This is a genomic window from Nocardia sp. NPDC127606 (assembly GCF_042671725.1).
Lineage (GTDB): Bacteria > Actinomycetota > Actinomycetes > Mycobacteriales > Mycobacteriaceae > Nocardia.
In genome coordinates, this window is sequence record NZ_JBHXWQ010000011.1 from 56,282 (window position 1) to 138,539 (window position 82,258).

Annotated in this window: 83 protein-coding genes (1 of these 83 only partly in view); 36 read left to right on the top strand and 47 right to left on the bottom strand. The window is 67.8% G+C overall.

The genetic code is table 11. The features are described from left to right. The 4 genes from ACFVJ5_RS32560 to ACFVJ5_RS32575 form a co-directional block, all read left to right on the top strand. On the top strand, positions 1 to 971 hold the 3' portion of the coding sequence (locus ACFVJ5_RS32560; RefSeq protein ID WP_379226130.1) for a sugar kinase. It extends 64 nt beyond the left edge of the window; 971 of the gene's 1,035 nt are visible here — the last part of the coding sequence; its start codon lies beyond the left edge, outside the window; the stop codon is at positions 969 to 971. Continuing rightward, positions 968 to 1,738 (top strand): IclR family transcriptional regulator, encoded by a 771-nt coding sequence (locus ACFVJ5_RS32565; protein ID WP_379226132.1) that lies wholly within the window; start codon positions 968 to 970, stop codon positions 1,736 to 1,738. The genes ACFVJ5_RS32560 and ACFVJ5_RS32565 overlap by 4 nt, the downstream gene beginning before the upstream one ends. Positions 1,739 to 1,743: 5 nt before the next feature. Continuing rightward, positions 1,744 to 2,151, top strand: a complete 408-nt coding sequence (locus tag ACFVJ5_RS32570; RefSeq protein ID WP_379226134.1) for a RidA family protein — start codon at positions 1,744 to 1,746, stop codon at positions 2,149 to 2,151. Between the two features lie 105 nt (positions 2,152 to 2,256). Continuing rightward, the gene (locus ACFVJ5_RS32575) at positions 2,257 to 2,424 is read left to right on the top strand and encodes a hypothetical protein (protein WP_170112006.1); all 168 of its coding nucleotides are present in this window, start codon (positions 2,257 to 2,259) and stop codon (positions 2,422 to 2,424) included. Between the two features lie 19 nt (positions 2,425 to 2,443). On the opposite strand, the gene ppc is transcribed toward ACFVJ5_RS32575, so the two are convergent. The 4 genes from ppc to ACFVJ5_RS32595 all read right to left on the bottom strand — a co-directional run bounded on the left by ppc (position 2,444) and on the right by ACFVJ5_RS32595 (position 7,434). After that, positions 2,444 to 5,215, bottom strand: a complete 2,772-nt coding sequence (ppc, locus tag ACFVJ5_RS32580; protein ID WP_379226136.1) for a phosphoenolpyruvate carboxylase — start codon at positions 5,213 to 5,215, stop codon at positions 2,444 to 2,446. Positions 5,216 to 5,281: 66 nt separating this feature from the next. Beyond that, complete coding sequence (locus ACFVJ5_RS32585) at positions 5,282 to 5,704, bottom strand: VOC family protein (RefSeq protein ID WP_378994182.1); 423 nt, start codon at positions 5,702 to 5,704, stop codon at positions 5,282 to 5,284. A 64-nt stretch (positions 5,705 to 5,768) separates the two neighbouring features. Beyond that, positions 5,769 to 6,326, bottom strand: coding sequence for a sugar O-acetyltransferase (locus ACFVJ5_RS32590; RefSeq protein ID WP_379226138.1), 558 nt, complete (start codon positions 6,324 to 6,326; stop codon positions 5,769 to 5,771). A 40-nt stretch (positions 6,327 to 6,366) separates the two neighbouring features. Further along, positions 6,367 to 7,434: an ABC transporter substrate-binding protein gene (locus ACFVJ5_RS32595; RefSeq protein ID WP_379226140.1), complete on the bottom strand. Its 1,068-nt coding sequence runs from the start codon at positions 7,432 to 7,434 to the stop codon at positions 6,367 to 6,369. 107 nt (positions 7,435 to 7,541) lie between these two features. On the opposite strand from ACFVJ5_RS32595, the gene ACFVJ5_RS32600 reads away from it, so the two are divergent. From ACFVJ5_RS32600 to ACFVJ5_RS32630, 7 genes are all read left to right on the top strand, one after another. Next, positions 7,542 to 8,549 carry a FecCD family ABC transporter permease gene (locus ACFVJ5_RS32600; RefSeq protein WP_379226142.1) on the top strand — a complete coding sequence of 336 codons (1,008 nt, stop codon included), beginning with the start codon at positions 7,542 to 7,544 and terminating at the stop codon, positions 8,547 to 8,549. Beyond that, a complete protein-coding gene (locus tag ACFVJ5_RS32605) occupies positions 8,546 to 9,628 on the top strand; it encodes a FecCD family ABC transporter permease (RefSeq protein WP_379226144.1) in 1,083 nt (360 codons plus the stop codon). Before ACFVJ5_RS32600 ends, ACFVJ5_RS32605 begins: the two co-directional genes overlap by 4 nt. Next, entirely contained in the window at positions 9,628 to 10,437 is an 810-nt protein-coding gene (locus ACFVJ5_RS32610) for an ABC transporter ATP-binding protein (RefSeq protein WP_378661481.1), read from the top strand. Before ACFVJ5_RS32605 ends, ACFVJ5_RS32610 begins: the two co-directional genes overlap by 1 nt. A gap of 16 nt (positions 10,438 to 10,453) precedes the next feature. After that, positions 10,454 to 11,095 (top strand): TetR/AcrR family transcriptional regulator, encoded by a 642-nt coding sequence (locus tag ACFVJ5_RS32615; protein ID WP_379226146.1) that lies wholly within the window; start codon positions 10,454 to 10,456, stop codon positions 11,093 to 11,095. Between the two features lie 79 nt (positions 11,096 to 11,174). After that, entirely contained in the window at positions 11,175 to 12,557 is a 1,383-nt protein-coding gene (locus ACFVJ5_RS32620; protein WP_379226148.1) for a lipase family protein, read from the top strand. 97 nt (positions 12,558 to 12,654) lie between these two features. Further along, positions 12,655 to 13,281 (top strand): hypothetical protein, encoded by a 627-nt coding sequence (locus tag ACFVJ5_RS32625; protein WP_379226150.1) that lies wholly within the window; start codon positions 12,655 to 12,657, stop codon positions 13,279 to 13,281. Continuing rightward, positions 13,272 to 14,813 carry a hypothetical protein gene (locus ACFVJ5_RS32630; protein ID WP_379226152.1) on the top strand — a complete coding sequence of 514 codons (1,542 nt, stop codon included), beginning with the start codon at positions 13,272 to 13,274 and terminating at the stop codon, positions 14,811 to 14,813. Before ACFVJ5_RS32625 ends, ACFVJ5_RS32630 begins: the two co-directional genes overlap by 10 nt. A gap of 21 nt (positions 14,814 to 14,834) precedes the next feature. Here ACFVJ5_RS32630 and ACFVJ5_RS32635 read toward each other — a convergent pair whose 3' ends face one another. The 10 genes from ACFVJ5_RS32635 to pheS all read right to left on the bottom strand — a co-directional run bounded on the left by ACFVJ5_RS32635 (position 14,835) and on the right by pheS (position 26,954). Then, positions 14,835 to 15,380 (bottom strand): ATP/GTP-binding protein, encoded by a 546-nt coding sequence (locus tag ACFVJ5_RS32635; RefSeq protein WP_379226398.1) that lies wholly within the window; start codon positions 15,378 to 15,380, stop codon positions 14,835 to 14,837. Positions 15,381 to 15,411: 31 nt separating this feature from the next. Continuing rightward, on the bottom strand, positions 15,412 to 15,852 hold the full coding sequence (locus ACFVJ5_RS32640) for a DUF742 domain-containing protein (protein WP_379226154.1): 441 nt from the start codon (positions 15,850 to 15,852) through the stop codon (positions 15,412 to 15,414). Then, on the bottom strand, positions 15,849 to 16,277 hold the full coding sequence (locus ACFVJ5_RS32645) for a roadblock/LC7 domain-containing protein (protein WP_378637023.1): 429 nt from the start codon (positions 16,275 to 16,277) through the stop codon (positions 15,849 to 15,851). Before ACFVJ5_RS32645 ends, ACFVJ5_RS32640 begins: the two co-directional genes overlap by 4 nt. A gap of 28 nt (positions 16,278 to 16,305) precedes the next feature. Then, positions 16,306 to 19,032, bottom strand: a complete 2,727-nt coding sequence (locus tag ACFVJ5_RS32650) for a nitrate- and nitrite sensing domain-containing protein (protein WP_379226156.1) — start codon at positions 19,030 to 19,032, stop codon at positions 16,306 to 16,308. Between the two features lie 379 nt (positions 19,033 to 19,411). Continuing rightward, positions 19,412 to 20,437, bottom strand: a complete 1,026-nt coding sequence (locus tag ACFVJ5_RS32655; RefSeq protein WP_379226158.1) for a hypothetical protein — start codon at positions 20,435 to 20,437, stop codon at positions 19,412 to 19,414. A 47-nt stretch (positions 20,438 to 20,484) separates the two neighbouring features. Beyond that, a complete protein-coding gene (locus tag ACFVJ5_RS32660; RefSeq protein WP_379226160.1) occupies positions 20,485 to 20,985 on the bottom strand; it encodes a hypothetical protein in 501 nt (166 codons plus the stop codon). Positions 20,986 to 21,037: 52 nt separating this feature from the next. After that, entirely contained in the window at positions 21,038 to 21,796 is a 759-nt protein-coding gene (locus tag ACFVJ5_RS32665; RefSeq protein ID WP_379226162.1) for an alpha/beta hydrolase, read from the bottom strand. Continuing rightward, complete coding sequence (locus tag ACFVJ5_RS32670; protein WP_379226164.1) at positions 21,793 to 23,199, bottom strand: TerD family protein; 1,407 nt, start codon at positions 23,197 to 23,199, stop codon at positions 21,793 to 21,795. Before ACFVJ5_RS32670 ends, ACFVJ5_RS32665 begins: the two co-directional genes overlap by 4 nt. Positions 23,200 to 23,373: 174 nt before the next feature. After that, complete coding sequence (pheT, locus tag ACFVJ5_RS32675) at positions 23,374 to 25,875, bottom strand: phenylalanine--tRNA ligase subunit beta (protein WP_379226166.1); 2,502 nt, start codon at positions 25,873 to 25,875, stop codon at positions 23,374 to 23,376. A gap of 17 nt (positions 25,876 to 25,892) precedes the next feature. Continuing rightward, entirely contained in the window at positions 25,893 to 26,954 is a 1,062-nt protein-coding gene (gene pheS / locus ACFVJ5_RS32680; protein WP_067457595.1) for a phenylalanine--tRNA ligase subunit alpha, read from the bottom strand. A 529-nt stretch (positions 26,955 to 27,483) separates the two neighbouring features. Here pheS and ACFVJ5_RS32685 point away from each other — a divergent pair. Continuing rightward, entirely contained in the window at positions 27,484 to 27,948 is a 465-nt protein-coding gene (locus tag ACFVJ5_RS32685) for a hypothetical protein (RefSeq protein WP_379226168.1), read from the top strand. Here the strand turns inward: ACFVJ5_RS32685 and ACFVJ5_RS32690 are convergent. Further along, the gene (locus tag ACFVJ5_RS32690) at positions 27,933 to 29,366 is read right to left on the bottom strand and encodes a DHA2 family efflux MFS transporter permease subunit (RefSeq protein ID WP_379226169.1); all 1,434 of its coding nucleotides are present in this window, start codon (positions 29,364 to 29,366) and stop codon (positions 27,933 to 27,935) included. The two genes, ACFVJ5_RS32685 and ACFVJ5_RS32690, sit on opposite strands and share 16 nt — an antisense overlap. Positions 29,367 to 29,468: 102 nt before the next feature. Here ACFVJ5_RS32690 and ACFVJ5_RS32695 point away from each other — a divergent pair, with 102 nt between their 5' ends. After that, positions 29,469 to 30,041: a TetR/AcrR family transcriptional regulator gene (locus ACFVJ5_RS32695; protein WP_379226170.1), complete on the top strand. Its 573-nt coding sequence runs from the start codon at positions 29,469 to 29,471 to the stop codon at positions 30,039 to 30,041. Positions 30,042 to 30,047: 6 nt separating this feature from the next. Here the strand turns inward: ACFVJ5_RS32695 and ACFVJ5_RS32700 are convergent, their stop codons facing one another. Then, positions 30,048 to 30,914, bottom strand: a complete 867-nt coding sequence (locus tag ACFVJ5_RS32700; RefSeq protein ID WP_379226171.1) for an NmrA/HSCARG family protein — start codon at positions 30,912 to 30,914, stop codon at positions 30,048 to 30,050. A gap of 95 nt (positions 30,915 to 31,009) precedes the next feature. Between ACFVJ5_RS32700 and ACFVJ5_RS32705 the strand changes: the two genes are divergently transcribed. Further along, a complete protein-coding gene (locus ACFVJ5_RS32705) occupies positions 31,010 to 31,498 on the top strand; it encodes a MarR family winged helix-turn-helix transcriptional regulator (protein WP_379226173.1) in 489 nt (162 codons plus the stop codon). 3 nt (positions 31,499 to 31,501) lie between these two features. Here ACFVJ5_RS32705 and ACFVJ5_RS32710 read toward each other — a convergent pair whose 3' ends face one another. The 4 genes from ACFVJ5_RS32710 to infC all read right to left on the bottom strand — a co-directional run bounded on the left by ACFVJ5_RS32710 (position 31,502) and on the right by infC (position 33,796). Then, complete coding sequence (locus tag ACFVJ5_RS32710) at positions 31,502 to 32,299, bottom strand: TrmH family RNA methyltransferase (protein WP_378661524.1); 798 nt, start codon at positions 32,297 to 32,299, stop codon at positions 31,502 to 31,504. Positions 32,300 to 32,334: 35 nt separating this feature from the next. Beyond that, the gene (gene rplT / locus ACFVJ5_RS32715; protein WP_019046423.1) at positions 32,335 to 32,721 is read right to left on the bottom strand and encodes a 50S ribosomal protein L20; all 387 of its coding nucleotides are present in this window, start codon (positions 32,719 to 32,721) and stop codon (positions 32,335 to 32,337) included. Between the two features lie 115 nt (positions 32,722 to 32,836). Further along, positions 32,837 to 33,034 carry a 50S ribosomal protein L35 gene (gene rpmI / locus ACFVJ5_RS32720; protein ID WP_056824456.1) on the bottom strand — a complete coding sequence of 66 codons (198 nt, stop codon included), beginning with the start codon at positions 33,032 to 33,034 and terminating at the stop codon, positions 32,837 to 32,839. Positions 33,035 to 33,064: 30 nt separating this feature from the next. Beyond that, complete coding sequence (gene infC / locus ACFVJ5_RS32725) at positions 33,065 to 33,796, bottom strand: translation initiation factor IF-3 (protein ID WP_378661560.1); 732 nt, start codon at positions 33,794 to 33,796, stop codon at positions 33,065 to 33,067. 334 nt (positions 33,797 to 34,130) lie between these two features. Here infC and ACFVJ5_RS32730 point away from each other — a divergent pair, with 334 nt between their 5' ends. Continuing rightward, on the top strand, positions 34,131 to 34,472 hold the full coding sequence (locus ACFVJ5_RS32730; protein WP_378637057.1) for a DUF1844 domain-containing protein: 342 nt from the start codon (positions 34,131 to 34,133) through the stop codon (positions 34,470 to 34,472). Between the two features lie 467 nt (positions 34,473 to 34,939). On the opposite strand, the gene uvrA is transcribed toward ACFVJ5_RS32730, so the two are convergent. After that, positions 34,940 to 37,915, bottom strand: a complete 2,976-nt coding sequence (gene uvrA, locus ACFVJ5_RS32735; protein WP_379226176.1) for an excinuclease ABC subunit UvrA — start codon at positions 37,913 to 37,915, stop codon at positions 34,940 to 34,942. A 229-nt stretch (positions 37,916 to 38,144) separates the two neighbouring features. Here uvrA and ACFVJ5_RS32740 point away from each other — a divergent pair, with 229 nt between their 5' ends. Further along, positions 38,145 to 38,777: a response regulator transcription factor gene (locus tag ACFVJ5_RS32740; RefSeq protein WP_056824462.1), complete on the top strand. Its 633-nt coding sequence runs from the start codon at positions 38,145 to 38,147 to the stop codon at positions 38,775 to 38,777. Positions 38,778 to 38,781: 4 nt separating this feature from the next. Here ACFVJ5_RS32740 and ACFVJ5_RS32745 read toward each other — a convergent pair whose 3' ends face one another. After that, a complete protein-coding gene (locus ACFVJ5_RS32745; RefSeq protein ID WP_379226179.1) occupies positions 38,782 to 39,564 on the bottom strand; it encodes a sigma 54 modulation/S30EA ribosomal C-terminal domain-containing protein in 783 nt (260 codons plus the stop codon). A gap of 139 nt (positions 39,565 to 39,703) precedes the next feature. Between ACFVJ5_RS32745 and ACFVJ5_RS32750 the strand changes: the two genes are divergently transcribed. Beyond that, positions 39,704 to 41,527, top strand: a complete 1,824-nt coding sequence (locus ACFVJ5_RS32750; protein WP_379226181.1) for a GAF domain-containing protein — start codon at positions 39,704 to 39,706, stop codon at positions 41,525 to 41,527. Position 41,528: 1 nt separating this feature from the next. Here ACFVJ5_RS32750 and ACFVJ5_RS32755 read toward each other — a convergent pair whose 3' ends face one another. Continuing rightward, positions 41,529 to 42,674, bottom strand: coding sequence for a beta-ketoacyl synthase N-terminal-like domain-containing protein (locus ACFVJ5_RS32755; RefSeq protein WP_379226400.1), 1,146 nt, complete (start codon positions 42,672 to 42,674; stop codon positions 41,529 to 41,531). Between the two features lie 94 nt (positions 42,675 to 42,768). Between ACFVJ5_RS32755 and ACFVJ5_RS32760 the strand changes: the two genes are divergently transcribed. From ACFVJ5_RS32760 to ACFVJ5_RS32770, 3 genes are read left to right on the top strand one after another with little or no spacing between them, the layout of a single operon-like run. Next, positions 42,769 to 44,145: a diguanylate cyclase domain-containing protein gene (locus tag ACFVJ5_RS32760; protein ID WP_379226183.1), complete on the top strand. Its 1,377-nt coding sequence runs from the start codon at positions 42,769 to 42,771 to the stop codon at positions 44,143 to 44,145. A gap of 13 nt (positions 44,146 to 44,158) precedes the next feature. Next, positions 44,159 to 44,494: an antibiotic biosynthesis monooxygenase family protein gene (locus ACFVJ5_RS32765; protein ID WP_379226185.1), complete on the top strand. Its 336-nt coding sequence runs from the start codon at positions 44,159 to 44,161 to the stop codon at positions 44,492 to 44,494. 44 nt (positions 44,495 to 44,538) lie between these two features. Beyond that, on the top strand, positions 44,539 to 46,824 hold the full coding sequence (locus ACFVJ5_RS32770; protein ID WP_379226187.1) for a HelD family protein: 2,286 nt from the start codon (positions 44,539 to 44,541) through the stop codon (positions 46,822 to 46,824). Positions 46,825 to 46,845: 21 nt separating this feature from the next. Here ACFVJ5_RS32770 and ACFVJ5_RS32775 read toward each other — a convergent pair whose 3' ends face one another. Beyond that, positions 46,846 to 47,502, bottom strand: coding sequence for a TetR/AcrR family transcriptional regulator (locus ACFVJ5_RS32775; RefSeq protein ID WP_379226188.1), 657 nt, complete (start codon positions 47,500 to 47,502; stop codon positions 46,846 to 46,848). Positions 47,503 to 47,568: 66 nt separating this feature from the next. Here ACFVJ5_RS32775 and ACFVJ5_RS32780 point away from each other — a divergent pair, with 66 nt between their 5' ends. Together ACFVJ5_RS32780 and ACFVJ5_RS32785 are read left to right on the top strand one after the other, a co-directional pair. Further along, on the top strand, positions 47,569 to 49,002 hold the full coding sequence (locus tag ACFVJ5_RS32780) for an MFS transporter (protein WP_379226190.1): 1,434 nt from the start codon (positions 47,569 to 47,571) through the stop codon (positions 49,000 to 49,002). Positions 49,003 to 49,013: 11 nt separating this feature from the next. Next, positions 49,014 to 49,394 carry a cupin gene (locus tag ACFVJ5_RS32785; protein ID WP_379226192.1) on the top strand — a complete coding sequence of 127 codons (381 nt, stop codon included), beginning with the start codon at positions 49,014 to 49,016 and terminating at the stop codon, positions 49,392 to 49,394. Between the two features lie 77 nt (positions 49,395 to 49,471). Here the strand turns inward: ACFVJ5_RS32785 and ACFVJ5_RS32790 are convergent, their stop codons facing one another. From ACFVJ5_RS32790 to ACFVJ5_RS32800, 3 genes are all read right to left on the bottom strand, one after another. Next, positions 49,472 to 49,924, bottom strand: coding sequence for a universal stress protein (locus tag ACFVJ5_RS32790; RefSeq protein ID WP_378661184.1), 453 nt, complete (start codon positions 49,922 to 49,924; stop codon positions 49,472 to 49,474). 268 nt (positions 49,925 to 50,192) lie between these two features. Continuing rightward, positions 50,193 to 50,624, bottom strand: a complete 432-nt coding sequence (locus ACFVJ5_RS32795) for a hypothetical protein (RefSeq protein ID WP_379226194.1) — start codon at positions 50,622 to 50,624, stop codon at positions 50,193 to 50,195. A 131-nt stretch (positions 50,625 to 50,755) separates the two neighbouring features. Further along, complete coding sequence (locus ACFVJ5_RS32800) at positions 50,756 to 51,595, bottom strand: DUF6597 domain-containing transcriptional factor (RefSeq protein WP_379226402.1); 840 nt, start codon at positions 51,593 to 51,595, stop codon at positions 50,756 to 50,758. Between the two features lie 62 nt (positions 51,596 to 51,657). Between ACFVJ5_RS32800 and ACFVJ5_RS32805 the strand changes: the two genes are divergently transcribed. After that, on the top strand, positions 51,658 to 52,125 hold the full coding sequence (locus ACFVJ5_RS32805; protein ID WP_379226196.1) for a VOC family protein: 468 nt from the start codon (positions 51,658 to 51,660) through the stop codon (positions 52,123 to 52,125). 107 nt (positions 52,126 to 52,232) lie between these two features. On the opposite strand, the gene uvrB is transcribed toward ACFVJ5_RS32805, so the two are convergent. Next, on the bottom strand, positions 52,233 to 54,410 hold the full coding sequence (uvrB, locus tag ACFVJ5_RS32810; RefSeq protein WP_379226198.1) for an excinuclease ABC subunit UvrB: 2,178 nt from the start codon (positions 54,408 to 54,410) through the stop codon (positions 52,233 to 52,235). 371 nt (positions 54,411 to 54,781) lie between these two features. Here uvrB and ACFVJ5_RS32815 point away from each other — a divergent pair, with 371 nt between their 5' ends. Then, complete coding sequence (locus tag ACFVJ5_RS32815) at positions 54,782 to 55,402, top strand: DUF402 domain-containing protein (protein WP_379226200.1); 621 nt, start codon at positions 54,782 to 54,784, stop codon at positions 55,400 to 55,402. A 46-nt stretch (positions 55,403 to 55,448) separates the two neighbouring features. Next, on the top strand, positions 55,449 to 56,000 hold the full coding sequence (locus tag ACFVJ5_RS32820; RefSeq protein ID WP_379226202.1) for a DUF402 domain-containing protein: 552 nt from the start codon (positions 55,449 to 55,451) through the stop codon (positions 55,998 to 56,000). Between the two features lie 28 nt (positions 56,001 to 56,028). On the opposite strand, the gene ACFVJ5_RS32825 is transcribed toward ACFVJ5_RS32820, so the two are convergent. Together ACFVJ5_RS32825 and coaE are read right to left on the bottom strand one after the other, a co-directional pair. Further along, the gene (locus ACFVJ5_RS32825) at positions 56,029 to 56,460 is read right to left on the bottom strand and encodes a hypothetical protein (protein ID WP_378661173.1); all 432 of its coding nucleotides are present in this window, start codon (positions 56,458 to 56,460) and stop codon (positions 56,029 to 56,031) included. A gap of 120 nt (positions 56,461 to 56,580) precedes the next feature. Then, on the bottom strand, positions 56,581 to 57,783 hold the full coding sequence (coaE, locus tag ACFVJ5_RS32830) for a dephospho-CoA kinase (RefSeq protein ID WP_379226204.1): 1,203 nt from the start codon (positions 57,781 to 57,783) through the stop codon (positions 56,581 to 56,583). Positions 57,784 to 57,931: 148 nt separating this feature from the next. Between coaE and ACFVJ5_RS32835 the strand changes: the two genes are divergently transcribed. Continuing rightward, positions 57,932 to 58,144 carry a hypothetical protein gene (locus tag ACFVJ5_RS32835; protein ID WP_378637096.1) on the top strand — a complete coding sequence of 71 codons (213 nt, stop codon included), beginning with the start codon at positions 57,932 to 57,934 and terminating at the stop codon, positions 58,142 to 58,144. Positions 58,145 to 58,180: 36 nt separating this feature from the next. Here the strand turns inward: ACFVJ5_RS32835 and ACFVJ5_RS32840 are convergent, their stop codons facing one another. Beyond that, a complete protein-coding gene (locus tag ACFVJ5_RS32840; RefSeq protein ID WP_379226207.1) occupies positions 58,181 to 59,722 on the bottom strand; it encodes a phospholipase C in 1,542 nt (513 codons plus the stop codon). A 69-nt stretch (positions 59,723 to 59,791) separates the two neighbouring features. After that, positions 59,792 to 60,496, bottom strand: coding sequence for a TetR/AcrR family transcriptional regulator (locus tag ACFVJ5_RS32845; RefSeq protein ID WP_379226209.1), 705 nt, complete (start codon positions 60,494 to 60,496; stop codon positions 59,792 to 59,794). A gap of 90 nt (positions 60,497 to 60,586) precedes the next feature. Between ACFVJ5_RS32845 and ACFVJ5_RS32850 the strand changes: the two genes are divergently transcribed. Beyond that, positions 60,587 to 61,261, top strand: coding sequence for an NAD(P)-dependent oxidoreductase (locus tag ACFVJ5_RS32850; RefSeq protein ID WP_378637103.1), 675 nt, complete (start codon positions 60,587 to 60,589; stop codon positions 61,259 to 61,261). 91 nt (positions 61,262 to 61,352) lie between these two features. Here ACFVJ5_RS32850 and rpsA read toward each other — a convergent pair whose 3' ends face one another. After that, positions 61,353 to 62,831 carry a 30S ribosomal protein S1 gene (gene rpsA, locus ACFVJ5_RS32855; RefSeq protein WP_056824523.1) on the bottom strand — a complete coding sequence of 493 codons (1,479 nt, stop codon included), beginning with the start codon at positions 62,829 to 62,831 and terminating at the stop codon, positions 61,353 to 61,355. Between the two features lie 228 nt (positions 62,832 to 63,059). Between rpsA and ACFVJ5_RS32860 the strand changes: the two genes are divergently transcribed. After that, positions 63,060 to 63,908 carry a class I SAM-dependent methyltransferase gene (locus tag ACFVJ5_RS32860; protein ID WP_378637106.1) on the top strand — a complete coding sequence of 283 codons (849 nt, stop codon included), beginning with the start codon at positions 63,060 to 63,062 and terminating at the stop codon, positions 63,906 to 63,908. Here ACFVJ5_RS32860 and ACFVJ5_RS32865 read toward each other — a convergent pair. Further along, complete coding sequence (locus ACFVJ5_RS32865; protein ID WP_379226212.1) at positions 63,905 to 64,459, bottom strand: hypothetical protein; 555 nt, start codon at positions 64,457 to 64,459, stop codon at positions 63,905 to 63,907. The genes ACFVJ5_RS32860 and ACFVJ5_RS32865 overlap by 4 nt on opposite strands. 87 nt (positions 64,460 to 64,546) lie before the next feature. Next, entirely contained in the window at positions 64,547 to 64,840 is a 294-nt protein-coding gene (locus tag ACFVJ5_RS32870; protein WP_379226214.1) for a hypothetical protein, read from the bottom strand. Between the two features lie 102 nt (positions 64,841 to 64,942). Here ACFVJ5_RS32870 and ACFVJ5_RS32875 point away from each other — a divergent pair, with 102 nt between their 5' ends. Beyond that, positions 64,943 to 65,974: a LuxR C-terminal-related transcriptional regulator gene (locus ACFVJ5_RS32875; protein WP_379226216.1), complete on the top strand. Its 1,032-nt coding sequence runs from the start codon at positions 64,943 to 64,945 to the stop codon at positions 65,972 to 65,974. 18 nt (positions 65,975 to 65,992) lie between these two features. On the opposite strand, the gene ACFVJ5_RS32880 is transcribed toward ACFVJ5_RS32875, so the two are convergent. The 3 genes from ACFVJ5_RS32880 to ACFVJ5_RS32890 form a co-directional block, all read right to left on the bottom strand. After that, positions 65,993 to 66,163, bottom strand: a complete 171-nt coding sequence (locus ACFVJ5_RS32880; RefSeq protein ID WP_131816700.1) for a toxin-antitoxin system HicB family antitoxin — start codon at positions 66,161 to 66,163, stop codon at positions 65,993 to 65,995. Positions 66,164 to 66,171: 8 nt separating this feature from the next. Then, a complete protein-coding gene (locus ACFVJ5_RS32885) occupies positions 66,172 to 67,059 on the bottom strand; it encodes an SPFH domain-containing protein (protein WP_379226218.1) in 888 nt (295 codons plus the stop codon). 66 nt (positions 67,060 to 67,125) lie between these two features. Then, entirely contained in the window at positions 67,126 to 68,469 is a 1,344-nt protein-coding gene (locus tag ACFVJ5_RS32890) for an FAD-binding oxidoreductase (protein ID WP_379226220.1), read from the bottom strand. Between the two features lie 71 nt (positions 68,470 to 68,540). On the opposite strand from ACFVJ5_RS32890, the gene ACFVJ5_RS32895 reads away from it, so the two are divergent. Then, positions 68,541 to 69,452, top strand: a complete 912-nt coding sequence (locus ACFVJ5_RS32895) for a LysR family transcriptional regulator (RefSeq protein WP_379226222.1) — start codon at positions 68,541 to 68,543, stop codon at positions 69,450 to 69,452. Positions 69,453 to 69,477: 25 nt separating this feature from the next. Here the strand turns inward: ACFVJ5_RS32895 and ACFVJ5_RS32900 are convergent, their stop codons facing one another. Further along, positions 69,478 to 70,149, bottom strand: a complete 672-nt coding sequence (locus ACFVJ5_RS32900; RefSeq protein WP_379226224.1) for a pyridoxamine 5'-phosphate oxidase family protein — start codon at positions 70,147 to 70,149, stop codon at positions 69,478 to 69,480. A 132-nt stretch (positions 70,150 to 70,281) separates the two neighbouring features. On the opposite strand from ACFVJ5_RS32900, the gene ACFVJ5_RS32905 reads away from it, so the two are divergent. After that, complete coding sequence (locus ACFVJ5_RS32905; protein ID WP_379226404.1) at positions 70,282 to 71,829, top strand: acyl-CoA carboxylase subunit beta; 1,548 nt, start codon at positions 70,282 to 70,284, stop codon at positions 71,827 to 71,829. 79 nt (positions 71,830 to 71,908) lie between these two features. Here ACFVJ5_RS32905 and ACFVJ5_RS32910 read toward each other — a convergent pair whose 3' ends face one another. Further along, positions 71,909 to 72,370 carry an ABA4-like family protein gene (locus tag ACFVJ5_RS32910; protein ID WP_379226226.1) on the bottom strand — a complete coding sequence of 154 codons (462 nt, stop codon included), beginning with the start codon at positions 72,368 to 72,370 and terminating at the stop codon, positions 71,909 to 71,911. Further along, the gene (locus tag ACFVJ5_RS32915) at positions 72,367 to 73,314 is read right to left on the bottom strand and encodes a hypothetical protein (protein WP_379226228.1); all 948 of its coding nucleotides are present in this window, start codon (positions 73,312 to 73,314) and stop codon (positions 72,367 to 72,369) included. Before ACFVJ5_RS32915 ends, ACFVJ5_RS32910 begins: the two co-directional genes overlap by 4 nt. A 102-nt stretch (positions 73,315 to 73,416) precedes the next feature. On the opposite strand from ACFVJ5_RS32915, the gene ACFVJ5_RS32920 reads away from it, so the two are divergent. After that, positions 73,417 to 74,058: a MerR family transcriptional regulator gene (locus ACFVJ5_RS32920; protein ID WP_379226230.1), complete on the top strand. Its 642-nt coding sequence runs from the start codon at positions 73,417 to 73,419 to the stop codon at positions 74,056 to 74,058. A gap of 46 nt (positions 74,059 to 74,104) precedes the next feature. Here the strand turns inward: ACFVJ5_RS32920 and ACFVJ5_RS32925 are convergent, their stop codons facing one another. The 4 genes from ACFVJ5_RS32925 to ACFVJ5_RS32940 form a co-directional block, all read right to left on the bottom strand. Then, positions 74,105 to 74,857, bottom strand: a complete 753-nt coding sequence (locus tag ACFVJ5_RS32925) for an amino acid ABC transporter ATP-binding protein (protein WP_378637356.1) — start codon at positions 74,855 to 74,857, stop codon at positions 74,105 to 74,107. 26 nt (positions 74,858 to 74,883) lie between these two features. Then, on the bottom strand, positions 74,884 to 75,822 hold the full coding sequence (locus tag ACFVJ5_RS32930) for an ABC transporter permease subunit (protein ID WP_378917373.1): 939 nt from the start codon (positions 75,820 to 75,822) through the stop codon (positions 74,884 to 74,886). Position 75,823: 1 nt separating this feature from the next. Next, positions 75,824 to 76,729, bottom strand: coding sequence for an ABC transporter substrate-binding protein (locus ACFVJ5_RS32935; protein WP_379226232.1), 906 nt, complete (start codon positions 76,727 to 76,729; stop codon positions 75,824 to 75,826). Positions 76,730 to 76,855: 126 nt separating this feature from the next. After that, positions 76,856 to 77,935, bottom strand: coding sequence for an isocitrate/isopropylmalate dehydrogenase family protein (locus ACFVJ5_RS32940; RefSeq protein WP_379226234.1), 1,080 nt, complete (start codon positions 77,933 to 77,935; stop codon positions 76,856 to 76,858). Between the two features lie 197 nt (positions 77,936 to 78,132). Between ACFVJ5_RS32940 and trxA the strand changes: the two genes are divergently transcribed. Beyond that, complete coding sequence (gene trxA, locus ACFVJ5_RS32945) at positions 78,133 to 78,510, top strand: thioredoxin (protein WP_056824580.1); 378 nt, start codon at positions 78,133 to 78,135, stop codon at positions 78,508 to 78,510. Between the two features lie 71 nt (positions 78,511 to 78,581). On the opposite strand, the gene ACFVJ5_RS32950 is transcribed toward trxA, so the two are convergent. After that, positions 78,582 to 79,001 (bottom strand): 2-keto-3-deoxygluconate kinase, encoded by a 420-nt coding sequence (locus ACFVJ5_RS32950; RefSeq protein WP_378661134.1) that lies wholly within the window; start codon positions 78,999 to 79,001, stop codon positions 78,582 to 78,584. A gap of 355 nt (positions 79,002 to 79,356) precedes the next feature. Between ACFVJ5_RS32950 and ACFVJ5_RS32955 the strand changes: the two genes are divergently transcribed. Then, positions 79,357 to 79,668 carry a DUF6191 domain-containing protein gene (locus ACFVJ5_RS32955; protein ID WP_379226236.1) on the top strand — a complete coding sequence of 104 codons (312 nt, stop codon included), beginning with the start codon at positions 79,357 to 79,359 and terminating at the stop codon, positions 79,666 to 79,668. 6 nt (positions 79,669 to 79,674) lie between these two features. Here the strand turns inward: ACFVJ5_RS32955 and ACFVJ5_RS32960 are convergent, their stop codons facing one another. Beyond that, entirely contained in the window at positions 79,675 to 80,454 is a 780-nt protein-coding gene (locus tag ACFVJ5_RS32960) for an acyl-[acyl-carrier-protein] thioesterase (protein ID WP_379226238.1), read from the bottom strand. A 235-nt stretch (positions 80,455 to 80,689) separates the two neighbouring features. On the opposite strand from ACFVJ5_RS32960, the gene ACFVJ5_RS32965 reads away from it, so the two are divergent. Together ACFVJ5_RS32965 and ACFVJ5_RS32970 are read left to right on the top strand one after the other, a co-directional pair. Next, a complete protein-coding gene (locus tag ACFVJ5_RS32965; RefSeq protein WP_379226240.1) occupies positions 80,690 to 81,550 on the top strand; it encodes a haloalkane dehalogenase in 861 nt (286 codons plus the stop codon). Between the two features lie 212 nt (positions 81,551 to 81,762). Beyond that, positions 81,763 to 82,101 (top strand): LGFP repeat-containing protein, encoded by a 339-nt coding sequence (locus tag ACFVJ5_RS32970; RefSeq protein WP_379226242.1) that lies wholly within the window; start codon positions 81,763 to 81,765, stop codon positions 82,099 to 82,101. The last annotated feature ends 157 nt before the right edge of the window (positions 82,102 to 82,258 follow it).

Consider the following 82,258-nt stretch of genomic DNA (forward strand, 5'->3'; position numbering starts at 1 on the left):
TCGCGGGCGCGGGACCCCTGGAACTGTCCGCGCGGTTCGATCGTGGCGCGGGCGGCGCGGAGGCCAATGTGGCCGTGGTGCTCGCCCAGCTCGACGTGTCGGCGGCCTGGCTGTCGCGGGTCGGCGACGACGGATTCGGGCGATATCTGGTCGCCGAGCTCCGCGCGCAGGGCGTGGATGTCGCAGCGGTCGCGGTCGACCCGATGCGGCCCACCGGCCTCTACGTCAAGGAACGTGGTGCGGGCTCCGGCGCGGCCAACGATCTGGGCGCCGATGCCAGCCGCATGCACTACTACCGCACGGGTTCGGCGGCCAGCGCACTCTCGCCCGCCGACCTCACGGACCGGGCGGCCTTGCTCGAGGGCGCCGATCTCGTGCACTTCACCGGCATCACCCCGGCACTGTCGGAGTCGGCGACCGAACTCACCCGCGCCCTGCTCGCCCTGCCCCGTCGCGGACTGGTCAGCTTCGACCTGAATTATCGTCCGGCAGTGTGGGGTTCGCGCATCGACGAGGCCACCGACGAGCTCGACGCGCATATTCGCGGTGCCGACGTGGCGTTCCTCGGCGCCGACGAGGCAGCGGAGATCTTCGGCACCGGCGAACCGGCTGCCCTGCGCACGTTGTTTCCCGAACCCGCGCAGCTGATCGTCAAGAACGACAAGCACACCGTGACGGGATTCGACGGTGATTGCTCGATCGAGGTGCCCGCACTGACGCTGGAGATCACCGAGCGCATCGGCGCAGGCGACGCCTTCGCCGGCGGCTATCTCGCCGCCCTGCTGCACGGCGCCGACCTGCGCACCCGCCTTCGATACGGCCACCTGTGCGCGGCGGCAGCACTGACCGCGACCGGCGATTCGGCGAAACTGCCGCCGCCCCAAGATATTCAGCGCCTCGCGCTACTGCCGGACGATATCTGGGCCACGCTGCGCTATCCCGCGGCGCTGGATGAAACGATCAGCGCATGAGTCAAAGCGTGTCGCGGGCCCTGTCCATTCTCATCGCCCTCGGCGAGAACTCGCAGTCCCTCGACGAGTTGGCTGTCCGGCTCGGGGTCCACAAGTCGACGGTGCTGCGGCTACTGCAGACCATGCAGGCCGATCGGTTCGTGGTGCGCGACAACGCGCACCGCTACTCACTCGGCACCCGCATGTTCGAATTGGCCAGTCGCGCACTGGAGAACCGTGACGTGCGCACCGTAGCCCGCCCGCATCTGAGCGCGCTGGGCGCGGCCACCGGGCAGACCGTGCACCTGGCCGCCTACGAATCGGGCGACGCCGTCTACATCGACAAGGTCGACGCCGAGCAGGCGGTGCGGATGTACTCGCGGATCGGCAGACCCGCGCCGCTGCACTGCACCGCGGTCGGCAAGGTGCTCGTCGCCGCGCTGCCGCGCGGCGAATGGTCCGCGGTGGCAGCCCGATTGGACTACCACCCCTTCACCACCCGCACCCTGCGCACCCCCGAGCAGTACCTGGCCGAGTTGAAACTCGTTGCCGCGCAGGGCTTCGCCGAAGACCACGAGGAACACGAGAGCTTCGTCAACTGCATCGGCGTCGGCGTGCGCGACGGGATCGGTGCCGTCGTCGCCGCCGTCTCGGTCTCCGTTCCCGACGTGCTGCTCGACCATGACCAAGTGCTGGCACTGTTGCCGCAGCTCAGGGCCACGGCCGACGCCATCTCCACCGAACTCGGCTGGGACCCCCGCCGAGACGTCACCGCGAGGAAAGGCTGAACCACATGTCCGACAAGACCGCCGTGCGCACCTCCGAGGCCCCGGCGCCCGCCCACACCTTCTCCCAGGGTGTGCGCAAGGGCCCGTTCGTCCAGGTGTCCGGTCAGGGCCCGGTGGATCCCGAGACCAACGAGTACCTGCATCAGGGCGATGTCGCCGCCCAGACCACGCGCACCCTGATGAACGTCAAGGCGATCATCGACGCGTCCGGCGCCACGTTCGACGATGTGATGATGCTGCGCGTCTACCTCACCAAGCGCGAGGACTTCGCGATCATGAACGAGGCGTACGGCGAATTCGTCACGAAACACACCAGCAACGGCGTGCTGCCCTCGCGCACCACCGTTTTCACCGGCCTGCCGCGCGCGGAGATGCTGGTCGAGATCGACGCGATCGCCGTCGTGACCGACTGAGACACCGCGATTCCCACCATGTCGTGGACGCCGTCGGCGCTTCGTGTTGAGATGGGGACGCCCCCGCACGGGGGTGTTCACCCCGTTCTACCCGAGGATCAGCCTATGTTCGCCAAGATCGCCCGCCCGCTCGCCGTCGCCGCCCTTGCCCTGTCCGTGACCGCGATCGGCACCGCAACCGCATCGGCCGCCCCCGCGCAGCCGGTTGTCGGCTCGGTGTCGATCTGCACCGGCATCCCGGTCGGGCCTTTCACCATCAGCGTCTGCCTGTAGTCGCTACCCCGAGTTGCCGCTACCCCGAGTTGCGCAGCGCGGTGGCCAGGCCGTTCATGGTGAGCAGAATGCCCCGCTTCACCAGTTCGGAATCGTCACCGCCGCGCAGCCGGGCCAGCAGGTCGACCTGGAGCTGGTTCAGCGGCTCCAGGTAGGGGAAGCGGTTGTGGATCGACTCGGCCAGCGACGGATTGTCGCTGAGGAGTTCGGCGTGGCCGGTGACCGCCAGGTACATGCGGATGGTGCGGGCGTGTTCGTCGGCGATCATGGCGAAGATCTTCGCGCGCAGGATTTCGTCGGTGACGAGCTCGGCATAACGGGCGGCGATGTCGAGGTCGCTCTTGGCCATCACCTGGGCCAGGTTCGACAGCACGGTGTTGAAGAACGGCCAGCGCTCGTAGAGGTCGGTGAGACGTGCGAGGCGGGCCGGATCGTCGCCGACCCAGTCTTCGAGCGCGGTACCGGTGCCGTACCAGCCGGGCAGCATGACTCTGGACTGACTCCAGGCCATCACCCAGGGGATGGCGCGCAGGTCCGACACCGAATTGGTGGGTTTGCGGGAGGCGGGGCGGCTGCCGATATTGAGATCGCCGACCTCGGCGACCGGGGTGGATTCGCGGAAGTACTCGACGAAGCCGGGGGTGTCGTGTACGAGGTTCGCGTAGGCGGCGCGAGCGCGGGCGGCGAGGTCGTCGAGGAGTTCGTAGGCCGGTTCGGCGTCGTCGCCGAGACCCTCCACATCGAGTAGCGTCGACTCCAGGGTGCCCGCGATCAGCGACTCCAGATTGCGGTGTGCCGCACCGGATTCGGAGTACTTCGCGGCGATCACCTCACCCTGTTCGGTCAGTCGCAGCGAACCCCGCACCGCGCCCACGGGTTGCGCCAGGATGGCGTCGTAGCTGCGGCCGCCGCCACGACCGACGGTGCCGCCGCGACCGTGGAACAGCCGCAACCGGATACCCGATTTCCTGGCCACCTCCACCAGGTCCAGTTCCGCGCGGTAGAGCGCCCAGTTCGCGGCGAGATACCCGCCGTCCTTGTTGGAATCGGAGTAGCCGAGCATCACTTCCTGGCGCATGCCCGCCGCTTCGACCAGCTCGCGATAGACCGGAACCTCCAGTACCGCGGCCAGAGTCGACGCACCGGCGCTGAGGTCCTCGATGGTCTCGAACAGCGGGACGATGCCGACGGGACAGCTCGGCGCGGTGTCGGCGGTGCCCGGATCGAGAATGCCGGCTTCCTTCAGCAGCAACGCCGCCTCGAGCATGTCACTGACCGAGGTGCACATGCTGATGATGTAGTTCGGGATGGCGGCGGCACCGAAGGTATCGATGACCTCCTTGGCGGCGCCGAGGACACCGAGTTCCTTGCGGGCGAGCTCGCTCAGCTGCGCGTTCGGCCCGAGCAGTGGTCGGCGCGTGCGCAATTCGGCGGCGAGCAGCTCCACCCGCTGAGCTTCGGACAAGCTCGGATAGTCGGGGTGCACGCCCGACCACGCCAGCAGTTCGGTGACCACCTGTTCGTGGACCTCGGAGTTCTGGCGCATGTCCAGGCCCTGCAGGTGGAAGCCGAAGGTCTCGATGGCGTGGCGCAGCGCGGCGAGGCGGTCGTCGGCGAGCAGTCCGTCGCCGCTGGCGCGCATGGACTCGTCGATCGCGTCGAGGTCGTCGAGGACCGATTGCGGCGTCGGATACGGCGCGGCGTCGGTATCGAGGCCGTGTTCGGGCAGTTCACCGAGCGCGAGCTCGGCGGTGGCACCGAGACGGGCCCGAATCGCGTGCAGCGCACGGCGATACGGCTCGTCGGCGAACAGGCCGGGGTCGGGGTAACCCGCTGCCGCGAGTTCCGCGACCCGGGGTGTCACCTGCACCAGGCGGGCCGATTGCGACAGGGTCTTCTCGAGTTCGACCAGCTCGTCCAGGTAGCGACCGAAGGCGTAGGCGGCGGCCTGCTCGGCGGCGGTGTGCACGACTTCCGCTGTGACGAAAGGATTTCCGTCGCGGTCGCCGCCGATCCACGAGCCGGGCCGCAGGATCGGGCGCGGCAGGAGGTCTTCGGCGGGCCAGCGCGTCCGCAGCGCCGCGCGCACCTGCGCGTTGATCGCGGGGATCACGTCGTAGAGGGTCAGGTCGTAATAGCGCAGACCGACGGAGATCTCGTCCTGGATCCGCAACCGCGCCAGCCGGATCAGCGCCGTGCGCCACAGGGTGAGCACTTCGCGGCGGATCCGCAGTTCGGATTCGTCGAGACCGGGCTCGCCGGGTTCGAGGCGGCGGCGCAGGCGCATCAGCTCGGTGATCTTGGACTGCACGTCGAAGACGGTGCGCCTGCGGGTTTCGGTCGGGTGTGCCGTGATCACCGGGGAGACGAGTGCGTCGGTGAGCAGGTCGGCCACCACAGTGCCGTCGAGTCCGGCCGCGTCTAGCTTGTCGTAGGTGGCGGCCAGGGAGGAGTCCTGCGGCGGCTCGCCCGCGGCCACGTGCACGGCGCGGCGTCGATCACGCTGGATGTCCTCGGCCAGATTCGCCAGCAGCACGAAGTAGCTGAACGCCCGGATCAGCGGGATCGCGACCTCGGTGGGGGTGCCGTCGAGCATGTCGGCGACGGCGCTGCGCTCGACCTCCTCGCGACGCACCCGGAACGCCTCGATGCGGACGCGCTCGATCAGGTCGAACACCTCGGGACCTTCGTGGTCGCGGATGGTGTCGCCCAGGATGCCGCCGAGGAAGCGGATGTCCTCGCGCAGCGGCCGGGTAGCTTCGGGTTCCATCTCGATTCGCGATTCGCCCATGGTCAGACAGTATTGCCGCGGGGCCGCGGGCGCGACCCGACGCCGCACCCGCACCGCATGTCGCGCTCAGCCGTGATGGCGGGCGGTGAAGCGGATCTGGTTGCCCCACGGATCGCGGAACGCGCAGTCGCGGCCGTATTGCTGGTTCACGATCTCCTGGGCGACTTCGGCCCCGGCGTCGCGGATACGGGTGAAGGTGGCGTCGATGTCGTCGGTGGCGAAGATGACGGTGGACTGGGCGCCGCTGTCGATGCGCGCGAGCGCGGCCGCCCGGTAGGCGGGGTCGGGGGCCATCTCCGGGACCTCGAGCACGAATTCCAGGTTCTTCTGGTCGACCGGGCCGACCGTCAGCCAGCGCGTGTTGTCGCCGAACGGCATGTCGGTGCGGACCTGCAGGCCGATCAGGTCGCGATAGAAGGTGAGAGCCTGGTCCTGATCGCCCACGAGCAGCATGACGTGGGTGAGGGAGAGATCTTCGCCGTGGCGCATCCGGTCTCCTTCGGTCGGGCGTCAGCGGTGCGCCGGCGCCTGCTTTCCAGCGTAGCCAGCGAACCTAGAGTTGCCGGATCACCCGCGCCGGATTCCCCGCCGCGAACACCCGGTCCGGCAGATCGCGGGTTACCACGCTGCCCGCGCCGACCACCACGTCGTCGCCGATGGTCACGCCGGGGCACACGATCACCCCGCCACCGAACCAGGCATTGTTCCCGATCCGGATAGGCGCTGCGGATTCCCAGCGCTGCCTGCGCTTTTCGTGATCCTGCATCGGATGCAGGGCGGTGAGCAGCTGACAGCGCGGCCCGATCGAACAGTCGTCGCCGATGGTGATCGGCGCGCAGTCGAGCAGGATCGCGTCGTAGTTGAGGAAGCTGTTCGCCCCGATCTCGATCAGATATCCGTAGTCGCACTGGAACCGCGGCATGATCCACGAACCCTCCCCCAGCTTGCCGAGGAGATCATCCAGCAACTCGGTGCGCCGCCCGGTCTCGTCGGGCCCGGTGCGATTGAACTCGTCGCACAACCGTTGCGCCCGTTGCCGTTCGGCCACCAGTTCCGGATCGTTGTCCTTGTACAACTCCCCCGACAACATCCGCTGCTTCTGTTCGCCCACCCCGCCGAGTGTAGGGGTGGGCGAACTCGACGCGTTCGGCCTACTTCGCCGGGTCGACCTCGAAGGTCTTGGCGATGTCGTCGAGGACCGCGTGCGCGCCGGTGAGGCCGACCGAGGTCAGCCAGACCAGGTCGTCGACCGGAGTGACCTTGCCGCGCAGCTGGTTCCACAGCGGGTTGGCCTCGGCGGCCGCCTTGCGCTGCGCGGCGGCGTCCTCACCGTTGCTGGTGAGGAAGACGTAGTCGGCGTCGGCGTCGAGGAGCCGCTCGGGGCTGAGCGTGATCGAGAAGTCGTTCTTGGGGTCGTCGGACTTGTCGAGCTGGTTCAGGCCGGTATCGGCGAAGATGTCGCCGACGAAGCTGACCCGCTGCATCAACCGGTCCTCCTTGGGCAGGAAGCGCAGCAGCGACACGGTCGGCGTGTTGCCACCGTTCTTCGCCTTGATCGCGGCGCCGATCCTGGCGGCGCGATCCTGGTACGCCGCGAGCTTGGCCTTGGCGAGGTTCTCCTTGTCGACCGCCTTGGCGAGCAGCAGCAGGTTCTCCTTCCAGGTGGCGCCGGTGGTCTGGCTGAACACGACCGGCACGGTGCCCGAACCGAGCTTGATGCCCTTGAACTGCTCGTACTGCTTCTCGTGGCGCACCTTCGCCGACACGATCAGATCCGGCCGGGCGCCGGCCAGCTTCTCGATATCGGGGGTCTGCAGGTTGCCGATGTTCACCGCTCGCCCGCCGCAGGTCTGGGCGGCCGCGCCGAGGAACGCGGGCAACTTCTCGCCCATGGACTGGTAGGTCGTGTACGCGACGACTTCGGTGTTCAGCACCAGGGCGGCGTCGACGAATGTCTGATCCAGCGCCGCGACCCGCACCGGTCGGGTGGTGATGGTGGCCGGGTCGACGACCGTGCCGACATTCGTCCCCGCCTTGTCCTTGACCGCCCCGGCCTCGATCGTGCGCGGGTACGCGCCGCCGTCGAGGTTGCTCGCGGTATCGCAATCGCTGCTCGCGGCGCCGGTGGCCGACCGGTCCTGGCCACACGCGGACAGGCTCAGTACGGCGGCGGCGACTACCGCGGCGGCGGCGAGCCGACGGCTCAGTGGGGTGTTCATCGAGGTCTCCCGAGTGGTTCAGAGTTCTTTAGGGTTGCTAACCTAGCGAAGCCTTACCTAATTACCAACTATGAAGAGGGATAGTGCCCGCATCGCCGCCCGGAGTCGTGTTCGCCAACACACGGTCTCGCCGGTTGCTACTCATCGCCGGACTCCTGGCCGCGGTGTTCGCGGCCGTCCTGCTCAGTTTGGCCATCGGTTCCAAGTTCATTGCCCCCCTTGATGTTCTGCACGCGCTCGGCGGCACGACCGACACCGAGACCGGCGCCATCGTCAACGGTCTGCGCCTGCCACGCACGCTGCTGGGGGTCCTCGCAGGCCTCGCGCTCGGCATCGCAGGCGCGGTGATCCAGGGTCACACCAGAAACCCCCTCGCCGACCCCGCACTGCTCGGCATCACCCAGGGCGCGGCGCTCGGCATCGTCCTGGCGGTGATGATCGGCGGCATCTCCAGCCTGTTCGGCTACGTGTGGTTCGGCTTCGCCGGCGCGCTGATCGCCACCGTCACCGTGTTCGTCATCGGCGCGACGGGCCGCGGCGGACCGACCCCGGTGACCCTCGCCTTGGCGGGAGCCGCCGTGAGCTACCTGCTGCAGGGCCTGATCTCGGCAGTGGTGCTGTTCGACACCGACGTCACCGACATCTACCGCTTCTGGAAGGCCGGTTCGCTGGTCGGATCCAACCTGGACCTCCTCGGCAAGGCCACCCCGTTCATCCTGGTCGGGATCGTCCTGGCGCTGGCCAACACGTCCGCGCTCAACGCGCTCAGCCTCGGCGAGGACACCGCCCGTGCGCTGGGCCATCGCGTTTCCCTGGCACGCGCCGTCGGCATCGGCTCGATCGTGCTGCTCACCGGCGCGGTCGTGGCGATCGCGGGACCGCTCGGCTTCGTCGGGCTCGTCGTCCCGCACCTGGCGCGCGGTATCACCGGACCCGACTACCGCTGGCTGGTCCCGGTCGCCGGGTTGCTCGGCGTGGTCATGGTGCTGGTCGCCGACATCGCGGGACGGCTGGTGCTGGACAAGGGCGAACTCCCGGCGGGCATCATGCTGGCCTTCGTCGGCGTCCCGTTCTTCATCGTGTTGGTCCGCCGCCGAAAGCTGGTGAGCATATGAGTACCGTCCGGGCGGTCCGGCTGGGACCGGTGTCCTGGCAGCTACGACTGCGCACGACGGCCGTCCTGGTCGTCGGGCTCGCGATTCTCGGCGCCGCGAGTTGCGTCGCGCTGGCACTGGGCACCTACACGATGCCCGACGGTGGTCCGGTCACGCCGTGGGACGTGCTCGCGGTGCTCGGCGGTGGCGGCGACGACGGCCTGGCCTATGTGGTGTGGGATCTGCGGCTGCCGCGGATTCTCACCGGGGCGCTGGTCGGCGCGGCGCTGGCACTGTCGGGCGCGATCACGCAGGGCATTGCCCGAAACCCGTTGTCCAGTCCCGATATTCTCGGCGTCACGGCGGGCTCGAGCGTGGCCGCGGTCGCGGTGATCGCGCTGTCGGGCAGCCGTGGCCAGATCAGCGGCGCCGCCGCCGAGATCGGGGTGCCGGTCGCGTCCATGCTCGGCGGCCTACTCGCCGCGCTCGGCGTTTTCCTCCTGGCCTGGCGCAGCGGTATCGAGGGCTATCGGCTCGTGCTCGTCGGTCTCGGCGCCGGTTCGCTGCTCTCCAGCGTGACCTTCTGGCTCCTCAGCGTCGGTGACGTGGATATCGCGACCCGCGCGGTCACCTGGTTGACCGGCAGCCTCAACGGCAGCAGCTGGATCCAGGTGACACCGGTGGCGATCGCCCTGGCTGTCCTGGTGCCGGTCGTCCTCGGTGGCACCCATCTGCTCGGCGCGCTGCATTTCGGCGACGACACCGCCCGCTCACTCGGCGTGCGGCTCAACGCCGCCCGGCTGACGCTCCTGGTGCTGGCCGTGTTGCTGGCCGGAGTCGCCACCGCCTCGGCGGGCGCCATCATCTTCATCGCGCTCGCAGTGCCACAGGTAGCACTGCGTCTCACCGGTTCGGCACAACCGCCGCTGCTCACCTCGGTGGTGCTCGGCGCGGCCTTCACGGTCGCCGCCGATCTGGTCGCCCGCACCCTGCTGCCCGCCGGCGAACTGCCCGTCGGGGTGATCACCGCCGTCCTCGGCGCGCCCTATCTGATCTATCTGTTGATGCGGCGCAATCGCGTCGGGAAAGCGGGCGTGTGATGACCGTTCGACTGCAGGCCAGCGAGCTGACCCTCGGCTACGGGCCGACGACCGTCGTGGACGGGCTGGACCTGGACATCACCGGTGGCACTGTCACCGCGGTGATCGGGCCCAACGGTTGCGGCAAATCCACCCTCCTGCGCGCGATGGCCCGGCTCCTGCGACCCGCCGGTGGACATGTCCACCTGGACGGCAAACGGATCGACCGCATGTCGACCAAGGAAGTGGCGCGCGTACTGGGCATCCTGCCCCAATCCCCGCTGGCCCCGGAAGGTCTCACCGTCACCGACCTGGTCGCCCGCGGCAGACACCCGCACCAGCGCTGGTACCGCCAGTGGTCCGACGACGACGAAGCCGCCATCACCGAGGCGCTGACCTGGACCGACATGGTCGAGTTCGCCGATCGCTCCCTCGACGAGCTGTCCGGCGGCCAACGCCAGCGCGCGTGGATCTCTATGGCGCTGGCCCAGAACACCGACCTGCTCCTGCTCGACGAACCCACCACCTTTCTCGATCTCGCCCACCAGATCGAGGTTCTCGACCTGGTCCGGCGCCTGCACGCCGAAGCGGGGCGGACAGTGGTGATGGTGCTGCACGATCTGAACCTCGCCGCGCGGTACGCGCATCGGCTGGTCGCGATGCGCGCGGGCCGGGTGGTTGCCGCGGGTACGCCCGCCGAAGTGCTCACCGAGGACGTGGTGGCGCAGGTATTCGGGCTGCGCGCCAAGGTGATCGACGATCCGGTCACCGGCACTCCGCTGGTGGTCCCGATCGGACCCGTCGACGCCGGCGCCTCGACCGAATCCTGAACAGTAGGGTCATGGGGTGACCTCTGGGCGGACTCGACACAACTACACCGGCACCTCGGTCGCCGAACGACAGGTCGAGCGCCGGGCGCTGTTCATCGACGCGGGACTGACCGTGTTCGCGCAGAAGTCGTACGCCAACAGTTCGCTGACCGATGTGTGCGCGGCGGCGGGGCTGTCGCGTCGGCAGTTCTACGAACAGTTCGCCGGGCGCGAGGAACTGCTCGTCGCGGTGTACGACTCCGTGCAGGACAAGGCAGGGGCGGCGGTGGCCGCCGCCCTGGCAACGGCGGAATCCGACGAGCTGCGCACGTTGATCGACGCGGCCGTGCGGGCGTACACGACGGCGATCACCGATGACATCCGGTGCGCCAAAGTCGCTTTCGTCGACATCGTCGGAGTGAGCCCCGAGATCGAGGCGTATCGGGCGCAGGTCAGGGACCGGTGGGGCGAGGTGGTCACCGCGATCGCGGCCGGGCGCGACGGGGTGCGGATGCCGCCCGGCGGTTGGCGGGTACCGATGGCGGCGTTCATCGGGGCAGTGAACGGCGCCGTGCACCAGTGGAGCCTCGACGATCCGCGACCACCCGTCGACGAACTGGTCGACGTGTTCTCCACCATCCTGAACAGTCTGATCTCAGCGACGCCCCCCGGCGCGTGATTGCGATCTGCGCCACACCCATGTCATAGTTGCCGCTATTGAGACGAAGGAGTCTCAATTCATGTGAGGACTGTGCGCGATGAGATCTCCCTTCGTTCAGCGATGGCTTGCCCTTGCCACCGGTTTGCTCGCGGCGGCAACGGTGGTGACCGCCGGGCCGGTCGCGGCCGAGCCGCCGGCGACGCCCCCGCCGGTGATTCCACTACCGCCCGAATGGGATCCGGGCTTCTACCTCCCGCCCGCGGACGTGGTGGCGGCGACCGAGCCGGGTGCGATCATCGCGGTCCGGCAGGTGCGGATCGCCGATTTCGGCCTGCTGCCGATCGATGTCGACGCATGGCAGGTGTCGTATCGCTCCAACAACAGCCGTGACGAGGCGATCCCCGCGGTCGCCACCCTGATCAAGCCGCGCGGGCAGGCACCGGCACCGCGCAAGCTGCTGTCGGTGCAGCTGGCCGAGGACTCGACCGCGGGCTACTGCGCGCCGTCCTATGCGCTGCAACATCTTTCGGTGGCCGCGGTGGCGGGCCAGATCGTGGTGCCCGCCGAGTTCCTGTTCGCGCAGGCAGCGCTGTCACAGGGCTGGGCCGTGGTCGTTCCGGACCATCAGGGCCCGGACTCGGCCTACGCGGCCGGACCGCTGGCGGGCCGGATCACCCTCGACGGCATCCGCGCCGCGACCAACTTCGCCCCGCTCGAGGCCGGGCCGACCGCACCGGTGGGGCTCTACGGCTACTCCGGCGGTTCCATCGCGACCGGCCACGCCGCCGAACTACACAGCAGCTACGCGCCCGAACTGAACATGGTGGGCGCGGCCGAAGGCGGGGTCGGGGCCGATCTCGGCGCTGCCTTGAGCATGGCGAACAATCAGCTGACCTCGGGTCTGGTGTTCGCCGCCGTTCTCGGCCTCACCCGCGAATACCCCGATTTCGCCGCCTACCTCGATCAGCGACTCGACCCGCTCGGCAAGGCCCTGTTCGCGATCAAATCGCCGCTGTGCGTGCAGTATCAGTCGGCACTGCTGCCGTTCCTGAATCTGACCGGCATGATCGGCTCCGACGGGAATCCCCTCGATGATCCGCCGGTCGCGGCGATGCTCGACGACACCCGCATGGGCAAGTCCGTCCCCGACATGCCGCTGTTCGTGTGGCATTCCGCGTGGGACGAGATCCTGCCCCTGGCCGCCACCGACACCTTGGTCGACACCTACTGCCGCGATCCGAACACGTCGCTGACCTACACCCGCGACCATGCCAGCGAACACATCGTCGCGGAAGTGGTCGGCGGTCCGGCCGCGCTGATCTGGCTGCGCGACCGCCTCGAGGGCGTCCCGGCCCCCGCCGGCTGCACCACCTCCGACGCGGGCACCATGGCCGCGACCCCGGGCGCACTGAACTTCCTCGGCGACTCGCTCGCCGCGAAGTTCGCGTCGCTGTTCGGCATGCCGCTCGGGAGCCGCTGACTCGATGAATCGGCGAATTCGGCGATACACATTGACGTTCGATGTTGATTTGTATCATACTCGCCGAGTTCGTCGATCATGAGCAGGAGGAGCCCCGTTGACCGACAACGCCCGGGCCGCGCTGGAGATTCTTCGCGATGCGAGCCAGTTCAAGTGGTATGTCATTCCGCTATTACTGTTGGTCATCTACATCTACGCGGTCGAAGTCGAGCGGCGTAATTGGAATGTGCTCTTCGCCGGGCTCGCGCTGTGGGGCATGGACTGGTTCAACGAGATCTGGAACTCACTGGTCTTCCACTTCACCGAGCGGGCACCGGTCTGGGCGGCGAGCGGACCGACGGCGTACCAGATCCTGATCGGGCTGAACATCGAGATCTGCTTCATGTTCGCGATCATGGGGATCGCGGCCGCGAAGATGTTGCCGCCCAAGGAAACCCGGATCTTCGGGCTGCCGAACCGGCCGGTGCTGATCGCGGTCAACTCGGTCGCGGCGGTGGGCGTCGAGGTACTGCTGAACAAGGCCGGAGTACTGACCTGGGACTGGTCGTGGTGGCAGCCGAGCTTCCCGTTCCTGATCTGGATCATCGGGTACGTGCCGTTCTTCGCGGCCTGCTTCTTCGTGCACGATCTACCGAGCGTGCGAAGCAAGGCGCTGGTGGTCGGCACGATCTTCGGGATCGACGCGATCGCCCTGATCGGTTTCGGCGCGGCGGGATGGCTGTGAGGCGCGGGCACGCCCTCCGGCGTACAGCGCTGATCGCGGCGGCCGGGCTGGTATTCGCCGGGGTGACAACACAATCGGTGGCCCTCGCCGATCCGGGGTGTCTGCCGGTGGGTACCGTCGGCACCCCGGAGGTGAGCGTCGACGAATCCGATGCCGGACTGGCGGCTTTCGCCCCGGCAACGGTCGCGCTGCCCGAGCAGGTGTATTTCCGCACTACCACCGAGTCGTTCAACCGGCGCTGGACTTTCGCCACCCGCGACGGTCAGGTGTACGTGAAAGCGGCTGCCGCCCTCGGTGGTTGGCGCATGATCGCGCTACCGGGCTGCCTGGCGGGCACGATCGCCGGCGTCTCGGCCGACGACGACGAAGTGATGATGATCGACCGGGACGGCCGGTTCGTCACGATGGATCACGCGCTCAGCGCTCCCGCGGACTGGAACTGGAGCAGCCGCTACGGCACCCCGCTGTGGACCGGGCCCGGCAATAGGCTGCCGCCCGGCGCGCTGACCTGGTCGTGGTCGGTGTTGTCGCCCACCGAGGATCACGTGTGGACCGACACCGCGGGCAACGAACACCCCGTCGGCGGGGCGAAGGTGTCGCACGTCTTCGCGCTGACCCACGGCGGTCAGCGGATCCAGTACGTCGACCCGTGGCTGCCGGTGGACCACAGCTACGAGATGGGCACTCCGCTCGGTGGGCGGTTCCAGGCTGTCGCGTTGTCCACCAGCGCGTCGACCTCGCTGGTCGTCAACCGGTACGGCGACTTCTACACGCGCCTCTACGATTTCGACATCTCCGGCGCGGACAAGGTCTTCTTCCGCTACTCCTACGAGGACCAGCGCGACCTGCCCGAAGCGCCGGACATGCTGTCGGAGCGCATCGATCCTCGCTACGCCGCCATCCAGCTGCCCGCACCGGACTGGGTCGCACAGCCGAAGGTGCCCGGTGAGATCACCGACCGCATCTCCGTCCACCGGACCGGGCCCGGCTCGGCGGCACGAGAGCTGCGCGTCGAAGGACGCGACGGTGGCCGGACCGGTTTCTGGCGCAAGATGCTCACCGATGCGTCGTGGAGCTTCGTCGCCACCGATCAGCCACTTTCCGGTGCGGCACTGGAGAACTCGCCGGTTAACCGTGCTCGGGAGACGCTCGGCCCCGTGTCCCCGTACGACTACCAGGGCGTTACGGCCCAGGGGTGGACCGCGCTGATCCAGTCCTTCGATCCGGCCGTCTCCCCCACACCGCTGCGGATCGAATTCGGTGACGGCAGCGGGCTCGACGTCGTGCTGCACACCGTCGACGGCTTGCGGCAGACACCCCAGCAGCCCGGGATCACCGGCCGGCCACGGTTCTTCGACGGGACCATCGAGGTACCGCAGGACCTTCTCGCCTCGGCGGACGCGCAGCCGAGCGCCGTGCGTGACTTCCTGCGGAACACGCTGGGCGGCAAGCGGTTCACCGACACCTCGGTCGATGTCACCGACGCGCGGTTCCACCTGACCTTGTCGGACCTCACACTGAATCGACGCTGACCTGCGCGACGGAGGGTGGGCTCAGCTCACCTCCCGCTGACGGGGTTGGACGCGGTGCAGGAGGACCTGCTCGAGGAGTGCGACCAGGACATCGCGCACGGAGTCACGGTCGCGCGCATCGCAGTCCAGCACCGGGATCCAGTCGTCGAGGCCGAGCGCTTCGCGGACTTCGCCGAGATCGAAGCGGGTGGCGTCGGCGAAGCGGTTCACCACCACGACGAAGGGCGTGTGGTGTTCCTCGAAGTAGTCCAGGACGGGATAGCAGTCCTCGACACGGCCGGTGTCGACGACGATCACCGCGCCGAGGGCGCCGTCGACCAGGTCGTCCCAGAGGAACACGAATCGGTCCTGGCCGGGGGTGCCGAAGAGGTAGAGGATCAGCGACTGGTCGAGGGTGATCCGGCCGAAGTCCAAAGCCACTGTGGTCGCGGTCTTTTCGGCCCGGCGACCGGGGTCGTCGACACCGATGGAGACCTCGGTCATCGACGCTTCGGTGACCAGTGGCTCGATTTCGGAGATGGCGCCGATGAAGGTGGTCTTGCCGACGCCGAAGCCGCCGCTGACCACGATCTTCACCGAGGACGGCATGGCTGGTGCCTTAAAGTGCGCGGACAAGGTCGCGGATCCTCTCGATGGCGGCGGTCGACAGTTCCGGCGCGTCACGGACGGTCACATGCCCCGCCGCCGCCAGATCGCTGACGATCACCTTGGCAATGCCGATCGGAACCCGCAGGGCGGCACCGATTTCGGCGATGGAGTGCGGCGTCAGGCACAGCTGCACCACGGTGCGTTCTTCGAACCGCAGCGGCGCCGACAGCGCGGACGGCGGTGCCTGGACGAGGGTTTCGATGCGCAGGCCGTCCAGCACCGGGACGGTGCGGCCCGCGGTGACCACGAACGGGCGAACGAAGCGGTCGTCGACATCGTCGTGGTCGGTGGGGGTCACCGGCACCGACGGGACGGGACCACGCCACCCCGCCGGCTGGTTCATCGGGATCATGCGCGGGTCGGGCAGCCGCGGGAGATCGAAATCTCTCATCTGCGCAACGACTCTCGCAATTCGCTGATCAGCAGCGGGTCGAGCAGTGATCCGGCGCGTTCGGCGAGGATCGCCATCTCGTAGCCGACCAGGCCGACATCGCAGCCGCCGTCGGCGATCACGCCGAGGCAGCTGCCGTCGCCCAGCGCCGATACCAGCAGGAAGCCGCGCTTCATCTCGATCATGATCAGCTTGAGGCCGTCGAAATCGTAACTGCGCGAGGCACTCCGGGCGAGGCTGGACAGGCCCGACACCATCGCGGCGAGCCGGTCGGCGCCGGTGCGGTCGAGGCCGTCCGACATCGCGATCAGCAGCCCGTCGGAGGAGACGGCGACGGTGTCGCGCACGCCGTCGGTGTTGCGGACGAAGTTGCCGAGCAGCCAATTGAAAGTGTGTGGATCGGCGGTCGGTAGGTGGGTGGTCACCGGGTCTCCTGGGGTCTTGTCCGATCGGTCAGCGAGTGGGATCGAGTGGGGTGGAAGAGGGTTCGGTCTCGCCGCCGCGTTCGTGGCCGGTGCGGAACGAGGAGAGCATGCTGCGGGTCTGGTCGGGGGTCCGTTCGACGACCGGGGGCCGGTCCGGATCGCGGCGGGGTCGCTCGGGCGCACCGGTGATCTTGGCGCGCTTGCTGCGTTTGACCAGGCCGTTGCGAGTGCGTTCGACGGCCGGGGCGCCGATGGACTCCACGGCGGGCAGTTCACGCGGTACCGCCGAGCCGTTGTGTCCCCGGGCCGGCCCCTCCGAGCGTTCCGGGGCCACCACGCCGTAGTGGTCCTCAGCGGACGCGCCGTTGCGGACCGCGCCGTTGCGCGGGTGCCCGGAATCGGTGGAACTGCTGAGGAACTGCGCGTAGACGGAGCCGGTGGAGGGCGGGTTCGCCGAGACCGGCCCCTTGCCGTCGGCGCTGCTGCCCGGCCCCGATCCCGGATTCAGGCTGTGCCGCGACCGACCGTGGGTGTCGGTCGGCGACGCCGAGCCCCCGCGGAAGGCGTGGGACGGGTCGTCGGAGAACCCGACCGGTCGACCGCCGGACCGCTGCGCACCTGCCACGCCGGTCGGGATCGCGTGGTGTCCCGGCGTCGCCGAGCCGATCGTGGCCCCATTGCGTGCGGGGGCGACAGCGTGCCCCACCGCGATCGGCGCGCCGACGGAGGCGCCAGTGCGCTCCAGAGTTCCGGGGTCGACCGAATCCTGGCTTGCGGCGCCCTCTCGCGGATCCGCTGGCTGCCCGGCCTTTCCGTCGGCGAGCAGGGACGGCGGGAGGAGCAGGCGGGCCACGATGCCGCTGACCGGTGACGTGTTCAGTTCCACGTCGATGCCGAGGCGGCCTGCCAGCCGACCGACCACGTAGTGGCCCAGGTAGCGGGTGGAGGCGACGATGAAGTCCTGCTCGCCGCGCAGCCGGGCATTGGCTTCGGCGAGCTGCTCGGCGGGCATGCCGACGCCGTGATCGACGACGGCGAGCAGGTAGCCGCCCGCGACCTTGCGGCCGTACACCTCGACTTCGAGATCAGGCGGCGAGAAGGCCAGCCCGTTCTCGATGAGTTCGGCCAGGATGTGCGCCAGTTCGCTGACGACGGCGCCGGTCACCGCGATGTCGTCGATCCGGCGCAGCACCACCCGCCGGTAGTCGTCGACCTCGGACAGCCCGGCCCGGATCACGTCGGTGAGCGCGATCGGTTCGGCCCATCGGCGCGGACTCGCCTCGCCGACCAGCACCAGCAGGCTTTCGGCGTTGCGCCGCATGCGGGTGGCCAGGTGGTCGAGTTCGAACAGGTTCGACAGTGCCTTCGGGTCGAGTTCCTCGCGCTCGAACTCGCTGATCAATCCCAGCTGACGGCGCACCAGGTTCTGATTGCGGCGGGCCAGATTCGCCATCGATTCGGTGGTGTTGCGTCGCACCAGCGCCTGCTCGGAGGCGAGGTCGAACGCGGTGGTCTGGACACGATCCAACGCACCGGCGACAGCGGCGATCTCGACGCTCGCGCCGGAAGGTGTACGCACCGGGGCGGGCGGATCGGGGTGGGCGTCGGCGGCACTGTGCCAGGCCGCGATCACCTCGGGCAGTCGGGTGGAGGCGACGTCGTCGGCCTCGGTGGCCAGCCGGGCCAAGGGCCGGACGATGGCCCTGATGCTGGCGAAGACGAGCGCGAACTCGGCGGCGATCGCCAACAGCGCGGCCAGGGCGAAGGCGGCCAGCAACAGCGCGGCGTCGCGGCGCAGTTGCTCGGCCCGCGCGCCGACATCGTCGCCGATGACCTGCTGGACGGTCCGCTGCTCGTCGATGACCGCGGTCATCTGCGCCCACCACACGGCCGGGTCGACCTGCTGAACCAGCGGTCCCAGCGTCGAGGCGATCGCGATGTTCTCCGATTCGGTTGCCCGCGTGGCGTTCTGACTCGCCAGCACCGCGTCCAGACGTGCCTGTTGCGCGGGGGTCGCGTCGTGGCCGAAGGCGGTGAGCGCGGCATTGCGGGCGGCGCGGATGTCGAGGAACTGCACGTACTCCCCCGGCGCGAATTCCCCCGCGGCGAAAACGCCGTTGAGGAAACCACGTTCACGGGCCGCGAATTCCTTCGCGTCGCCGAGGGCGTAGAGCGCTTGCAGGCCGTGCCGGACGGCCGGGTCACGCGCCTGGTCGAGACCGAGTGAGAGGCGGTTCAGCGCGTCGATGCCGTCGGTGTAGAACTGGAACGCCGCCTGCCGGGTGACATTGCGATTGTCGACCTGGGAGCGGATCGCGGGCAGACCGGCCAGATGGCCCAGCGCCGAGCGCACCTCCCCCGCACCGGGCGGGTCGCCCACGACGGCGTTCACCAGGGCGTGCAGGGCGGCGTCGGTGCCCGCGCGCTGGTCGGTGACCGGTTGACGCAGGCGCTGATCACCGCCGAGCAGTCCGTTGCTCAGACCGCGCTCACGCTGCACCTGCTGCACGAGGTCCTGCGCGGCCAGCGCGACCGCCACGGCGTCCACGGTCTCCCCGCTGCGCCGGTAGGCGCTGACCTGTGTCGACATGGTCAGCGCGAGCAGCGCGAGCACCAGCACCAGCGACACCACCAGGATCCTGGCGAGCTGACCGGAGATGGTGCGCGGGCGGATCAGCCCGGCGCCGGCCCGCTGCCCTCGAGCGTCGCCGTCCGATCGGGTTCCGGTCGGGTTCGGCCGGGAACGTGCTCGCACACCTACTCCTTTGCAATGCCACCGCAACGTCGGTCACGGTGGCTCACGGAAAGTCAGGTGCAAACTTGCACTCCGCGCACTGCGCGGTCAATTCGGAACGGTGTAAAGCAGCATTTCGTGCACTGATCTAAACATGCCGGAAATCCAGCGGGCTTTGTGTAGCCGAATGCTCACAGCCGCACCGGCGGCGAGTTGGTCGGCCGGTTCACTGCCGGATACATACAGGTCACCAAAGAGCGTGACACACAACACATGTGGTGCGCGCGATCAGAAGCCGCAATTCGAATGCTCGACATCACTACCGGTTGTGACGATGTCACGCAAATCGAGAAGCGAAGTCGTATCGTTCAATTCCCGTGACCGAACGGTATTCGCGGAATTACTCGCCGCCGAGAATTCCCAGCACCTGATCCGAGTAGAAGAACGGCTCCAGACGTTCCCTGATCAGCCCCGCCAGCACACCGTTGCGCTTGGCCGACTCGATGACGGCCGGGCCGTAGCGCAGGATCTCGGCGCTGATGTCGTCGGCGTCGAGACCGAGTTCGGGCAGCATTGCCGAGAGCGTGTGGTCGCCGTACCTGGCGTAGAACACCTCGACGCACTCGCGCACGAGCAAGCCGAAGTACTCCTTCTCCCTGGTCGTCACCGCGATCTCGTAGCAGATCTGGACCAGCTCGTTGAGGTCCTTCTGCGTGAGGTATTCGCGCAGGCCCGCGACGGGTTCGTCGGCGTGCAGGTCCCAGAATTCCATCGCCGCCGAGTGCACGGGCGCGTCGCGCAGCATGTCGCGGATCGCGTTGTTGGTGCGCTTGAGCGCGAACAACGCGCCCTTGCCCGCGAGATCACCGACGAAGGTGCTATCGGCCGCGACCTTCTTGGCCCGGTTGGCAGCGGACTGCCCCAGCGACATCAGCGAGGAGACACCCGGAATCTTCTCGGCACGCTCGCGATTGGCCTGCATGAAATCGCCGATCAGCTTGTCGACGAAACGTGAGGCCACCGTGGCGACGAGCGGGCTCTCGGTGAGCCGGTCCAGGATTCGCTCCTGGGCCTGATGCATGCCGAAGATCTTCTCCAGCAGCGCTTCCACCGGTTCACGGTCGACCACGTCGCCGAGGGTGTATTCGGTGTTCGACGCGATGTGGTCGTAGATGGCGTCGGAGAAGATGCCGACGGTATCGGCGATCACGGGGCTGCCGCCGATGCGGTCGAACACGGTGGCCACCGTCTGCTCGCCCTGTTCCAGGGAGACCACGTCACCGAACCGGATCGTCTCGCCGACGGCCAGCACGGCGGCCACGTCGCGGGCGATCACCTCGGCGAACCGTTCACCGGTCACCTCGGCGAGCAGGAATTCCACCTGCGCGTCGAGCAGTCGGTCGGCGATCTGGCGCGCCTGCGTCATCTGTGTGTCCACCCATCACGGTCGTTGCTGGAGGGGAGGACGCGTGGCTACTTCTCGCCGGAATCGTTGCCCTGCACCGATTTCCGGATCTGATCCAGCCGCTCACGCGCGGCTTTCTCCCGCGCCTCCCATTGCTCGTCGACGCTACGACCCGCGGGAGTCTGCCGGTCGAGCTCGTCCATTCCCTGCGCGGTGCCGAAACGCTGCTCGACCTTATCCCGAACCGAGTCGAATGTCGGCACTCCGGAAGTGGAATATCCGCCGGTGGCGGTGGGTGCTCCGGTCACCGGTAGCCCGGACGGTACCGGCGGTACCGGGATCGCGCCTCCGACCTGCCCGGATGCGACGGGCACCACATCCGCGTCGATGACGTTCGTGTCCAGAGTCACAGGTGATCCGGTTTCGGCATGACCGACCTCGGCCTGTGCCAGTGCGGCGGCGACCACGCCGAGTCCGGGGCGTCCGGCGACCGCGGCGCGCAGCACCGACACCAGCTCGTCGTCGGGCAGCGCAGCCAGGCGGCCGAGGAGTTCGCTCGTTTCGCTCATACCGCCAGGCTACGCAGAATCAGCGACCCTCGACGGCGACCGGGCTGCGGCGTTATCGAGCCGCCCAGTCGGCGATGATCTTCGGCCACTGGGCGCCGAGGGTGTCGATCACATCGTTGTGACCCGCGCCGGGGACCACGATCAGCTGTTTCGGTTCCCGCGCCGCCGCGTACAGGCGTTCGGCGTGGCGCAGCGGGAGGAGTTCGTCGCGGTCGCCGTGCATCATCAGGACCGGGACACGCAGATTCGCGATGTGCCGCAGGCTCGGATACGCGTTCGGGATCAGCGGCGCGGGCAGGAACGGGTAGACCGACCGGGCGGCGGCGCGCATGCCGCTGAACGTCGACATGAGGATCATGCCCGCGGGCGGATATTCGCCCGCCAGTTCGAGCAATACCCCGCCGCCGAGGGATTTACCCAGGTAGTAGACCCGATCGGGATCGACTTCGGGTTGATCGAGCAGCGCCTGGCGGGCGGCTCTGGCGTCGAGGTAGGTGCCCTGTTCACTCGGGGTGCCCGTGCTGTGGCCGAAGCCGCGGTAGTCGAAGGCGAGCACGTCGAAGCCGGCTTCGACCAGCAGCGCGATGATCGAGACGCGGTCGCCGATGGTGCCCGCGTTGCCGTGCGCGTAGAGGATGTGACCGAGCGGGCGCTCGGCACGCACGAACCAGCCGTGCACGTCGATGCGGTCGGCGGTACGCATGGTCAGATCGCGGTAGTCCAGGCCCCGCGCCGCCGGGGTCTGGGCGAGGTGCTTGTCGGGGTGGTAGACCAGCGCGTTGAGCACGCGCGTCGCGGGATGCCGGATCACTTGCCGCGCCCCGCCTGGAAGCCGAAGTCCCAGTTGTACAGGCGGGCGATCTCCACGACGCCGCCGCCCGGTTGACCGGCGGGCGGACGGACGAAGCTGCCCTCGCGGCGCACCACGAACTCGCCGTCGACGTTCTCCAGCACGAACAGCACCGCGTCGCGGGAGTTGTCGGTGCAGCCGTCGAGCGTCATCTCGATGGGCGCGGAATTCACCGTGTTCAGGGTGACGGTGGCGTGCACATTGCGGAAATCGCCGGCGCCGTCGTAGATCGAGGCGAACACGAGGATGCGGCGGATGAACTGGGTGCAGTCGAGATTGACCGACAGGTTCTCGCCGGTGATGCTGGCGCCGGTGCGGTCGTCCTGATCGAGGTGGATGAACGGCGGTTCGTACAGAGCGCCGAAGCGGCGGTCGAGGGCTCGCACGGAACCGATCGCGCCGTTGACCAATTCGAAGAAGCAGCACAGGTCGAGGTCGATGTTCTTGCCGCGGAGTTTCCCGAAGAGGCGGCCGGTGGCGGCCATCGAGGTCCAATTGAGGTTCACGCGCATGACGCCGCCGGTGGCGCCGTGTTTCGCCAGGGAGACCGACGGTGCCTCCTTGGTGAGCGACACCTTGGCGAGGGTGACCGGAGGTGGTGGTGGCGGGGTGAACTGGGAGTTCTGCTGGGGTGGGATGCCGGGCTGGTTCGGCGGCGGCGCGTACTGCGGCTGCTGCTGATTCGGCGGGAACGCGGGGGTCGGCGGGCTGGGCGGCGGGGTGTGGGGCCGATTCGGCTGCGGTGCGGGGATGAAGGGCTGTGTCGGCGGGGCGTACGACTGTTGCGGAGTCGGCGGGCCCGAGGCGAACGGCCGCGGAGGCGCGGGCGGTGCCACGGGCGGCGCGGGGGCGTCGTCGACGGAGATGCCGAAATCGGTAGCGAGCCCGGCCAATCCGCTGTCGTACCCCTGGCCGACCGCACGGAACTTCCACGCACCCTGGCGGCGGTACAGCTCGCCGAGCACGAACGCGGTTTCCGTGGTCGCCCCGCTGCTGTCGAAACGCGCGACCTCGGCGCCGTTCGCGGTGTCGATCACCCGGATATAGAGCCCGTGGAACTGCCCGAAGGTCCCCCCGTCGGCGGACGCGGCGAGCACGATCGTCTCGATCTGCGGCTCGACCTGTCCGAGATTCACCGAGAGCGCGTCGACAACGGTGTGCCCCTGCTGTTTTCCTTCGTGCCGTACCGCCCCCGAGGGATGCACGGCCTGGTTGTAGAACACGAAGTCGTGATCGGAGCGCACCTTCGCCCCGGCGAGCAACAGCGCGGACGCGTCGGCATCGGGCACACCCTGCCCCGACTGCCAACCCAATTCGACGCGGACCGCGGAGGCAGGCACCGCGACATTGGCACCTTTCATCATCGACACACCATCCAACCTATCCCGCCCCCACTCCGAGCCCAACAGCACGGCGGCCGCACCCGTGTCGCAGAGTCGGCGGTTCGGGTTCGGCAGGCGCGAACTCGTGTGAGGGACAACCGCTCACGACGAAGGCCGCCCGGCGGAACCGGGCGGCCTTCGGGTGTCGGATGAGGATCAGCCGCGCAGTTCGGCGCCGACCGCGGTGGTGGCCGAGGCGACGGCGGCGGCGCGGGCGGCGCTGGCCTCGTCTTCGGTGAGGGTGCGGTCGGGGGCCCGGAAGCGCAGGGCGTAGGTGAGGGATTTACGGCCCTCGCCTGCTTGGGCGCCTTCGTAGACGTCGAACAGGGCGATGCTCTCGAGCAGGTCGCCGCCGCCGGTGCGGAGCGCGGTTTCCACCTGCGCGGCCGGGACGGTCTTCTCGACGCTGATCGATACGTCCTGCAGGACTGCCGGGAACGCCGAGATCGTCGGCGCGGGTAGGGATTCGCTCAGCGGCAGGGCGTCGAGGTCCACCTCCAGCGCGCAGGTGCGCGGCGGCAGACCGGCGCGCTCCAGGACAGCGGGGTGGAGTTCGCCAGCGTGACCGACGACCACGCCGTCGACGAGCAGTTCCGCGCAGCGACCGGGGTGCCACGGGAGGTAGGCCGCGGCCCGTCGTTCGATGACCACACCCGCCGCGTCGGCGATGTCGTCGACCAGTGCGAAGGCGTCGGCGGCCTCGGCCGGACGGCCGGGGCCCCACGGCCCGCGCGGGTCGTGCTTACCGCTGAGCACCGCGGCGACGTGCACCGGCTGGGCGGGCAGCGACGCTTTGAGCTCGGCGATCTGTTCGTCGGTGGGACGACGGTCCACCGGCAGCGCCTCGACCGAGTGGGTCTGCGCTCCGGGCTGCACCACCTGGGCGACGCCGTAGATGGTCAGGTCGCGCGCACCGCGAGAGATGTTGCGGGCGGCCACTTCCAGCAGACCCGGCAGCAACGTGGTCGCCAGTTCGGGGCGGTCGCTGTCCAGCGGGTTCAGGACGCGGGTGGTGTTGCGGCGCGGATCATCGGCGTCGAGCCCCCACACCTCGAACACGCCGCCGGGCAAGAACGCAGGAGGCGGTACCTCGACGGCACCGGCGAAGGCCAGCGCCCGGCTCACCGCACGACGACGCCGCTGCTGCGCGGTCAGACCGCGACCGCCGGGCGCGGTCGGCAGCACGGACGGGATCTGTTCGAGGCCCTCCAGCCGCAGGACCTCTTCGACCAGGTCAGCGGGCTGTGAGAGATCGGGGCGCCAGCTCGGCGGGGTCACCAGCAACTGGGTCTTGCCCGCGTCGTTGACCTCGATCTCGACGCCCGCGCCGATCTGGGCCAGCCTGCGCACGGAGGTGCCCGCCGGGTAGGTGACGCCGGCGACGCGGTCGGGCAGGTCGATGTCCATCGCGATCGGCGCGACCGGCTCCAGGGGCACCCGGATGTCGGTGAGCGCGGATTCGATGGTGCCGCCGGTGATGTCGGCGAGCAGGGTGGCGGCGCGGTCGAGCGCGGCGATGTTGATCTCGGGATCGACGACCCGTTCGTAGCGCTTGCCCGCCTCCGAAGAGAGCTTGTGGCGGCGCGAGGTGCGGTACACCCGCAGCGGGTTCCAGACGGCGGCTTCCAGGACCACATCGGTGGTCTCGGGCCCGACCTCGGTGCTCGCACCACCCATGACACCGGCGAGGGAGATCACGCCGGAATCATCGGCGATCACCACGTCCTCGGCGTCGAGGGTGCGCTCGGTGTCGTCGAGGGTGCGCAGGGTCTCCCCCTTGTGCGCCGAGCGAACGACCAAGCCGCCGTGCAGCTTTGCCGCATCGAAGGCGTGCAGCGGCTGACCGAGCTCGAGCATCACGTAGTTGGTGACGTCGACGGCCGGGGAGATCGGGCGCATGCCCGACAGCATCAGCCTGCGCTGCAACCACAGCGGGCTCACCGCGTTCGGGTCGATCCCGGTGACGCGGCGCGCACCGAAGCGGGTGCAGTCCGAATCGTCGTCCAAGCGCACCGCCCAGGCGAGCGCCTCGGCCTCGGGCAGCGTGCGCACAGCGGGGTCGGCGTATTCGAGGTCGAACCCGCACGCCAGCTCGCGGGCCAGGCCGCGCACCGAGAAGCAGTAGCCGCGATCGGGGGTGATATTGAGTTCGATGATCGTGTCATCGGTGCCGAGCAGCACGTTCGCGTCGTCGCCGGGCTGCGCGGAGCCGGGCTCGAGCACCAGGATGCCGTCGTGATCCTTGCCGATGCCGAGTTCGGCGACCGAGCAGATCATGCCGTTGGAGGTGTGCCCGTAGGTCTTGCGCGAGGAGATCTTGAACCCGCCGGGCAGCTCACCACCGGGCAGCACGACCACGACGAGGTCGCCGACCGCGAAATTGCGTGCGCCACAGACGATTTCCTGCAACTCGGGGTTGCCGACATCGACCTTGCAGAAGCGGATCGGCTTCTTGAACTCGGTCAGTTCGGTGATCTCGGCGACGCGACCGACGACCAGCGGCTTGTCGATGTCACCGCCGATCGGCTCGAGCTTGTCGACCTCTTCGACTTCCAGACCCACCCGGACGAAGCCCGCGTCGAGCTCTTCCGCCGACACCGACCACTCGGGGGTGGTGCGCTGCAGGATCTCGGTCAGCCAGGACTGTGCTACTCGCACTTGACGTTTCGCTCTCTCTAAGACCGGATACCGAAGGGCAGGGTGAACCGCACGTCACCCTCGACGATGTCGCGCATGTCGGCGATGGTGGTCTGGAACTGCAGGGTGCGCTCCATGCCCATGCCGAACGCGAACCCGGAATACACCTCGGGATCGATGCCGCTGGCGATCAGGACCTTCGGGTTGACCATGCCGCAGCCGCCCCACTCGATCCAGCCCGCGCCGCCCTTCTTGTTCGGGAACCACACGTCGACCTCGGCCGACGGCTCGGTGAAGGGGAAGTAGTTCGGACGCATGCGCGTACGGGTCTCGGGGCCGAACATGGCCTGCGCGAACGCGTCGAGGACACCGCGCAGGTGCGCCATGGTCAGGCCCTTGTCGATCGCCAGACCCTCCACCTGGGAGAACACCGGGGTGTGGGTGGCGTCGAGCTCGTCGGTGCGGAAGGTGCGACCGGGGCACGCGACATAGATCGGCACCTCGCGCTCGAGCATGGACCGCACCTGTACCGGGGAGGTGTGCGTGCGCAGCACCTGGCGCGAACCCTCCGGGGCGATGTGGAAGGTGTCCTGCATGGTGCGCGCCGGGTGATCGGGCAGGAAGTTCAGCGCGTCGAAGTTGAAGTGCTCGGTCTCCACCTCGGGACCCTCGGCGACCTCCCAGCCCATCCCGACGAAGAAGTCGGCGATCTGCTCGGAGATGACGGTGATCGGGTGCCGGGCGCCCACGGGCCGACGACGGGCGGGCAGCGTGACGTCGATCTTCTCGGAGATGAGCACCGCCTGATCGCGCTCCGCCAAGAGCGCGGCACGGCGCGCCTCGAACGCGTCCGACACCCGCTTACGCGCGACGTTGACCCGCTTACCGGCCTCGGCCTTCTCCTCCTTGGGCACACTGCCCAGCCCACGCTGCGCGAGCGCGATCGGCGACTTACCGCCGATGAAGTCGGTCTTGGCGACCGCCAGCGCGTCCAGATCAGCCGCCGCGGCAAACGCCTTCTCGGCCTCCGCCGCCGCTGCCGCGAGTGCCTCCTCGGTCAAAGAGGCGTTTTGCTCGACTCCACTGTTGTCGTCGGCCACGATCTTCTCGACTCTCCCCTGGGGATCGGTTCGCGGGCGCGTCATTGCCATCCCGCATCGGTGCTGCGTAAATCCTATGGGATGGGGTTGACGCGATTCATCCGGATTACTCGCGGCGCGATCAGTGCAGGTCGGCGGGGTCTCGATGGGGACTGACCGGTCCAGGTCAGGACGAAGATCTGCGCAGTTTCGTCAGTGTTGCCCCTGACCACCCGCCGCATCTCGGGGCCGTCGGAAATCGGCGGGAGATCGAGGGAACCGAATGGGGTCGGGGCGCGTCCAAATGAGCAAACACACCAGCGTGTTCGACTCGAGAACAGGACGACTCGATGGCTGAACAGACCGGCGATCCGACGTCTCCGCGGGGGCGGCGTGCTCGACTCACCGCTCCGGGGAGCGGGCTTGCGTTGTGTGGCTTCGGGATTCGGCCGGTGGGTCGGCGTCCGTTCCCCCACGCGGCGGGGTGGTGCGCGCACCGGCCCGAACAGCAGGCGACTCCCGAGCAGGGCCAGCACCCGGACAGTGTCGGATGACGGGGCCCAACGGCCGTCGGGTCACGTCGGCCGGCGCACTGTCCTACGTTCGATTCCAGGCTGCCCTACCCAATCGACACGGTCGACATCCGGGTGTGTTCGGCCTGGTGAACGGGTTGTGGGCCGCGGGCCATCTGAGTGCCGGGGAGGTGCGGTTTCGCCGGGACGGCAACGACTGGTTCAGCGAGAATCTGACGAATCCGAGTGACGTCGACCCGGGTGTGTACGACCGCGCACGGCATCCGGGTGCCGCCTCGTGGTTCAAGGTGAGCGCGGTGTCGATGATCGAGCGGGTCGAGGGATACCTCGCGATCCTCGACGCGCACGGCGTCGGATGGGAGCGGTTGGACTCCGCCGCACCGGGCACCATCATCTACGACGATGCCGAGCAGGTGGTTGTCGTGCCGTTCGGCGACAACCACCTGCTCAGGGAACCGATCAGCGGCTATTCCGCGGGCTGAGTGTGCCGGGGCAGGAACGCTGCCACCACCGCGGCGCAGGCGACCAGGGCGGCGCCGACCCAGACCGCGGGGACGAGGCCGTCCACATAGGCCTGCGGGTCGGTGTAGGAGCCGTAGGACGCGAAGACCGAGGCCAGAACGGCGATGCCCATGGCGACGCCCACTTCGCGAACGGTGCTGCTGATGCCCGATGCCATGCCCTGGTCGGCGGGGGAAGCGCTGGCCATCACGATGGTGGACGAGGGCGCGAAGGTGAGGCCCATGCCGATGCCGCCGAGGACGAACGGGGCGACGAAGGCGAGATAGGGGACGTCGGCGGTGGTGATCATCGCCATCCAGCCGAGGGAGACGGCCAGGCAGAGCTGGCCGATCGCGATGAGCGTGCGGGCGCCGACGCGGTCGACGATCAGGCCGGCCAGCGGTGCGACGACCATCGGGACCATCGTCCACGGCATCGTGCGGATACCCGATTCCAGCGGTGAGTAGCCCTGGACCACCTGGAAGAACTGGGCGAGCAGGAAGATCGAGCCGAACACACCGGACGAGAAACCGAAGGACACGACGAAGCTGAGGCTCAGGCCGCGGGATTCGAACATGCGCAACGGGAGCATCGGATCGGTGGCATAGGTCTCCCAGACGACGAACGCGACGAGCAGCGCGGCGCCGCCGATCAGCGCGGTGAGGACCTGCGGTGCGGTCCAGCCGTCGTCGGCGCCGTGGATGACACCCCAGACCAGCGCCAGCACGCCGCCAGCCGAGAGCAGCACGCCCAAGTAGTCGAGTTTCCTCGCGGCGCCCCGTGATTCGGACAGCATGCGGGCGGCGAAGGGCAGCGCCAACAGCCCGATCGGGACGTTGAGCCAGAAGATCCACTGCCAGTTCAGGCCGTCGACCACCGCACCGCCCACGACCGGCCCGACCGCGACGCCAAGGCCCGCGATGCCGCCCCAGATGCCGATCGCGGCGCTGCGCATCTTCGTGGGCACCGCGGCGGCCAGCAGGGTCAGCGACAGCGGCATGACGGCCGCACCACCGACGCCCTGCACCGCACGGGCGGCGATGAGCATCCACGGCTCGGTGGCCAGCGCGCACGCCGCGGAAGCGACGACGAAGATGCCGATTCCGGCCAGGAAGACGCGGCGACGGCCGATCCGGTCACCCAGGGCCGACGCCGACAGCAGCAGCGCGGCGAAGGACAGCGTGTAGGCGTTGATGAACCACTGCAGGTCCGTCAGTGACGCTCCCAGTTCGGTTTTGATCACCGGGAGGGCGTTCGTCACGACGAGGTTGTCCAACGTGACCATGAACATCGGAATGCCGACGGCGGCGATCACCGCGCCGAGCGGCTTGTTCTTCGCCCCGGAGTTCGGTGGCGTCACAGCGGCTCGCGCGTCGCCGGATTCGAGTGTCTGCGTCATGCCCAGCCCTTAGTTGTTATTGACTGATAACTTCTCCACTCATCGTTATGCATCGACTGATAACATGTCAAGAGGCATTCGAACGAGGAGGCAGCGACGCCCATGACGAGAACCCGGATGACCGCGTCCGAGCGCAGCGCCCAGGTGCTCGAAGCCGCGATCTATGCCTTCGCCGAAACCGGCTATGCCGCAACGAAAACCGATGAGATCGCCAGACTGGCGGGAGTGTCGCAGCCCTATGTGATCCGCCTGTTCGGAACCAAGCAGCAGCTGTTCATCGCCTGCCTGCTGGAGGTGTGCACGCGCATCGAGCAGGTGTTCCGCGACGCCGAGATCGCCCCCGACGCCGACACCGGGGAGGCATTGCGCACCCTCGGGCACGGCTTCGACGTCTTCCTGGCCGAACGTGAACTCCCCCTCGTGCTGCTGCACGGCGCCGCCGCCAGCGCGGATCCCGCGATCGGCGACCACATGCGGGAGCGATTCGGGCGCATCTATCGCCTGATCGGCGAACTCACCGGCGCCGACACACTGGAATCGCGCCGCTTCGTCGCCACCGGCATGCTGCTCACCATCATGACCGCGATGCAGGTCGCGGGCAGCGATGCGATCGCACTCCCCTGGGCCACCGAAATCCTCACCGACCTGCGCAGTGCCACCACGCCCTCGTGCTGAGGCCGGTCAGCGCGCGAGCAGCGCGGACCAGTTCTGCGCCTCGGCCCAGTCCGTGAACGAATGCCAGGCGACGTCGGGGTACTCACGACGCAGACCGCTGACATCGACGTCGAGGCCGACAGTGGCGAAGTAATCGAACATGGCGGCCAGATCCTCGGAGTGGCCGCGAACGTAGTCGAGCGGGACTTCGTGGTGCGCGATCGGACGGTCGAGGGCGACAGCCAGGGCGGCGGCGAGTCGATCCGGGGTGAGTTCGTCGGCGGCGATATCGATGCGGCGACCCGCGAACTCGGCGCGGCGATCGAGGGCGAGCGCGGCGAAGGCGCCGATATCCTCGGCACAGATCAGCGTGAGCGGCCGATCGGCGGGCATCGGCCACGCGAAGGTGCCGTCTCGAAGTCCGTCGAGGGTCCAGCCGGTGGCGTAGTTGTCCATGAAGGCGGCGGGCGCGATGACGGTCCACGGGACGCCGCTCGCCCGCAGATGCTCCTCGATCGCGAATTTGCTGTCGTAGTGCGGGATTCCGGTGGCGCGGTCGGCATGCGCGGCGGAGGTGAAGACGATATGGCCGACATGTGCGGCACCGGCGGCGTCGATGAGGGTGACGCCGTGGCGGGTTTCGGCGGTGGTGTCGGTGCCGAACGGTGTGGTCACGGCGAAGAGGGAGTCGACACCGGCCAGGGCGACGCCGAGGGAGCCACGGTCGTCGAAGTCGGCGTGGTGGATCTCGGCGCCGAGATCGCGCAACGCCACGGCGGCGGGGCTGTCGGGAAATCGGGTGAGCGCGCGGACGCGGTGACCCATGGTGAGCAGGGCGCGAGCGGTGGCGCCGCCCTGTGCGCCGGTGGCGCCGGTCACGGCGATGGTGAGCATGATGTTTTCCTCCGGTATGATTTGCTGTGCGGCACATTAACTGTGCCATGCAGCAATCTATCCGTTTTAACTGCGTCGCGCAGCTGATAAGGAATGTGATCCGGATTACAGAGCAGAGTCGACGTGCCCGCTATCTGGAATTGTCGCGCGTCTCGCGGCAGTACATGGCGTCGTATGTCCTGTTCAACCAGGCCGTCGCCGACCATCTGGGCCTCCACCCCACCGATCTGCAATGCCTGAGCCTGCTCACCGCAGAGCCGCAGCCACTCACCGTCAAACAGATCGCCGACATGACCGGGCTCACCACCGGCTCCGCCACTCGCCTGGTCGACCGGCTCGAACGCGACGGCTATGTGGTGCGCGAACCCGACGCCGAGGACCGCCGTCGAGTGCTGGTCTCCCCCGTGCCCGATCGCGTCGCCCGCGTCACCGCCGTATGGGACGACCTCGGCGAGGGCTGGGAGGCGCTGCTCGACACCCATACCGAGGACGAGCTCGCGGTGATCACCGAACACATGCGCAAGGCCGAGCAGCTCAGCCACACCCAGATCGACTATCTCCGGGGCCGGGCCGCACCGGCGTGAGAACTACTTCGCGTGCTGGACGCGAGCGCTCGCGTAGAGGCAGATAGCCGCTGCCGCAGCCAGATTCAGGCTTTCGGCGCGGCCGTGGATGGGAATGCGGATGCGGTGATCGGCGCGGGCGGCGACGGCGGGGTCGAGGCCGTGGGCCTCGTTGCCGAACAGCCAGGCGACCGGTCCGCGCAGGATGTCGTCGGCGGCGTCGAGGTCGACTTCGCCGTGGGCGGCGGTCGCGAGGATCGTCACGCCCGCGGCGGAGATCGCATCGAGGGTCGCGGTGATGTCGCGGCTGCGGGCCACGGGGACGTGGAAGAGGCTGCCCGCGCTGGCGCGCACGCATTTGCCGTTGTGCGGGTCGACGGTCTCGCCCGCCAGCACCACCCCGTCGGCGCCGACCGCATCGGCGACCCGGATCAGGGTGCCCGCGTTGCCCGGTTCGGCGATCTCCACGGGGACGGCGAGCATGCGCGGGCCACGATCGAGGATCTCACCGAGCGGCACGTCGACGAGTTCGCACACCGCGACCAGGCCGGGGGCGGTGACGGTTTCACCGAGGTGTTCGGCGGCACGATCGCTGACCAACGTGGTGCGGACGCCGTCGGCGGTGGCACCGGCGATCAGCGCGTTCTCACGACCGGCGGCCGCGAGCGAATAGAAGATCTCCCGGACGCGGCCGGTCTCCAGAGCGGCGGATACCGCGTTGGCCCCCTCGGCGAGGAAAAGGCCGGACTTGCGGCGCTGGGCCGCGCGCTGGAGCTTGACAGCGGAAACGACCCGCGGATTGCGCTCGGAGAGCGCGTCCACGGGTCGTTCCGACAGATTGCTGTGTGTTGTCAAGCTCAGGCAGCGGTGGCCGGGGCGTTGACGTCGGCCGGCAGCGCGGCCTTGGCGACAGCCACCAGGCCGGCGAAGGCCTCGGCGTCGGAAACCGCGAGCTCGGCGAGGATCTTGCGGTCCACCTCGACACCAGCGGCCTTGAGGCCCTGGATGAAGCGGTTGTAGGTGATGTCGTTCAGACGCGCGGCGGCGTTGATACGAGCAATCCACAGCTTGCGGAAGTCACCCTTGCGCGCCTTGCGGTCGCGGTAGGCGTAGGTCAGCGAGTGGAGCTGCTGTTCCTTGGCCTTGCGGTACAGGCGCGAACGCTGGCCCCGGTAGCCCTTGGAGGCCTCGAGGATGGAACGGCGCTTCTTCTGAGCGTTGACGGCCCTTTTGACGCGTGCCACTTTGGTAGTCCTTGATCATCTGGGGGCGCGGCGGCGCCCGAATTCGGTAGTTGTCGGCGTCCGGTTATCCCGGCCGCGGAATCGTCGGGTTGCGACGGTCGAGCTGACCCGAAGGTCAGGCGAGACCGAGCAGCCGCTTCACGCGGGGGACGTCGACGGAAGCGACGGACTCCGTGCCTTCCAGACGACGAGTCCGGCGAGAGGACTTGTGCTCCAGGAGGTGGCGACGGTTCGCCTGCTCGCGAAGCAGCTTGCCCCGGCCGGTCACCTTGAATCGCTTCTTGGCGCCGCTGTGGGTCTTGTTCTTCGGCATGGATTCCTCTATCTAGTCGTTGAAATCGTTTTACTGCGGGTCGGCCGGCGCAGCCTGCTCGGCAGGCGCGGCCTGCTCGACCGGTGCGGCCGGTTCGACCAGCGCGGCCGGGTCTGCACTCGCGGGACCGGTCGGCAGCGGCTGACGTGTCGCCGCCGGCGCCGAAGAGTCCTGCTGGGCCTTCACCCGCGTCTTCGCGCCCTTGTGGGGAGCGAGGACCATGGTCATGTTGCGGCCGTCCTGCTTGGCCGAGGTCTCGACGAACCCGAGATCGGCCACATCGGAGCCCAGACGCTGGAGCAACCGGAAGCCGAGTTCGGGACGCGACTGCTCACGACCGCGGAACATGATCGTGACCTTGACCTTGGACCCGGCTTCGAGGAAGCGAACCACGTTGCGCTTCTTGGTCTCGTAGTCGTGGTCGTCGATCTTCGGACGGAGCTTCTGCTCCTTGATCACGGTCTGGACCTGGTTCTTACGGGACTCGCGCGCCTTCTGCGCGGTCTCGTACTTGAACTTGCCGTAGTCCATGATCTTGCAGACCGGCGGACGGGCATCGGGTGCTACCTCGACGAGGTCGAGGTCGGCTTCGAGCGCGACGCGTAGTGCATCTTCAACACGCACGATCCCAACCTGTTCGCCGCCGGGTCCGATGAGACGAACCTCGGGAACACGGATGCGATCGTTGATGCGGGTCTCAGTGCTGATGGGGCCTCCTAGGTCAAGCGGTGTCGTCTTAACGACCGCACGCAATAACTGCAACCCCTGTTTCAACACGAAAGCCCCGCTGCGGTATTTCTCCGCGACGGGGCCCGATGTCGACCGATCGCCCACAGCCGATGCCCTCACGAGCTCGGTTGTCGACCCCCGCGTGCCAGGCACACGGGAAACCCACCACAATGAGCGGGTGACCGGGACCGTTTATCCGAACGATGGCTCGCCGGTAACGGTGGGAGTCGGGCTCCACTTATCTGCCCCACGGATGCATGACACATCCAGGGGCGGTCGTCAGCGAACAGCCTAGCATGGCGTTGAGCTATCACCGAATCGGCCGGGCGCGAGCAACCGCGATCGGGCTCGCTATAGCCTGATCAGCATGACTGACGAGCTCGATCCTCCTGTGCGCGACCTGGCCGACATCCCCGCTGTCGAGGTGATCAGCCGGGCCGCCGTGATGCTGATGAGTTCGGCCGCGGAGAAGCTGGGCCTGGCAGGCGAGAACCCGGATTCGGGCGCGGGCGTCGACCTCGACGAGGCGCGCCGGGTGATCACCGCACTGGCCGGACTGGTCACGGCATCGGTGGAGTACCTCGGCCCGCACGCGGGTCCGATCCGCGAGGGTTTGCAGGCGCTGCAGCGCGCGTTCCGCGAGGCGTCCTCGGTACCGGACGCGCCGGGCACGGGACCGGGCGAGAAGTACACCGGTCCGGTGCACTGAACGTTCCGCGCAACGAAAAGATCCGCCGACGCACTGCGTCGGCGGATCTTTTTCTGTGCTGCGAGCGAACGTCGCGACTCAGACCACGGGGGTCGGAGTGGGACCGCCGGGGGTGACCGAGACGGCCGAGCCGGAGGAGATCATGTTGGCGAGTGCGGTGAGCAGCGCCGCGCTTCCGGTATCCATTACAGGCGTTCCTTTCGAATCCAGGTCAGACGGTCGGCTTGGTGGGCTCGTAAGCCAACGATGACCCGCCGGCGAGGAAACCGAGAATCTGGGCGATGAGCGCCGTGGTGGCTTCATCCATGAGGACGTTCCTTTCGAACTACACGACGATCGAGCCGTCGACAAACCGCTACTACCCGGCATTCCGGGGACGGTGAGGCGAATGTTACCCACGGCTGTTTCACTTCGTGGCGCTTTCGGAAAGTCCCTGCCGGAACGTCTCGAGAGGACCGTAGCCCGGCTCAGCGCAGCGCGGCCGCCTTTCGCGCCAATCGCTTGGCCGCGGTCGTCTCCGCCGAAGCCTTCTTCGCCGCGGGGGCAGCTTTCTCGGCCGCCTTCTTCGCGGCGGGCTTCTTCGGCGCGGGCGCTGCCAGCACCTCCTTGAGGAACTGACCGGTATAGCTGTCCGACACCCCGGCGATGTCCTCCGGCGTGCCGGTGGCGACCACGGTACCGCCGCCCGAACCGCCCTCGGGGCCCATGTCGATGACCCAGTCGGCGGTCTTGATGACGTCGAGGTTGTGCTCGATGACGATCACGGTGTTGCCCTTGTCGACCAGTCCGTTGATCACCTTGAGCAGCTTGCGGATGTCTTCGAAGTGCAGGCCGGTGGTCGGCTCGTCGAGGATGTAGACCGTCCGCCCCATCGACCGCTTCTGCAGTTCGGCGGCCAGCTTCACCCGCTGCGCCTCACCGCCGGACAGGGTCGGCGCGCTCTGGCCCAGACGCACGTAACCCAGGCCGACCTCGACGAGTGTCTTGAGATAGCGGTGGATCGAGGTGATCGCCTCGAAGAAGTCGGCCGCCTCGTCGATCGGCATGTCGAGGACTTCGGCGATGGTCTTGCCCTTGTAGTGCACCTCGAGGGTTTCCCTGTTGTACCGAGCGCCGTGGCAGACCTCGCACGGGACGTACACATCGGGCAGGAAGTTCATCTCGATCTTGAGCGTGCCGTCGCCCGAGCAGGCTTCGCAGCGGCCGCCCTTGACGTTGAACGAGAACCGCCCGGGCTGGTAGCCGCGCACCTTCGCCTCGGTGGTGGAGGCGAACAGGGTGCGGATCTTGTCGAAGACGCCCGTGTAGGTGGCCGGGTTCGAGCGCGGAGTGCGGCCGATCGGCGACTGATCGACCTGCACCAGCTTGTCGAGGTTGTCGAGACCGTTGATCCTGGTGTGCCGACCCGGCACCTGGCGGGCGCCGTTGAGCTTGTTCGCCAGGACGGTGGCCAGGATGTCGTTGACCAGGGTCGACTTGCCCGAACCGGAGACACCGGTGACCGCGGTGAGCACACCCAGCGGGAACGCCACGTCGACATTCTGCAAGTTGTGTTCGGTGGCGCCGACGACGGTGAGCTTGCGCTTCTTGTCGATCGCGCGCCGCACCAGCGGCAGCTCGATCTGCTCGCGGCCGGAAAGGTAAGCGCCGGTGAGCGATTCGGGCTCGGTCAACAGCTCCTCATAGGGACCGCTGTGCACCACGCGACCACCGTGCTCGCCCGCGAGGGGGCCGATGTCGACCACCCAGTCCGAGGCGCGGATGGTGTCCTCGTCGTGCTCGACGACGATCAGCGTGTTGCCCAGCTTCTTCAACCGCAGCAGCGTCTCGATGAGCCTGCGGTTGTCGCGCTGGTGCAGACCGATCGACGGCTCGTCGAGGACATAGAGGACACCGACCAGACCGGAACCGATCTGGGTGGCCAGCCGGATGCGTTGGGCCTCACCGCCGGACAGGGTCGCGGCGGCCCGCGACAACGTCAGGTATTCCAGGCCGACGTCGAGCAGGAAGCCGAGCCGGGCCTGGATCTCCTTGAGCACCTGACCGGCGATCGCGGTCTCGCGCTCCCCCAGCGTGAGCGCGTTCAGGAAGTGCGCGCAGTCGCCGATGGACAGCTCGCTGACCTCGGCGATCGACTTGTCGGTGCCGTCCGAGGCCAAAGTGACGGCCAGGATCTCCGGGCGCAACCGGGAGCCGTTGCAGACCGGGCACGCCACATCGCGCATGTACCCGTCGTAGTGCTCTTTCATCTGCTCGGACTCGGTGTTCTCCATGCGCCGCTGCAGGAACGGCATCACGCCTTCGAAATCGGCGTAATAGGAGCGCTTGCGGCCGTAGCGGTTGGTGTAGGACACGTGCACCTGGTCGGAGCTGCCTTCCAGCACCGCCTTGCGGGCCTTGACGGGCAGATCGCGCCACGGGGTGTCCATCGAGAAACCGACCGCCTCGGCCAGGCCGGACAGCAACCGGTTGAAGTACTCGGCGGTCTGCCCGCGCGACCACGGCGCGATCGCGCCCTCGGCCAGGCTCAGGTCCGGGTCGGGCACCACGAGTTCCGGGTCGACTTCCTTGCGGATGCCGAGGCCGGTGCAATCGGGGCAGGCGCCGTAGGGCGAGTTGAAGGAGAACGAGCGGGGCTCGAGGTCTTCGATGTCGAGGGGGTGGCCGTTGGGGCAGGCCAGGCGTTCGGAGAAACGGCGCTCCCGGTCGTGAGCGTGCTCGTCGCGGTCGACGAAATCGAGCACCACGATGCCGTCGGCCAGCCGCAGCGCGGTCTCGATCGAGTCGGTGAGGCGCTGCTTGGAGGCGGCCTTGACCGAGAGACGGTCGACGACCACCTCGACGTCGTGCTTCTCCTGCTTCTTCAGCTTCGGCGGATCGGTGAGCGGATACACCACGCCGTCGACCCGCACGCGCGAGTAACCCTGGGTCTTGAGCTGGTCGAACAGGTCGACGAACTCGCCCTTGCGGGTGCGCACCACGGGCGCCAGCACCTGGAACTTGAGCCCGTCGTCCATGGCGAGTACCTGGTCGACGATCTGCTGCGGGCTCTGCTTTTCGATCAGCTCGTGGCAGACCGGGCAGTGCGGCGTGCCCGCGCGGGCGTAGAGCAGGCGCAGGTAGTCGTAGACCTCGGTGATGGTGCCGACCGTGGACCGCGGGTTGCGGTTGGTCGACTTCTGGTCGATCGACACCGCGGGCGAGAGCCCCTCGATGAAGTCGACATCCGGCTTGTCCATCTGCCCGAGGAACTGGCGCGCGTAGGCCGACAGCGATTCGACGTAGCGACGCTGTCCCTCGGCGAAGATCGTGTCGAACGCCAAGCTCGACTTTCCGGAACCGGACAGACCGGTGAACACGATCAGGCTGTCGCGCGGCAAATCCAGGTCTACACCTTTCAGGTTGTGTTCCCGAGCTCCGCGCACAGTGAGGCGTTCCGCCACCTGGTGAATCCCTTCTCCATCGTCATCCGCCGACCGGACATATTCCCCCGTCGTCAATGCTAGGCCGGGGGTCCGACAAGTTTCGGTGCGCGAGCGAGCCGACCCCTGGACGAGGCATTCTGCGCAGGGGGCGTGACGAACCTCGTTCGCCGACCCCGCCCCACAACCGGGATACGCGGATTATGTTGGACCACAAGGGTGGATCGTTCGACATGATGAAGGAGCCGGCGTGCTCGAGGTGTTCCTGGTCGACGACCACGAGATCGTGCGGCGCGGATTGATCGACCTGCTGGAAGGTGATCCAGAACTCACTGTGATCGGTCAGGCAGGCGGTGTCGCCGAGGCGATGGTGCGCATCCGCGAGGCGCGCCCCGATGTGGCGGTCCTCGACGTGCGGTTACCCGACGGCAACGGCATCGAGCTGTGCCGCAACCTGCTGGCCGAGTTCGACGACCTGCACTGCTTGATCCTGACCTCGTTCTCCGACGAGCACGCCATGCTCGACGCCATCCTGGCCGGCGCCAGCGGGTATGTGGTGAAGAACATCGACGGGATGAAACTGGCCGACGCGATCAAGCAGGTGGGAGCGGGCCACTCGCTGCTCGACACCCGCGCCGCCGACGCCCTGCGCGCCCGGCTGCGCCGCAGCGCCGAACCGTCCGGGCCACTGGCCGGGCTCACCGACCAGGAACGCCGACTACTCGAACTGCTCGGCGAGGGCCTGACCAACCGGCAGATCGCCGCGCGCATGTTCCTCGCCGAGAAGACGGTCAAGAACTACGTCTCGCGACTGCTGGCGAAACTGGGTGTCGAACGGCGCACCCAGGCCGCCGTCCTGGCGACCAAACTCCGCGAGCCCTGACGGCTCAGGACGGGACGACGATGGTGAGGTCCCCGTCGTAGCGGCGGTAGAGCAGGTTGCCGCGGCCGGTGTGGCTGTCGGTGAAGAACAGGTAGGGCAGCCCGGCGGCGCACAGCGCGTCGGAGGCCTCGTCCTCGGCGAAGACGGGAGCCGCGTCCTGCACCACCCGGACGGGCATCGCGCTCGCGGTCAACGGCAGCTCGGCCGAGGAGTCCGCCGCGGCGGTGAGCCGCTGCCTGGCCAGCGCGACGCCGTGCGGGTCGGCCCACGTGACGATGGCGTCCTCGCCGGTATCGGCGTCGGTGAACAGGTAGGCGTCGTAATCCATCGCGTCCAGGACGGTGCTGGCTTCCAGCGGCGTGCCGGTCATCAGGGCGCAGTCCTTGCGGCGGATGATCGGCCGCGTCTCGGTGATCTGCGCCAGCGGACGACGGGCCGGGTCGGGCCACGCGCCGCGCGCTTCCTTGCCCGCGCGGCGGGCGAGCTGACGGTCGAGCCGTTCGGCGGCGAAGGTGACCGCGAAACCGCCGGGGCCGGTGACCTGGACACGGGTGAAGGTGTCGTTGGTACGGATGTTGGCCTGCACCAGGGTCGGCTCGTCGTACCCCTTCGGCGCGGTGACACGCACCCTGGCCGGACTGTCGAGATGATGCCTGCGCATCACGCGGGTGATGGCGCGAACAGCACGGGTGACGTCCTGGGCCGGCACTTCGCCACGCGTGGTCACGGCGAGCTCCGGGTCCGCGGCGGTCGTCCAGTGCTGGGTGCTCGACAACGAATTCATCATGTGCCCCACTTCTCGATCCCAATTCCCGGTGCCCAATGCCACCACTACCGCCGGTGCGAGTGAAGGGCCGAAAGTCCCCTCATTGCGGACTAGACTTTGATTCGACTCACTCGAGGAGCTGCGAAGACGGGGTACTGCGATGGCGAACGACGGTCGGGGCGGCCGCTATTCGGCTGACCAGACGGTGTCGCGGCAGATGTTGCGCAGCCTGCTCGGCGAGGTCGCCGATCGGGTCGAAGTGATGATCGGTTCTCGGGATCGGATGGACGGCCTCGTCGAGGCCATGCTCACCGTCACCGCGGGTCTCGACCTGGACGAAACCCTGCGCACCATCGTGCGGACCGCGATGAACCTGGTCGACGCCCGCTACGGCGCGCTGGCGGTTCGCGGCCACGATCAGCAGGTCGCGCAGTTCATCGACGAGGGCATGCCGGATCAGATCCGCGACCGGATCGAGCGATTACCCGCGGGCCACGGCGTACTCGGCGCGGTGTTCGCGCACAAGGCGCCGCTGCGGCTGGCCGATCTCACCCAGCACGAATCCTCGATCGGCTTTCCGGCGGGACACCCGCCGATGCACACGTTCCTCGGTGTGCCCGTACGCATTCGGGACGAGGTGTTCGGCAGTCTGTATCTGACCGAGAAGTCCGACGGTCAGCCGTTCACCGAGGAAGACGAAGTCCTGGTGCTGGCGCTGGCGGCCGCCGCGGGCATCGCGGTCGACAACGCGCGACTCTACGAGCAGGCACGCACCAGGCAGGCGTGGATCGAGGCGACCCGCGATATCGCGACGGAATTCCTGGCCGGTACCGAATCCGATCGGGTGCTCGGTCATGTGGTCGATCACGCGCGCGGGCTCACCGGATCGCATCAGGCGTTCCTCGCCTCGGTGCCGGTGCCCGACGAATTGCCCGGCGAGATCAGCGAATTGGTGGTCACTCAGTGGACCGGTCCCGACGCGGGCCAGGACTGGCAGACCATCCCGATCGCGGGGACGGTGGTGGGCGACGCGTTCAGCAGACGGACGCCGCTGCGCTTCGACGACGTGTCGAAGGTGACGCTGGGCGTCGAGTTCCCCGTGGCCGAATTGCCCGGCGCCGGACCGGCTCTCGTGCTGCCGCTGTGCACGCCCGATGCCACCCTCGGCGTCCTGGTGACGTTCCGGCCGCCGGGTTTCGCGCCGTACTCCGACGAGATGCTCGAGCTGACGGCGGCATTCTGCGATCAGGCCGCGCTGGCGGTGCGGCTGGCCGACGCGCAGCAGCGGATGCGCGAACTCGACCTCGTCGCCGACCGCGATCGGATCGCGCGCGACCTGCACGACCATGTGATCCAGCGACTGTTCGCGATCGGCCTCACCGTGCAGGCAACTCTGCCCAAGGCAGTGGTTCCCGAAGTGCGGCAACGGCTTTCGACGGTGATCATGGATCTGCAGGAAGTGGTGCAGGAGATCCGCACCTCCATCTTCGATCTGCACGCCAGCGGCTCCGGCCACAGCGAAGGGCTGCAGCAGCGCCTCGAGGTGGCGATCCGGCGCCAGACCTCCGACATCGCCCTGCGCGCGACGATCCAGGTGTCGGGCCCGCTGTCGGTCCTCGATCCGCAGTTGGCCGACCACGCCGAGGCGGTGGTGCGCGAGGCGGTGAGCAACGCGGTGCGCCATTCCGGCGCCGACACCGTCGCCATCGTGATCGAGGTGGCCGACGATCTGGTGATCACGGTGTCCGACAACGGCTGGGGCATTCCGAACCACGTCATCCGCAGCGGGCTGCGCAATCTCGAGCAGCGCGCGCAGGAGGCGGGCGGGAACTTCGAGGTCGGTCCGGCCAAACGCCCCGACGCCGACGGCAACCACCCCGAGATGTCGGGCACGCAGCTGCGCTGGGCGGTGCCACTGCCCCAGGACGCGCCGACGACCGGCGGGTTCGCCCTCGCCGCCGGACCCGAGACGGGCGAGGATTGAGTCAGGCCGGGGCCAGGACCACGGCGGCGTTGTTGCCGCCCATTCCCATCGACAGTTTCAGCGTCGGACCGTCGAGCAGCGGGGTCGGGCCGTTGAGCAGTCGCGGGTGCGCGGGCGCCACGATCGGCGCCGACGCGACGGTACCGCGCTCGTAGGACAGGGCGATCGCGGCGACTTCGACCGCCGCGCAGGCGCCCTGACAGTGCCCGGTGAGCGGTTTGAGCGCGGCGATGGCGGGCCGGTCGTCGAAAACGGTGCTCAGCACGTCGCGTTCGGCGGCATCGCACTGTCTGGTCCCGGTACCGTGCGCGTTGTAGTACGCCAAGTCGCCGGCATCGATCCCGGCGTCGGCCAGTGCGCGCCGGACGCAGGCGATGATCTGGGCGTGGCCGGGATCGACCGAGACGACGTGGAAGGCGTCGTTGGTCATCGCGCCTCCGAGCAGTCGCGCATAGGGCTGCTCGACCGCGTCGGTGAGCAGCAGCGCCACCGACGCCTCGGCCATGGTGAAGCCGAGGGTGCCCTCCTGAAAGGGCCTGCAGGCGGTGAACGGGTCGGCATCGGCGATCGCGGCGCCGAGACCGACGAAATGTTCGAGCATGTCCGGGGTGGCCGACAGGTCGGTGGTGATGCACAACACATCGTCGACCAGGCCCGCGTCACGCCACATCTTCGCCGTCAGCAGGGCGGCATTGCCCGAACTGCACGCCGCCGACACGTTCATCGCGGGCCCGTGGAAACCGAACTCCTGCATCACCACCGAGATGGGTGTCGACGGCAGCATCCGCAGATAGTCGCGCGAGCGCCGGTGGCCCTCGTCCCGACGGTAGAAATCGCGCCAATCGGCGACATCGCCCAAGGTGAACGCGTGGACGAGGCCGACGGTGCGTCCCTCCCGACGCCACCCGCGTTCCTGCGCATCGGCGATCGCCTCGGCGGCCGCGGCGAACACGGCACGCCCGAACAGACCGGTTCCGTACGCCGGGTCACCACCGCCGGGAATCAGCCCGACCCAGGCCTGCTGATCACGTCCGGGCCCGTAACCGGGGTACAAACGGGCAGCCGGTTTGCACCCCAACAATCCCTGCCACAGGAATTCGCGACCCCATCCGTAACCGGAGACAACACCTATGCCGGCGATCGACATAGAATCGAGGCGGTGGGTCATGCCGCCCGTGAGCACATCCAGTGTCACATCGCTCCTCGCGGATCTTCATGAAGGATCACCAGACTAGACCGGTATGCCGTTCGCAGACCAGGCCGAGATCGGGGGTTTCGCAGTGGGAGAAGGAAGGACCGACGCGGCGAGCGCCGAGCAGCTCGCGCAGCGCTACCGGTCGCTGGTCGAACACACTCCCGATGCCATCTGTGTGCACGAGTCCGGGACGATCGTCTACGTCAATCCGGCCATGGTTCGCCTGCTCGGCGCCCGTTCGGTCGACGACCTCCTCGGCTTGTCGATCACGGTCTTCGTCCATCCCGATTCCGTCGCGGCCATGCTCGACCGGATCGATCAGCTCACCGCCGAGGGTTCGGCGTCCCCGCCCACCGACATGGATCTCGTCCGGGTGGACGGGCAGAAGGTACCGGTCCAGACCGTATCGGTGCTCACGGTGTGGCAGGAGAAGCTCGCGTTCCAGGTGGTCGTGCACGATCTCACCGCGCAGCGGGCCGCCGAGGCGTCGGCACGGCAGGCGGAAGCGTATTTCACGACCGTGGTGTCCCAGCTCGAGGAAGGCGTGCTCGTCGTCGATCGGCGGGGTCGCCTCGAGTCGATCAATCCAGCGGGCAAACGCATCCTCGGCATCGAGGACGGCGACGAGATTCTCGGGCGTCTCATCGATGATCTGCCGATGAAGATGGTCGACCGCGATGGGCAGCCGTTGCCGCCGGACAGGCATCCGATGGCGCACACCCTCGCGACCGGCGAGGTGGTCACCCAGTTCGTCTTCGGTGTCGAACGCGCCGACGGGCACCAGGTGTGGGTGTCGTGCAACTGCCGGTTGCTCAACCCGGACAGTCCGGACTCGTCCGGGGTGTCCTCGTTCTCCGACATCACCGAGTACCGAGCGAGTCGACGCCAGCTCGAGTACCAGGCCACCCACGACGCGCTGACCGGGCTCGCGAATCGTTCCCTGATCCTGTCGCAGCTGTCCGCGGCGCTGGCCGACGACGGCGGCACCCTGGTCACCACGGTGCTGTTCATCGACCTCGACGGCTTCAAAGCGATCAACGACACCCTCGGGCACGCCATCGGCGACACGGTGTTGCAGATCGTCGCCCAGCGGTTGCAACAGGCGCTGCGCGCCGAAGACCTGGTCGGGCGGCTGGGTGGCGACGAATTCCTGGTGCTGCTGGCGGGTCATCCGCAACGCGCCGACCTGCCCGCACTGGTGGAGCGCCTGCGTGTGACGATGGCGGAACCGATCATCGCCAGCGGTCACCGTCTCGAGGTGAGCGCCTCGGTCGGCATCACCGAACTCGGCCCGCACGAACGCCGCACCCCCGAAGCCGTGCTGCACGACGCCGACCTGGCGATGTACCGCGACAAGCCGTCGGCCCATCGTGAGCTCGGTCTCGGTCAGAATCGACGCTCGAACAACACCCACGCCTCCTGACAGACTGGTCGGCGTGATCGTCGAACACGCGCTGTTACCCGTTCGCCCCGGCGCCGCCGCCGCTTTCGAAGCGGCCTTCGCGCAGGCGTATCCGATCATCGCAGGAATGCCCGGATTCGGCGGGTTGTCGTTGTCGCGCTGTGTCGAGCGGCCCGACTGCTTCCTGCTGCTGGTGCGCTGGGAGCAGCTGACCGACCACACAGTGGGATTCCGTGAGTCACCGGAATATCAGCGCTGGCGTGCGCTGTTGCACCACTTCTACGAGCCTTTCCCGGTGGTCGAACACTTCACGCCGGTCCTCGGCGACGAAGTCTTCCCGGTCGCGGCGGACCTGCCCGCGGACACGTAGACTCGACAACTCTGTTCTCAACGCGGTGACAAAGGAGTCCTGTTTTGCCCGACCGCCTCGCCGACGCCTCCCCGGCCGCGCACAACCGCGAGATCGAACAGGAGCAGCAGTACCTCTCGGTGCTCTACGACCGGCTCGACGGCATGCGCGACTACGCGCAGAACCGGCTCAAGACCGTGCTCCTCGAATCCGGCGGCACACCGCAGGCGCGCAGTGAGCGCGAGTCCTTCACCCAGCTCTACAACGAGGACCTGTCCAAATACGACGCCGCCGAGCACGGTCTGTGCTTCGGCCGGATCGATCTGGAAGGCACCGAGGACGCGGCCCGCTACATCGGCAGGCTCGGCATCCTCGACGAGGACAACGACTACGAGCCGCTGCTGCTCGACTGGCGTGCTCCGCTGGCCCGCCCGTTCTACCTGGCCACCACCGCCAATCCCGAGAACGTCACCCGGCGCAGGCACATCCGCTCGCGCAACCGCGCGGTGACCGCGATCAACGACGAGTACCTCGATCTCGATGCCGCCGAGCGTGACGGTGTGGTCGGCACCGACGACGGCGTCGGGGGCGAGAGCGCGCTGCTGTCGGCGCTCAATGCCGCCCGTACCGGGCACATGAACGACATCGTCGAGACGATCCAGAGCGAGCAGGACGCGATCATCCGCTCCGAGCACAAGAGCGTGCTCGTGGTGCAGGGCGGGCCGGGTACCGGCAAGACCGCGGTCGCGCTGCATCGCGCGGCGTTCCTGCTCTACACCTACCGGCAGCAGCTGGCCAAGAGCGGCGTGCTGATCATCGGCCCGAACGCCACCTTCCTCGACTACATCGGCCAGGTGCTGCCCTCGCTCGGCGAGACCGGCGTGCTGCTGTCGACCATCGGCGACCTGTACCCCGGTGTGAAGGCAGTGCGCGAGGATTCGCTGCGCGCCGGGGAGATCAAGGGCTCGCTAGACATGCTCGAGGTGCTCAAGCAGGCCGTGCGCGACCGTCAGGAAGTGCCGTCGGAGCCGGTGCGCCTGGCTTTCGACGGCTATCCGGTGACGCTGGACCGCAAGATCGCGACCAGGGCGCGTGGGCGGGCCCGCTCCTCCCGACGCCCGCACAACCTGGCCAGGCCGATCTTCGCGTCGTCGGTGATCGACGCGCTCACCGATCAGCTCGCCGCCACGATGGGCGCCGACCTGTCCGGCGGCACGAGCCTGCTCAGCTCCGCCGACCTCAGCGAGATCGGCGACGAGATGCGCGCCGATCCGCACGTACAGGCCGCGATCAGCGCGCTGTGGCCGGTGCTGTCGCCCCAGGAAGTACTCGCCGACCTGCTCGCCGATCCGGCCCGTCTCGACCGCGCCGCCAAGACACTGAGCCCCGAGGACCGCGCCGAACTGGTGCGCTCCGACGACGGCACCTTCGGCGCGGCCGACGCCCCGCTGCTCGACGAGCTGGCCGAGTTGCTCGGCGTCGACGACACCGAGGAACGCGAACGCTCGCGTCGCCGGTGGCGGGCCCAGATCGAGGAGGCCCAGGATGCCCTCGACATCCTCACCGGTTCCGCCCCGCAGGACATCGAGGACGAGCTCGATCCCGAGATCCTGATGGCCTACGACCTGATCGACGCCTCCCAGCTGGCCCAGCGCCAGGAATTCGGCAACCGGCAGACCACCGCCGAACGTGCCGCGGGCGACCGGACCTGGACCTATGGGCACGTGATCGTCGACGAGGCGCAGGAACTGTCGGAGATGGCGTGGCGAATGGTGATGCGGCGCATCCCGAATCGCTGGATCACCGTGGTCGGCGACGTCGCCCAGACCGGCGACCCGGCCGGCGCGTCGTCCTGGCAGCGGGTGCTGGAACCGTATGTGGCACAACGCTGGAAGCTCACCGAGCTCACGGTGAACTACCGCACCCCCGCCGAGATCATGGCGGTCGCGGCCGATGTGCTCGCCGAGATCGATCCGGGTACCAAGGTGCCGCGTTCGGTTCGCGAGACCGGCAATCCCCCGCGCGCCTACCGGGTGTTGCCCGCCGACGTCGCGGGCGAGGTGGCGCGGTTGCTCGAGGCCGAGCACGGTCCGGGTACCTCCGCGGTCCTCGCTCCCGCGGCCCTGGTGCCCGCAATGTCTTCGCTGGCAGGCGAATCCGTTCAGGTACTCACCGTGCACGACGCGAAGGGCCTCGAGTTCGACCGGGTGTACCTGGTGGAGCCACAGGCGATCCTGGACGAGTCCCCGCGCGGCCTCAACGACCTGTACGTCGCACTGACCCGTGCGACCCAGCGCCTGGCCGTGGTGCACACCGAGGAGCTTCCCGCGGTGCTGTCCTCGTTGGGATAGGCGTCGCCGAACAGCGCGGTGTCACACGAGCAAGCCGGTGACCAGCGCCTGCAGCCCGGCGGCGTAGGTGCTCTCGGCGTCGAATTCGGTCCAGCGGGAACCGATCTCGGCCAGCCGGGGCAGCTGCTCGGGGTCCAGGTCCGCGAAGACCTCCGCGCGGTAGGTCGGTCCTTCCTCGGCGCGCCGCACCGCTCTGCCGGTGACGATCAGCTCGCCTGCCGTGTAGTGCCAGATGGTGCGGTACGCGGCCACCGCGCGCTCGGGGGTGAGGCCCGCGGTGATCGCCGCGTCGATGATGGTCTCGGGGAACCACAGCGCCGAGCGCCCGAGCAGGTCGCCGTCGGCGAGCACGTCCACGATCCAGGACTTGGCCGCGAGCGCGTCGCGCATCGCGGTGGCGGCCACCAGGATTCGCTGCCGCGGGTCGTCCGGGAGCTCGGGCCAGGCAATCGCGTCGGCGTAGTCGTCGAGCAGTAGCCGCAGCAGGTCCTGCTTGTCGCGGACGTGGTGGTAGAGCGCCATCGGGGTGCAGCCGAGTTCGGTGGCGAGCCTGCGCATCGTCAGCTTCTCGACGCCGTCGGCGGCGATCACCCGGTGCGCCGACGCGACGATATCCGCGCGGGACATGCGCGCGGGTCTGCCGGTGCGCGCTGGTCGATCCGACTGCGAGGTGGACATGGTCCCATCTTGCCCATGCGAAGCCCGGGTATGGACAAGGGGTCGCGGCGGAGTTAGTTTTTATACGTGTATAAAAACACTTCCCCCCCTCGTCCCGGCACCGCGCTGGTCGCGGTCGCCATCGCACAGTTCGTGATCGCCCTCGATATGGCGGTCGTGAATGTGGCGCTTCCCTCGATCGGCGACGCACTCGGCTTCGCACCGCTCGACCTGGCCTGGGTGGTGCACATCTACGCCCTGACCTTCGGCGGTTTCCTGCTGCTCGGCGGCAAGGCGTGTGATCTCTACGGGCGGCGCAGGCTGTTCGCGGGCGGACTTCTCGTCTTCGCGATCGCCTCGCTCGCCGGCGGATTCGCCCAGGAGCCATGGCAACTGGTGGCCGCGCGCGCCGTGCAGGGCGTCGGGGCCGCGGCCATCGCCCCGGCCACACTCGCCACGCTCACCACGACGTTTCCCGAAGGGCCCGCCCGCGTCCGAGCGCTCGGCGTCTGGGGCGGGGTCAACGCCGCGGGTGGCGCGCTCGGCGTGCTCGTGGGCGGACTGCTTACCGAGTACGCGAATTGGCGCTGGGTGATGCTGGTCAACATCCCGATCGTCGCGATCGCGCTGCTCGCCTTGGCCAGAGGCGTACCCGCCGACGCACCGACGGGTACGCGGGCGCGGCTCGACATCGCAGGCGCGGCGCTGGCGACGGGCGGTATCGGACTACTCGTCACCGGCGTGATCCGCACCGATCACTACGGCTGGGCTTCTCCCGAGACAGGCGTGACCCTCGCCGTAGCGGCAGCGTTCCTCGCGGGTTTCCTCGTGGTCGAGACACGCTCGGCGAACCCGCTGTTGCGGCTGAGCCTTTTCACCAACCGCTGGGTGAGCGGTGCGAACCTGTTCGTCTTCTGCGCCGCCGCGGGACAGTTCTCCGCCTTCTACCTGGTGTCGCTGTACATGCAGCAGGTGCTGCACATGAGCGCGGGAGCCACCGGGGCCGCCTTCATCCCGTTCTCGCTGTGCGTCATCGCGGGCACCCTCGCCGCCACCCGAACGGGCGCTCACTTGTCCCCCCAGCCATTGCTGGTCGGGGGCGGTCTCCTCGCCGCCGTCGGCATCGGCTGGTTCGCGCTGATCAGCCCCGACGGCGACTTCGTCACCGACGTTCTCGGCCCGTCGATCGTCGGCGGCTTCGGGCTCGGGCTCTGCCTCGCCCCCGTCGCGGCGGCAGCCGTCAGCGGCGTGGCGCCCGGTGAAGCCGGCATGGCCTCCGGCGCCTTCAACAGCGCCCGCCAACTCGGCGGCAGCGTCGGCGTCGCCGTCCTGGCCACCCTCGCGGCGGGCCGCACCGGCGCGAGCGCCGATCCGGTCGCGCTCAACAACGGCTACGCCTTCGCGTTGGCGATCGCCGCTGCGCTGTTCGCCGCTGCCGCGGTAATCGCGGCCACCGTCCTACCCACCCGGCTCGACCACACCGAAAACCCGGTCCGCGAGGACATTCCCGCGACCCCGTGAAAGGAACCCCGATGACACCCATCGATCTGTTCGCCCGCGCCCTGCACTTCCAGCCGGAAGGCACGGTGCGATCGGGCGAGCGACGGATGGCCGCCGCGTCCGACGGCTGGCAACTGGCCACCTTCCATGTCGACACCGACGCCGACGTCCATGCCGACCACTGGGAGATGCACCCATCCAGCGAGGAAGCGGTGTGCTGCCTCGCCGGTTCGCTGCGGCTCTACCTGCGACCGGAGAGTCAGGGCGAGGCGGAAACCGCGGCGCGACTCACGGCGGGAGCCGCGTTCATCGTGCCGCGCAACCGCTGGCACAGAATCGAACTCGACGAACCGTCCGACATCATGTCGATCGGGCTGCGCGGCGGTACCCGGCAGGAGCCCGTCGCAGGCTGAGTGGTGACCACTGCCGAAATAGGTCGAGGGCGCCGGTTTCCCGGCGCCCTCGACCTTTTCGTAGTACCGAGAGTGAACTAGCGGACGGTGTGCACGATCAGCACGTCCGAACGGGACTTGCGGGCCACGTCCGAGGGGACGGAGCCGAGCAGGCGGCCGGTGAGGGTGTTGAGGCCTCGGTTGCCGACGACGAGCAGGTCGGCGTCCACCTCGTTGACGAGGTCCAGCAGCGAATCGACCGGCTCGCCGACGATCGCGCGGTCGACGATGTTCTTCGCACCGGCGGCCAGGGCCTTCTCCCGGGCGACGTGCAGGATCTCGTTGGTCGGGGCCGAGCCACGGACCTGGTAGGCCTCGTCCTTGAGCACATCGGCGGCGGCGGCGACGTCGCGGTCGTCGGTCGGGAAGTAGGCGCAGGCCAGCACGAGAGTTGCCTCAGCGTCCCCGGCGAGCGCCGCGGCCTTCTCCACCGCCACGTACGACGAATCCGAGCCATCAGTACCGACGACAATGGTCCGGTAGGCGGTCATCTCTCCTCCAACTTGGTCGGTGCCAGCACCGAACCACTCGGGAATCGAGCGTCAGCGCGGCAATTGGCTCGACCCTAACGCCAAATCAGGCCGATTTATCAGAAATCGCAACAGATCACACCGGGAGTGTTGACGCTCCTGCCCGATGTCACGGTGGCCTTCGCAACAGTCGAGAAGATTCACCTGCGGCAACAAGACCGCAGTTCGAAGAAATTGTGGCCTATCACAACACGATCAACGGCGTAGTGCGGCTGGGATTTTGATCACATCAACCGGAGAAACTGGGGAACCCACAGGCCGCGCTTCCGGTGCCGGTATTCGCAGCCACGGTCACCGTGGCGGGGGTGATCCACCAGCTGTTGAGATAGCTGTCGACTTTCGCCGTCAGCTGGTGCGAGCCGGCGGCGGTGGGACGCCAGGAGGTCTTGGTCTCGCCGAACGCCGGGATCGCGACCGTATCGATCACGACACCGTTGTCGTAGAAGGTCACCGGTGCGCCGGCGTGGCCCGAGCTGTAGCCGACGACGTTGACCGCGACCACCGTGTAGGAACAGCCAACCTTGGGCTCGGCGCTCGAGACGCTGACCCGCTGGCCATCCGAGATGTCCGCGTGCGCGCCCGGCGCGAGCAGAGCCGTGGCGGCCAGCGCGGTCGCGAGGGCGGCCCCGAGGCGGGCGGTCCGGTCGAAAGATGTTGTCACTGTTGATGTCCTGACTTCTCCACGCAGCAACGGCCGCTGCGAATGCGGTGACACTATCGACGAACACCGCTGTTCCAAGGTGGAACGTCAATATTTCAGACCCCCTACTTCTGGGGTCTGGACGCACCCGATCAGCGCGCCGTGGGCACAGCGCTCACCGCCTGTGCGCTGCGCGCGTATTCCATCGGCGGCATCCCGATCTCGGCGGTGAATTCACGGCTGAAATGCGCCTGGTCGAAATAGCCGAGCTGGGCGGCCAGTACCGCGAGATCAGGGCGACCGTGCGCGAGCAGGTCGGCGGCGTCCTGCAACCTGAACCGGCACAGCACCCATTTCGGGCCCGCCCCGACATAGCGGCGGAACAGGCGCTGCAGGGTGCGAATCGGAACGGCGAAACGATCGGTGACCTGGTCGACCCTGGTCAGCTCCGGATCGTGCGCCATGGCGGTGACGATGCGGGTCACCAGCGCGTAGTGCGGATCGTCGGCGCGACCACGGCCCGCGAAGAACTCCTCGACGATGTCGCGCCTGCGCTCGTCGGACTGTTCGGACAGCACTCGGTCGGCCAGCCCCGCGGCCTCGGGCAACACCGTGCTCAGCGGGGCCGAATCATCGCGCAGCGCCCCGACATCCATACCGGTGAAAGCACCGAAACCGCCGGGGGCGAACCGGATGCCGAAGGTCTCGCCTTCCCCGGCGAGCTCGCGCACGTACTTCGTCGTACACACCCCGGTGACGAAGCCGCCGGTGCGGGTGGTGCTGCGTTCGAAGGTGACGTTCACACAGGGGAACGACAACACCTGCGCCGAATAGCTGGGCTGACCGCGCAGATCCCACCGCACCACCCAGTACCGGTCCGCGAAGTCGGCCAGCGCGGGCCCGACCCCCAGTCGGTTCAGCGACCGGTGTCTGGCCTGCTCGTCCGGGTGCAGGATTCCTTTCACATCACCGGGATCCGGCGCCGCTGTCATCACCGTCCGATCTGTCGCGTTCTTACAAGACGCGCCGTCGGCCGCGGAGCAGGATCGTAGTCATGACCAATCCCGTTGCGCCCATTCCGGAGGGCTACCACTCCATCACCTGTTTCCTGGCCGTGCCGGACGGAAACGCGGCCATCGACTTCTACACCGAGGTCTTCGAGGCGAAGGTGCTCAGCCGCGCCGATCTGCCCGACGGCCAGCCCGCACACGCCGAGCTGCTCATCGGGGATTCCACCCTGCAGCTCGGAATGCCCATCCCCGACAACAATGTTCGCGCCCCCGAAGACTGGGTGCACACCTCGGTGGTGCACTACTGCCCCGACGTGGACGCGGTGATCGCCCGCGCGCTCTCGCACGGTGCCCGCAGCGCCGAGGAGCCGCAGACCTTCGTCACCGGCGATCGCTTCGGCGTGGTGATCGACCCCTTCGGGCACCGCTGGGCGGTGATCACCCGCGTCGAGGACGTCTCGAAGGAAGAGGCCGACCGACGTGTCGCCGCGTGGATGGCCGAGCAGGCGTAGCGGCCCGCCGGGCCGGGTCCTCCGGGGCCTCGCCTCCGAGCAGCACGTGCGCGATCGGTCGCGCAGCTCGGGGTCGGGGTCGCCCGGAGGCCGTGGCGTCGGCATGGTCAGGAAATCCCCGCGGCGTCCATCCCGCGCAACTCCTTCTTCAGGTCGGCGATCTCGTCACGCAACCGGCCCGCCAGTTCGAACTGCAATTCGCGGGCCGCGTTCATCATCTGCGCGGTGAGTTCGGTGACCAGGGCGGCCAATTCGGCACGTGGCATCGACTTCACATCGCGTTCGGCGTAGATACCCGAACTGGCCCGGCCCGGTTCGCCCTGAGCGCGCCTGCCGCGGCTGGCGTTGCGGCCCGATCCGCCGACGGCCACCTCGTCCTCGGCCTCGGTGTACACCTGATCCAGGATGTCGGCGATCTTCTTGCGCAGCGGCTGCGGGTCGAGGCCGTTTTCGGTGTTGTAGGCGATCTGCTTGGCACGGCGACGGTCGGTCTCCTCGATGGCGTGCTGCATCGAGTCGGTGATCTTGTCCGCGTACATGTGCACTTCGCCGGACACGTTGCGCGCCGCGCGGCCGATGGTCTGGATGAGGCTGGTACTCGACCGCAGGAAGCCTTCCTTGTCGGCGTCGAGGATCGCGACCAGCGACACCTCGGGCAGGTCGAGGCCCTCGCGCAGCAGGTTGATGCCGACGAGTACGTCGTATTCGCCGAGGCGCAATTGCCGGAGCAGTTCGACGCGACGCAGCGTATCGATCTCGGAGTGCAGGTAGCGGACCTTCACGCCGAGGCCGAGCAGATAATCGGTGAGGTCTTCCGACATCTTCTTGGTGAGGGTGGTGACCAGCACTCGCTCGTTGCGCTCCGCGCGCTCACGGATCTCGTGCACCAGGTCGTCGATCTGCCCCTTGGTCGGCTTGACCACGACTTTCGGGTCGACCAGGCCGGTCGGGCGAATGACCTGCTCGACCACCTCGCCGCCGACCTGACCCAGCTCGTAATTGCCGGGAGTCGCCGACAGGTACACCGCCTGACCGATTCGCCCGGCGAACTCCTCCCAGGTCAGCGGCCGGTTGTCGACCGCCGACGGCAACCGGAAACCGAAATCGACGAGGTTGCGCTTGCGCGACATGTCACCTTCGAACATGCCGCCGATCTGCGGCACCGTGACGTGCGATTCGTCGATCACCAGCAGGAAGTCGTCGGGGAAGTAGTCGAGCAGCGTCGCAGGCGCCGAACCCGCCGGGCGCCCGTCGATGTGGCGCGAGTAGTTCTCGATGCCCGAGCAGAAGCCGACCTGACGGATCATCTCCAGGTCGTATTCGGTGCGCATGCGCAACCGCTGCGCCTCGAGCAACTTGCCCTGACGCTCCAATTCCTCGAGCCGCGCGGCCAATTCGGCCTCGATGTCGCCGACCGCGCGCTCCATCCGTTCCGGACCGGCCACATAGTGGGTGGCCGGGAAGATGCGCGCCGAATCGACCTGACGCACCACGTCACCGGTGAGCGGGTGCAGGTAATAGAGCGCCTCGATCTCGTCACCGAAGAACTCGATGCGGATCGCCAGCTCCTCATAGGACGGGATGATCTCGACAGTGTCGCCACGCACCCGGAAGGAACCACGGGTGAACGACATGTCGTTGCGGGTGTACTGCACGTCGACGAGCAGCCGCAGCAACGCGTCGCGGTCGATTTCGCCGCCGACCTCGAGCTGCACCGACCGGTCCAGATACGACTGCGGGGTGCCGAGACCGTAGATGCACGACACCGAGGCGACCACGACGACATCGCGACGGGAGAGCAGGCTCGAGGTCGCCGAGTGCCGCAGCCGCTCGACGTCGTCGTTGATCGAGCTGTCCTTCTCGATGTAGGTATCGGTCTGGGCGATGTACGCCTCGGGTTGGTAGTAGTCGTAGTACGAGACGAAGTACTCGACCGCGTTGTTGGGCAGCATCTCGCGCAGCTCGTTGGCCAGCTGCGCGGCCAGCGTCTTGTTCGGCGCCATCACCAGGGTGGGGCGCTGCAATTTCTCGATCAGCCAGGCGGTGGTCGCCGATTTACCGGTACCGGTGGCGCCGAGCAGGACGACGTCCTTCTCCCCCGCGTTCACCCGGCGCTCAAGCTCGGCGATGGCCGCGGGCTGGTCGCCGGCGGGCGAGTACTCGCTGACCACCTCGAATCGGGCGCCCGAGCGCTCGATCGTGCCGACGGGGCGGTGTTCGGAATGGGCGATCGGGTGACCCCGCTCTTCGTACCCTTCCGTCGGGATCTCGGTTGCGAATGCCATGGATCCAGCTTAGGCGCGCCCACTGACACGTTCGCGCCCCAGCGAGCCGCCGCCCGTCCGCCACGCCCCGCGCCGCGCCGATGACCACCGGTCGGGTCGTGGTCGTTCTGGTGAACTTCTGCTCATCGATACCGTCACGGCCCTGCGCGAATGTGACAACAGCCACCGGCGCGCAAACCGTCGGCGACCCTCATTTCGCCTGGTCGAGGGAACCGCAAGCGAACCCGGCGAATGCCCGGCACCTCGCACGATGTCCGAAAAGTCCCTTGCGCCAAAGGCATTCGATGATCCAGGCGCCGAATCGACCACGCCACATCTGCGCATGCGGGCGTACCCTGAGTTGATCATCGGACGTGGTGAAGGACAAGGCCATGAGCGTTCTACTTCCCCTGCTCGTCGCGGCTCCCGCGGTAACCGGATTCGCCGGCTATTTCGCCAGAGAGATACGTGGACCGCACACACCGACCACCGTTTCGACGACCGTCTCACCGGCTGCCAGACCCCGGGTCGAATACTTCGACCTCGCCGAGCTGAGCAGCACCGACGCCAAGGGCTACATCCGCCCGGTCGACCGGTACGAAGTGCAGCCGTGGGGCATCTATCTGGCCCGCATCCTCGACCGGCCGCACGGCCGCTACGAGGAGTCGTGGATGCTGCCCGGCCAGGCCGTTCGCGCCACCATCAGCCACGACCGGCCCGGCCATCACCGCAGCCACGACTACGTGCTCGACATCGTCGAGTGCGTCCAGGTCGGGCCCAAACGGTGGCGGGCCACCGACTACTTCCTCGACATCGCGGTACGGCGCGGCCGGTCCTCGACGTTGTCCGGGTCGAGCGAGCTGCTCGCCGCGCACGCCGCGGGCCATGTCGACACCGAGCACGCCGACCGGGCGTTCGAGCGTGCCGCGCGCGTGCTCGACGGGCTGGCGGCCAACGACCACGATGTCGAACAGTGGTTGCGGTCCCGGGAGATCACGCTGACCTGGATGTGACCGGCGACCGGGCGCGGGTCGGCACGCGCCGGTAGATTCTGCGCTCATGACCCAGGCATCCACCGTGCATGTGCATCCGCCCAAGGTCGAGTACTTCGACGTCGCGGCCAGAACCAACACCGACCCCAAAGGCTTCGTCCGGCCGGTGGAGATCTATCGGGTGGAGCCGTGGGGCCTGTACATGGGTCGCCACTCCGATCACGCGCACTTCCACTACCTGGAATCGTGGGTGCTGCCGGAGCTGTCGCTGCGAGCGTCGAAGCTACACTACAACCCCGGCGTCGAGCAGTGGCAGGACATCTATGTCGATGTCGGCGCGTTCACCAGGGAGTCGCCGACGCTGTGGCGCTCGGTCGACCATTACCTCGACGTACTGGTCCGCACCCGGCGTGACGTCCGGCTCGTCGACGTCGACGAGCTACTGGCCGCGCACACCGACGGCCTGCTGGACGCCGCGCAGTGCCAGGCCGCGATCGAACACGCGACCGCCGCGATCGACGGGATCGCCGCGCACGGTTATTCGCTCGAGGAGTGGCTGAGCACCTTCGGCATGACCTTGACCTGGCGCCGAAACGACGAACCGCCCGGACCTCGGTAGAGGGTCCGGGCGGTGCGGGGAGTCGGTGTCAGCCTGCCGACAGGCTCGGGAACAGATCCGCGAGACCACCGCCGCACGACGCGCTACCGGTGCTGCCCGCCGCACCGACAGTGACGGTGATCGAGTCGCTGATCAGCAGCTGACGTGCTTCGAGCTTGTGCTGGCCCGCCGTGGTCGGCTTCCAGGTGATGCTCACGGTGCCCGACAGCAGCGACGGCGACACCGGGCTGCCCGGGATGTCCACGCCGTTGTCGGTGAACTTCACCGAGGTCAGCCGGTCGACCTCGACACTCGCGGTCAACTTGTAGCTGCAACCGACCTTGTGGTCGGTTCCGGCCACGCCGAGATTACCGACCCAGGCCGAGGCCTGTGGAGCGGCCAGCACGAGGCTGGCGGCGACGGCGCCGAGTGCGGTGATGCCGAAGCCCGCACGGCCGAACTGACGGTGATGTGTTGTCATACGCGCTACAACTTCCCTGTGAATCGAGTCACCCTGTAGTGACTTCGCACAATTTACACAGCGTGAGACAGCGTGCGGACAGTTTCCGAAACATTGATGTTTAACAGATTGCCACCCGGTTCACGCGCGGGCGGCGGCCCACTCGGTGACCACCGGATAGACCGCGTCGAACCACGGTTCCTTCACCACGTAGTAGGCATCACCGGCCGCGTCGTCGGTCAGGTCCGCCGCCGCGAGTTCGGCTCCGCGCTTGACCGCCAGGTACTCCGACCGCGCGCTCTCGTTCGCGCGCAACCAGTCGCGCAGATCGAGCGCGAACCGCTGACCGAGCGAACCCCGCACGCGCAGATGGATATTGGCCGGCCTTCCCGGATCGGCATTGCCGTGCAGACGTTTTCCCCACAGCGTGAGGTCGGTACCCTCGGGATCGCCGTGGCTGGGTTTCGGATTGTCGTGCGTCACCTGGGGAGCGAGCGGGAACCCGGCCGCCGTCAAGGCATCCGTCAGCGATTCGGCCGTGGCCATATCGGCCACGGTCACCTGGACGTCGATGATGTCCTTGGCGGGCAATCCGTGGACCGCGGTGGATCCGACGTGATCGATGCGCACCGCCGACGCACCGCAGGCCAGGTGCAGCCGGGCGATGATCCTGCGCGCCTGCACATCCCATTCCGGGTCGGTGACGAGAACGTAGTCGGCGCGCGCCCGGACGCCCTCGCGCTGATTGCGCTCGAACGGCACCAACCGTCGCGCCCACAGCTCACGGACCTGTGCCTCGACCACCTCCGGCGCACCGTTGTTGTCGAGCCACACATCGGCGACCGCGCGGCGCTGATCGTCGGTGGCCTGGGCGGCGATCCTGACTCGCGCGTCGGCTTCGGCCACACCGCGGTGTTCGACCAGCCTGCGCAGCCTGGTCTGCTCCTCGGCCCCGACCACCACGACGAGCTGCATCAGCGGCGCGAGCCCGTTCTCGACCAGAAGCGGAATATCCTGCACCACAACGGCATCGGTGGCCGCCTCGCCGATCAGTTCCGCGGTGCGGGCGCCGACCAGCGGATGGGTGATGGCGTTGAGCTTGCCCCGCGACACGTCGTCGGCGAAGGCGACCGCGGCCAGCGCGGGCCGGTCCAGGCTGCCGTCAGGGCTCAGGATGCCCTCACCGAACTCCTCGACCAGCGCGGCCAGGCCCGGCGTACCGGGGGCGACGACCTCGCGGGCGATCGCGTCGGAGTCGATGAGCACCGCCCCGAGCTCGACCAGCGTCCGCGCCACTGTGGATTTACCCGCTCCCATGCCTCCGGTGAGGCCGATCCGCAACATGGGCCCAGTCTCGCATCCCGGCCGCCGGGCCGGGGCACCTCCTCCGACACGCCCATGCCCGGAGCGGCGGGAGATCCCAAGCCGGGCGCGTCGCGTGGATTAATCTTCCGCGCAGGCGAGAAGGCCGCACGACTACCGGAGGATGATCATGAGTACCAGGAACCACCGGGCGGCTCGCCACCGCCTCGGTATGCCGGGCGGTGTGCACTGCATCGAATTCCCCGCTGTCGCAGCGACTCTCGCCGAGTACCGGCGCTCCTGGTTCACTACCCTGCTCTCCCCGGCCAGACACAGCTTCGCCGCGATGCGCAAACGCCCGAGCATGGCCACCGGATACTGGTCGCCCGCCGCCGCGAGCTGACGGCGGGCCCGGCGCGATGCCGAGCCCACCCCTGACTCAGACGCCGACGAGACCGCTGGGCGCGCGCCGAGTCCCCGGCTGCTGCGGCGGCATCGCGTTCGGCGGCACCGGGTACGGCACACCCTGTCCGAGCGTGCCCGCCGCGATATTCGGACCGCACTGCGCGATCGCCGCGTCGGCCTTGGGACGTGGGTCGGGCAGCACCGGTTTCGCGGCATTCGGCGCCGCCGCGAAGTCGAACGCCGACGTCATGTCGCCGGTCACGCTGCGTCGCCACGCGGTCAGATTCGGCACGTCGACGCCGAATCTGGTTTCCAGCAAACGCAATTGGGACGTGTGATCGAAGGTTTGCGAAGCGACCAGCCCACCGCGGCTGTACGGCGAGATCACCGTGCACGGCACCCGGTAACCCAGTCCGATCGGACCGGTGATTCCACCCGCCGCGGGCACCCGGTCCAGTGGCACCGTCAGGAATTCGCCCGCGGTGCCGGGCGGCGGGGTCGGCGGCGTGACATGGTCGAAGAAGCCGCCGTTCTCGTCGTAGCTGATGATCAGCGCGGTCTTCTCCCACACCGCCGGATTCGACGTGAGGATATCGAGGAGCTGCACTATGCCGAGCGCACCGAAAGCCGCCGGCAGCGCGGGGTGTTCGCAGTGCAGCAGTGACGGCACCACCCAGGACACCGCGGGCAGCGTGTTGTTGGCGACGTCGGCCTGGAAGTCGTTCGGGTAGGTCGGTGCGATACCGCGGCTCGCCAGTTCGGAATTCGGGTCGGCGGCCTGGGTGAAGCAGCCCATCATGCCGTCCAGGATCATCGACGAGGCCGGGCCGACATCGCGATTGCTGTAGATCTTCCACGGCACCCCGCCCTCGGACAGGTTCTCCGGGTAGGTCCGCCAGCTGTAGACGTTCTTCGGCAGCAGGGTCGGCGTCTCCACCAGTGGACCGCCCGCCAGGCCGTCGGGGTCGATGCTCGCGCTCATCCAGTACAGCCGGTTGGGATCGGTGGGGCCGAGCACCGAGCAGTGGTAGTTGTCGCACAGTGTGAAAGCCTGCGCGAGCTCGGTGTGGATCGGAATGTCTTCCGGCAGGTAGTAACCCATCGCCGCGGGCGCGTTCGCCGGCCCGACCGAGGCCACCGACATCGGCATCCAGCCGTCGTTGCGCCCGTCGTTGAATGCCTTGTGCATGCCCGGCCAGGTGTGGTCGGGGTCGTTGATGCACTCCCCGTCCAGGGTGGCGCCGCGGGTGGTGTCGAGCCGGAACGGTTCGACGAAACCGTCTGCGGTGGGCCCGATTCCGGGCGACCACCCGTACTGGCGCCAGGACGCCGACGCCTCACCGAACCCGCGCACCCCCGCCAGGGTGCCGAAATAGTGGTCGAAGGACCGGTTTTCCTGCATGAGCAAGACGAAGTGCTCGATATCGCCGAGCCCGCCCATGCCCGCCGGATCGGCGGCAAAAGCTCGGTCGATAATCGGATTCGCCCAGGTGGCAAGCGTTCCCACCGCACCGGCGGCCATCGCTTTCGCGAGGAACTGTCGCCGGTTGAGACCGGCGAAGGGACCAGAACTCATCGGAATGGAGCACCTTTCCCAGAGGGGGATGGAGCAATCGCGCACACGCTACCCCACCTGGGAAAAGACCTACTCGCGCAATCCGAGTGAACGGACCAGATCGAGCATCTCGGCCCGGTAGAGCTTGTCCGGATGTTGCGCCCGAGGCCCGAGATGTCCGTAGATCTCCAGCGCCAGCAGCCCGTGCATGCGCCCCCACATCCGCAGCGCGAGAGCCAGTCCCGCGGGCGGCAGGTCGGGGAATTCGCCGCGCACGTGGTCGACGAGCGCGGGATCGAAATCCGGCCATGCCGGTGCGCCGATGGTCTGCGAGGTCGCGGCATACGGCCAGGCCGCGGCTGCCAGACCGACCAATCCGCTGCACGCACGCAGTTCCGCCTCGTGCGCGGGACCGCTCGACGGCGGTTGATAGCCGAGAACTGGATCGCCGTAGATCAACTTGAACCCAGCGGGATTGGCGACCGCCCATTCCCGGACAGTCTCACCCCAGGCCATGATCCGACCGGCTGGATCGGTTTCGGGCACGGCATCGCGCGCGGCCTCTGCCCGGTCGACGAGCGAGGTGTAGACATCGGCGATCAGCGTGGTGATCAGGTCGTCCCGAGCGGGAAAGTACCCGTACAGCGCCCCCGCGGTCATCCCCATCTCTCTGGCGATGGCCCGCAAGGAGATCGCGTCGGGACCGCCTTCGGCCAATAGCCGCAACGCGATCGCCTTGATCTCCACTGTCGCTTCTTCGCGCAATCGCTCGCGCCGATTCCTCACCTCGACCACGGTTGACACCCTACAGCGTTCGTCTACTATCAGCCGTGTCAATACTGAACGGCGTGTAGTAATCGAACAGCGCTGAGGATTGAGGGCATTGTGGAAATCGGAGTATTCGGCGCCACCGGCGTCATCGGCTCCCGAGTGGTCGCCGAAGCACAGGATCGAGGGCACCGGGTCACAGCGTTCACCCGTGATTCCGCTCGTTTTCCCGCCGAGCGGGGCGACACGACGTGGCGAGCAGCCGATTGGCTCGACACCGACAGCATCGCCGCTGCGATCGCAGGGCTCGACGTGGTGATCAGCGCCGTCAACGCGGGGCACGGCATCGCCGACACCATCGCCAAAGCAGACAATTTCGTCGTCGGCGCGCGGGCGATGGTCGGTGCGCTGCAACAACATCCGGATATCCGGTTGATCGTCGTCGGCGGTGGCGGGAGCTTGGAGGTCGCCCCCGGCCTGCAATTGGTGGATACCCCGGACTTCACCAGGGTGCTCACCGAGGAACTGCGGGTACCGGCCGAGTACCGCGAGCCCGTGCTCGCCGGCCGCGATGCGCTCAACATCTATCGCCAGTCCAATCGGCACTGGACCTATCTGAGCCCGTCCTCGGGGCGTATCGAACCGGGCCCGCGCACCGGTCGCTACCGACTCGGCGGCGACCAACTTCTCGACTCCGACACCGATATCTCGGCCGAGGACCTCGCTGTCGCGCTCCTCGACGAGGTCGACAATCCGCGCCACCTGCAGCGTCGTTTCACCGTGGGCCGCTGAACAGGATCTGCCCGGGAAAGGCCGAAGGCCCCGGTCCATATGGACCGGGGCCTTCGGTAATGCGGGTGTTGATTCAGGCGTTGCCGCTGAATCAGGCGTTGCCGGAGAGCTTCTCCCGCAGAGCCGCGAGCTGGGCATCGCTGGCCAGCGAGCCGCCCGTGGACTCGGCCGGACCGGAGGTGGACGCAGCCGCGCTGCCACCGGTCTCGGAGGAGTAGTTGCCCGCGACGGGACCACCAGCGGCGGCCTCGGCGGCAGCGTCGGCTGCCATCTTCTCCATCTGAGCAGTGTGCATCTTGTGGCGACGCTCGGCCTCGGCGTAGCGGCCTTCCCACTCTTCACGCTGCTTGTCGAACCCGTCGAGCCATTCGTTGGTCTCGGGATCGAAGCCCTCGGGGAAGATGTAGTTGCCCGCATCGTCGTAGCTGTCGGCCATGCCGTACTTCGACGGGTCGAACTCGGCGTTGTAGTCCTCGTTCGCCTGCTTCAGCGACAGCGAGATACGACGACGCTCGAGGTCGATGTCGATGACCTTGACCATGGCGTCGTCGCCGACGGCCACAACCTGGTCCGGGACCTCGACGTGGCGCTCGGCCAGCTCGGAGATGTGAACCAGGCCCTCGATGCCCTCTTCGACGCGCACGAAGGCACCGAAGGGAACCAGCTTGGTGACCTTGCCGGGCACGATCTGGCCGATGGCGTGGGTCCGGGCGAACTGACGCCACGGGTCTTCCTGAGTCGCCTTGAGCGACAGGGAGACGCGCTCGCGGTCCAGGTCGACGTCGAGAACCTCGACGGTGACCTCGTTGCCGACCTCGACAACCTCGGACGGGTGGTCGATGTGCTTCCAGGACAGCTCGGAGACGTGCACCAGGCCGTCGACGCCACCCAGGTCCACGAAGGCACCGAAGTTGACGATGGAGGACACGACGCCCTTGCGGACCTGGCCCTTCTGGAGCTGGTGCAGGAACTCGCTGCGGACCTCGGACTGGGTCTGCTCGAGCCAGGCGCGACGCGACAGAACCACGTTGTTGCGGTTCTTGTCGAGCTCGATGATCTTGGCCTCGATCTCCTTGCCGACGTACGGCTGGAGGTCGCGGACACGACGCATCTCGACGAGCGAGGCGGGCAGGAAGCCACGGAGACCGATGTCGAGGATCAGGCCGCCCTTGACGACCTCGATGACGGTGCCCTTGACGGCCTCGTCCTTCTCCTTGAGCTCCTCGATCGTGCCCCACGCGCGCTCGTACTGCGCCCGCTTCTTCGACAGGATCAGGCGGCCTTCCTTGTCCTCCTTCGTGAGGACCAGGGCCTCGACCGCGTCGCCCACGGAAACGACCTCGTTCGGGTCGACGTCGTGCTTGATGGAGAGCTCGCGGGAGGGGATGACACCTTCGGTCTTGTAACCGATGTCGAGCAGGACCTCGTCACGATCGACCTTGACGATGGTGCCTTCGACGATGTCGCCATCGTTGAAGTACTTGATCGTTGCGTCGATGGCGGCCAGGAAATCCTCGGCGGAGCCAATGTCGTTAATGGCTACCTGCGGCGAGGTGACGGTGGTGGGCATATGTGGGTTTGCTCCGGACGGATTGTGGTCGGTTGCGGACATTGGATCTTTCGGTACGCTGCGAGATCACCGCGACGACGCGACGAAGGGATACCGGTAAAGTATCGCACGGACCGTCGCACTTGCCGCTGATCAAATTCAGCGTCCCTCTACAGCGTGCATCAGCCTACGCGACCGTCGCCGAGCCGGGCAAACCACCCCCCGCACCACGCCGATACCCTGTTCGGCGTGTCCGACGACGAACGCCACGCGCAGGCCAACGCGCTGCTGGGTACCTCAGCGACCACCCGAACCAAGATCGATTCGCGCGACAGTGAGCGGGCGAATCGCCGCTGGTGGGACGCCGACGCCGAGCAGTACCACCAGACCCACGCCGACTTCCTCGGCGTCGACTCCCCGGGCGGTGAGTTCGTGTGGTGCCCGGAGGGCCTGCACGAGGGCGACATGGGTTTCCTGGGGGACGTGACCGGCAAGACGATCTTGGAGATCGGCTGCGGGTCGGCGCCGTGCTCACGGTGGCTGGCCGGACACGGCGCGTTCCCGGTCGGGCTCGATGTGTCGAAAGGGATGCTGGAGCGTGGCGTGGCCGCGATGGATCAGGGCGGACCGCGCGTACCCCTGGTTCAGGCGGGCGCCGAGGCGCTGCCCTTCGCCGACGCGTCGTTCGACCTGGCCTGCTCGGCGTTCGGCGGGGTGCCGTTCGTCGCCGATTCGGCACTGGTGATGCGCGAGGTGGCTCGGGTGTTGCGCCCGGGCGGGCGCTGGGTGTTCTCGGTGAACCATCCGATGCGCTGGATCTTCCCCGACGATCCGGGCGAGGCGGGTCTGACGGCCACGATCCCGTATTTCGACCGCACTCCTTATGTAGAGGTGGACGGCGACGGCGTGCCGACCTATGTCGAGCACCACCGCACGATCGGTGACCGGGTCCGCGAGATCGTCGGCGCCGGCCTGCACCTGGTCGACATCGTCGAACCCGATTGGCCGGAGTGGCTCGACCGCGAATGGGGTCAGTGGTCGCCGCTGCGCGGGCAGATCTTCCCCGGGACCGCCATCTTCATCGCCGAGAAGCCCTAGAACTCCGGCAGCGCGGCGAACGACGGGTCCACGCGCACATTCGGCACGGTGTCGGCGACCCAGCGGCGCGCCCTGGTCAGCGCGTGATCCGGGAATTCGACATCGAAGCGGACGTCATCGGACAGCAGATAGGGCAACTGTCCGCGCAGGCCGGGCGCGTACGGGTGGGGCGGGCACATCTCCTCGCGCCGAACCTGCCTGCCGATCAAGGTCTCGCGCACACCGGGCACACCGGTCTCGGGGCAGATCACCTGGAACACCGCCGAGCACCGGTCCTTGGGCACCACGATCGACGCCGCGAAAACCAGCTCACCGCGCGGACCCGGCAGCCGGGTCTTCTCCACCCGCAGCAGGGCGGGCAACTGGTCGACCCACACCACGAAGGCCTCGATCAGGCAACCGGTCCTGGCGTGGTGCTCGGCCAGCCGCCTGCGCAGCCGTTTCAGGTCGTGCAGGCGGGCGGGCAGGTCGGGCGTGCCGTTGACATAGTTCAACGCGACGACGTCACGAGTGGCCGGATTCCCCCAGGTCGTGTCGTCCAACTGTTGCATTCCAGGAATGTCGAACGAGATGGGCACCGGATCAATTTACCGGCGGATTCGAGTTCGGTTGTCCCCGTGGGGCGCCCGGCGCGTCGATCAGGCCGAAATCCGCTCGTCGACCAAGTCGACGAGCCAGGCTTCGTGACTGATCACCATCGCGCGGCTGCGCGGGGTGGCGAGCACGGTCGCCAACGCGGCGCGGAACGTCTCGGCGGCCGCCCGATCGTCGAAATCCAGGTCGATGAGGACTCGGTGTGGTGTGCCGTCGACGCGGCCGACGCGGTAGGTACGAACGCCGTTGTCGGTGCGGAATCGCTCGTACTGGTCGAACGCGGCCTTCCAGTCGTCGTAGTCGCGAACGGTGTTGTCGATGTGCAGGGTGATGGTCATGGTGACCTCCGTGGTCGTGCCGAATGGACAGCTCCATGGTCGGCCGGTCCGAGGCGCCGGAACATCCCTGATCCTGGGGGTTTTCCGCCGTAGACTGGGTCCGTGCCGAGCACCTTGGCAGACCGGATCGGCCGTTTGTGCCGCGCCGGGCACTCCGCCAAACGACTGCGTGAACTCGTCCTGGTCGAGATCCGCGCGAGGATCCCGTTCACCGGCCATGTCTTCGCGCTCACCGATCCGGTCACCGCGGTCGCGACGGCGCCGCTCGCCGATGTCCCCCGCCTCGATCTCGCGCTCTTGCCCGACTTGATCCGCGCCCGGTATCTCACTCCGCTCAATCGCTGGGACACCGTGCGCGGCACCGGCGCCCACTCGTTGCTGGGCGCCACCGACGGCGACCCGGAACGCTCTCTGCTCTGGCGCACCGCCCAGCGCGCTCTCGGCGTCACCGACTCGGCCACCGTCACCTTCGCCGACCGCTACGGCTGCTGGGGCTTCCTCGAACTGCTCCGCTGCACCGAGTCCCCTTTCACTACAACAGAACTCGGCGAGCTGAGCACGCTGACGACGCCGGTCACCGCCGGCCTGCGCCGTACCGTCGGCGCCACCTTCGTCGAATCCGACGCCGGGCTCGCGCCGCTCGGCCCCGCGGTCGTACTCCTCGACGACACCCTGCGCGTGCGCTCTCAAACGGCAGCCGCCGCGGATTCCCTGCTGCGCCTGCTCCCCCCGGACGAACCGATTCCCCCCGTCCCCGCCTCGGTTTACAACGCGGCCGCCGCCCTGCTCGCCACCGAGGCCGCCGTCCCGCTCGGCCCCGCCACCTCCCGCGTCCACCTGGGCGGCAACCGCTGGCTCACCGTCAAAGCCGACCGCATCGGCCCCGACATCGCCGTGGCCCTGGAACCGAGCACCGCCACCGCACGCCTCGACCTGTTCGCCCGAGCCCACGCCCTCTCCACCCGGGAATCCCAGGTCCTGACCCTCCTGGCGACCGGCCTGGACTCCCACGAACTGGCAGCGGAACTATTCCTCTCCGAACACACCGTCAACGACCACGTCAAAGCCATCCTCGCCAAATCCGACACCCGAACCCGCCAACGCCTCCTCACCCGCGTTCTCGGGGTCGGCTGAGTCGACGTGATCGATCCTCTAGTCGCGCTTGGGTTTTCGGCCTGCTTGGTCGAGGGCCAGGCGGAGGGCGTATTCGATTTGGGAGTTGATGCTGCGCAGGTCGTCGGCCGCCCACTTGGCTATTGCCTCGTGGACGGCCGGGTCGAGCCGTAGCAGGATCTTTTTGGGGTCCCTCTTCGGCTGGGTCATCGGGCGGCTCAGGAGTAGAGGGATCCGGTGTTGACCACCGGCTGGGTGGCGCGGTCGCCGCAGAGGACGACGAGCAGGTTGGAGACCATGTTGGCCTTGCGCTCCTCGTCGAGTTCGACCGTGCCCTGTTCGGCGAGGCGGTCGAGAGCGAGGGCGACCATGCCCACGGCGCCTTCGACGATCTGGGTGCGGGCGGCGACAACCTGGGCGGCCTGCTGACGCACGAGCATGGCCTGGGCGATCTCGGGGGCGTAGGCGAGGTGGGTGATGCGGGCCTCGATGACCTCGATACCCGCGGTGAGGGTGCGTTCGCGCAGCTCGACGGTCAGTTCCTCGGCGACTTCGGCACCGTCGCGCAGGCTGGTGCGGGAGTCGTCGTGGGCGTCGTAGGGGTGGGTGGTGGCGAGGTGGCGCACTGCCGCCTCGGACTGGGTTTCGACGTACTCCTCGTAGTCGTCGACGGCGAAGGCGGCCTTGAAGCTGTCGACCACCTTGTAGACGACGACCGCCGCGATCTCGACAGGATTGCCGTCGGCATCGTTGACCTTGAGCTTCTGGGTTTCGAAGTTGCGCACCCGCAGTGAGATGGATTTGCGGTCGGTGAGCGGGACCACCGAGAAGAAGCCCGGGTCACTGACCGAGCCGATGTAGCGGCCGAAGAAGGTGACGACCTTGGCCTCGTTGGGGTTGACGATGATCAGCCCGGTGGCGAGCAACCAGACGACCAGGATCACGACGACGGCGGCCACCGCGCCGACCCAGGCCAGTGCGCCACCGTTGTGTTGGGTGGCGGCGATGAACGCGAGAACGGCGGCGGCCCCGAACAACAGGGTGAACACCAGCCACCCCAGCACGACGACGAATCCATTGACGCGGAATGCGGACCGCAGCTCCATGACATCCTCCCGATATCTGAGTGATATCACTAAGATAGTAGATATCGGGAGGACGGGCAAGCGGCGCTAGGAACCGGGGGCGATATTGCGGTTGGCGCGGAACATGTTTCGCGGGTCGTGCTTCGCTTTCGCCGCCGCCAGCCAGCGGTAGGTATCCGGGGAATAGCCTGCCGCGGTCTGGGCCTCGTCCGCCGCACCGCCCGCACCGTAGAGGAACGCGAGACTGTGCCCGATCGTCCACGGCGCCAATGCTTCTCGCACCTTCGCGAGGCCTTCGGGTGCGGAGTCACCTTCACCGGGACCGGTGATCACCCGCACGATGTACTCCGCATCGCGATGATCGATCGAGGCCGGGCCGCCGTGCCGCAGGGCCGCACCGAGGTGGCGGATGTCGATGACCGCGTCGACCGATCCGCCCGGCGCCGTCAACACGCGCAGCGCGGACAGACCCTGCGGTGTCAGCTCCGAGAGCAGCGCGTTGGTCGCGGCGTAGGCGTGCGGGAAAGGCGGGTCACTGTGGATGGTGTGCGATTCGGCGTAGGGCATCGTGCGCAGGTCCTCGTGCAGTCGAGGTCCGATCCGCCGCAAGGGCGCGACCCACCGCTGTCCCTCCTCGTCCGGCCCGTCGAAGGCGATTCGGATCGAAGCGACGTGGCGGCCTCGCAAGGATTCCGGCACGGGCGGGATGTCGGGATAGGTCACCACCGCGATCGTGGAGGTCAGCGCGCTCGGCACGGTCTCGGTCCAGGTGCGCCACGCCTCCAGCGCCGCGTCGACCAGTGGCGCATCGAAAACCAGCTGACCACCGTAGATTTCGGCGACGGGGACGAGATCGAGTTCGAGACCGGTCACCACGCCGAAGTTCCCGCCGGAACCCAGCACCGCCCCGAACAACTCGTCTTCCGGGCCGAGCGAGCGCATCCTGCCGTCGGCGGTCACGAGTTCGATGCGGCGGACATGATCGGCGGCATAGCCGAATTCACGCGCCAGCAGTCCGAGCCCGCCGCCGAGCACATACCCGACGACGCCCACCGACGGTGACGACCCGTTCAAGGGCGCCAGCCCGTACCGAGCAGCCGCCTCGACCAACGCCCCCGCGCGCACCCCCGCGCCGATGCGGGCAGTCCGGGCCCGCGGGTCGATGGTGATGTTGTCCATGCGTCCGGTCGTGATGAGCACCCCACCGTCGGCAGCGACCGACAGACCGTGTCCGGTCGCCTGCACAGCCACCGACAGCCCGTGCCGTGCGGCGAATTCCACGGCGGCGCGCACGTCCTGGCTGTGCTGGGCGCCGACCACGAACGCCGGACGGTGGGTATAGGCGGTTTGGAAGCCGGCGATCTCCTCGGCGTACCCGGGGTCGTCCGGGGTGAAGACGGGACCCGTGAACTTCGTTGCGATATCGGTCATGTCTTCGACTCTGCTCGCCGCTATTGAATAAGTACAAGAGATAGGTCTTCTACTAGCTATAATTGACAGTTATGGAACTGCGTCAGCTGCGCTACTTCGTGACGATCGTCGACGAGGGCGGGTTCACCAAGGCCGCCGAACGGCTGCACTTGACCCAGCCCGGCCTCAGTACCCAGATCCGCCAACTCGAACGCGAACTCGGGCAGCGCCTACTCGACCGTGGTGCGCGCACCGTGACACTGACCGACGTCGGCGCCGCGGTGCTCGACCACGCACGCGCCGCCCTGGCCGCCGCCGACCGGATCGGCGACACGGTCGGGGAGTTCACCGGACTGCTGCGCGGACAGGTCCGGCTCGGCATGATCTCCGGGGCGGCGTCGGAAGTCTTCGATGTCGCGGGCGTCCTCGCCGATTTCCACCACGATCATCCGCAGGTCGGGATCAGCCTCACCGAGGACACGGCGGAAAAGCTGCTCGCCGCCGTCGAACACGGCGAACTCGATATCGCGCTGACCGGATTGACCGGCGCCCCACTGGATTCCGGCATCGGACTCGACGTGATCCTGGAGACCGCGCTCGTAGCCGCCGTGGCCCGCGATGCGCCCATCGACCCCGCCGAATCGGCGGGCACCATCACCTTGAGAGCCCTCGCCGATCGCCGCCTCATCTGCCTCACCCGGGGCACCGGGCTTCGCGGGGTCTTCGAACGCTCCTGTGCCGCCGCCGGTTTCACCCCGGACATCGCCTTCGAGGCCGCCGCTCCCCCACTGCTCCTCGCACTCGCCGCGCGCGGGCTGGGAACCGCCATCGTCCCCGCCCTCACTGCCGCTGAAGCCGACGCCTTCGACGTCCGATCCCTCGACATCGTCGACCCCGCCATCCACGGCCGACTGGCCCTGGCCTGGCGCACCGATCCCCCACCCGGCCCGGCCGCGAAGGTGCTGCTCGGGCAGTTACGCATCGCCTTCGGTAGTCACGCCTGAGCCGTCGACCGATAGGCGTGGCAAATCAGTGTGCGGACTTCAGTCGGGCGATTTCGGCTTCGAGCTCGGCGTTGCGGTGTTGGAGGCGGTCGATTTCGGCTTCGAGTGGGGCGCGGCCTGCGCGTAGATAGTCCTGGATCCACTCGGTGCGGTAGCGGGGGGTGATGTTCTTGGTGCAGTTGCGGTCGAACGCCTCGATCCGCACCACGAACGCCCGGTCCGAGCGCGCGTCGATCGGGCCCGCCGAGGTGGTCAGAAGTCGGTCGAGGAGGCCGGGATCGTCAGCCCGTTCGACGACCTCGACCCGACCGAAGATCTTGACCCTGGTGCGGGTCGGGTAATCGATGAAGAACAGAGCCACCCGATCGTCGGCATCGAGATTGCCCACCGTGACGAACTGGTTGTTACCTGGGTATTCGGCCCACGCGATCGTCGCGGAATCGAGCACGTGCACGAAACCCGTTGGACCGCCGCGATGTTGGATGTAGGGCCAGCCGGATCCGGTGACGGTGGCGAGGTAGAACGAGTCGGCCTGCCGGATCAGGCCCGCCACTTGCGGCTCCAGTTCTTCGGGCTCGCCGATGTCGGCGCCGTCGGCCATCCGCCTGCCGTGGACAGTGAAACCACCACCGCTGCGCTGGCGTCGCGCGGTGGCCGAGGAGAAGGCGATGGCTCCGTATCGGGTCGGCTTGTTCACCCCACCCACGGTACGACGCGTGATTCGTCAAGGATCGGTCCGCCGTGCCGCTGATGTCGGCGTGGACGTCAGCGCTACGCTTTGGCTAACCGATGAAGGAGAGCTCGACCAGGACGAGGAAGGGCGTGCGTGGTGGAGTCGACTACTGCTGCGAAACTGCAAGAGCTGCGGGACAATCTGAGGGCGGCGCGGGAACCCGCGGGGGATGCGGGGATCGCCAAGCGTGCGGCGAAAGGAATTCCCGGCCCACGCGAACGCATCGAAATACTTCTCGACCAGGGCAGTTTCACCGAAATCGGGGCGCTGGTGAAACAACCGGGCGCGGCCGACGGGCTCTACGGTGACGGTGTGGTCACCGGGCACGGCAGGATCGACGGGCGGCCGGTGGTGGTGATCGCCCACGACCAGACCGTGTTCGGTGGCTCGGTGGGTGAGATGTTCGGGCGCAAAGTCGCGATGGCGATGGACCTGGCCGCCGATATCGCATGCCCGTTCGTGGCGATCAACGACTCCGGCGGCGCCCGGGTGCAGGACGCGGTCACCTCGCTGGCCTGGTACGCGGAGATGAGCAGACGGCAGACACGGCTGTCCGGAGTGGTGCCGCAGGTGTCGGTGATGCTGGGCAAATGCGCTGCGGGCGCGGTGTATTCGCCGATCAACACCGACGTGCTGATCGCGACCGAGTCGGCGTACATGTTCGTGACCGGTCCCGAGATCATCCGCGAGACCACCGGCGAGGAGGTGACCCTCGACGAGCTCGGCGGCGCGTTCAACCAGGCGCACAACGGCAATATCCATCACGTGGCGGCGGACGAGAAGGCCGCCTTCGAGTGGGCGCGAACGTATTTGAGCTTCATGCCGTCGAACTGCTACGAGCGCGCGCCGCTGGTGAATCCCGGTCTGGAGCCGGAGATCACCGACTCCGATCGCGAACTCGATTCGCTGATCCCGGATTCCGATCGCCGGGGCTACGACATGTACGAGGTCCTGCTGCGGATCTTCGACGACGGGGAGTTCCACGAGATCGGCGACAGCGCCGCCCGCAATCTGATCACCGGATTCGCGCGAGTCGACGGGCGCAGCGTGGGTGTCGTCGCCAATCAGCCGCTGGTGGCCAGCGGCGCGATCGATGCGCGCGGGTCGGACAAGGCCGCGCACTTCATCCGCCTGTGCGACGCGTTCGACATTCCGCTGGTGTTCGTCGTCGACACCCCGGGTGTGCTGCCGGGCGTGGAGGAGGAGAAGATCGGCGTCATCAAACGCGGCGGGCGCTTCTTCTACGCGGTCGTCGAGGCCACCGTCCCGATCGTCACCGTCGTGGTCCGCAAGGCCTACGGCGGCGGCTACGCGGTGATGGGGTGCAAGCAGCTCGGCGGCGACATCAACCTCGCGTGGCCGACGGCCCGGATCGCCGTGATGGGCGCCGAAGCCGCCGTGGGCCTGACCCAGCGCAAACAGCTGGCCGCCGTCCCCGAGGCCGACCGGCCGACCGTGCGTCAGCAGATGGTCGACTTCTACAACACCGCCGTCGCCACCCCGTGGATCGCCGCCGAACGCGGCTATATCGACGCGGTCATCGAGCCGTCGAACACCCGCCTGGAAATCCGTAAAGCGTTGCGCCTGCTCGGTGACAAGCACATCGAGCAGGCGCCGCGCAAACATCGCCTGATGCCGCTGTAGCGGCCCGTCACTGTCAACCGAAGGCGATCAGCAGCAACGAGGCGCCGTGAGCCAGGCTTCCCAGCCCGGCTCACGGCGGCTAAGCCCCGACCGGATCTGCCTGTGCCACAGCAGAGCTCCCGACTTGCGGGCGCCGAGCGATTTCACGAACTAGCAGATAGATCGGGAAAGCGATGGGCGACAACAGAATCGTGCCGACCAGCAGCGGGCCCATCAGCAGCGGGTGGACGTTGCGCTCGCGACTGTCGAGGTAGATCCACCGGCCGAGGAACAGATCCCACGCGATGATCTGCGCCCACAGTGCGGTGAGCACAGCGGGGTCGGCAGCGGCCTCGGTGATGGCGGCCAATGACGGCGATGTCACCAGCGACCACATCGCGCCCAACACCGGCACCGCGACGATCGCCCACACCACCAAGGGCACCAGCACAATCCACGGCGACGCGATGATCGTGCGAGTCCACCGCCAGGTCGGTGCGAAGATCATCAGCGCCCAGAAGGGCACGGTGACGAAGAACGACAGGTCGAACAGCGTGCTCATGCGGTGACTACCTTTCGGGTACCGGCCGCGCTCGCGACCGAGATCAAAACTCCGACAACAACTCCGGTGACGATCGCGGCTGCGGCGGTGAGCGTGGCCTGATCGGGGTGGATCAGCGGCTGCCCGCGCAGCGCCTGCCAGGTGACCAGGGCGAGGATCGCCGCGTAACCCGCCGACGCGGTGATGATCAGGCCGAGCCGAACGCGCACCGACCGCAACAACGGGATCCGCGGCGCCAGCACGACCAGCAGTGCCGCGAGCAACGGCAGCAACTGCAGGGCATGCATACCGAAGAAGTGCGGAATGCGCAGGTCGCCGTGGGTCGTGCTCCATCCCGTCAGCGGCATGCCGGGCGTACCGTCGGGAGCACCCACAGTGTGCGCACCCGCGATTCCCTCGACGCCGGATTCCTGCTGCGGCATCAGATTTCCCAACGCCAACCCGACCAACGTGATCGCGATGCCGAGACGAATCGACCAGGTGATCGAGGCGTCGCCGAGGCGTGCGCGCATCAGCCCGATCCCGATCACCAGGGTTGCCAGGAACAGGATGACGATGGTGGATCCCATGATCACCCAGAGGGTGCCGTCCAGGGCGGTGGTCGTGTTGTAGTGACTGCGAGTCCCCCGGATCACCTGCCCGAAGATGATCGCCTGTTCGATCACGCCGGCGACCACGATCACCGCGGCCATCCGCGAGGCGAGCCGAGAAGGCTTGGGCCGCAACGACATCAACCATGCCAGCGCCACGCTGTAGAACACGAACGAGATCGCGAACTTGGTCGGCTTGAACCAGGCGGCCGACCCGGCGATCACCCGGTCGTCGACCAGCATCCCGATCAGGCCGACCACGACGAGCGCGGCGTTGACGGCGGCGAAATACATCAGCGGGCGGTGCAGGGGAGCGAGGGGGCGGGGCAGCGAAGGGGCGGTCAGGACTGACATTCGAATCTCCCAGAGATAGATAGCTATACTATCCGTTATGGATAGCTAGACTATCCGCTATGGGTGACGTAGGCAAGGGGTAGGAACACAACGGAGGTAAGAGTGCGAATCTCGGAGTTGAGCGAACGCAGCGGCATCGCGGTGGCCACCATCAAGTACTACCTGCGTGAGGGACTACTGCCGGCGGGCGAACGCAGCAGCCCCAACCAGGCCAGCTACGGCGAGGACCACCTGCGCAGATTGCGCCTGATCCGCGCGCTGATCGAAGTGGGCGGGATACCGGTCGCCACCGTCTCCGATGTCCTCGCCGCGATCGACTCCCCCGAGATGCCCCTGTTCCATGTGCTCGGGGTAGCGCAGGACAGTCTGTCCACGCCCGTGCCCGCACCCCACGACGCCGAATGGGACCGTGCTTACGAGGCCGTGCGCGCGGAGATGGACCGGCGCGGCTGGGACATGAAACCCAGCCCGCAGGCCATCGACACCCTCACCGGAGTGATCGTTCGACTCGCGCAACTCGGCTACCGGGACTGGGCCACCACCACCCTGCCCGCCTATTTCGACAGCACGCGCGCAGTCGCGGAGACCGACGTAGCGGCCGCGCTGTCCGCGGGCGGGCGCGACGACATCATCGACGCGGTCGTCGTACTGACCGTCCTCGGCGACACCGCGCTGGCCGCGATCCGCCGCATCGCCCAGGCCCAGGTCTCCCTGGAACGCCTGAAGGATCAAGAAACCCCATGAACGCACAACAGCCCCGCGAGAATCCGCGGGGCTGTTGTGTCGTCTCTCAGAGCAGGCGCGACAGGAAGGCCTGGGTCCGCTCGTGCTGCGGGTTGGCCAGCAGCTCACGCGGCGGACCCGACTCCACGACCACACCGGCATCCATGAACACCAGCTCGTCGGCGACCTCGCGGGCGAAGCCCATCTCGTGGGTCACCACCAGCATGGTCATGCCCGAATCGGCCAGCTCCCGCATCACCGCGAGCACCTCACCGACCAGCTCGGGGTCCAGCGCCGAGGTCGGCTCGTCGAACAGCATCAGCTTGGGATCCATCGCCAGCGCTCGCGCGATGGCGACGCGCTGCTGCTGACCACCGGACAGCTGCGCCGGGTAGGCGTTGCGCTTGGCCGAGAGCCCGACCCGCTCGAGCAGCTCCTCGGCCCTGGCGACGGCCTCGGACTTGCGGATCCCGCGCACCTGGATGGGCGCCTCGATCACGTTCTCCAGCGCCGTGCGGTGCGGGAACAGGTTGAAGTGCTGGAACACCATGCCGATATCGCGACGCTGGATCGCGGCATCGCGCTCGTGCATCTCGTAGAGCTTGCCGTTCTTCTCCCGGTAGCCGACGAGATCGCCGTCGACGTAGAGCCTGCCCGCGTTCACCTGCTCGAGGTGATTGATGCAGCGCAGGAAGGTCGACTTGCCCGAGCCCGACGGCCCGACCAGGGTCAGCACCTTCCCACGCTCCACCTCTAGCGAGATGCCCTTGAGCACCTGCAGCGCACCGAAGCTCTTGCACACCCGGTCGGCCAGCACCATCGGCGGGACTGCCACTTGCGGTTCGGTCATTTCGCCTTCACCGCCGCCTGCGCCGTGGCCAGTTCCTGGAGCTGCTTGGCCGTCAGCTGCCGGGTGGCACCGCGCGAGTAATAGCGTTCCAAGTAGTACTGGCCGACCATGAGGATGCTGGTGATCGCGAGGTACCAGGTGGCACAGACGAGCAGCAGCGGGATCGGCTGGAAGTTCACGCCGTAGATGTCACGGGCGCGGCCGAACAGGTCGGTACTCAACGGAATCGCGGTGACCAGCGAGGTCGTCTTGAGCATGCCGATCAGCTCGTTGCCGGTGGGCGGGATGATCACCCGCATGGCCTGCGGCAGCACCGTGCGGCGCATCGTCTGCGTCCACGACATACCCAGCGCCACCGACGCTTCGCGCTGGCCCTCGCCGACGGAGTTGATGCCCGCGCGCACGATCTCGGCCATGTACGCGGCCTCGTTGAGGCCGAGGCCGATCACGGCGAACAGGAACGCGGCCTGCAGGCTCTGCACGTCGAGATGAAAGAACTGCGGGCCGAACGGCACGCCCAGGTCGATCTGCTTGTAGAGCGAGGGAACCAGGCCCCAGAACACCAACTGCACATAGACCGGGGTCCCGCGGAAGATCCACAGATACACCCAGGCCGCGGTGCGCAACACCGGGTTCGGCGACAGGCGCATCACCGCGAGGACGGTACCCAGACCCACCGCGATCGCCATCGCGAGCACGGTGAGTTCCAGGGTGACGATCGCGCCGGCGGTGATCCGGCTGTCGAACAGGTACTTGCCGTAGGTGTCCCACCGGTAGGCGGGATTCGTGGCGGCGCCGTAGACGAACAATCCCACCAGGATCAGGATGATTGCCGCCGCGATCCAGCGGCCCGGCCTGCGCAGCGGGACCGCTTTGATCGGTTCGGGTTCGGTGCCCGGTCCGGGCACCTCCACCGTGTCTTTCTCGTCGGTCACGTCAGCTCACTGCACCGTTGATCACCGAGGTCTTGATCTGACCGTCCTGCACACCCCAGTTGGTGGTGATCTCGCCGTACTTGCCGTTGTCGATCAGGTGCTGCAGCGCCTTCTGCAGAGCCGCCGCCAGCGGGGAGGTCTTCTGCACGGCCCAGCCGTAGGGCGCGGAATCGAACAGCGGGCCCGCCGACTCGATCTTGCCTTCACTCTGCTTGATCGCGTACGCGGTCACCGGGGAATCCGCCGACATCGCGTCGACCTGGCCGAGCACCAATGCGTTGGTCGCGGCGCTCTGCTCGTCGAATGCCTTCATATCGATGGCGGGCTTACCCTCGGCGACGCACTTGGCGCTCTTGGCGGGAATCTCGTCGGTGTGCTCGACCGTAGTGGACTGTACGGCGACCTTCTTGCCGCACGCATTGTTCGGATCGATCGCTTTACCGGTTTGCTGGGCCCACTGGATACCCGCGGAGAAATAGGTCGTGAAATCGACCTGCTGTTCGCGTTCGCGCGAATCGGTGATCGAGGACATACCCACGTCGTAGGTCCCCGCCTGAATGGCGGGAATGATCTTCTCGAACGAGGATTCGACATAGTCGACCTTCAGTCCGAGGGTGCTCGCGACGGCATCGAGGAGGTCGACGTCGAAGCCGACGATCTTGCCGCTCGCGTCCTTGTACTCGTTGGGCTGGTACGGCACGTTCACGCCGACGACCAACTTGCCTGCCTGCTTCACTTTGTCGGGGACCGCCGCGGCGAGCGCGTCGACCTTCTCCGCCGACACCTTGTTCACCGAGGCGCCGTCGCCCTCGGTGTTCTCGGCGCAGCCGGTCAACAACAAGGCACCGCCGGCGACGGTACACAGCAGCCGCACGGCGCCACGGCCGAGGACAGTTCGAACAGACAAAGGAGCCTCCACATTTCACGTCGACGCCGGCCACGTGTCAGCGCCTGTTTGGCAATGTATGCGAACCGGACACAGCGTGGTGCGACAGTAACCGAAGATTAATCAGCCAATGTGAAAGGGGTCCCTTCACCTCCGGTGCACGCGGGCCCGTACCTGCTCGGTGAATTCGCTGGTGGAAGCCAGGCCGCCGAGATCCGCGGTCGCGATTCCGGCCGCCAACGTCGCCGCCACCGCGCGGGTAATGCGGTCGGCCGCATCATGGAGCGAACTATTGTCGTCACGAACTGCCAACCAGCGCAACAGCATTGCCGCCGACAATTGCAACGCGGCGGGATTGGCCCGGTTGTGCCCGGCCAGACCCGGCGCCGCGCCGTGCACGGCCTGCGCCATCGCGCGCGTGTCGGAGCAGTTGAGCGAGGCGGCCATGCCGAGCGAGCCACTGAGCTCACCGGCCAGATCCGAGAGGATGTCACCGAACAGGTTCTCGGTGACGATCACGTCGAACTCGGCGGGTGAGCGAACCAGGTGCGCGGCCATCGCGTCGACGTGTTCGTCGTCGACCGTCACGTCCGGATACTGCTCGGCCACTGCGTAACAAACGTCACGGAACAGGCCGGTCGTCATCGGCAGCACATTGGCCTTGTGCACCACGGTGACCCGCTTGCGCCTTCCCTGCGCCAGCCGCAGTGCCTGATGCGCGATCCGTTCGCACGCCTTGCGGGTGATCACCGCGACCGCCATCGCCACGTCCTCGGTGGGACGGAACTCCCCCGACCCGGCGAACATATTGCGGTCCGCGTAGAAGCCCTCGCTGTTCTCCCGGACGATCACCAGGTCGATCTCGGGCGCCATCGCCCGCACGCCGGTGAAGGCGGCGGCCGGGCGGATGTTCGCGTAGAGCTCGAGCCGTTTACGGATGATGCCGCCCGGTGCCACGCGCATGTCCGACGGGTAGGAGGCATTGTCGTGCGGGCCGAGGATCCAGGCGTCGAGATCCTCGAGTGCGGTCAGGGTCTGTTCCGGCAACGGGTTGCCGTAGGCGGCGATGGCGTCGTGCCCGATCAGCAGCGGCACCCAGTCCACCGGGGCGAGCCCGGCCGCGCCGATCGCTTCGTCGACGACCGCTCGGGTCGCGGCCACCACCTCGGGGCCGATGCCGTCGCCGTCGATCACTCCGAGTCGCAGGTTCGCCTTCGTCGCTGTCACTGGCCTATCTTCGCGCGCAGTCTTGCCGCGGCGACTACGCGGGCTGTCCTGACACGCGGTCGGTACCGAATTTCTGACCGCTGTAGTGGGGATTCACCGCCCACACCGGCCGTGGCGGCCGGAGCGTCGCGCGATCGGGGGAAGATAGTGGGACGCCGCGGCGTTACAGCCGAGGACACCGACAAGGAGAGGACGTCATGGCCACCCAGACGCTGACCCAGCAGAACTTCGACGAAGTCATCACCGGAAACGACGTGGTCCTCGTCGATTTCTGGGCTTCCTGGTGCGGTCCGTGCCGCAGTTTCGCACCGACCTACGAGACCTCGTCGGAAAAGCACACCGACGTCGTCTACGGCAAGGTCGACACCGAGGCCGAGCAGGGACTCGCCGCGGCCGCCAACATCCAGTCGATTCCGACCATCATGGCCTTCCGCGAGGGCGTCCTCGTCTTCGCGCAGCCGGGCGCGCTGCCGCCGGCCGCGCTCGAGGACCTGGTGACCCAGATCAAGGATCTGGACATGGACGAGGTGCGCAAGCAGATCGCCGAGCAGCAGGAATCCTCTCCCGCCGAATAGTCCGGCGCCGAGAACACACAGGGCCCGTTCACCTTTCGAGTGAACGGGCCCTTGTGCGTGTTCGGGTGGTGTCAGCCCGCGAGCAGGTTGACGCCGGCGATCATGGCGCGCACGGTCGATTCCGCGCTGTCGGCGGCGGTGGCCACCGCCCAGCCGCGCCTGCCGTTGAACTCGCACTGCATGAAGGTGGCGGTGCCGTCGGCGGTCGGGCGCTGATGGAAGTGCAGGATCTCGAGGGGGTAGCCCTCGTCGTAGAGCGCGGAGGTCATCGCGGCAACCGGGCTGCCGGTGGCGATGACGGTGCGCAGGTGGTCGGCGAATTCCAGGGTGGCGGTGAAATCCGTTCCGGAACAGGACCATTCGCGCAAGGCGATGGATCCGTCGGCGCGGGTGTACCGGTCGAGGAAAGCGGCGGGGTCGAGGTCGGTGAGCTCGGCGCGCAGGCCCTTGGGGGCAGCGGCGAACAGGGCATGGTCCAGTGTCAGCGTCATTGCAGGTGAGGTCTTCCCGAAGATGTCTTCGTTGGCAGGTGGGACCAGCAGAACGATGAAAAGCAGCCCGCAGCGTAGGGGCTGGTCCGAATCAGACCCCGCTACGGCGGGTTACTACGAGAAGAATTCGCCGTGAGGCTGCCTGCGCGGTCTGCGCAGCAGCGACCGCGAGGTCGCGGTCAGCGACTGGCAGCGCGGCACAGCGGGCGGGATTCGGCACGCAGTCGAGAATAGGGCGATCGTCGTGAAACCGCAACCTGGTTTACCGCCCGGAGTGTCTACCGGTGAGTACCATCACCGCAGCTCAGGATCGGTAACATCGACGCCGGCGACGGCGATGGCTACCGTATCGGGTATGGGGCTGCTCATGGCGATGACGATTCCCGGGCTCGCGTGTCTGCTGATCCTGTTGGCGTTTGTCGAGGTGGCGATCAACCGGGCCACCGGGACACGTTTTCTCCCGTGGACGCGCAAGCGTGGCGGCCCGGTCGCCTCGGCGACCGGATTCGAACATCTCACCGCGATGTTCCAGGGCTCCAAGCATCACGAGTTCGAGCAACGGCAGAGCACGCTGATGCACCGGGAGGATCCATCGGAGGGCGCCCCACCGCGGGATCAGGTGGATCTGGCAGGCGGGTCGGCGCGGCTCGTCGCCCGCGAGCGCTGAATCCGGTCAGCGCCGCGACGCACCGTCGGTCAGGGGTTCCACCGAAGCGAGAGCACGGGCCGAACCGTCGACGTCGACCTGAACGCGCAGGCGATCGGGTTGCGAACTCGTCCGCAACACCACCTTGTCGCCCATCATCACCGGGCCGACGTGTTCGACGATCGCCCGATACGGCAACCGATGGCGGTCCGGCCGCACGGCGAGCGCTTCCTCGACGGCCTCCCAGTACACCGCGTTGTTGACATGGCCCAGCCGGTCGACGTCGGTGACGCGCAGCGGGAACGGCACCTCCTCCACCTCCGCGACGTCGAGTTCGGTGAGCGCGGCCTTCCAGCGCAGGCGATGTTCGGTGGTGCCGGCCAGCATCGGCGCCATGAACGCGTCGCTCATCCGCGTGGGACGGCCCGCGACAGGGTCGATGTGGATCAGGAACGCCGCGGCCTCGATGTGCCCGCTCTTCTCCCCCCCCCGCAACTGAATGCGCATGTCGCACCATCGATTCGAGAGCGCGTCGGCCCAGCGGCGTAGCTGGACGCGGTCGCCGAACATGATCGGCTCGTACACGTCGATCACCGTGCGCCGCACGATCCACGCCTGATGGGTGTCGCCGTCCTGCACCGCGTCGAGATGATCGAACCCGATGTCCTGCAGATAGCGCGCCACCGCGTCGAGCCGCAGCCGGTCGTCCCCATCGGTATCGCCGAGGCGCACCGGCCACGACATCGCGAAGGCCTGCTCGATATCGGGGCAGTCGGGCAACGGGGTCGCGATGACGGGCTCGGTCATAGGGCCGATGCTGCCACAGGTGGCGGTCACGGGCCGGATCCCACCGCGACGGCGTTCGCATCGATTGTCCGACAGCTTCCCTTCGGTAACGCGACAGTTGCGGACTGCCGCGGACGGCGATCCGGTGGCCGAGGTCACGGTGACCAGCACCTCATCGCGGATCCGCCGAAGGCATTGAACCGCTACGGTTTTCGGCCGTAGGGTCGGTTCGACGCCGGAGGACGGGATAGATGCGATGCTGATCGATTTCACGCCGGACAAGGCGCTGTACCCCTTCGAATCCCGCTGGTTCGCATCCTCGGCGGGCCGAGTGCACTACATCGACGAGGGCGCCGGGATCCCCATCCTGTTCTGTCACGGCAGCCCCACCTGGAGTTTTCTCTATCGCAAGATCATCGGCGCACTGGGCGAGCGCTTCCGGTGCCTGGCAGTCGATTATCTGGGCTTCGGACTGTCCGAACGGCCACCGGGGTACGGCTACACGATCGCCGAACACGCCGCTGTGGTCGGCGAGCTCGTCGACCATCTCGGGCTCGACCAGTTCGTGATCATGGGCCAGGACTGGGGCGGCCCGATCGGTGCCGCGGTCGGTGTCGATCGAGCCGATCGGGTGCGCGGACTGGTGCTCGGCAACACCCTGTTGTGGCCGACCGGCACCTGGCCGCAGAAGGCCTTCAGCCGGGTCATGAGCAGCTCGCCGATGCAGCGGCGGATCCTGCGCGACAACCTTCTCGTCGAGCGATTCCTGCTCGGCGAGCTGCGGAACACGATCAGTGCGGCCGAGGCCGATCACTACCGCAAGGTGCAACCTTCTCCCGAAGCCAGGCGCGGGATCGCCGCGATGCCGGGGCAGATCCTGGCCGCTCGCCCCTTCCTCGAGCAGCTGGCCACCGATGTGCCAGATCGACTCGGAGCCACACCGACGCTGCTGATCTGGGGCATGAAGGATATGGCGTTCCGTCCCGCCGCGTTCCTGCCACGGATGCGCGACACGTTCCCCGACCACCGAGTCCTCGAACTGCCCGATGCCAGACACTTCATCCCCGAACACGAGCCGGGCAAGATCGCCGAAGCTATCGTCCAGCGTTTTCGCTGACGCCGACGTGATCGCTTCCTCGCGAGGCAGCAGGGCATCCCGCCGGTAGCTGACGGTGTGCCGGTTTCAGTCGTCGGCCGCGAGCGAATCGCTGGCTAATAAAGTGTGACCAGATTGTGAATCTCCTGCGAGTCGCCGCCGAGAACGGCCGATCGCACGGTAGCGTCGCGGCCGCTAGGCCAATTGTTACTGCGTGAAAGGAATTGTTCGACATGGCATTCGAAGTCACTGGAGCTATCGGCGATCACTACAACGAAGCCGGTGGCGCGTCCAGCCCGCTGGGTGAGCCGACCTCGGCAGAGCAGGACGCCCCCAACGGTGGCAAGTTCCAGGAATTCACCGGCGGAGTCATCTACTTCAAGCTCCCGACCGGGGCCAAGACCGTGTACGGCGCCATCCGTCAGGCATGGGAAGCCGAAGGCGGCGCGGGCGGCCGGTTCGGCTACCCGACCTCCGACGAGCAGGACATCGACGGCGGCAAGATCAGCCACTTCGAGAACGGCTCGATCAGCTACTCGATCGCCGATGACGCTGTGACGGTCAACGCGTAACTCGCGTTCCCGCTACGCCACGAGGGGCGCCGACCCCGCCCGGGGGGCGCCCCCCGTGGCGGATCGGGCACCCGAGTGAACCGGTGTGCGGCACCGCGGACTCGGGGTTCGTGGAGCGGACCGAGCCCGTCTCGCCCTGGCTGAGGGTGGCCGCGGC

What these genes read in the sequence shown, in the direction of transcription:
- uvrB (WP_379226198.1), bottom strand. Translation starts at nt 54,410, where the DNA reads ATGGCATTCGCAACCGAGATCCCGACGGAAGGGTACGAAGAGCGGGGT.
- ACFVJ5_RS32915 (WP_379226228.1), bottom strand. Translation starts at nt 73,314, where the DNA reads ATGTCAGTCCTGACCGCCCCTTCGCTGCCCCGCCCCCTCGCTCCCCTG.
- ACFVJ5_RS32890 (WP_379226220.1), bottom strand. Translation starts at nt 68,469, where the DNA reads ATGACCGATATCGCAACGAAGTTCACGGGTCCCGTCTTCACCCCGGAC.
- ACFVJ5_RS32820 (WP_379226202.1), top strand. Translation starts at nt 55,449, where the DNA reads ATGACCCAGGCATCCACCGTGCATGTGCATCCGCCCAAGGTCGAGTAC.
- ACFVJ5_RS32585 (WP_378994182.1), bottom strand. Translation starts at nt 5,704, where the DNA reads ATGCGCCACGGCGAAGATCTCTCCCTCACCCACGTCATGCTGCTCGTG.
- ACFVJ5_RS32790 (WP_378661184.1), bottom strand. Translation starts at nt 49,924, where the DNA reads ATGACCGCCTACCGGACCATTGTCGTCGGTACTGATGGCTCGGATTCG.
- ACFVJ5_RS32570 (WP_379226134.1), top strand. Translation starts at nt 1,744, where the DNA reads ATGTCCGACAAGACCGCCGTGCGCACCTCCGAGGCCCCGGCGCCCGCC.
- ACFVJ5_RS32840 (WP_379226207.1), bottom strand. Translation starts at nt 59,722, where the DNA reads ATGAGTTCTGGTCCCTTCGCCGGTCTCAACCGGCGACAGTTCCTCGCG.
- ACFVJ5_RS32755 (WP_379226400.1), bottom strand. Translation starts at nt 42,674, where the DNA reads ATGTCGATCGCCGGCATAGGTGTTGTCTCCGGTTACGGATGGGGTCGC.
- ACFVJ5_RS32745 (WP_379226179.1), bottom strand. Translation starts at nt 39,564, where the DNA reads ATGATGAATTCGTTGTCGAGCACCCAGCACTGGACGACCGCCGCGGAC.
- ACFVJ5_RS32750 (WP_379226181.1), top strand. Translation starts at nt 39,704, where the DNA reads ATGGCGAACGACGGTCGGGGCGGCCGCTATTCGGCTGACCAGACGGTG.
- ACFVJ5_RS32775 (WP_379226188.1), bottom strand. Translation starts at nt 47,502, where the DNA reads ATGTCCACCTCGCAGTCGGATCGACCAGCGCGCACCGGCAGACCCGCG.
- ACFVJ5_RS32575 (WP_170112006.1), top strand. Translation starts at nt 2,257, where the DNA reads ATGTTCGCCAAGATCGCCCGCCCGCTCGCCGTCGCCGCCCTTGCCCTG.
- ACFVJ5_RS32865 (WP_379226212.1), bottom strand. Translation starts at nt 64,459, where the DNA reads ATGCAACAGTTGGACGACACGACCTGGGGGAATCCGGCCACTCGTGAC.
- ACFVJ5_RS32950 (WP_378661134.1), bottom strand. Translation starts at nt 79,001, where the DNA reads ATGACGCTGACACTGGACCATGCCCTGTTCGCCGCTGCCCCCAAGGGC.
- ACFVJ5_RS32815 (WP_379226200.1), top strand. Translation starts at nt 54,782, where the DNA reads ATGAGCGTTCTACTTCCCCTGCTCGTCGCGGCTCCCGCGGTAACCGGA.
- ACFVJ5_RS32695 (WP_379226170.1), top strand. Translation starts at nt 29,469, where the DNA reads ATGACGAGAACCCGGATGACCGCGTCCGAGCGCAGCGCCCAGGTGCTC.
- ACFVJ5_RS32760 (WP_379226183.1), top strand. Translation starts at nt 42,769, where the DNA reads ATGCCGTTCGCAGACCAGGCCGAGATCGGGGGTTTCGCAGTGGGAGAA.
- ACFVJ5_RS32960 (WP_379226238.1), bottom strand. Translation starts at nt 80,454, where the DNA reads ATGACCGAGCCCGTCATCGCGACCCCGTTGCCCGACTGCCCCGATATC.
- ACFVJ5_RS32835 (WP_378637096.1), top strand. Translation starts at nt 57,932, where the DNA reads ATGAGTACCAGGAACCACCGGGCGGCTCGCCACCGCCTCGGTATGCCG.
- ACFVJ5_RS32730 (WP_378637057.1), top strand. Translation starts at nt 34,131, where the DNA reads ATGACTGACGAGCTCGATCCTCCTGTGCGCGACCTGGCCGACATCCCC.
- ACFVJ5_RS32895 (WP_379226222.1), top strand. Translation starts at nt 68,541, where the DNA reads ATGGAACTGCGTCAGCTGCGCTACTTCGTGACGATCGTCGACGAGGGC.
- ACFVJ5_RS32690 (WP_379226169.1), bottom strand. Translation starts at nt 29,366, where the DNA reads ATGACGCAGACACTCGAATCCGGCGACGCGCGAGCCGCTGTGACGCCA.
- ACFVJ5_RS32700 (WP_379226171.1), bottom strand. Translation starts at nt 30,914, where the DNA reads ATGCTCACCATCGCCGTGACCGGCGCCACCGGCGCACAGGGCGGCGCC.
- ACFVJ5_RS32565 (WP_379226132.1), top strand. Translation starts at nt 968, where the DNA reads ATGAGTCAAAGCGTGTCGCGGGCCCTGTCCATTCTCATCGCCCTCGGC.
- rpmI (WP_056824456.1), bottom strand. Translation starts at nt 33,034, where the DNA reads ATGCCGAAGAACAAGACCCACAGCGGCGCCAAGAAGCGATTCAAGGTG.
- ACFVJ5_RS32595 (WP_379226140.1), bottom strand. Translation starts at nt 7,434, where the DNA reads ATGAACACCCCACTGAGCCGTCGGCTCGCCGCCGCCGCGGTAGTCGCC.
- ACFVJ5_RS32610 (WP_378661481.1), top strand. Translation starts at nt 9,628, where the DNA reads ATGACCGTTCGACTGCAGGCCAGCGAGCTGACCCTCGGCTACGGGCCG.
- ACFVJ5_RS32870 (WP_379226214.1), bottom strand. Translation starts at nt 64,840, where the DNA reads ATGACCATCACCCTGCACATCGACAACACCGTTCGCGACTACGACGAC.
- coaE (WP_379226204.1), bottom strand. Translation starts at nt 57,783, where the DNA reads ATGTTGCGGATCGGCCTCACCGGAGGCATGGGAGCGGGTAAATCCACA.
- ACFVJ5_RS32955 (WP_379226236.1), top strand. Translation starts at nt 79,357, where the DNA reads ATGGGGCTGCTCATGGCGATGACGATTCCCGGGCTCGCGTGTCTGCTG.
- ACFVJ5_RS32965 (WP_379226240.1), top strand. Translation starts at nt 80,690, where the DNA reads ATGCTGATCGATTTCACGCCGGACAAGGCGCTGTACCCCTTCGAATCC.
- ACFVJ5_RS32880 (WP_131816700.1), bottom strand. Translation starts at nt 66,163, where the DNA reads ATGACCCAGCCGAAGAGGGACCCCAAAAAGATCCTGCTACGGCTCGAC.
- ACFVJ5_RS32825 (WP_378661173.1), bottom strand. Translation starts at nt 56,460, where the DNA reads ATGACAACACATCACCGTCAGTTCGGCCGTGCGGGCTTCGGCATCACC.
- rpsA (WP_056824523.1), bottom strand. Translation starts at nt 62,831, where the DNA reads ATGCCCACCACCGTCACCTCGCCGCAGGTAGCCATTAACGACATTGGC.
- ACFVJ5_RS32910 (WP_379226226.1), bottom strand. Translation starts at nt 72,370, where the DNA reads ATGAGCACGCTGTTCGACCTGTCGTTCTTCGTCACCGTGCCCTTCTGG.
- ACFVJ5_RS32670 (WP_379226164.1), bottom strand. Translation starts at nt 23,199, where the DNA reads ATGATGAAAGGTGCCAATGTCGCGGTGCCTGCCTCCGCGGTCCGCGTC.
- ACFVJ5_RS32970 (WP_379226242.1), top strand. Translation starts at nt 81,763, where the DNA reads ATGGCATTCGAAGTCACTGGAGCTATCGGCGATCACTACAACGAAGCC.
- ACFVJ5_RS32630 (WP_379226152.1), top strand. Translation starts at nt 13,272, where the DNA reads ATGGCTGTGAGGCGCGGGCACGCCCTCCGGCGTACAGCGCTGATCGCG.
- ACFVJ5_RS32620 (WP_379226148.1), top strand. Translation starts at nt 11,175, where the DNA reads ATGAGATCTCCCTTCGTTCAGCGATGGCTTGCCCTTGCCACCGGTTTG.
- trxA (WP_056824580.1), top strand. Translation starts at nt 78,133, where the DNA reads ATGGCCACCCAGACGCTGACCCAGCAGAACTTCGACGAAGTCATCACC.
- ACFVJ5_RS32800 (WP_379226402.1), bottom strand. Translation starts at nt 51,595, where the DNA reads ATGACAGCGGCGCCGGATCCCGGTGATGTGAAAGGAATCCTGCACCCG.
- ACFVJ5_RS32805 (WP_379226196.1), top strand. Translation starts at nt 51,658, where the DNA reads ATGACCAATCCCGTTGCGCCCATTCCGGAGGGCTACCACTCCATCACC.
- ACFVJ5_RS32785 (WP_379226192.1), top strand. Translation starts at nt 49,014, where the DNA reads ATGACACCCATCGATCTGTTCGCCCGCGCCCTGCACTTCCAGCCGGAA.
- ACFVJ5_RS32685 (WP_379226168.1), top strand. Translation starts at nt 27,484, where the DNA reads ATGACGGGGCCCAACGGCCGTCGGGTCACGTCGGCCGGCGCACTGTCC.
- ACFVJ5_RS32885 (WP_379226218.1), bottom strand. Translation starts at nt 67,059, where the DNA reads ATGGAGCTGCGGTCCGCATTCCGCGTCAATGGATTCGTCGTCGTGCTG.
- ACFVJ5_RS32655 (WP_379226158.1), bottom strand. Translation starts at nt 20,437, where the DNA reads ATGACGCAGGCGCGCCAGATCGCCGACCGACTGCTCGACGCGCAGGTG.
- ACFVJ5_RS32925 (WP_378637356.1), bottom strand. Translation starts at nt 74,857, where the DNA reads ATGGTGCTGGCCGACCGGGTGTGCAAGAGCTTCGGTGCGCTGCAGGTG.
- ACFVJ5_RS32605 (WP_379226144.1), top strand. Translation starts at nt 8,546, where the DNA reads ATGAGTACCGTCCGGGCGGTCCGGCTGGGACCGGTGTCCTGGCAGCTA.
- ppc (WP_379226136.1), bottom strand. Translation starts at nt 5,215, where the DNA reads ATGGGCGAATCGCGAATCGAGATGGAACCCGAAGCTACCCGGCCGCTG.
- ACFVJ5_RS32660 (WP_379226160.1), bottom strand. Translation starts at nt 20,985, where the DNA reads ATGAGCGAAACGAGCGAACTCCTCGGCCGCCTGGCTGCGCTGCCCGAC.
- ACFVJ5_RS32640 (WP_379226154.1), bottom strand. Translation starts at nt 15,852, where the DNA reads ATGAGAGATTTCGATCTCCCGCGGCTGCCCGACCCGCGCATGATCCCG.